Genomic DNA, 114,903 nt, shown 5'->3' with positions numbered 1-114,903 from the left:
AACGAGTTCAACCACGACAAAATCGTGCCAGCGGAAGCAATCACGACCGCGGAGGACGGACAGTACATCCTGCCGGATGTCACCCAACCGGTGCTGGTCGATGGAGGCGCTTTGGTGGACGACCAAGTCGTGTACGTCGGGTCGACCGCGGGGTGTCGTGGATACGAACTCGAATCCGGCGAGGAGATACCGCATGCGTTCGAAAACCACGGAACGAATCCGACGGTCGCCCGTCTAGATATCGGATACTTCGGGTCGCACGACGGTCTCTACGCGGTCCCGCCCGGCGTTAGAGGCGGGTCGGGAACGGGCAACCTAGACGCCGTCGACGGACCGGCGGTCGAACTGCCCGAGGAGATGAAGTGGGAGAGCCACCAGATCACCAGTCAGTTCGGGTACGATTGCCTGTATCTGCCCGCGAACGGGTACGTCAACGTCATCAGCGGGACCGTCCCCGAGCGAGCATCGACGGCCGGAGAAACCGATGAGGAGTGAGATGACGGACGCTGGAACGGGGCGAGGACAGCAGGAACGCCCGCCGAACGCAGACCGATACGAACGAGAGGCGCAACGATGAAGCGGCGCACGATGCTCCGCGTGGCGCTCTTGGCCGTCATCGCGCTGTCGGCGGGCCTGCTCGCGGTGGGCTGGCTACAGGCCCCCGAGGACGCGACCGCGTCGGCCGCCGAGCAGATGGACCGGCCCTTCGAGCAACGCGAGCCGGTCGCGGGCGACCGCGCGGGTGCGACGGTGGTGACGACCGACCCGCCGGGCGCGAACGACGGAACCGCGGCCATCGTCGCGTTCGCGCCCGACGGGCGGCCGCTGTACCACAACGACACGTACGGCAACTACTTCGACGTGGACCCCGACCCCGAGGACTCGCGGTCGGTCCTCTACGTCGCCGGAAGCCGGTACGACTCGTGTCCGTCGGACGTGGCGGCCCGCGCCGAGGAGTCCTTCGAGGACGGCTGTGCGAAGGTGGTCGTCGAGCGCGCGAACCTGACCACGGGCGAGACCGAACGGCTCCACACCGCGGTCACCGACTGGGACATCTGGCACGACGTCGACCGCGTCGGCGACGAGGAACTGCTCGTGGCCGACATCGCCGAGGACAGGGCGTTCGTGCTGAACCTGACGACCGACGAGCGCGAGTGGACATGGAACGCCGAGGAGGACTACGACCGCGACGACAGCGGGGGCGGCCCCGGCGACTGGACGCACATCAACGACGTGGAAGCCTTGGAGGACGGGCGCGTGATGGTGAGCCTCCGCAACCACGACCGCGTGGCGTTCGTCGAGCCGGGCGAGGGCGTCGACCGCGACTGGACGCTCGGGGCAGAGGACGCCTACGACACCCTCTACGAGCAACACAACCCCGACTACATCCCCGAGGAGCGAGGCGGTCCGGCCGTCGTCGTCGCCGACTCGGAGAACAACCGAGTCGTCGAGTACCAGCGCGACGACTCGGAGTGGAGCCGGAGCTGGGAGTGGTCCGACGACCGCCTCCAGTGGCCCCGCGACGCCGACCGCCTGCCGAACGACCACACGCTCGTGACCGACTCGCAGGGCAACCGGGTCCTCGAACTCGACGAGGACGACGAGGTCGTCTGGGAGGTCAGCGTCCCCACGCCCTACGAGGCCGAACGCCTCGGCACCGGCGACGAGAGCGCGGGCGGCTGGAGCAAGGCCGCGATAGAGGGCGAGACCGGCGAGTACGCTGGCGGCGGTGACGACGAGATGGAGTCGAAGACGGGCCTCGCGTGGGTCGTCGCCTTCCTCGCGGGACCGGCGGTCAACGGGGTGCTCTACGTCGCTCCGGCGTGGATGACCGTCTCCGACGTGGCGGTAGCGGGCGCGCTGGCCGCCAGCGCCGTCGCTCTGCTACTGCTGGAACTGCGGTGGTCCCGCTTCGGCGTCCACTCGGTCCGTCGTCGCCTCTGACGGCGGAGGGCTCCGATACACCCGCGCCCCTCGCGTGACGGCCGGAGACGCGAACCTCGGTTCGCGTCTCCGGCCGCTCCGGGCAGACGAATTAAGGGGCCCCCCGTCGAACGACGTACTACTTTCTTCGCGAGGGGGAGTACGCATGTCAACTTCGGACAAACTCAGGGTCGGCGTCATCGGCGGCGGCTTCATCGGAACCACGGTGGGACGGTTGTTCAATCAGGACCCGCGCTCGACGGTGACCGCGCTGGCCGACATCGACGGGGAAACCCGGCGGAGCGCGGGCGAGACGCTGTACGTCGGCGAGGGCTCGCGGTACGACGACCACCGCGAGATGCTGGAGGTCGAGGCGCTCGACGCGGTGCTGGTGGGGACACCCCACACCCTCCACTACGAGCAGGTGACCGACGCGATGGACCGAGGGCTCCACGTCTTCTGCGACAAGCCCCTGACCACCGACCTCGAACAGGCCCGCGACCTCGCCGACCGCGCCGAGTCGAGCGACCGGGTGCTGATGGTGGGCTACCAGCGCCACCTCAACCCCGCGTTCGTCTCGGCGCGCGAGCGGTGGCAGGGCGACCTCGAACCCGAGTACGTGAGCGCCGAGATAACCCAGGACTGGATATCGCGGTTCGAGGAGACGTGGCGGACCGACCCCGAGCTCTCGGGCGGCGGGAACCTCTACGACACCGGGAGCCACCTCATCGACGGCGTGCTCTGGACCACCGGCCTCGTCCCCGAGGAGGTCAGCGCCGAGATGGTGTTCGCCGACGACGAGGGCCGGGTCGACCAGCGCGCCATCCTCACGGTGGAGTTCGCCAACGGCGCGCACGGCACCATCGCCGTCCACAGCGACGCGCCCTGCGTGCGCGAACACGTCCACGTCTGGGACCGCGAGGGCGCAATCTACCTCGAAGGTCGCCAGTGGGAAGAACGCCAGATCAGCCGCATCGACGCCGACAGCACCACCGTGATTCCGTACATCGACCGCGAGCAACAGCGGAACAAGGCCGAGGCGTTCGTCGACTGCATCGAGACCGGGGAGACGCCGCCAGCGACCGCAAGGGACGCGCTGGCGGTGACAGCGCTCACGGAGGCGGCCTACGAGTCGGCAAGGAGTGGAGAGCGGGTGAGCGTGGAGTTGGAGTAAAGTAAGACGCAATGAAAGGACGGGAGTCAGTCGGCCGAAATCCCACCAACCACTTCCCTTACAGCCCGCTTCGCTTCCACCTTCCCGTCGTATCGCTCACGACCACTTTCGACCTCGAACACGTCGCCGCGCACGTCCCCGTCCATCTCCTCGGGCACGGGCACGTCCAGCAACGAACACGCGGTCGGCGCGAAGTCGGTGAGGTCCACGGTCACGCCCGTCTCGCTCCGCACGGGGCCGCCCCACGCGTAGAAGATGCCGTGCATCTCGTTCATCGAGGTGTGCGACCCGGTCTTCGGCGGATCGCCGAAGACCCGGGTCGTCTTCATCGTCTGGGGGTACTGTATCTGGTAGCCCGGCGCGGGCATGCAGACGAGGTCGGGTCTGGTGTCGGCGTACGCGTCGCCGTACACGTCCTCGCCGTAGAGGACCGAGTCGATGACCCGGTCGCCCCGGTCGGGGTGTTCGATGGCGAGCAGTTGGTCGCGGAGGCGCTCGCGGACCTCGTCGTACTTCTCGGGCGGAATCGCGCCCTCGTCGTGGTCGTCGGTGTTGAGGTATATCTGGCCGCCGCTGGCGACCGTGAACGCCGCCGTCTCGCTCCAGTCGATGTCCTTCCGGGAGATGGTGAGCAGTTCGGCGAGGTCGGGGCCGGACGAGTCGCCGCTGGTCCGGGCGACGCCCATCTTGAGCTTCGAGAAGAGATTGAGGTCGCTCAGCACCGACTCGACCGCGTCGTAGACGTGGTTGTAGCCGAACTGCTTGAGCCGGGTCCACGGCCGGGATTCGAGGTCGAGATACCCCGCGTTGTAGAGCCACGAATTGAGGTTGACCGTCCTGTAGATGGGGCCGTGGCCGTGGTCCGACAGCGCCACCAGCGAGTCCTCGTCGTCCATCCGCTCCATCACCCACCCGAGGAGGTCGTCGTAGCGTTCGAGGAGTTCGAGGGGCCTGTCGCCGTACTTCTCGGCGAGCTCGGGGTCGTGCTTGGGGTGAGTCTCGTCGAGGACGTGCCCGAGGACGTGGAGGACGTTGTCGGGGCCTTGAAACACCAGCGAGTAGAAGTCGCAGGGGTACTCGGAGACGAGCAGTTTCGCCACCTCGATTCGGTTGCGCTCGATCTCGAAGAAGTTGTCCAGCAGCCCGCGGAGGTTGTCCTCGTCGGTGCCGTCGTCGTACCCCTCGTAGGGGTCGACGTCGTAGCCGCCGGTTCGCTGTTCGATGTCCTGCTGGAGTTCGTCGGGGAAGGCGTAGTCGCCGCCGGAGGGCGTGGTGATGTTGTCCGAGATGTGAAAGCCCGAGGTTCTGGAGGGCGGGTAGCCCGGCATCACGTTCATCACGCCCGAGCGTTTGCCCTCGGCGTCGAGGTACTCCCAGACCGGCTTGGACTGCTCGCGGAGGGTCTCGGCGTCGACGAACTCGGTGCCGTACTCGCCCTCGCCCTTGAGCATGAAGTTGTAGACGCCGTGGTTGCCCGGGTTGCGCCCGGTGGCGAACGAACTCCACGCGATCATCGACAGCGGCGGCACCGTCGACCGGGTGGTGCCGTCGGCTCCCTCGGCGCGCATCCGCTCGAAGTTGGGGAGTCGCCCGGCGTCGATGCCGCGCTCGACCAGTTCGGGCGGCACGCCGTCGAACCCGAAGACGTAGACCGAGCCGGTCATTTCTCGAGGTACCCCAGCTGTTCGAGGCGGTCCTCGACCACCTCGTCGTCGGCGCTGACGGCGGCGTCGGCGGCGCCGACGCCGCCGTCGCGCTCCAATTCGTCGGCCGCGCCGTCGAGGACGTAGCGGGCGAGGTCGGCGGCGTCGTCGAAGCCGTCGAGTCGGTCGGCGAGCGGTTCGTATCGGTCCCGGAGGTCGTCGGGGAGGGTCAGGTCGGTCATGGTGTCAGCTCCTGTCGGAGCGCAGGTCGGCGGGGCGTCGTTTGGCGAGGCGAGCGAGGAAGACCATCACGGTCAGCCCGTGCTTGATGGGGTTGTAGGTCTGGCCTTCGAGGTTCTCGTACCGGGCGTCGATGGCGCGCTCGGTGATGGTCATCCCCTGATTTGTGGCCGAGTCGATCATCTCGGACTCGACGCCCATTCCGTCGGTCGTCAGGGTGAGGCGTTCGAGCGCCTCGGGCGAGAACGCCCGGAAGCCGCTCTGGGTGTCGGTGAGGTCGGCACCCGTCACTCGCGTGGTGCAGAAGTCGAGGACGACCTGCCCGACTCGCCGATACACCGGGGTCTCGTCGGCGTCCTCGGGGTCGAGGTACCGGCTCCCGATTACCATGTCGGCCTCGTCGCCGACCACCGGCGCGGCGAGCGCGGGGATGTCGGCGGGGTCGTGCTGGCCGTCGGCGTCGAGGAGGACGAGCGCGTCGCAGTCGAACCGCTGGACGTACTCGAACAGGGTCCGGACCGCGGCCCCCTTCCCGCGATTGCGCTCGTGGCGGATAACCGTCACGTCGGCCTGTTCTGCGAGTTCCGGCGTCCGGTCGGTGCTACCGTCGTCGACCACGACCACATCGTCGGCGTACCGCTTGACGCCGAGGACGGTGCTTCCGATGCCGCTCTCCTCGTTGTACGCGGGGATGCCGACGACCACATGCGCGCCGTCGAGGCGCTCGTCGGTGTCGGCCGACTCGGCCGCGCGTCCGTCCTCCGGGACCTGTAAACTCATAGTTGGTTCGAGTTATCCCTCCATTTCCCGACCCTTTGTTCCCCATCGCCTATACGTCGCGTAGACGGTCTGTACGTCGTTATAAGCCGGACGTGCAGCGATGGGGTCGGCTACCCCGTGATACTCATTGCCTATCATACTCGAACCGAGACGTGTCGCCCGCGGGAGGTTTGGACTGCTTATCCGCGGTCAGGGAGAAGTTATACCGGCAGGCGGTCGGTCGAGGAGCGAGGCCGGGAGAGCGATGGCGCGGGAGGTGGAACCGAACGCTGGACGACGACACGGCGGAGCCGAGAAACAGACCGCGACCGACTACACCACCGACGCGTAGACGGCCCGGATGCGCTCGCCCATCCGGTCGAGGCTCACCTCGTCGACCGCCTCGCGGCCGTCCGAGCGTCGGGGCGCTTCGAGCACGTCCACCAGCCCATCGACCAGTTCGTCGTCCGACTCGCCGACGCGGGAGGGAGAGACGCCGTCGAGGCGCTCGCGCACGTCGCCCACGTCGGTCGCGACCACGGGGAGGTTACAGCTCATCGCCTCCTTGACCGAGTTGGGCGACCCCTCGCGCTCGGAGGTCAGTAGCAGCGCGTCGGCGGCGTTCATGTAGGTCGCGACCTTCTCGTGGGGAACGCCGTAGACGACCTGTAGCTCGACGGGCGCGTCGATTCGTCGGTTCGCGCGCTCGACCACGCGCTCGGCCCGCGGGAGGTCTTTCACCTCGTCGGAGGGCGGATACGGGAACAGGACGTGGCGCGTCTCGTCGGACCACCCGACCTCCGCGCGGGCCTCCTCGGTGGGTCGGGGGGCGAACTTCTCGGTATCGATGCCGTGGGGGATGACGTGGCACGGTTCGCCGAGTTCCCGAGCCATCTCGTCGGACATCACGATGACCGCGTCGCAGTACGGGGCGCAGGCCTTCGAGAGCCAGCCGTACTCGCCCATGAGGTCCGACCCCCACAGCGACAGCACGACGGGGTGGCGAATCTGGGCGAGCGCCATCGGCGCTGTCAGGCCGTAGTTGGCGTGGACGAGGTCGTAGTCGTCGAACGACTCGCGGATCACCCGCGGGACGAACCGGAGGTAGTCGGTCGGCGTCCGGTCCTGGACCTCCTCGCGAGCGAGGTGGTTCCCGGGCGGAGTCACGGTGTCGCAGCTCACCCCGCGGCGTTCGAGGACCCGGGTCTGTTCCTCGTAGAACTGCGCGTCGGCGTTCGAGACGAGGTTGAGGACGTTCATCGTCTCCCGCCGTCGCTCCGGACCGTCTCGGGGCCGGGTGCGACCGCCCGCGAGCCGTCGGTCCCGCGTCGAGTGAGGCCCTCGACCCGGTCGAGCGCGTAGCCCCGTTCCAGCGCGCCGACGTTCTCGGCCACGCCCAGCAACACCTCGGTGAGGTTCACCTTGTCGGCGACGAAGCCGTCGCGGAGGTTCCGCCAGCGCTCGTCGGCGTCCTCGTCGTCGAGCAGGTCGGTTGCGGCGTCGAGGACCGCGTCGAACTCCCGGAGGTTGTAGACCAGCCCGTGGCGTTCGAGCGCCACGAAGTTGCCCATGTCGTCGTCGCCGACGAAGGAGTTCGACCGGACCGCGGGGGTCCCGAGCAACGCGGCCTCGGTCACCATCGTCTGGGTGTCGGCGACCAGCAGGTCGGCCTCAGCCAGCGCGTCGTGGAGTAGCGCGGGGTGGAAGTCGAATGGTCTGGCGGGGGTCTCGGCGACGTTCAGGTCGTCGCCCTCGTCGGAGACGAAGACGGTCGCGCGTTCTGCGAGCGCCTCGACGAGCCGCCTGCGCTTCTCGGGCGAGAACCCGGCCTGTCCCACGTCGTGGTGGGAGCCGAAGGCGTTGAACCGAACGATGGCGTACGGTTCGTCCTCGCCGACCCCGAGTTCCTCGCGGATTTCGCTCGCGGGTTCGTATGCGTCGGGATGGAGGTAGGCGAGTTCCGTGAAGCCCCGGAACTCGTAGTGGTCGGCCCCGAGGTTCTTCTCGAAGGTGTGGGGCGTGAGGAAGGCGTCGGTCAGGGGCTTCGAGAGGGCGTGGTCGAGGTGGGTCGTCTCGGAGTCATCTATTAGGACGACCGGCGCGCGAGCGGCCGCGCCCGCGAGCGCGGCGTACGACCCGCGACCGAAGACGCAGTCGGGGCCGTACCGCAGGGCCTCGACCGCGATGCGGGCGTAGTGCTTCGGCAGCTCGCGGAACAGCGAGGACTTTGCGGTCTCGGCCCTCCCGTAGAGCCGGTAAGGCACGTCGTAGTAGTCGAGGAGCGCCTCGGTACAGCCGTAGTCGCGCGCGAGGACGAGCACCTCGTGGCCTCGGTCGAGGAGTCTCGCGACCGCGCGCCTGTACTGGTGGACCTGCGCTGGCGTGTTCGTGAAGAACAGATATTTCATGGTGTCTTCGGGGTGTGCGCCGGGCTACTCGCGCCGCCCGGCGGTCTATACGCGACGAGACGCCGCCGACGGGTATTGTTATACGGGGCCTGAAACCCCCGCTCGCCCGGCTATCCGCGGTCGCTCTTCGCTCAGCCATCCGCGGTCTCTCTTTGCTCAGCCATCCGCGGTCGCTCCCGTCGCGACGCGACGGGAGCGACCGCAGGCGGGGTTTCCCGCGGTCGAAATCCGGCGAAGACATCCTGAAAACCCAGTTTCCGGCAAGGTACGGTGAGTTTATCGGCCACCAAGCTTATAATTACAGAAAAGCTAGCAAAAAACGCAACATCATGCACGACCTGACTGGTTTCCAGCGCGACCTGCTGTACGTCATCGCCGGAAAGGACGAACCGCACGGACTCGCCGTCAAGGAAGAGCTCGAAACGTACTACGAGAAGGAGATTCACCACGGCCGCCTCTACCCCAACCTCGACACCCTCGTCGACAAGGGACTGGTCGAGAAGGGCCAGCGCGATAGGCGGACCAACTACTACGCGCTCACCGAGCGCGGCAGTCGAGAGATCGAAGCACGCCGCGAGTGGGAGGGCGACCACCTCGAAGCCACGCCCTCGCTGTCGGCGTAACCCGGCGACGACGCCCGACTCGCTTCAGGTCGCGCCCGCCCGACGCGCCGAGTCGTCCCCGAAACCTCTGCGCCGACCGCTCGGAACCGCCCGCCGAACCGCCTCCGAGACGGCTACACGCCGAACCGTCCCCGAAGCATCGACGCCCCCGTCCGCAGTCGCGAGGGGCGCTCGATTCGAACCATCTCGGCCTCGCTCAGTTCGAAGTCGAACACGTCCAGATTCTCGCGTAGATGCGTCTCCGAGGAGGCCTTCGGCACGGCGACGACGCCCTCCTGCTGGACCGCCCACCGGAGCGCGACCTGCGCGGGCGACTTGTCGTACCTGACCCCGACCTCCCGGAGCACGTCGTCGCGGAGGACGCCGCCGTGTGCCAGCGGGCTGTACGCCGTCAACAGCACGTCGTGGGCCCGGCAGTACGCCCGAAGGTCGCGCTGGGGTCGGAACGGGTGGAACTGGACCTGATCGGTGAACACCGGCGCGTCGGAGGCCGCCCGCGCGGTCCGGAGTTGACTCGTACTGAAGTTGCTCACGCCGACGTGGCGGGTCAGCCCGCGGTCGCGACAGTCGTTCAGTCCCGCCATCACCTCCGCGGTCGAGGCCAGCGGATTCGGCCAGTGGATGAGAAGCAGGTCGACCGACTCGACCCCGAGTCGCGAGCAGGACGCGGCCGCCGACCGGACGACCTCCTCGCGGTCGGTGTAGCCCGGCCACACCTTGGTCGTCAGGAACGCGTCGTCGCGGTCGACCGACGACGCCGCGAGGGCCCGTCCGACCTGCCGCTCGTTGTCGTAGGCCTGCGCGGTGTCGACGTGCCGGTAGCCGAGTTCGAGCGCGGTCCGGACGGTCCGGAAACACTCCTCGCCCTCCAGTCGCCACGTTCCGAGGCCGACTTTGGGCACTCGCTCGCCCCGAACGTCTGTGAACTCCATGCGAGACCTTCGATGGCGAGACCCAAAGAGGTGAGGTCCGGCTCAGGCGCGGTCAGGGTCGCGGTCAGGGTCGCGGTCGCGCGCGACCGCGACCGTCACCGTCACCTCGTCGCCGTGTTCGAGGTCGGCGTCGTCGAGGAGTCTGAGCAGGGTCACGTCCTCGCCGCCGTCGACCACGCGAGCCCGGACGCGCTCGCCGCCGGTCGCGGGCGAGTCGTCGGCCGACGACTCGCCCGCGACCGCGGTTTCGAGCGATTCGAGCCGGTCGAGAATCTCGTAGAGAAACGACTCGTCGAGGTCGCCCGGCGAGTCCGGAAGCTCGGTACCGGTCGGTTCGGCGGGGGGCGCTTCGGAGGCCGCCGATTCGGGGGTCTCGGGCGATTCGGGGGTCTCGGGCGATTCGGGGGCGACTGGCGCGGTCCCGCCCGACCGGCCGAACCGGCGCTCGAAGCGCTCGACGTCGACCCCCTCGGCGTCGAGGTCGGGGTCGTCTGCGCGCGCGACCGCGGGCATCGACACCTCGCCCTCGACCACGTCGCCGAACCGGCCGCCGGTCGACCGCCAGTCCTGCGCCCGGATGGCCTGAACCGCGTTGTCGCTCAGCCACGGCGGCGGCGACCACCGGCCGCCTTCGTAGAGGGTCTGCTCGCGGTCGTCGTCGCTGGCCCACACGAACCGTTCGTCGTAGCGGCCCCGGTAGGACCGAACCGCCCGCCGGGGTCCGTGACCGACCACGACGTGGAGCGGGTCGAGCTCCTCGACGGTCCGGTCGACGACCGCCTCGGAGGGGTGGTTGACGACCTCGTAATCGTAGACCGTGCAGGCGGCGGTCTCGACCGGCTCGGTCGCGCCGCCCGTGAGCTGGACGAGGGTCGCGGTCGAGTCGTCTTTCACCGCGTCGAAGAGTCGCTGGGCGCTCCCCTCGACGGGGACCTCGGGCCCCGCGAGGGTGACGGTACCGCGTTCGAGGAGGTCGGCGGTGTCATCGAAGACCGGGACCGCCTCGACGTTCGGAACGTCGTAGCCGAGGTCGGCGTAGAGCTTCGCGGCCTGTCCGGCCAGCGCGACGGGAATCGGGTCGCCGACGCGCTCGCCGAGGTGACCGAGCAGGTAGGCGTAGTGGACGCCGGTGAGCGCGCTGGCGGTCGCCAGCACGGTCGACCCGGCGTGGGCGCGCTCGGCGACTGTGAAAAGCGAGTCCGAGAGGGTCGCCTCGAAGTCCTCGGTGGTCGAGACGTTGACGAACAGCGCGTCGACCTCGACCGGCAGGTCGGTGCTGAAGCCGGGGTAGCCGCCGACCCGGCGGGTGGTGAAGTCGCCGGTGAACAGGAGGTGGTTTGCGCGGTTGCCGTCGGCAAAGCGCACGACGAACCCCGCCGCTCCGGGGGCGTGGCCCGCCGGGACGGGGCACACCTCGACACCGGGGTAGACGGTCTTCCAGCCGTCGAGGGGTTCGAGCGCGTCGAGGACGCCGTCGGACGCGCCGATGTCGTAGTTCTTCTCGCCCTCGGACAGCACGTCGCCCAGTACCTCGGCAGTGGCCCGCGAGGCGTAGACGGGCGCGGCGTCACGAAGCGAATCCGCGAGCGTGCCGTAGTGGTCGAGGTGTGCGTGGGTGAGCAGGGCGGCGACGAGGTGCTCGTCCGGGCCGAGGACCGCGTCGAGGTCGACGCCGGACCCAGAGTCGACGAGCAGGCACGCCGTCGACTCTTGAGCGTCGTCCCGGAACCGGAGGAGGTAGGACCCGCCGCCAGTGGCGGGATTGACGTGCTGGTAGCTCACGTTCATCCGCGGTCGGGACCTCCTCTCCCGATTCCGACACGGGGCATGAGGCCACGGTCGGACCGACAGGACCTAAACGCTTTGGAATACGACAGCAACTGTCACCCTCCGAGAACGTCGGACCGGTTTCCGTGGCCTCCGGTCGGCGGTGTCGCTCGTCGGGAGCCCGAGCGCCCGGGAGGGCTAACTGTCTCGAAGCCCTCTACAAGCCATGGCCTACCGGACGACGCTCGGCTGGTCGCTCGTCTCCTCGGGTATCGTCACGCTCCTGCTCAAACTGTTGCCCGGCGACTCCCTCTGGTGGGGGGTCGCCCTGCTCGCGGTCGGGGTCGCGCTGTTGTACGTCCGCCAGTAGCCGACCCCGGGCGCTCGGCGGGACCGACCCCGACCGCTCGGCGGGACTCAGACGTGAACCCGAGTGACGTGGCCGCCACACCCGCACTGCTCGACGTACTCCCACTCGACTCCCTCGCCGAAGGCGTCGGCGAGCGCGTCGAAGAGGTACGTCTCGGGGTGGCCGTGGTTCCCGTGGGTGACGAGGTTGACGTGGTTGCCCTCGGCGGTGTGTTCGACCGCCGAGACCGCCTGCTCGACCACGAGGTCGCGGTCGTCGGCGTGGGGCGGCTTTTCGAGGTTCGCCGACCACGAGTTGTCGTGGACGCGGTCGCTGACGGGGTCTGCGTCGTGGTCGTGACTGGTGGTTCCCATGCGAGGAGGTAGGTCCCCCTCGCGGAAGGAGTCGGTGGCGAAGATGTTCGGTCGGGTCGGTCGAGCGGGTCGGACGACCCGCTCGACCGACCCGGTTCCGACGCCGACCGACCCCGGAGTCAGCTTTCGCTCGCCCGACACGGCCGTCGCGACGGGCGAGCGAGAGCAAAAAACCGTCCCGCGCGTTCGCTCCGAAACCGCGGTTACGCCGCGAGTAAGCCGGTGTTACTCGCGACGGCCGGGTCGGCCGGTCCCGGCCGACCCGGCCGTCGCGAGTGTCACGGCGGTCAGCGCCTGCGACCCGGCCGTCGGAGTCCCGGGACTATCATCGCCTGCGACGCGCCAGCGCGACGCCAGCGAGCGCGACGAGCGCGGCGAGCAGGACCGCCACCGGACCGAAGCCGGGCGCGGGCGCGGCGGCCGCGTCGTCCTCGGTCGTGGTCGTCTCGTCGGCCGCTTCGTCCTCACCGGCTCCCTCGTCTTCCTCAGTCGTGGTCTCCTCGTCCTCGTCAGCCGCTTCCTCCTCAGTCGTTGTCTCCTCGTCCTCCTCGGGCGTCTCGGTCTCTTCGTCCTCGTCGGCGTCGTCCTCTTCGGTCGTCTCTCCGTCCTCGTCATCTGCTTCGGTGGTGGTCTCCTCCCCGTCGGCATCCTCCGTTTCGGTCGTCTCCGTCTCTTCGGTCGTCGTCTCCTCGTCGGCCGCCTCCGCGTCGCCCTCCGCGACCACCACGCCGGTCGCGTTCGCCGAGGGGTCGGCTATCGAGGCGGCGAACTCGGTGCCGTTCGAGACGCCCGAGAGGTCGAAGGTCGCCTCCCATGTGCCGTCCTCACCGACCTCCGCGGTCTGGCGCTCGAAGAACGGGTCGGCACCCGCGCTCTCGATCTCGACCTCGAGCTGGGTGCCCGGCGCGAGCGAACTCGTCCCCGTGACCGCGGCGTCGCTGGACGCGGGCACTTCGAGCGGGTCGTCGAACGAGGCGTCGCGCTCGACCACCGAGAAGTTCGTCGTGTACGACGACGCGTTCTGGGCCGAGACGTACGGGTTGGCCGCCGTCATCGTGAAGTTGGCCTCGTAGGTCGCGCCCTCGTCGAGTCCGTTCGTGTCGAAGACCAGGAAGAACTGGTCGTTGTCCTCGTCGATGAGGAGGTTCCCCCTGTCGAGCGGAATCTCCCGGTCGGGGACGTTGGGTTCGGCACCCTGCGTCAGCGTCATCGACACGCCGGTCTCGTTGTCGTTGAGGTCCGAGGCGTTCTGGACGTAGCCGTAGAGTCCGGACGCCTGCACCTGCACGACCGCGAGGTCCTGATACGCGATGTCCGCGTCCTGCGTGACGACCTCGATCAGGTCCGAGGCGTTCTCGACGGTCGCGCCGTCGGGCGCGGTCCACGTCTGGACGCCCTCGGTCGAGCGCTCGTCGAGCACCAGCGACGCCACGTCGGACTGGGTGCCGCCGACGAACGTCCGGACCGGATACGTCGCGGCGTCCAGTTGATCCGGCACGGGGTCGGTCTGGAGCTCGTAGTCGGTCACGTCGTCCTCGCCGACCGCGGTGATTCCCGGCTCGTCGGCCGAGAGCCCGGCCTCGAAGGTGTTGATTTCGATGGTGGCCTCGCCGTCGCCGTTCTCGTCGACGACGGTGAACCGCGAGAGGTAGCCGACGTCGCGTGAACCCACCGTGACCGTCGTCTGGTCGGCCCCCTCCATGGTGACCGTGAACCGGGCCACGTCACCGCGAGCCTCCTCGACCGTGGCGTTCTCGAACGTGGCCGACCCCTCCACCGGGTCGGAGACGGTGATCGACGCCGAATCACGCGCGGTCCCGTCGACCGTCGCCACCGTGATGTCGTAGGTCCCGGCGTCGACGCCGCTGAAGTTGGCGTCGAACGCGTCGTCGTCACCCGCGCTCCGCGTCGAGACCGCCCGGTCGTCCTCGACCTCGACCGACTGGAAGACGTCGGCGAGCTCCTCCGGGCTCAGGTCCTCGGAGAAGAGGTAGAACTCGTAGCCAGCGCGGTTGGATTCGAGCCGGAGGTCGGTCGCGGCGTCCGAACTCTCGTCGTTCGAGACCGCCACGTCCGAGACGGTCGCGTTGAGCTGTTGGGTGGTGACCTCCCACTGGGCCTCGCTCACGCTCGCGGTGGACTGGGCGGTCCCGTCCCGGAAGGCGACGGGTTCGTTGTCCTCGTTCACCACCACGAACTGGCCGTCGAGGTTGTCGCTACTCACGACGGCCGACCCGGACTCGTCGAGGAGGACCTCCGTGACGAGCCCGCCGACCTCGCCGTCGCTGACGCGACGGACCGACCAGACCTCGCTACTGTTGTTCTCGGCGGAGAGCTCCAGGAACTGTCCCTGCCAGAACACCTCCCCGGAGGAGACGGCCGCGTCGGCCGGACCGTCTTCCTGCGCCTGATACGCCGATGCCGCGTCGGTCGTTCCCGCTCCCGTCACTCCCGCCGTCGCCGGTGCGACGACGAGGAGTAGCGTCACTAGTAGTACACTCGTGCGTGTCCGTGTCATGATTTCCCCGTTTCCCCCACCGCGCGTCCGATAGCGCGGGGTCTCGTGGAACCCTTCGGCGAATTTGGGTAAGTATCTTTTGACGGTAGGCCGGGCTTGCAACCGAGAAAAGACAGCTTAGTCGGCCTGAAATCGGGAAGTAGGGGGACCCGTTCGTTTGCGACTAGTTCGCCAGCGCCGTGAACCGGCCCACGCTCTCGTCGGTCCCGGCGATCACCACGTCGTCGTCGCGCTGGAGTCGGAACTCCGGGCCGAGGTCGGTCACGACCTCGCCGTCTCGTTCGACGGCTATCACGGTACACCCCGTGCGCGCTCGCACGTCTGCCTCCGCGAGGGTCCGGCCCGCCAGCTTCGGCGCGGTCGTCCGGACGATCTCGACCTGCTCGTCCATCGAGAGGACCTCCTCGTCCTCCAGAATCGTGGAAGCCAACATCCGGCCCGAGACGGTCGAGAGCGCCAGCACGTAGTCGGCACCCGCCCGGTATATCTTCCGGACGTTCTCGGTCTCCTCGGCGCGGGCCAGCACCTCCACGTCCGGGTCGAGGTCGCGAACGACCAGCGTCGCGAACCCCGTGAGGGTGTCGTCGGCCAGCGTCAACACGACCGTCCGGGCGTCCTCGATTCCGGCCTCCACGAGCGTCTCGGGGTCGGTCGCGTCGCCGACCACGTCGACGCCGGGGGCGTCCTCGATGTCGACCGCGGTGTAGGACACTCCCGCGCCCGCGAGCTCCTCGCCCACGGTCGAGCCGACCTCGCCGTACCCCACCACGATGACCTCTTCCCGCCGGGGCGGTCGGACCGAGGAGTCGGTCAGCTCTCTGAGTCGTTCGAGCTGGGACCGACTGCCCGCGACCAGCAGGATGGTCCCGGCGGTCAGGTCGTCGTCGGGCGACGGCGGCGTCTCGAAGACGCCGTCGACCCACGCGCCGACCACGGTCGCGTCCGATGGCTCGCGAAGCGGGCCGTCGGCCAGCGTGGTCCCAACGAGGTCGCTGTCGCGCTGGACCGGTATCTCGGCCACCTCGAAGTCCTCGCCGATGTCGACCGCCTCGTCGAGGTCGGCCGAGACGCGCGTCGTGACCTTGTCGGCGAGGCTCTCGCCGAGGAGTCGCCGGGGGCAGAGCGCCTCCTCGACGCCCGCGAGTTCGTGGTAGGTGATCATCTCGGGCTCCTCGACCACGCTCACGATTCGCACGTCCGGGTCGGCCTCGCGAGCGGTGAGCGCGATGCCCACGTCCTCCTCGTCGTCGGCGTCGGCGACCAACGCGGTCGCCGACGCGACGTTCGCGTTCCGGAGGGTCTCGACCGACTGGGGGTCGCCGTGGACGACCTCCAACCCGGATTCGTAGAGGTCGAGCGCGCGCTCGCGGTCGGGTTCGACCACGACGTACGCGACGTCCCACGAGTCGAGTTCGGCGATGAGCGCCTCGACACGCGGCGAGAACGAGCAGACCACGACGTGGTCTTCGAGGTCGTCGACCCCGGTCGGGAGGGTGGTCGAGACCGCCTCCTCGAACAACGGGACGACGAATATCGGCAGGGCCATGAAGATGAGGACGACCCCGGTGAGGTCCATCAGGACGACGAACGCGGTCATCTCGGGGGTCTCCCACGGCGCGTTCGACCCGTAGCCCGTCGTGGTGAACGTCTCGACGACGACCTGAAGCGAGTGGTGAAACGGTTGGGGGCGGTTCTCCAGCACCGTCATCCCGTAGTCGTAGGCGACCGAGAACGCGAGGATTATCCCCGCGAGCGTCAGGAGGTAGTAGACCGTCCGGCGTCGCCACGAGTTCATCGACCGGGAGTTGTCAGGTCACGGTTAAACCAGTTCGGGATGGACCGCCGGGACCCTAGTCTTATTAGTGAGTGGTATAACCTAGTAATCGATGACGCAACTGCGCCACGCCGAACGCGGCATCGTGACCGAGGAGATGGAGCGCGTCGCCGAGCGCGAGCGAGTCGACCCGGAGTTCGTCCGCCAGCAGGTCGCCGACGGGCGGGCCGTGATTCCCGCCAACAAAGAGCACGACCGACTCGACCCGATGGTCATCGGACGGGCGTTCGCCACGAAGGTCAACGCCAACATCGGCAACAGCGAGTCCGAGAGCGGAATCGAAGCGGAGGCAGAGAAGCTCCACACCGCGGTCCACTACGGTGCCGACACGGTGATGGACCTCTCGACCGGTGGCGACCTCGACGCCATCCGGGAGGCCAACGTCGGCCGGTCGCCGGTGCCGGTCGGCACGGTCCCTGTCTACGAGGCGGTTAAACGCGCCGAGAGCGTCGCCGACATCACGCCCGACCTCCTGCTCGACGTCGTCGAGAAGCAGGCCCGGCAGGGCGTCGATTACCAGACGATTCACGCCGGGGTGCTGGCCGAACACCTCCCGCTGACCGACGGCCGGAAGACCGGCATCGTCTCGCGGGGCGGGTCCATCCTCGCGGAGTGGATGGAAGAGAACGGGGCCCAGAACCCCCTCTACACCCACTTCGAGGACATCTGCGAGATATTCGCCGAGTACGACGTGACGTTCTCGCTCGGCGACGGCCTCCGGCCGGGGTGTCTGGCCGACGCGAGCGACGACGCCCAGTTCGCGGAACTGGAGACCCTCGGAGAGCTCACCCGAATCGCCCGGAGCCACGACGTGCAGGTGATGGTCGAGGGACCGGGTCACGTCCCGATGGACGAGATCGCCGAGAACGTCGAGCGCCAGCAGGAGGTCTGCGACGGCGCGCCCTTCTACGTCCTCGGGCCGCTGGTGACCGACGTCGCGCCCGGCTACGACCACATCACCAGCGCCATCGGCGCGACAGAGGCCGCCCGCGCGGGGGCCGCGATGCTGTGCTACGTCACGCCGAAGGAACACCTCGGTCTGCCCGACGCCGAGGACGTGCGGGAGGGGCTAGCGGCCTACCGCATCGCGGCCCACGCCGCCGACGTGGCGAACGGCCGGGAAGGCGCGCGCGACTGGGACGACGCCCTCTCGGAGGCCCGGTACGCCTTCGACTGGGAGCGCCAGTTCGACCTCGCGCTCGACCCCGAGCGCGCCCGGTCGTACCACGACCAGACGCTCCCCGGCGACAACTACAAGGAGGCGCGCTTCTGCTCGATGTGCGGCGCGGAGTTCTGCTCGATGCGCATCGACCAGGACGCGCGCGAAGCGGGCGACCTCGATTCGCTCGACGACGAGACCGACCTCGCAACATCGGCGGCCGCGGAGGTCAATCGCCCGCCGGTCGGCACCCACGACGCCGACCCGGTCGAGGGGGTGGACCTCGACCGAGAGTATCCGACCGCCGACGACTGAGGGCGGTGACCAACGGTCTGTGGCCGACTGACCAGTCCACGAGGATGGGACTGAAAGGGGCGGAGCGCTCGCGCCTGCGTGGTCGTCTGTGCGGGCCCTATCCGCGCGCGGTTTGCGCGGATATCCCGCAGAGCGACCGCGAGCGCTCCGGGGCTTTCGGAAGCTTCATTCGCGGAGTCCGGTAGTGATACGAACCGACTAGACCACGAGACTTCACGGAAGAAACGGTGATTTTCTACTCCACCCGTTCCAGAACCACGCCATCCTCGAAGCCCCCGCGCTCGTCTGCCTTCTCGGCCCGGAGTCGCTCCAGTTCCCCGCGGTCGAACCCCTCGGCGTCCCGGATCGCCGCCAGCACCTCCAGCACGTCGGCGAGTTCCTCGGGGTCGCCGGTCTCGCGGAACTCCGCGGCCTCCTCGCAGAGTTTCTCGCGGAGTCGCTCGCGGTACTCGGCCCCCTCGGCGACGTGGACCACGGCCTGCTCGCCGTTCTCGGCGACGATATCGGGGATTCGGTCTCGGACGAGCTTGTCGTATTCCGTCATGAACCGGCGACCACGCGACCGGGAGAAATGTATTTCGGTTCGACAGTTCCGGGGAAGCCTCGGGTTCGGGGCCGGACCCGTCGGACGCCCGACGGCCCCAGACCCGTCGGCGGTCAGACCGCCTCGACCTCGTCGGCTGTTCCCTCGCACGCCTGCAGGCACTCCTCGACCGAGTCGTCGAGGACGTATATCTGCTTGCGGGCGTCGGGGATGTACACCTGCTCCTCGACCACGCCGTCCTCTTTGAGTCGCTTGACGGAGCTGCGGACGGTCCGGGGCGACAGGCGGGTCCGGTCGGCGATCTCGCCCTGCGTGAGTGGTTCGTCGCTGTACTCCAGTACCTTCACGACGAGCTTCGCGCTCGGCGGGGCGTCGGAATCGAGGCAGTCGGTCATCGTTCTACGCATGAGGTGCCACCGGAATATACGTTTGCTAACCCCCACGCAATCAGGTTACCGTCAGGTAACCGCCCCGCGCGTTCGGCCGAGCGCCCCGCGTCGGCGGCCCGGACCGGCGCGGCGCGCCGGTCCGGGCCGCCGACGCGGGCAAGAATTAACACGGTTCGGTCCGGCCATCCGGTATGTATCTCGCCGACAGGACGTGGCCGGAGTTGGGCGACTACGTCGCCGAGGAGTCGCTGGCGGTCGTCCCCCTCGGGTCGACCGAACAGCACGGCCCCCACCTGCCGCTGTCGACCGACCACCGCATCGCCGAGTCGCTGGCGCGGGCGGCCGCCTCTCGGGCGGGCTACCTCTGTACCCCCACCGTGAACGTCGGGGTCAGCGTCCACCACAAGCAGTTCCACGGCACGATGTGGGCCGACCCGCCGGAGTTCCGCGACTACGTCGAGAGCTTCTCGCGCAATCTCGCGTACCACGGCATCGACCGCATCGTCTTCGTCAACGCCCACGGCGGCAATCAGACCCACCTCCGCGAGGTCGGCCGCCGACTGCGCGAGGACGAGGTGGCCTACGCGGTCGAGTGGATGTGGGACGAGTCCATCCCCGAACTCGTGGACGACCTGTTCGCGGTCAACGGCCCCCACGGCGGGCCGAAGGAGACCGCGATGATGATGCACATCGACCCCGACCTCGTGCGCGAGGAGAAGTTGGAGGACGCCCGCGACGGCGGCGCGTCCGACTGGCCCGACGACGACGCCTACGTCCACGGCGCGCGGAATTTCTACGACTCCATCGACAACACCGAAAACGGGGTGCTGGGCGACCAGACCGACGCCACGCCCGAGAAGGGCGAGCGACTGTTCGAGGCCGCGACCGACCAGCTGGTCCGGCTGTTGGAGTGGATAGACGGCCGGGAGTTCCGGGACCTGATGGCGAAGCCCCACGTCGACCCACAGCCCGGCAGTCGGCGGTAGCCGACGGCCACCGCCGAGCGCGGGCCGAGAGGTCGCGAGCGACTTCCCGGCGACACGCGCCCTATCGAGTCACTCCCCGGTTCGGACCTCGAACCGGGCACCGCCGTCCCGGCCCTCGGCGACCGAGACGCTCCAGCCGTGGGCCGCCGCGATTCGGTCGACGATGGCGAGGCCGAATCCGGTCCCGTCCTCGGCGGTCGAGTACTCCGACTCGAAGACGTCCTCGCGGTCGGCCGCCGAGATTCCCGGCCCGTCGTCCTCGACGGCGAACCCGACCGCCGACGGGTCGGTCGCGTCGAGGTCGAGGACGCGGACCGTCACGTTCGAGTCGCCGTGCTCGATAGAGTTGCGAAAGAGGTTCTCGAACAACTGCTGTAATCGACTCGGGTCGGCCTCGACCCGCCGCTGGGACTCGACCGCCAGCGTCGCGTCGGGCGTCGCGACGTTCGTCCACGCGCGCTCGGCCTGCACGTCGAGCCGGACCGTCTCGGGGTCGTCGACGACCTGCCCCTGACGGGCGAGCGCCAGCACGTCCTGAACGATGGAGTCCATCCGGTCGAGCGCCGACTCGGCTTTCGCGAGGCGGTCGCGACCGTCCGAATCCGGCGGGACAGACCCCTCCCCGGCGGGGTCGTCGAGGAGGTATTCGAGGTTGCCCTTCGCGACGTTGAGGGGGTTGCGGAGGTCGTGGGAGACGATGCTGGCGAACTCTTCGAGGCGCTCTTTCTGCTGGCGGAGGTTCGCCTCGCTCTCGCGGAGCTGGCGCTCGCGCTCGACCCGCCGCAACGCCTCGGTGGTGTGCGACAGCAGGAGTTCGGCGAGTTCCACGTCCCGCTCGTCGAAGAAGCCGACGCCGTCGGCGACCGCCTGAAAGACGCCGTACTCCCCGATGGGGATGCTGATAATCGACCGGTAGTCGGCCTGCGGTTTCGCCTCGGGGACCTCCCGGATGTCGTCGTAGCGGAACGACTCGCCGGTCCGGTAGGTCCGTCCCGCGATGCCCTCCTCGACCGACATCGTCGGGGTCTCCTCGGCGAGGATGCCGGTGGACATGCTCTTGGTCTCCAGCAGACCGTCCTCCTCTACGTCCACGATGCAGATGTCGAACTCCAGGATGCGCTCGGCGGCGTCGACCGTGAGGTCGTATATCGACTGGGCCGACTCGCAGGCCTCTATCCGAGTCGCGATGCCGTGGAGCTGTTCGATCTTCCGCTTGCTCTCGCGGAGTTCGGACGTGAGCTGTCGGTGGGTGGCCTCGCGCTCGGCCCGCTCCAGAGCCGTCTCGGTGTTCGTCGCGAGGAGTTCGAGGAAGTCGCAGTCCAACTCGTCGAACGCGCCGACCTCCGTCGCTCCCGAGACGAGGACCCCGTGTTCGCCCAGCGGCAGGATGGCTTCGCTGCGGATGTCCGAATCGGGGTTGTGGACCGGCTCTTCGTCGCGAACGTCGTCGAAGACGGCGGGGTCGCCGGTCTCGTAGACGCGCCACGCGAGGCTCTCGCCGGGTTCGAACGCGGGATGGTCCCCGACGACCGACTCGCTCTCGTCGGTCGTGGCGACGGGGTCGAGCCGTTCGGACGCCTCGTCGTAGAGCCAACCGCCAGTCAGCGGGAGTTCGAGTTCGGCTCGCGCGGTCTCGACCGCGATGTCGCAGACTTCCGGCTTGGTCTCGGCGCGCATCAGTTCCCGGGTCGCGTCGTGGAGGACTTCGAGCGTCGACTCGTACGTCTTCTGGTCGGAAACGTCGCGAGCGAATCCGAGCACCGCGTACTCTCCCTCGTAGGTGATCGGCTCCACGCTGAGTTCGCAGTGGCGGACCGCTCCGGACTTCGATTCGAGGCGGACCTCGTAGGTGTCGGGCACCTCTCGGCCCTCGCGTCGCCGGGCCGCGATGTCCGACGCCCGCTCGCGGTCGTCTGGGTGGACGATGTCGAGGGCGTTCGTCCCCTGCAGTTCGGACCGGTCGTACCCCGTGAGTTCGGAGAGGCGGTCGTTGACGAACGCGAACTCGACGCCCCGAAGGACGAATATCGCATCGTCGCTCTTCTCGACGAGGGTCTGATAGCGTTGCCTGCTCTCTGCGAGTTCGCGCTCGGAGCGTCGGCTCTCGACGGCGTTGACCACGCGGTTGGCCAGCACCGCGTACTGGTCGGTCCCCGACCGCTTCTGGAGGTAGTCGGTCACGCCCGCCGAGATGGCCTCGCTCGCGATCTCCTCGCTTCCCTTCCCCGTGAAGAGGACGAACGGCAGGCCGGGGTACTCCTCCCGGACCGCATCGAGGAGTTCGAGACCGTCGGTCACGGGCATCTCGTAGTCGCTGACGACGCAGTCGAACTCCTCGCTCGCGAGCCAGTCGAGCGCGTCTCGCGCCGAATCGACCGCGGTGACGTCGAGGACATCGCGCTCGCGTTCGAGGTACAGGCCGACGAGTTCGGCGAACTCCAGGTCGTCGTCGATGTGGAGGACCCGAATCGTCGTCGACTCCGTCTCGGTCATGCTCGTTCGATTCTCCACTGCGTTATTAAGTGTTTGCTCTCGGACGAGTTCGGCCAGCGACGAGGAGTCGGAACTCGGGCCCCGTGGTCGCCCAACCGGTCGAGGAACGCCGCCACCATTTATCCCAGCGTGGACACTACGTGTGACCATGACCCAGACCTCGCACCGGCCGTCCGAAGCGCAACCGAGACCGAAGGAGAGAGCCGAATGGTAGACGTCGCGGTCTCGCTCGGGCGACTCTTGCTCGCGTTCTTCCTCGTGTTCCTCAACGGTTTCTTCGTCGCCTCGGAGTTCGCCTACGTCCGGGTCCGCTCGACCAGCGTCGAGCAGATGGTCGACGAGGGCCGGACCGGTGCCGAGACGCTACAGGAGGCGGTCGACAACCTCGACAACTACCTCGCGGTCACCCAGCTCGGAATCACCATCGCCTCGCTGGGGCTGGGGTGGGTCGGCGAGCCCGCGGTGGCGGCGCTCATCGAGCCGTTCCTAGGGTCGGTGCTCCCCGAGAGCCTCGTCCACCTCGTCGCGTTCGCGGTCGGCTTCGGGTTCATCACGTTCCTCCACGTCGTGTTCGGCGAACTCGCGCCCAAGACCATCGCCATCGCGCAGGCCGAGCGCATCGCGGTGCTGGTCTCGCCCGCGATGAAGTTCTTCTACTACGTGTTCTACCCCGGCCTGATCGTGTTCAACGGCACCGCAAACGCCTTCACGCGGTTGCTCGGGGTTCCGCCCGCATCCGAGACCGACGAGACCCTCGAAGAGGAGGAGATACTCATGGTGCTGTCGCGGTCGGGTCGGGAGGGCCACGTTGACAAGGCGGAGGTCGAGATGATAGAGGCCGTCTTCGAACTCGACGACGTCTCGGTCCGCGAGGTCATGGTCCCGCGTCCCGACGTGGTGAGCGTCCCCGCCGACCTCCCCCTGCCCGAACTCCGGACGCTGATAATCGAGTCGGGCCACACCCGATACCCGGTCGTGGACGCGGATGACGGCACCGACGTGGTCGGCTACCTCGACGTGAAGGACGTGCTTCGAGTGGGCGAGTCGACCGACTCGGACGCCGAGGAGGCCGCCGTCTCGGCCGGGGACCTCGCGCGCGAACTGCCGGTGGTCCCCGAGACGGGTGCCGTCGACGACCTCCTGAGGGAGTTCCAGACCGAACACAGCCAGATGGCCGCGGTCATCGACGAGTGGGGGTCGTTCGAGGGTATCGTGACGATAGAGGACCTGGTCGAGCAGGTGGTCGGCGACCTCCGCGACCAGTTCGACACCGACGCGCGCGAGCCCTCAATCGAGCCGCGCGGTGACGGCTCCTACGCGGTCGACGGCGGCGTCGCCGTCTCCGATGTCAACGCCGAGCTCGACGCCGAGTTCGAGGTCGAGGACTTCGGCACAATCGGCGGGCTCGTGCTCGACCGACTCGGGCGCGCCCCCGAGGTCGGCGACCGGGTCGAGGCCGACGGCTACACCCTGGAGGTCGCGGCGGTCGATGGCGCGCGGGTCTCGGCGGTGGTCGTCCGGGAGGGGACCCCCGAGAGCGAGGCGTCGGAGTGAGCTATCGGGGCGAATCCCCCGAGTGAGCTATCGGGGCGAATCGGGGGTGCAGGTGTTCGACCGCGCTCGCCCGCGGCGAACCCGGCGGGTTCGCCGCGGGCGAGCGCGGTCTCCAACCCTCTGGTGGACGAGCGGGGTCTCCTACCGCCTGTAGCTCACCGCGATGCCCTCTCCCAGCGGAATCGCCGCGGTGTCGAACGCCTCGTCGTCCCGGACCGCCAGCAGGTACTCCGCGATACCTCGGGTATCCTCGTCGGCCCCTTCGGGGTCGCCGCCTTCCAGTATCTCCAGAATCGTCTCGAAGTCCTGAATGCCGCTCTCCATCGCGTTGTCGGCGATTATCACGCCGCCGTCGGCCACCTTCTCGGCCACCGCGTCGAGGGCGTCGGGGTAGCCGCGCTTGTGGCAGTCGACTAGCACCACGTCGAAGGGGCCGTCGTAGCGCGCTATCGTTTCGAGGGCGTCGCCGTCCTCGAAGGTCGCGCGGTCGGCGTAGCCCCCGCGGGCGAGGAACTCGCGCGCGCGTTCGAGTTCGTCGGGGTCGTGTTCGGTCAGGACGATTTCGCCGTCCTCGGGCAGGGCCTCGGCGAACCAGTAGGCCGAGTAGCCAAAGCCCGACCCGAACTCGAAGATTCTGCTGGCGTCGACCATCCGGGCGGCGAGTCGCAGGAACGCGCCGACCTCGGGGCCCACGGTTGGAAACCCGATCTCCTCGCCGTGGGCCTCCATCTCCGCGAGCGTCTCGTCGGTCTCGGTCACCATCGCGCGGACGAACCGTTCGGTCTCGTCGGGCAGTATCTCGGTCACGGTCGAGTTCTCGTGGGTCGGAGAGTTAATTGTTGGTCCGGAACCTCGACGGACGAATCAGTCGTCGCCACCCGCCAGTTCCGCCAGCGCCCCCGCCAGCACCCGCGTCGCGTCGGCGCAGTCGTCCCAGTCGGTCCACTCCCGGGGATTGTGCGAGATGCCGTCCCGCGAGGGCGCAAAAAGCAGGCCCGCGTCGGTCACGCCCGCGATGCGCTGGGTGTCGTGGGCCGCCCCGGAGTGGAGGTCCATCGTCGCGATTCCGGCGGCCTCGCCCGCGTCGTGGGCCGCGTTCCGGACTCGGTCGCTCATCGGCGATGGTTCGAGGTCGAAGGGCCGGTCGAACTCGGTCTCGACCCCGCGCTCGCGTTCGAGGCGCGCGAGGCTCCGCCGAGCGCGCCCGACGATCTCGTCCATCGACTCGTACTCGACGTCCCGGATATCGACGCCCAACTCGACTCTACCGGGCACGACGTTGGTCGCGTTCGGGGACACGTCCAGCTTTCCGACGGTCCCGACCGCGGTGTCGCTGACCGCCGCGACAACCTCGTTCGCCGCGCGTTCGATGTCGAGGACGAACTCGCTGGCGGCCGCCAGCGCGTCGGTCCGGTCGCCCATCGGGGTCGCTCCGGCGTGGTCGGCCTCCCCGCGGATGGTGGCGTCGCAGTGGGTGATGCCCGTGATGGCGGTGACCACGCCCACCGGGACCCCGGCGTCCTCCAGTCGCTCGCTCTGCTCGACGTGGAGTTCGAGCCACGCGTCCCACGCGCTCGCGTCGAGGCGGCCCTCGCCCCGGAACCCCATCGATTCGAGCGCGGATTCGAGGGTGGTTCCCTCGTCGTTCGTCAGCGCGAGCGCCTCCTCGACGCTGCGGTCGCCGACAGCGACCGACGACCCCAGGAGCCCCCCGGCGAACTGCTGGCCCTCCTCCTCGGTGAACGAGACGACCTCGACCGGGCGGGCGGGGTCGAGGTCTGCATCCTGCATCGCCCGGACGGCTTCGAGCGCCGAGTAGACCCCGAGCGGACCGTCGAAGATGCCGCCCTCCGGCACCGAGTCGAGGTGGCTACCCGCGGCCACGGGGTCGGCGTCGGGGTCGGCGCTGTCGGGGGTCCACCGCCCAGCGACGTTCCCCACGGCGTCGATTCGCACGTCGAGTCCGGCGTCCTCCAGTCGCTCGACGAAGTGCTCGCGAGCTTCGCGGTTGGCGTCGGTGCCCGTGAGGACGGTCCGGCCTCGGCCCTCCGCCGCCTCTATCGCGCCGAACTCGGCGTTGGCCTCGATGTCGGCGCGGAGTCGCTCGGTGTCGACGTGCATGCGAGACAGGACGGAAGCCGAGGTAATGAGTGTCGCGGGACCGGCAAGCACGGGGGAGTCGGGGGGAGTCGAGACCCCGGGGAGAACGTCGGACGAACGCCGGACTCCGAGGACCGTCGTCTCAGACGGACTCCGAGGATCATCGTCCCGGAGAGTCCCGGCGCGCTCGCGGGCCGGAGCCCCGCGAGCGCGCCGCCTCTCTCGGTCTCGCCGGACGTGGTCCGGAACGTCGGCGACAGGAGCGAACGCCGAGACGGGCGACCGAACCGACAGAAAGCACTTACGGGAGGCCTCCGAGCGATTTGACATGAATCGCACTGCCCTCCTCGCGGTCCTGACCCTCCTCGCGGCGGTGGCGCTCGCCACCGCCGCGGTCCCGGCGAGTTCGCCGCCGGAACCGCTCTGTTCGGTCTGCGGCGCTGACTTCGAGCGGTCGGGCGACGAACGCGGGGTCGACGCGATGGTCGCCCAGAGCACGGTCGAGGTGGCCGTCGGCGAGGACGCCACCGCGCGCTGGACCGTCCGGAACCGCCTCGCGAACGAGTCGGCCGCCGACCGGTTCCGGGAGGACCCCGGACTGCTCGACGAAGTGGTCGCCGGAGCGCTCGAACACGGCAACCCTCACGACGGCGTCTCCGACGTGTCGTCCCGGGTCGACGACGGGACGGTCGTCGTCGCGTTCGAACACGAGTCGTTCGCCGAGCGAGTCCGGGGCGACGCCCTAGTCGTGGACTACCTCCACACCCACGGCGGCCGCGAGAGCTACGTCCTCGACGCCGACCGGTTCGCGGTGGTCGGCCCGGACGGGCACGTCGTGGTCAACGACCCCGCGATGGGCCGGGTCGGCGACGGGCGCGTGACGCTGGTCCCCGACGGCGAGGGGTACGGGAGCGACCACGTCGACGACACCTACGTCGCGTTCGCGCCGGACGACGGACTCCTCGCGACCGCGGCGGTCCGGGTCGCGTTCGCCGAGCGCGCTCTGCCGGTCGTGCTGGACAACCTCGCGGTGCTGGCCCCAGCGGCGCTCGCGGTCGTCGTCGGCCTCGCCGGGTTCCGCCGAGCGCGCCGGGTCTGGTGGATTCGACGGCGAGACGCGACCCTCGCGAGCGGGGCGGTCCTCGCCGTCGGCGCGCTCGGGGTCGCCCACCCCGTCTACGCCGGGGCCGTCCCGCTGGTCAGCGGGACGGTCCCGGCGCTGTCGGCGGCGGGTGTGGTCTACGCGCTGGCGGGGGGCCTGTCGCTGTGGGTCTGCCGGACACGCACCCGGGTCCCGTGGTGGTCGCTCCTCGCGCCCGCCGTCGGCGTGGTCGCGCTCGCGGGCGTGCTGGTCGCGTCTCCCCGGCTTCCCTCCCTGACGTGGGGCGCGTCGGGCGGCCTCTGGCTCGGCGTTCCCCTCGCCGCGACGTTCCCGCTGGGGTACGCGGTCGGTCTGGGCGACCGACGCGCCGAAGTGGGCGCGCTTTCGGTGGCCGCGCTCGCGGTCGTCGCGGTGGCGGTCCTGTCGGTCTCGTTCGCGAGCGAGCCCGTGGCTGGCGGCCTAGTGACGATCATCGCGTCGGTACTGGTCGCTCTGGGCCTGCTCGCCGCCCTGCCGCTGTACCTGCTGGGCGATTCGCTGGCGCGGGTCGTCGGGACCGGCGAGTAGACTCGGCCGTCGGCGGGTTCGACGGCTATCAGGAGTCGGGTACGCGGTCACGTCGTGGCCCTCGAACGCGAAGGAGACGTTACGGTCGAGGGTCGCGCCGCTCGACGAAGCGTCGAGCGGGCGGGATTGCCGTAAACGTTTACGATAACGCGAACGCAAACGAGGGGTCGCGGGACTCGACAACTCCGTCGGCCGGTGTCCAGACCCGGTGATGACGGTGCGCAGGCGGGCATCGACGCCCAGAAGTGTCTCGCAAGCGATATTTCCCGCGACGCCGTCGGGAGCCACATGCGAGCCTACAAGTCGAAGGTCGTCACGCCGATTCGCCTCCCTGACCGCGACGAGCGCGCGGCGAATCTGGAACGGGCGGGGTACAACGCCTTCAACCTCGATTCGTCGGACGTGTTCGTCGACCTGCTGACCGACAGCGGGACCGGGACCATGAGCGACGCCCAGTGGGCCGCGCTGATGCGCGGCGACGAGGCCTACGCCGGGTCGGAGAGCTTCGCGCGACTGGAGGAAGCGGTCTCGGACGTGATGGGCTTCGAGCGACTCCTGCCCGCCCATCAGGGCCGCGGCGCGGAGAACGTCCTCTACGGCGCGCTCGTCTCGGAGGGCGACTACGTGCCCAACAACACCCACTTCGACACGACCCGGGCCCACGTCGCGAACGCCGGGGCGGAGCCAGTCGACTGCCCGGTCGAGGGCGCGCTGTCTGGCGACCGGGAGTTCGCGGGCGACCTCGACGTGGGGAAGGTCCGGGACCTCGCCGACGAGGTCGGAGCCGACCGGATTCCCGCGGTCGTGGTCACGATAACGAACAACTCGCTGGCGGGCCAGCCCGTCAGCGTCGAGAACCTTCGGGCCGCGCGCGAGGTCGCCGACGAACTCGACGCGACGTTCGTCGTCGACGCCTGCCGGTTCGCCGAGAACGCCTACTTCGTCCGGGAGCGCGAGGAGGAGTTCGCCGACGCGTCGGTCGCCGAGGTGGCCCGCGAACAGCTCTCGTACGCCGACGCGGTCGTGATGTCGGGCAAGAAGGACGGGCTGGTCAACGTCGGCGGATTCGTCGGGCTACGGGACGACCCCGAACTCGACGACCTCTTCGAGCGCGCCCGCGAGCGGGCCATCCTCTACGAGGGGTTCACGACCTACGGCGGGATGGCGGGCCGGGACCTCGCGGCGATGGCGGTCGGCCTCCGCGAGGCGGTCGAGGAGCGATACGTCGCCGACCGCGTGGCGCAGGTCCGGCGACTCGGCGAGCTGCTCGCCGACCGCGGCGTGCCGGTCCACCGACCGACCGGCGGCCACGCGGTGTACGTCGACGCCGACGCCTTCCTCCCCGAGATTCCCCGCGAGGAGTTCCCCGGGCAGGCGCTGGTCTGCGAACTCTACCGCGAAGGCGGCGTACGCGCGGTCGAACTCGGGAGCTTCGCGTTCCCCGATTCGGACCGGCCCGAACTCGTCCGGCTCGCGCTCCCTCGCCGGACCTACGGCGCAGACCACCTCGAACACGTCGCCGAGACGTTCGAAAAAGTCGCCGAGCGCAGGGACGCGGGCGAAATCTCGGGACTCGAAATCGTCGAGGAGCCCGAGATGGCCGAACTCCGCCACTTCAGCGCGGAGCTCCGGCCGGTCGGGGAGTAGGTTCGACGGCCGAGCGCGGCGGCCGCGGCCGCCGCGCTCGGCGACCCGAACCACGGGAATCGGCCGGTGACACCAACCACCGGAAACGCCCGGTGACACCAGCCACCGGAAACGCCCGGTGACACCCTCCACCGCGGGTGGGAATGAAAGGGGCCGCCCGCTCGCGCTTGCGTGGTCGTCTGGCCGACCCCTATCCGCGCGCGGTTTGCGCGGATATGTCGGCCAGCGACCGCGAGCGGGCGGGGGCTTTCTAAGCGTTCACGACGGCGACTGCTCTCGTTCGTAGCGAGCGGGCGGGGGCTTTCTAAGCGTTCACGACGGCGACTGCTCTCGTTCGTAGCGAGCGGGCGGGGGCTTTCTAAGCGTTCACGACGGCGACTGCTCTCATTCGTAGCGAGCGGGCGGGGGCTTTCTAAACGCTCTCAGTCGAATTCCCTCAGGTTCGTCTCGGTGAGGCTGTCCGAACGTTCATCACCTCGATTCACTCGACCGCAGATAGCGCGACGCTACGAACTCACACCCCCTCGACCGTTTCCCGATACGCCCGGACGTGCGAGAGCGCCGACCCGACCGCGGCGACGGCTTCGCCGTCGACCTCGGCCTCCATCTCGCGGATGTCGTGGGTCAGCCGGGCGAGTCTGCCGTGGTCCGGACCGCGGTCGGCGTCGGCCGCCGACCGGAGCCGTTCGGCGATGTCTCCGAGTCGCTCGGTCGCCTCGTCGTCGGCGGCGTTCTCGCCCGCGGCGTCGAGTCTGTCGGCCGCTTCCCGGAGATCGTCGCGATCTCGTTCGCTCATGGGGAGGAGTAGCACGGACGAGCGGAAATGGTTTCCGCCGGAACGCGTCGTCGACCCCCCGGGGGTTGGGAGGGTATTGGCGGTCGACGGAAATCTTGATGTACGAGCAGTGGGTACGGTGGGGTGAGGCCCGGAAATCGGGCATGGTTTCAGCAGAACCCTTGTGGGATTGAAGCAGGTACTCGCCTGTACTTACCGAATCCATTTCGGTGTGTTTCAGCAGAACCCTTGTGGGATTGAAGCGTCGATAGCCGTCGCGACCACCGACCGCTCACCGCACGTTTCAGCAGAACCCTTGTGGGATTGAAGCAACACTCATCACGTAATGGTCCGTGCTACGCGCTGGCGTTTCAGCAGAACCCTTGTGGGATTGAAGCGACGTGAACGACCTCCCCTCGAGCGCACTGGGCGAGGTTTCAGCAGAACCCTTGTGGGATTGAAGCACTCGACAGTCGGTGTTCGTCAAGCGCGTTTTCGTGTTTCAGCAGAACCCTTGTGGGATTGAAGCAGACTGGCGTGGTGCCCGTGGACACGTCCAATTCAACGTTTCAGCAGAACCCTTGTGGGATTGAAGCCGCCACGTCTTCGCTGGGGACCCCGAGACGCCGCCGTTTCAGCAGAACCCTTGTGGGATTGAAGCAGCTGATAATTTAGCCGCTGTTGTAACATGGGTGGTTTCAGCAGAACCCTTGTGGGATTGAAGCACGCTCGCCAGCGTCGGTTATCCGGTAGTTCTTCTTGTTTCAGCAGAACCCTTGTGGGATTGAAGCCTCGACATCTAGGTAGGTCTCGGACCACTCGGGGCGGTTTCAGCAGAACCCTTGTGGGATTGAAGCCACTCGCCGCGGTCGTCCTCGTGGTCGTCGGTGTCGGGTTTCAGCAGAACCCTTGTGGGATTGAAGCCGGCATTTCAGGTCTCCTCCGTAGCGATTATCTGCAGTTTCAGCAGAACCCTTGTGGGATTGAAGCGTGAGCATGACCGTGTCTGTGCGGAGTGTAACGAGGGTTTCAGCAGAACCCTTGTGGGATTGAAGCGTCGAGTCGCTACGGAAACGACCGGGGATCTCGGCGGTTTCAGCAGAACCCTTGTGGGATTGAAGCTTGGGTGACGGTGCGAACCTCGGCGTTGTCGCCCGGGTTTCAGCAGAACCCTTGTGGGATTGAAGCGAATAAGCTCCTAGAAATCTGGCAAAACAATCAAGAGTTTCAGCAGAACCCTTGTGGGATTGAAGCGTCAGCGATCCCCGAGACGAGGATGGAGATCGACGAGTTTCAGCAGAACCCTTGTGGGATTGAAGCCTGGTTTACATTGATATTGACTTTCATCGCTCTAGCGTTTCAGCAGAACCCTTGTGGGATTGAAGCTTACAGTATTGATTACGCGCGTATTTGCTTTTAATGGTTTCAGCAGAACCCTTGTGGGATTGAAGCCAATTTGTTTGCCCGGTATTAGGATTTATAGATAGTTTCAGCAGAACCCTTGTGGGATTGAAGCAGGTAGCATTAATGCGCTTACAAGTGCTAGCATTGTTTCAGCAGAACCCTTGTGGGATTGAAGCTCGGTGACGAGCGCGTATTCCCACTCGCGGCCGTCGAGTTTCAGCAGAACCCTTGTGGGATTGAAGCTTTCTTTCCTGGCATCGTCACACCTTGAGGTCCTTGTTTCAGCAGAACCCTTGTGGGATTGAAGCTCGGACAGTCACGCCGAGAGGTCGGTCGGGGAGTCGGACCAGATGTTTCAGCAGAACCCTTGTGGGATTGAAGCGGGATGTCGATCACCGAGGCCTCGTCGAGGATGTCGTTTCAGCAGAACCCTTGTGGGATTGAAGCGTCCTGCGGTGGACGATGGACGACGACCGGTACGCGTTTCAGCAGAACCCTTGTGGGATTGAAGCCCCGGTCGCACTACTACGAACGTCTCAATCTCGTCGCGTTTCAGCAGAACCCTTGTGGGATTGAAGCTGCGTGGCGTCCACGGCGCCCTCGGCCGCGTCCTGGTTTCAGCAGAACCCTTGTGGGATTGAAGCAGCAGGAACCGCATGAACGGACCGAACAGGCCGCCGAGTTTCAGCAGAACCCTTGTGGGATTGAAGCAAGCTGAAGCTCCCCGACGACCGGGACCGGATGAAGAGTTTCAGCAGAACCCTTGTGGGATTGAAGCAACTTCTCGGACCTCACGCTCAGCATCAAGTGGGGCGTTTCAGCAGAACCCTTGTGGGATTGAAGCCTCGGCCGCCTCGGTCGCGACCAGCGGGTCAGCGAGTTTCAGCAGAACCCTTGTGGGATTGAAGCGGAACGTGACGGCCTACGCTCCCGATACCAGCGACGGGTTTCAGCAGAACCCTTGTGGGATTGAAGCCTCGGCCGCCTCGGTCGCGACCAGCGGGTCAGCGAGTTTCAGCAGAACCCTTGTGGGATTGAAGCGGAACGTGACGGCCTACGCTCCCGATACCAGCGACGGGTTTCAGCAGAACCCTTGTGGGATTGAAGCCGTCGAGCGCTCGCAGAGCTTCAGCAAACCGTCGAGGAGTTTCAGCAGAACCCTTGTGGGATTGAAGCGGCAAGCGACTGTTGGACCTCCCGGTCGATATCATTGTTTCAGCAGAACCCTTGTGGGATTGAAGCTATTGCAATGCAAGACGCAGCAGCCGACGACGTTGTTTCAGCAGAACCCTTGTGGGATTGAAGCTATTGGTAGCCTCTTTAGTTACTGGTTTAGTATCAGTGTTTCAGCAGAACCCTTGTGGGATTGAAGCTGCGTGAGGAACGCCTCGGTATCGCCGCCCGAGGCGGTTTCAGCAGAACCCTTGTGGGATTGAAGCTATTGCAATGCAAGACGCAGCAGCCGACGACGTTGTTTCAGCAGAACCCTTGTGGGATTGAAGCTATTGGTAGCCTCTTTAGTTACTGGTTTAGTATCAGTGTTTCAGCAGAACCCTTGTGGGATTGAAGCTGCGTGAGGAACGCCTCGGTATCGCCGCCCGAGGCGGTTTCAGCAGAACCCTTGTGGGATTGAAGCTATCGGGACTGATACGTGGGAATGGGAATAGAGACCGTTTCACCAGAATCCGTGTGGAATTGAAGCACGACGAGAAGGTCGGCGTCTGAATTCGGCAGTCTGTGGTCGAGAGAGCAGTTCTGTTCGGTGACTGGTCCCCTCTCGGTTCCCTCGTTTCGATGATACGGTCGAGACAATTTCGGCAGGGCCTCGAATTCGGCTTCGGACCATGCACACACTTCGGCTACGTACTCACGTCGTGAGAACGGAAAGCGAACAGGAAGACGAGTTGCCTTCTCGTCAATCTTTTTGAGGTGTGGCTCCGTTCTCCCGGCCATGGAGTACACGACGCTCGGAGAGACGGGGCTCAAAGTGAGTCGAATCTGCCTCGGGTGCATGAGTTTCGGGTCGAGCGACTGGCGCGAATGGGTGCTGGAAGAGGAGGAGAGCCGACCGATCATCGAACGCGCCATCGACCTCGGCATCAACTTCTTCGACACCGCGAACATGTACTCGCAGGGCGAATCCGAGCGTATCCTCGGGAACGTCCTCGCCGACTACGACCGCGATTGGCCGGTCGTCGCGACGAAGGTGTACCACCGGATGGGCGAGGACAACCCCAACGCCCGTGGACTCTCCCGAAAGGCCATCGAGCAGGAACTCGAAAACTCGCTCGACCGCCTCGGGATGGACACCGTCGACCTCTATCAGATACACCGCTGGGACGACGAGACGCCCATCGAGGAGACACTGCGCGCGCTCGACGACGCGGTCCGCCGAGGACAGGTCCGGTACATCGGTGCCTCGTCGATGTGGGCCCACCAGTTCGCCGAGGCGCTCTACACCTCCGAGCGAATCGGACTCGACCGGTTCGTCTCGATGCAGAACCACTACAACCTCGCCTACCGCGAGGAAGAGCGCGAGATGCTCCCGCTCTGCGAGAAGGAGGGCATCGGCGTGATGCCGTGGAGTCCGCTCGCCCGTGGGTATCTCACCCGTCCGCACGAGGAGTTCCTCGAAACGGTCCGCGGCGAGTTCATGGACGAAGACGAGTCCATGTCGAGTCGAGTCGCCGCCTACCGCTCGAACGGGGGCGACGAGGTCAACGAGCGCGTCGAAGAGTTGGCGGTGGAGAAGGGAGTGACGATGGCCCAGATCGCGCTCGCGTGGCTCCTCCACCGAGACGAGGTCGACGCGCCCATCGTCGGGACGACCAGCGTCGAGCATCTGGAGGACGCGGTCGAAGCGCTCGAAATCGACCTCTCGGACAGCGAACTGGAGTATCTGGAGGAGCCGTACGGACCGGTGGAGATCGAGGGTCACGAGTGACGGCTTCCGAAGAATCGCCGATAGCTGTCCCGTCCTGAGTCGTGACCGGCGAGTTCTGAGCGCCCGCCGACAGCTCCGACTCCGCCGGACGGGTACTCCGCCCGACGAGCACTCTCCCCGACGGTCACTCCCCCGACCTCGTCGGCGAGTCCGGCCCACCGTCAGAACCGAACGCGGTCGCAGAGGCGACCGCGTCCGTCGCGACAGCCTCGGGGACTTCGCCGGGCGCGAACGCCGCGCGCTCGTAGGTCTCCGTGAGTTGCTTCAGCGTCCGCAATCGCTCGTCGGGGAGACCGGCGGCCCGACACGCGTCGTAGAACTCCCAGTGAGTTCGACCGCTGGAATCGAGCGGTCCCGCCACCGGTCGGCTACCACGGCTCAGCAGGTGGCGGACGGCAACGTAAGCGGCGACGACGGCGGCGTCAAACTCGTCGGCTTCGAGTGCTACGGTCGCCGAGTCGAACAGCGACTCTGGGGAGGGTCGGCCGGTATCCGCGATTGCGTTCGCCTGGGCGTCCGCGTCGGTCTCGCGGTCGGACCGTTCGGCTTCGTCGGCGCGGAATCGCCAGACGAACGCGCCGAGGATGGTGACGCCGAGTAGTCCGACGACGCCCAGTCCCAACTGCTCGGCGGAGAATGCCGAATCGTTCGCGTCGAAGGTCGCGGTCGCGCTCGCCCGCGCCGGGCCGAGGTTCCCGTCGGACGGCGAGTACGCCGCGACGACCTCGGCAGACGAGTCGGCAGAGACCGACCCCTTCGAAACGGTCGCGGTCGTCGCGTACTCGCCCGTCGCGTTCGTAGTGGCGTTCCCGATGGTCCGGCCGTCGACGCGAAGGTCGACCGTCCGGTTCGCGAGCGGGTCGCCGTCCTCGGTCGCCAGCCGACCCGCGACGTAGACGGTCTCGTTGAACGTCCGAACCTCGGTCGTCGACAGCGAGGTCCGGGTCTCCTCGACGGTGACCGCCGCCGTTCCGTTCGCCCCGGCGAGCGCGACCGGGCCGTCGGCCCGGGACGTCGCAGTATCGAGCGCCAGACCGACGTCGACCCGCCGGTCTCCGGGCGAGACGTTCGCCGGGAACCGTCCTGCGGCGTCGAACGAGCCGTCCTCGGCGGTTCGGACCTGCGCAATCGGGACACCGTCGACCGTCACCGCGAGCGGCACGTCGGGAGCGCCGACGCCGTCGCCCGCGACGCTCCCCTCGACGGACAGCGTATCGTTGTACCCGACCGGCGACGACGCGTCGGCTATCGTCACGTTCGGCTCGACCCGCCGAATCTCGAATCGGGCCGTCGCGTCGTCGCGCACGTAGACCGACTCGTTCGCGGGCAGGAACTCGACCGTCCGCGCGCGCTCGCCCGCCGGGGCGAGCGTGGGCCGGTACGCGACCTCGAACCGACCGTCCCCGTCGGTCGTCGCGTCGAGCGTCCGGTTGCCGACCCGGAGAGTCACGTTCTCGTCGGCGACCGGGTCGCCGTCGGCCGTCTGCAGGCGACCGTCGAGCGGGACGGGGTCGACGAACGACCCGACCGGTTCCGTCGCCTCGACCGACAGTTCGGTCCGGACGAGCGTCCGGTTTCGGACGGTCAGTTGCGTTCGGGTAACGTTCGACCGCACCTCGCTGATCGACCGGGTGGCGTTCCGGCGCTCGCCCTCGTCCAGCGACTCCATGTCGGCGTAGCTCTCGTCGAGTCGGGACGCGGTCCGGTTCACCTCGGCGGCTCGGCGTTCGAGTTCGTGGGCGAGTCGCCGGGTCCGGAGGGTCTCGTTCTCCTCGCGGGCCTCGCGGTAGTCCTCGTGGGTCCGTTGGTACAGTCGGGCCTCGGCGAAGAACTCCCGCTGGAGTTGCCCGGTGGCGTCGAGCGGGTCGCCCTCGATTCGGCCGCTCTCGGGCTCGCCCTCGTTCGACACCTCTGCGTACTGGTCGGCCAGTTCGGCGTACTCTGAGTTGTCGTCGATGAGTTCGCTCGCGCGCTCGCGGTCCTCTCGACTCACGTCGGCGCTCTCGGCGAGGCGTTCCGACAGTTCTCTGGACATCCACACTTGCGCGTCGCTGACGCTGTCCCTCTCGTCGACCTCGTCCGGGTTCCGGTGGGCGACCGAGGTCTCGTTCCCCTCGGGAGGGTCGTCCCGTTCGGCGTCCGAGATGCCAGCGTTGTCGGCGATTTCCACGTCTGGGACCGCACTCCCAGCGCTCGCTCCGAAGACGATAGGCCCGGCGGTCGCTACCAGGACGAACAGAACGAGGGTTATCCGGCCGGTCGGTCCCCACTCCCCCAAGTCACATCGACCAGTACTCTTGCCTCGGTAATACGTTTGGTGGAGGCTCCGCGAGAACGAGTAGCACAGGTCCGGTACCCGCGTCGTTCGCCCCCGACTACCAGTAGCTTGAACTACGGGAACGTCGTCTCCAGCGCCATGGAAGCGACGCGGCGCTACTGGGGGGAGGCGGGGGTTGCCGTCGTTCTCGCCGGTTCGGCGGTTCTGTTCGGCCGCGCCGTCCTGCTGGTCGGCGCGGCCGGAGTCGCCGGTTGGCTGGTCGCGCGCCAGTACCTGTTCGTGCGGGCGGTCTCGAACGCGGCCGAGGACCTTTCGGTCACCCAGTCGGTAGCGAGGGACGCGACCAGCGTCGGCGACGATCTGGAGGTCGTCCTCGGCGCGGAGTTGCATCGCCCGGCCCCGGTCGGAATCGAACTCGAAGCGGACCTCCCGGTCGGGGTCGAAGTGAGCGGGGGAGACGACGAAGGTGCCAGTGACGAGGACCCCGACAGCGACGCTCGCGGACCGCGAGCGTCGCTGTCGGTCGGCGAGCGTTCGGCGCGGACGACGTTCGCAGTTCGCTGTCGGGTAGCCGGGGACTTCCAGTTCGGCCGAGCGACGGTCACCGCGACCGACGCCACCGGACGGTTCCGGGCGGTGTTCCCCGCGGGGCCCGAGCCCCGCGTGAGCGCGAGCCCGCGCGGGCCGACGAACGTCCACGTCGGAGTCGGCGGCGACTCGGTGGAAGCGCCCTACGGCGAGTACGCCAGTAGCGACAACGGGTCCGGTCTCGACCCGGACGACATCAGGGCCTACGTCCCCGGTCACGAGGTGCGACAGATCGACTGGAACGCGACGGCCCGTCTCGGGTTCCCCCACGTCCGGGAGTTCGAGGCCACCACCGAGCGCCGGACCGCCCTCCTCGTGGACTGCCGAGCGTCGATGGCCACCGGTCCCGACGGGGAGACCGCGTTCGACTACGCCAGACAGATCGCGCTCGCCGTCGTCGGTCACGCTCGCGATAGCAACGAGCCGGTGAACGTGTACGCGGTCGGCGAGGCGGGCCTGCTCCGGGACGGGTCACCGTCCACCGTGGGCGGGAACTACGCGGTACTCGAACGCTGGCTTCGGGCGCTCGAACCGGGGCCCGAGCGGTCTCGCGCGTCCGGCGGCGAGAGCGAAGTCGGAAGCGCGAGTGAAGCCGGAACCGGGAGTGGAGTCGGAAACGCGAGTGAAGCCGGGACCGGGAGTGGAGTCGGACGCGGTGCGGCGCACTCGCCAGCCGCCGCTCGGCGTCGCTCGCGGCGGCTGAGCGACGACCGAACGGCGTTCGCCGCTCGGCTGGAACCGTTCTTCGCCGACGCAGACCCCTACGTCGAGCGCGTGGCCGACGACCCGCTCTACCGCACCGCCAAGACCCGTCTCGAACGGTTGCGGGGCAACGTGACGACGGTGGTGCTGACCGACGACTCGCGCCGGGCCGAGGTCCTCCAGACGGTGAAAGTCGCGCGCCGGTACGACGACCACGTCGTGGTGTTCCTGACGCCGAGGGCGCTGTTCGACCGCGGGTCGGCCGACCTCGAATCGACATACGACCGGTACGTCGACTTCGAGCTGTTCCGGCGTGAACTCGCGGAACTCGACGGCGTCTCGGCGTTCGAGGTCGCTCCCGGCGACCGGCTGGACGCCCTGATGGCCGCGAACGAGACCGGGCCGCGAACGGGGGAAGCCACGAGAGCGAGCGCGCGAGCGGGAGCGAGTGAGTGACGATGGCGGCCGAACCGGAATCCGGCTTCGCTACCGACCGGACCCGACTCGGCGGGGCGAGCGCGCTGGTCGCGACGGCCGCGCTCATCAGCTTCGCGGGCGAGCAGTGGGTCGCGGTCGTCGGTGCGCTCGCAGTCCCGGTCGCGTGGTACCTCGCCGGGCCGACGTACGCGTTCGCCGTCGGTCACCTCGCGCTCGTGGCGGTGCTACCGGAGAGGGCCATCGTCTCGACCGTCGACCTCGCCCGCGCAGGCGCGGTCGAGGCCGGGCTGGTGGGCGTTCTGGTCGCGACGGTCCGGCCCGTCGGCCCCCGCCGCTCGACGCCGGGGGCCTCCGTCGGGCTACTCGTCGTCCTCGCGTGGATACTTGCTGGCGGCGTCCTCGCGTGGGCGAGCGCGAGGCCGCTTCTCGAAATCCCGACCGCCGCGGGTCTGGTAGTGGCGCTGGCGGCGTTCACAACGTACGGACTGCATCGCTACCGCCTCGTCTCGCTCGGACTCGCGGGTGAGACCGATGAGTAGCGACGGCCTCGAATCCGCCGACGGCCCCGGTTCCGGCGGCCGCGAGTCCGAGGGCGACGGCGCGGGGTCCGAAACCGCATCGGACCTCGCCGCTCAGGTCGAGATGCTGGTCGAGGAGAACCGACGGCTCCGCGAGGAGACCGTCCGCGCCCACCAGGCCTCCTACCGGCGGACCGCGCTCGGGATGTTCGCCGTCGGTGCGTTGGCGGCGCTGGCAGCGGTCGCGTTCCCCGACTCGCGGAACGTCCTGTTCGCGCTCGGTGGCACGGGGCTGTTCGCCGGGGTGATGACCTACTACCTCACCGCCGAGCGGTTCGTCGCCGCCGAGACCGGCGAGCGAGTCTACGCCGCGCTCGCGGCGACCGGCGCGGAACTCGTCGCCGAACTCGGCCTGCAGGACGACCGGGTGTACGTGCCGGGACGAACGACCGACGAGGAGGTCGCCGACGTTCGCCTGTTCGTCCCCAACCGCTCGGAGTTCGCCGTTCCGGACGCCGAGTCGCTGGACTCGCTGTTCGTCGTGACCGAGCGCGGCCGGGAGCGCGGCGTCGCCCTGACGCCGACCGGCGGCGGGCTCTATCGAGCGTTCGAATCCGCGATGGTCGAGGAGGCCGCCACGCATCCGGCCGACCTCGGGGCGCAGTTGGCCGACGCGCTCGTGGAGGGGTTCGAACTCGCCGAAAGCGCGAGAGCCGACGCCGACCCGGACGGCCGACGGGTCACGGTCGAAGTCTCGGGGGCCGTCTACGGCCCGGTCGACCGGTTCGACCACCCCGTCGCGTCCCTATTCGGGGTGGGGATGGCCGCGGCCCTCGACGCGCCGGTGTCGCTCGACGTGACGCCCGCGGAGAACGGCCCGGCCGACTACTTCGTCACCTGCGAGTGGGACGATGTCGAACCGACGGACGAGGACGCCGAATCCGCGGGCGGAGAACGGGAGTAGAGAGCCGAGGCGCGGGGCCAGTCACGAGTCCTCACGTCCAGACGCCGCCGCATTCTCGGCTCCGGCCATCGAACCGTCGCCGTCCGGGGGGTCGACGCTGGTCAGCACCTCGTCGAGCACGTCGTGGACGGAGACGTCGCTCAACTCGGCTTCCGCGCTGGTCACGAGTCGGTGGGCGAGGGCCGGGCGGGCGAGCGCCTTCACGTCGTCGGGGGTGGCGTACTCCCGGCCGCGGAGCGCCGCGCGCGCCTTCGTCGCGTCGAGCAGGAACAGGGCCGCCCGAGGCGACGCACCGTACTCTAGGTCGGGCGTCTCGCGCGTCGCGTTCACGAGGTCCCGCAGGTACCGCTTGACGGCCGGGTCGACGTGGACCGCGGCGACGACCTCCCGCGCGTCGAGAATCTGTCCGGCGGTGACGACCTGCGAGACGTCCTCGGGCCCGAGTTCGGGCCGGTCGTCGAACCGGTCGAGGAGCGCGAGTTCCTCGTCCTCGTCGGGCATCCCGACGGTGAACTTGAACTGGAAGCGGTCGCGCTGGGCGACGGGGAGTTCGTAGGTCCCCTCCATCTCGATGGGGTTCTGGGTCGCGACGACGAAGAAGGGGTCCGGGAGCCGGAGGGTATCGCCGTCGATAGTGACCGCGTTCTCCTGCATGGCTTCGAGCAGGGCCGACTGGGTCTTGGGCGTCGCGCGGTTGATTTCGTCGACGACGACGACGTTCGCGAACACCGGCCCGCGCTGGAGTTCGAACTCCCCGGTCGTCTCGCGGTAGATATGGGTCCCCGTGATGTCGGCCGGAAGAACGTCCGGGGTCATCTGGACGCGGTTCGCGTCCAGCCCCGTCGCCGCCGCGAACAGGCGGGCGATGGTCGTCTTCGCCACGCCGGGGACGCCCTCCACGAGGACGTGACCGCCCGTCAACAGCGAGATTGTCAGCGTCTCCAGCACCGACTCGTTGCCGACCAGTACGGTCTGTATCTCCTCTCGAAGGTCCTCGTAGACGGCGGCGGGTTCGGTCATCGTCGTCGGTGACGACGCCGAGCCGGATAACTCGAACGGGCGTTCGCACTCGAACGGGCGTTCGCGCCCGCGGCGCGGGCGCGAACGCTCATCGCTCGCGGCGGCGCTCGACCGCCGAGACGACCCGTTCGATGCGCTCGCGATCCCAGTCGGGGTGGCGACGTTCGAGGGAGTCGGCCAGTTCCGACCGGGGGGACGGGCGTCGTCGACCAGCGCGGTCGGCTCGCGGTGCGAGCCGACCGCGCGCCGGGCCCACGCCGCCAGCGCGCCCACCGCGAGGAGGCCGAGACCGAACTGGGCGAGGGGCGACCCCCGGACGACGAGGACCGCGAGCGCGAGCGGCGGGAGCGACCCGGTGTGCGAGTGGTCGAGCACGACCGTGCCGTGCTGGGCGAGGAGCGCCCGGACGAACGCCCGGTTGCCGGGCCGGTCGAGCATCGCGTTGATGAACGCGCTGGAGTCGCCGACCACCACGACCCGGCCGTCGCCGACCGACTCGACCGTCGCCACGGTCCGGTTGTCGAGGGTCTCGTTCTGGCCGAACTCGCCGTCCCGGTCGGCGTCGACGTAGGCGTGCTCGGAGGTCTCGACCAGCGGGGTCGCGTCGGCAGGGTCGACCGCAGTCCCGTGGTTGAGCGTCACCGACTCGACGCCCGCGACGAACGGGTGGCCCTCGACCGGGGTCGCGACCGGCATCGCCGAGGACCGGTAGTTCGACCGAACGTCGTACAGCGGCCGCCCGTCCAGTCGGGCCGACGCGCCGACGCTGCGGAGGAGGTCGTTCGAGTGGGGCCCGTAGTCGTCGGCGACGACGAGGGTGCCCCCGCGCTCGACGAAGTCGGTCACGCGGGCGAGTTCCGTCGGCCGATAGCGCTGGTCGGGCGACAGGACGAACGCCACCGCGTCGTCGGCGGGGACCGACGAGTAGGTCGCGGTGTCGTGGGCGAGTTCGACCCGCGTGCCGGTGTCGTCGGCCACCGAGCGGAGGTCGGTCGTCCCGTCCCACTCGTCGTTGTACGGACCGTACGACGCCGAGGACGTGGCCCCGGCTACCGCCACGCCGACGACGACCGCCAGCGTCAGCCCGGCCAACACGACGTGCGGAATCGCGAGCCCGTCTCCCCTCATTCCGACCGGTCTACGACGGGGGACGCATAGAAACGTTCGCATCGTTGCGCTCCGTTCCGGCCGGATGTTTCCCCTCGGCCGAGCACGTCCCGCGCCGCGGCGAGCGCATTCGGGCGTCACCTTCTACTGTGGCCCCGGCGTACACGGGACGATGGCGATGCGACGACCCCGCCGGTTCGTCTACGGACAGGTGGCGTGGATGCTGGGGACCGTGCTGGCGCTGGCGGCGCTCGGGGAGCCGTCGCTGGAGACGTTCTTCATCGGGTCGCTCGTCGGCTTCCTCGTGCTCGCGGAGCTGACCGCGCCGGTCAACGTCGCCCCGAGGTGGCGGTCCCGGCTGAAGTGGGTCGCGCTCGCGGGGGTGCTCGGGTTCGGCGTGCTGATGGTTCGGCGCGTCCTCGAATTCCTCCCCGAGGGGCTGCTGTGAGCCCGGTCGGACGGCCTCGCGAAGAGTTCAAAGGTTCCGCTTATTTTTAGTCTTCGGCGGCGAACAGGTGGACACCATGGTGAGCCGACGCGAGCTGAAACTGCTCCTGCCGCGGCCGGTCCGCCGGTTCCCGGCCGACCTGACGGTGGTCGTCGGACTCGTCGCGGCGGCCCTGCTCGCGGTCTGGCTCCCGGTCGTCCGGGAGTCGTGGCTCCGCGCGGTACTCGGGGGGGTGTTCGTCCTCTTCGTTCCCGGGTACGCGGTCGTCGCCGCGCTCTTCCCCGAATCGAGCGAGTCGGGGACCGACGAGTCCGAGCCCGCCGACGACCGGGGGCCGACCGCCCACTGGCCGCGGTCGAGCGCTGGCCTCACCCTCGCCGAGCGCGGCCTGTTCTCGGTTGGGGCGAGCCTGCTGGTCGTGCCCCTCCTCGCGCTGGTGATAAACTTCGCGCCCGTGGACATCACTCGCGAGTCGCTGCTGTTCTCGGTCGGCGGGTTCGCGCTGGCGATGGCGGCAGTCGCGGCGGCCCGCCGATGGCGACTCCCGGCCGAACGCCGGTTCCGGGTTCCGTATGGGGAGTGGGCCGCGGGAATCAGCGCCGAACGACTCGCGGGGAGTTCGACGCTCGATACCGCGTTGAACGTCGTACTCGTCGTCTCCGTGCTCGTCGCGGTCGGCGGCGGCGTGTACGCGGTACTCGGCCCGCAGGAGAGCCAGACGTTCACCGAGTTCTACCTCCTCGGCGAGAACGAGACCGGCGAACTGGCGGCCGACGGCTACCCCGAGACGATAGCGCGGGGCGAGAACGCGACGGTCGTCGTCGGAATCGGCAACCACGAGCACCGGGACGTCGAGTACTCGGTCGTCGTCCAGTTACAGCAGGTTCGGGAAACGAACGACTCGTCGACCGTGACCGACTCGCGAGAACTCGACCGGTTCCGGGCGGCCGTCGGCGACAACGAGACCGTCCACCGTCGCCACGAGTTCGCACCGGGGACCACCGGCGAGCGACTCCGACTCCAGTACCTGCTCTACGTCGACGAACCGCCCGAAGACCCGAGCGCCGGGAACGCATATCGGAGCGTCCACGTCTGGGTGAACGTCACCGAGCAGTAACGACGCATACCGGACCCCACATGCGCGTTTCGTCGATTCGAACGGCGGGAACCGCCAGCCGGAACCGCGACCGGACGGCGAGGTCGTTTCACCGGCGTTCCGGCCGTTTCGCTACCGTTCCGGCCGTTTCGACGGTCGGGGAGAGACCAGACCGGAATTATCGGCTCGATGCGTCCGACCGGCGTTTCGACGCTCGACTTCCATCGGCTGTTTACGCGTGATACGGGGCTTCTAACTATACATCAGGATAGCAATAGGGGGTCCGATGGGGAGTACGAACGAGTACACGGAAAACGAACACCGACTGGAAGCGATACCGACGGGAGAGAAGGTATCGCCCGCTCTCAGTATCATCGCCCACGAACTCGACCTGGGGACGGTGGCCCGGACCCTGTTGCGGGCGAACGAACACGGGGTCTTCTCCTTCGTCGTTGTTCCGGAGACCGACTACTCCCTGATCGGTCGGCTCGCCGAGAAGTTAGGCTCGGTCGTCCTCGAACTCGAGTTCGAGGACGATTCGCCGGTCGATACCGTCGAGCGGGTCGCGCGGGCGTACGGCTTTCCGGCGATGCTCTACGTCGACTCTCCCGGCGTCCGCGTTGATACGTCACGATTCGAGGAGGCCGCCGAAGCGACCGACAGCTACACCGCCGCAGCTCCGCTGGTCGACGAACCGTCGCGCGAATCGGTCGACACCGTCGCGGCCATCCCCGCGTACAACGAGGAGGACACCGTCGGGTCGGTCGTCGAGCGAGCCCGCCCGCACGTCGACGAGGTGGTGGTCGTCGACGACGGGAGCACCGACGAGACGGTCGCCGCGGCCGAGCGGGCGGGCGCGACCGTCGTGGAGCACGGGACGAACCGCGGGTACGGAGCGACGTTGCAGACCGCGTTCGAGGCCGCCGACGACCGAAACGCCGACGCGCTCGTGACCCTCGACGGCGACGGCCAGCACGACCCCGAGGACATCCCGAAACTGCTCGCGCGACAGCGAGAGACCGACGCGAACGTCGTTGTCGGGAGCCGGTTCCGCGGTGACGCGAACGCTCACGTCCCCCGGTATCGGCGGTTCGGCCTGTTCGTCATCAACGTCCTCACGAACCTCTCGATGGGCGCGTTCCCCTTCAGGTCGTGGGTCTCGGACACCCAGAGCGGGTTCCGGGCGTTCGACGCCCGCGCCATCGAGAGCCTCGCGGGCGACGGGACGCTCGGCGACGACATGGGAGCCAGCACCGACATCCTCTATCACGCGCGACGGAACGGCTACGCCGTCGAGGAGGTCGGGACCACCATCCGCTACGACGGCGATGAGACGAGCACGCAGAACCCGATATCCCACGGCCTGTCGGTCGTGAGCAACATCCTGCGGACCGTCGAGCGCGAGCGGCCGCTGACCTTCGTCGGACTCCCGGGAATCGCGGCCGTGACGGTCGGCATGGGCTTCGGCTACTGGGGGGTCGTCAACTACGTGCAGACGGGGACGTTCCCGACGGGAATCGTGCTGATCTGCCTGTTCAGCACGTTTCTCGGGTCTCTACTCTCGTTTGCGGGCGTCATCCTCCATTCGATACAGACCCACGTCGGACCGCCGGGAGACGGGTCGGTGGGGAGGTGAGCCGAGATGGGTAACGACTCACAGGCGGGACCGACGGAGGACGGACGGAAAGTCACAGACCGGATGCACGTACTCGGGCTCACGAACATGCGGGTCGACGAGATGCGAGAACCGTTCGAGGAGTTAGGCCGTCGCGGGACTCTCGTGACTATCGACCCTGACGACGGGGTTCGGGCCTACCTGTCGGCGTTCACGACCGGGTCACGGTGTATCGAGCGACGCGGCTCGGACGCAGTTCTCACCTACAACGGGTCGGGACTCCTCGGCGTCGTCGGCGCGTTACTCGGCAGGTATCACGGGGTTCCATTCCTGATACGGCAGAACGGGGATATCTTCAGACAGCATCGAGAGGCGGCGGTCGACCTCGTTCGAGAGCGCGAGTGGAAGCGGTTCGCGACCCACCTTCCGTTTGCGTTGCTGACTCGGGCGGTCTTCCACGACGCAGACGGGTTCGTCCCGGTCGCCGACGCGCTCGCGGGGACTGTTCACCGCCAGACTGGGTGCCCGACAGAGCGAATCGCGTCCGTTCCGAACCCGGTCGACCTCGAGACGTACGCCCCATCGGAGGCGGGAGGCCACGGCCGGGACGCCGACGAAGGGCAACTGCTGTTGACCGTGACGAACCTGAACTTTCAGGGGAAGTACGAGGGGGTCAGGCGACTGATCGACGGAATCGTCCCGTTGCTCCGGGAGCGTCCAGACGTGGAATACGTCGTCGCGGGTGACGGGAGGTACTACGGCCGTCTACAGCGGTATCTCGACGATGGCGTGGACGGCGATGTGCGGGACCGAATCCGAACGCCGGGATACGTCGACGAGGTGGCGAAACTATATCGGTGTGCCGACGTGTTCCTCTACGCCTCGTTCATCGACGGCTATCCGAACGTGATTCTGGAGGCCCAGGCGACCGGACTCCCCATCGTTACGAACCCCGCGTACGGCATCGTCGAGCAGATAGACGACGGCGAGACCGGGGTTTTTGTCGACCCGAACGAGTCGGACGAACTCGCACGAACGGTCTCATCGCTGTTGGACGACCCGGCAGAGCGCGACCGAATCGGGAGGAACGCCCGCGAGCGGGTAGCAACGACGAACGATGCGGAATCGGTCGCGCCCCTACTCTACGACGCGGTTCGAAGCGTCGTCGCGGAACGGCGGACCCAACCGACGGCCGACGAACCCGTTCCGGTCGGCGGCGACGCGCCGACGGCCCCTCGGCGGCCGGGGGGTGGCGCGGATGACGGATAGACCGGCCATCCTCCAACTGCACCGAGGCGAGATACATCCACCGTCGAACGGGGAGGAGGTCCGCATCTGGGAGACGGCGAAGAAGTTCGCGGAGTACGGGAGCGTGTGGTTAGCGCATCCGGACGGCGACGGGAGCGACCTCCACCCCGGAGTCAAGGGCGTGGGAACCGACAATCCGTTCTTGAACTACAAGACGACTCGCATATACGCGTGGAACGCAACGTTTGGTCTCGCGGCCGACAACGGGCTCGACCGATTACAGGCCGGTCGGACGGTTCGAACGCTCGACCGGCTCGACGCGGAGTTCGATGTGGTGTGTTGTGAGTCGCCCCAGATGCTCCGAGCGGGACGTAGACTGGCGGCCCGGTACGACGCGAAGCTCCTGTTGAACAAGCACAACGCGATGTACGACCTGCTCGACCAGCAACTCGGCCTGCGGCCGGTTCCGTCGTCCCTGCGGCAACGCGCGGTGAAGAACCTCCGTCGATTCGAGCAGTGGGGAATCGACGCCGCGGACGCGGTCGTGTTCCAGTCGGAGGACGACGCCACGCGGTTCCGGCTTCCGGACGACGCGGTGGTCGAGGTGATACCCAACGGGACCGATTTCGATCACATCGATTCGGGCGGCGACCCCGGCGCAGTCCGGGAGGAATTCGGCCTCGACGGTTCCGAGACGGTCTGTCTGTACGTCGGGGCGTTCGACTACGACCCGAACGAAGTCGCGGCCGAAGTGATCGCCGACGAACTCGCACCCGCGCTCCCCGACATCGAGTTCCTCTTGGTGGGGCGTAATCCACCGTCTGTCGACCGTGAAAACGTCCACACGCCCGGGTTCGTGGACGATTTGCCAGGAACCCTGTCGCTCGCGGACATCGCCATCTGTCCGCTGACGCTCGGGTCGGGGACGAAGCTCAAGATGCTCGACTACCTCGCGGCCGGTCTCCCCATCGTGACGACGGAGGTAGGGGCTCAGGGTCTGCCGCTTGAGGACGGCGAAACCGCCCTGATACGAGATTCGTGGAACGGGTTCGTCGAGGCTATCGAGCGACTCGAAGCGTCGGAATCCCTACGGGATACGCTCTCGTCGAACGCGCAAGTACTCGGTCGGGAGTACTCGTGGGACTCATTGTTGGAGAGGTACGATCCGGTGATCGCAGAACTCCTCAGCACTAGCGAGGTAGAGGCGGACACGTCGACTCCCAACGAGGACACGAGGGCGTCTTTGGAATAACTTCGGAGTGGTGAACACCGAAACCCGATATTCGGTGACCACGGCTTTTGGAAAACGGGAATCGTCGTTCAGTTCTATATCACGAGACTGTCTCAGAAGAACCCTCGCGCACCGATGAGGAAACTGTCGCCGCTGACTAAAGACTTCGGCGTTCGAACTTCGCTGACAGCACGCCGTACCGTGTCTCTTCGTTAGAAAAGTCGTATGGGTCGCCGAATCGAGCGCTCGCATATATTCCGTCTTCCGATTTCTCGCGTCGGTCTTGCCAGACGAGTTCGAATTCGGGACGGAATTCGTCGACGATATCCCAGCCGTAGGATATCGGTTCGGTCACGGTCGGGTCGTGGTTCACATCAGTGATAAGTAGGAACAAGCCATCGGGAGCCGTCACACGCTTGATTTCAGCGATGCTCCGCTGAAGGTCGTCTACGTGATCCAACGAATTGAACGAGGTAACGATATCGAAGTGTTCGTCGGGAAACGGAATGTCTTCGGCTCCGCTATCGACGTACTCCATCGGTGAGTCGTCAGCGAAACCGAGATTCTCGTACTCGTTCACCAGCGGGTCCAGCCCGATATTCTGTTCGGCCATCGTCGCCCAATCGAGAGACCCCCGCGGACCACAGCCGATATCGAGCACTCGCTTTCCGTCGTACTCACCCGTATCGAGATCGAAGTGATCCGTGAAGAAGTACTCGTAATGGTCCGATGGTAGTTTTCCTTTCTTAGCTTTTTGGAGTCTCCAGTACCCCAACTCAGCTTGTCGCTTTTTTTGGGTCGAGTCGCGGGACAGCATCGCCAGAACGAGGTTTGTTGCGGCCTTCACGTACTGGTATCCCCTGTTCAGTGGCATAGACCGTTGGAACGGGAATATCTCATTTAATCCTTGGGGAGGCAATACAACCGTACAGTTTGGTCCCCGAGAGGTAGTCATCTAACTTTTAGTAGTAATGTTCCATTGCCATCCTTTGCGAAAGACGATAGCCTGATTACTTGCGACAGATTGGTCCCACACCAATAAGTTTATAATATGTGGATATAGCATTGAAGGTTGCATGGCACGCGACGAGACGGTACGTGATTCCGACCACGAGAAATTGGCGCTCAAACGGCGTGACTACTTGCAATTAGCTGGCGTGGCAGCGACATCTCTTGTAGCATTCGGTACAGTCGGGACGGCGCAAGAAGGAGACCTATTTTTGGATGAAAACTTCGAGGACGAGGGGTACCGTGACAATTTCACGTTCACGTACAACATGTACGATGAACTCACGTCCCAGCCGATTCAGTCCGAACCGTATTCACTCAGAGTTCCGTTCGAAGAGGGGAGTCACGACGGTATGACCGCGTGGACCGATCCCGTCGAAGCGGACCTACTCGACGAACCGATTCAGGAGCTGTACGCCACTTACTGGGTGCGGTTTTCGTCCGACTTCGAAGGCAGTTCGCACACGAACAAACTGCCGGGGCCGATGAACTACTTCGAAGACTGGAGTGAAACCGACGAGAACGGTGACGGCCACGGTGGCGATCCGGCCACCGGATACGGATGGAGCGCACGGGCCGGGTTCAAAGACACCGACAGCGACCGGATTCGAATCGGCTCGTACGTCTACCACATGGACATGGATGGCCAGTACGGCAATAACTGGGGCTATCGTTGGGTGTCGAAAGGCGAGTGGCATCGAATCACCCAACACGTAAAGATGAACACCGTTTCAAACGGGAGTGCAAATTCCGATGGAATATTAGAGTACTGGGTCGACGACGAAAAGACAATCGAGCAAGATGAGGTTCGGTGGACAGAACACCCCGAAGAAGGAATCAACTACGCGTTCACGGTATGGTACGGCGGTAGTGACCCGTCACCGAAAGACCAAGACGTGTATTTAGATAACTGGAAGCTCAGCACCACCCCCATCCCGGGTACACCACCCGAACAGGACGCCGACCCGGAAGGCATCATCCTCGAACTCATCACTAGCGAGGGGATGGCCACGACGGAGTACGAGTTCACCGTCGCCGGAACCGTCGAAAAGCGGACCGACGCCGGTGACCTCTCCGCGGAGGACAACGACGACATCACCGACAACGGTGACGGAACCGTGACGGTCAACGGTGCGGTCGGCAACGGATACGGCGACTCGTACTACGTGGACGGCACCATCGAGTCGATGTCCGACCTCGACGAGTCGAAGTGGACGATTCGGTACGACGACGAAGAAGTGAGCATCGACGACATCGTCGAATCGGACGGTCCCGACATCGACCGATTCGAGATATCCAAGAGCCAGCAGTTGGGCGACGACAGGATGTTCTCGGTCCAGTGGGCCGTCTCGGAGAACGAGGACGAACTCGACACCGTCGAAGTCGTGGTGGCCGAGGACGAGGAGAACATGAACTTCGCGGTGACCGACGTAAGTGGCGAGAGCGCGTCCGGGTGGGACCTCTTCCAGTTCCCGGTCGACACCGGACTCGAAGTGACGTTGCGCGCCGAAGATGGCGGGGAGAACGTCACTACCCAGACCGAGACCATCACGCTCTGAGGACGGCGAAGCGGCCGATACCGAGCGGTTTCTTTTCACTCGTTCATCGTATTCCACGTCACGATGTTGTGTCCCCGGAGGAAGTTCCACGCGCCGACCGCGAGGCTGTAGTTGCCGACGAGGAAGTAGTGGGGGACGTGCAACAGCGAGGGGACCGAGCTCCCCCGGCGGTTCAGGACGTGTCCGACCGAACCCGCGAGGACCAGCGCCACGAACCCCGCGACCACGAGGCCGAAGAAGGTGCTTCCGGTCAGGAACCACAGCGCGGTGGCACTGGCGAACGCCGCGACGAACAGGAGCGGAGTGGTCCACCAGAGGACGGTGTCGGAGAACAACTGGAGCGAGTAGCGGCCGTACTGCAGGGGGTTCAGGAGTCCGAGGTGCTGGGCCACCGTGTGCCACGACCGGGTCGCGATGCGGGTCTTGCGGGCGCGTTCTGCCTCGACCGACCCGGCGGTCCGCTCGCGAGCGACCGCATCGTGGGCGTACTCGACCCGCCCGCCGCGCTCCCGGACGGCGAGGGGTTCGGCGAAGTCGCTCATGGCGTCGGCCGGGAGCGGGACGTACGCCTCCCGGCGGACGGCGTATATCGCGCCGTTGCCCTTCACGACCGACCCGACGTTCGACTCCAGTCGCTTGACCAGCCGGGTGTAGCGCCAGTAGAGCGACTCGCCCTCCACGTCGTCGTCGGTTCGGGTGTGGCGGAGTTCACCGACGACGCAGTCGACGCCCTCGCCGAACCGCGCGACCAGCCGACGTATCGCATCGTCGTCGTACATGCAGTTGGCGTCCGAGAACACGAGTATCTCGCCGTCGACCCGGTCTACGACCCTGTTCTGGCACTCGGTCTTGCCCACCCGCCCCTCGATGCGTTCGAGTTCGACGCCCTCGTCGGCGTACGAACGGACGATCTCGTCGGTGCGGTCGCTCGACGCGTCGGAGAAGACGACGATGTCGAGTCTGTCCTCGGGGTAGTCGAGTCCGAGGCTGTTCTCTATCTTGTCGGCGATGACGCCCTCCTCGTTGTACGCCGCGATTATCAGCGACACCGTGGGGAGTTCGTCGGCGGCGGCGAGCGTGGGCGTCGAGCGGGAGACGAACCGGGAGACGACCCAGAGCCCCGCGGGGTAGAGGAAGTAGGCGTACAGCACGAGGAAACTCGATACTGCGAACGCGGTGACGAGCGCGGTACTGATCGAGGGCATGAGTACTCGCTAACGACGGCGACCCCCAAATCGTTAGCGGGCCGACCCGCGTCGCGAACCGGACGCAATCGGGGTCGGGCGAGGTCGAACCGACGGGCCGAGGTCGAATCGACGGGCCGAGGCGGGTCACTGCAACCCTGGAACGAACTCCCGGAGCTGTGCGGATATCTGGTCCTTCAGCGGCGGGTAGAGGAGCACGAACGCGCCGTACAGGACGACGCCCGTCGCGACGAATCCGAACAGACCGGCCGCCGTCTCGACCGGAACGACGGTCTTCGCGGCGTAGAGGACGGTCCCCATGGCGGCGGCCGACACCGCACACCACCCGAGTTCGTCGTACGGTGCTCGAATCTCGATGAATCTCGAGAGATAGTAGGTTCGGAGAGCCATCCCGATGGTGACCGAGACCATCGTCCCCGTCGCGGCACCGACGATGCCGAACGCCGAGATGAGAATCACGTTCAGCACGAAGTTCGCGGTTATCGTCACGATGGTCGCGATGGTGACGTACTTCGGCTTGTTGAGGCCGTACAGGGCGTCGCCTGCCAGCGTCTTGATGCCGCTGGGTATCTTGCCAGCCATGATGATGATGAGGGCGAGCCACGCGGCCCCGAACTCGGCGTCGAACACGAGTGTCAGTATCTCCTCGGCGAGGACGAGCGTGCCGAAGAACGCCGGAAACACGAGGAACATCGACGGGGTGAGTACGCGCGAGAACAGGCGCTCGATGGAGTCCCGCGACCCCGCGGAGTCCCACGAGCTGAACTGGGGGAAGATGGCCACGCCGATGGACTGGGCTGCCAGAAGCACGGGGCCGCCGATCCGCCACGCGACCTCGTACACCCCGACCGCGGCGTTCGTCGCCAGCACGCCGAGGATGAGCGTGTCCATCCACTGGTGGACCTGATGGCCGACGCTCGGGACGACGGTGAACTTGGCGTAGGCGGCCAGCGAGCGCGCCCGCTCCATCGACGGCCGCCCGAAGCCGGTGTCGACGGCGCGGAACGCCAGGACGAGTCGAAGCGCCAGTCCCGCGATGACGCTGACGACCAGTCCGACGACCCCGTATCCCGCGTACACGAGGAGGACACCGCCGCCGTACATGACGACGTTGTACACGAAGTCTATGATCGCCGTCTCACCCACGCGGAGTTCCCCGGAGAGGGCGTTCTTCATCAGGGACGAAAGCTCGTGAAGCACCAGAGCTACGACGAGGAACCAGGTGAGGTCGAGACCGATGTAATCCGCGACGAATCCTCGGACCGCCAACAGGCCCCAGATCGTGAGCGACAGCAATCCGAGTTTCAACAGGAGGCTCGTGGTGAGGACGGATTCGGGATGGCTCCCCTCGCTGATCCGTTTCTGGACAGCAATTCGGAGGCCCAAGTCGGCCGGTCGCCTGAGAACGAACAGCGTCGCTTGAAACAGGAAGAACGTCCCGAGTCGCGCGGCACCCAGCTCTCGGGCGTAGTACATGATGGCGAGAAACGACAGCACGACGCTGACGGTCTCCGCGAGGAACACCTTGAAGCTCGACCGGGCGACGTTCATCGGTTCACCCCCTCATTCGACGGCGCGCTCGCCGGGTTCGTTCGTGTACTGCACACCGCGAGCAACAACTGAACTCCGCATAAATGTTCTCGCCACGCGAACCGGCGCGAGGCGGTCCCGCGGGACCGCCTCGCCCGGAAGACACAATACCGAGGCCGCCGCGTAGGTAGACGATGAGTGGGGGGTCGGCGTGGAGCGGCCGACGAGGCTGAAGCTCCTCGTAGCCGCGGGAGCGGCGTCGGTCGCGACGGCGATTACGTTCGTCGCCGCCGACCCGTACGCGCCGACCTACGAGATATCGGTGTACGACAGCTACGGCCCGGCGTTCTGGGCACTCCTGCTGGCGGCCGTCTTCCTCGGGCAGGTCGTCGTCTTCGAGAGCGGGCGGTCAGAGGACCCCCACCCCTACTGGAAGTGGGGCTTCGCGCTCGTCGTCGCCGCCAGCGTGGTTCTGCTGTCGATTCCCGCGTTGCGATACCACCTGTTCGCCAGGGGCGACATGCTCACGTACATCGGGATGATTCGGGAGATCGCCGACCTCGGGACCCTCCCGCGGAACAACTACTATCCCAACGTTCACCTGCTCGCGCTGACGCTGAGCGATGCGACCGGTATCGACCCCTCGAAGGTGATAAACGTCGTTCCGCCGGTCGTCTCGATTTTCTACGTCGTCTCGATGTATCCGCTGTTGACCGCGCTCTTCTCGGACGGCCGGAAGGCACTACTCGTCCTGCCGTTCGCCTCGTTGCCCCTGTTCGGCTTCGACCACGTCTTCTTCCATCCGAGCGTGGTCGCGTTCATGCTCCTCCCGTTCGTCCTCGCCCTGCTCTTCCGGAGTTACGGCGGCCGGTCGCGCTACCGGTTCAAGCTGCTGTTGCTCGTCGCCATGGTCGCGCTCGTGTTCTATCACCCCGCGGTCACAGTCTTCGTCGTCGGCATACTCGTGCTCCTGAAGCTGTCGTTCCTCGTCGGACGGCGCACGGGCGAGGGGTTCACCGGCCGGGAGACGACCTCGCTGACCGCGGCCTCGCTCGGGTTCGTCCTCTTTTTCTCGTGGTACTACTCGTTCGAGTCGATAATCGGGAGCACCCTCGGCGTCGTGTACACGCTGGTCGGGGTCTCCGAGGGGTCGTCGACGTTCGACAACATCTCGGGCGTGTTCGGCCGAACCTCGCCGGACCTCGTCGACGTCGCCCTCACCGGCATCTATACCTACGGGATGGTCGGTGCCGTCGTCGGTATGGGACTGCTCTTTTTGAGCTATTACGCGCTCCTCATCGTCCGGGACGAGCGCCGCTTCGACCCCGTCGAGGCCTTCCTCGGGGCGACTCTCGTGGTGTTCACGGTCGGCGGTGCCATCGCGTTCTTCGTCGACGTGGTACTCGACTTCTATCGAATCGTCCGGTACGCGTTGTTCGCCGGTTCCGTCCTGATCGGAATCGGGTTCTACACGCTCTTCGAGCGGGTCGACTGCGAAACCGCGAGTCGGAACCTCCGTCGGCTCCTCTACGTCTCGTTCGTCGTGTTCGCCTTCCTCTCGGTCTTTCTCCTGTACGGGTCACCGCTCGCGAACGACTCCAGCAGTCAGATCACACAGGCCGAGGTCGAAGGGATGGATTGGCTCTTCGAGCACCGCAATCGGACGCTGTTGATCGATCAGTTGGGAATCGACCAGTATCGGATGTACAACTTCCACCGCTCTACGGAGGTCTGGGGCGAGAACGTCCGGCGGGAAGTGCCGCCGCCGCCGATGCACTTCGACTACCGAAACGCCTCCGACGAGGAGGTGCCCTCGTGGGCGGCGACCGACCGCCGCTATCTGGTGGCGACCAAACTGGGACGGACCAAGAACCCGCGGTTCTACCCCCAGTATCGGGACTTCTGGCGACACTCGCCCGAGGACTTCGAGCGGTTAGAACGCGACCCCGCGGTCGCTCACGTCTACGACGACGGGACGCTGGACACCTACGTCGTCCGAGACGTGGGGAACCGAACGAACTCCTCGACCACGGGAACCCCGTAGCTCACAGTGTCCGCCGAACGCGCGACACGCTTTTGAAATGCGGCGTCGTTGGAGTCGCTATGGGATGGGGACGAATACGAACCGAACAGCGCGGTCGAGGGGCGCGTCGCCGTGAGAGGGGCGGCCCACCGAAATCGTCGCGGATGAGCGACCGCGAAATCGACCACGTATGCAGGTAGAACGTATCCGGAGGAAACCCCTCGACGCTATCGAGCGGGCCAGGTGGCGCGTCGGCGAGGCCGTCCACCGGGGCCTCGCCGACGGCCGCCGCGTCGGTCGCGACGAGGGACTCGCTCACTGGGGACGGACCCCCGACCCCGGTTCGGTACGCCCGGGCCACGAGGGTGGCGTCGGGAGCCACCGACCCTTCCGTCCGCGGCCGCTGGCGTCGGCCGCCAACCCCGTGCTGACCGTCGCCGACGTGCACGACTACGGGGACGCGGAGTTCGTCGCCGACCCCTTCCTGTTCGCCTCCGAGACCGACGGGTGGAACCTCTTTTTCGAGGTGTACAACCGCGACCGGACGCCGACGGGCGTCATCGGGCACGCGACCAGCGGGGACGCCGGACGGTCGTGGACCTACACCGGGGTCGTCCTCCGCGACGAGGTCCACCTGGCGTTCCCATACGTGTTCGAGTGGAATGGGTCGTACTTCATGATACCCGACCGTTGGAACCGCGAGCGGGCGGCCCCCATCCGGGTGTTCCGGACCGACTCGCTCCCGGACGGGTGGCGGCCGGTCTCGACCGTGGTCGCGCCCGACCGCCAGCTCGCCGACTGCGTGGCGTTCCGGTGGAACGACCGGTGGTGGGCGCTGTTGGGTAGCGACGACGGCAGGTACGAACTCGAAGCGTACTACACGGACGACCTCCTCGCGGACGGGTGGACGCCCCACGACGACAATCCGGTCGTCTCCGGTCGGCCCACGGCCGCTCGACCCGCGGGGCGGCCCATCGTCGGCGAAGATTCGGTTCTGGTCTTCTTTCAGGACTGTGCGGCCCAGTACGGCGACAGGGTTCGCGCCTACGAGATAGATCGGCTCGCTCCGGACGAGTACGCCGATTCGGAACGTCCCGAATCGCCGATTCTCGAAGGGACCGGCCGAGCGCTTGGCTGGAACGGCGGTCGGATGCACCACGTCGACCCGTGGGACACCGGCGACGGCTGGCTGTGTGCGGTCGACGGCAACGTCGGCCTCGGACGACGCGCGTTCGGCCCCAACCACTGGGCCATCGGGATGTTCCGGGCGTGATGCCGTCGGCGGGACCGACCCCCACAGCATCGACTTAAACCCGGCCGTCGGCCGGAAACGGGCGAATAACAAAGCCGCCGTCCCGGATGGCTCTACGACAGAGAGCATGGAGTCCGTCATCGTTCCCGCGGTGGACGTGCCGAGTTCCTTCGTTGCCCTGCGGTCGCTCCACCGACGCGGGATACACACCATCGCCGTCTCCGAGCGGGAGTCACCCGAAGTGTTCTGTTCGCGGTACTGCGACGAGGCGGTCCGGGTCCCCTCGCCGAACCGGACCGCGTCGGGCTACAGGGAGGCGCTACTCGACCTCGCCATGCGCGAGGACGTGCGGACGATCCTCCCGGTCCGAGAGGAGGACGCCTACGTCCTCTCGCGTTACAAGGCGGAGTTCGACGAGTACGTGGACCTGCCGATACCCGATTTCGGGACGCTCCGCAAGGTGCAGGACCGAACTGAACTGTTCGACGTGGCCGCCGAGGCTGGCGTCCCGGTGCCCGAGACCGAGTTGCTCACCGAGTGGACCGACTGGTCCCGGCCGACGATAGTCAAGGGGCGGTACACGATACTGGCCGACGCCTACCGCGAGTCCCCGCCGACGGTCGGGGGACAGGCGGTACGAAACGGCGGCGGGACCGAGGCCGGTCTCGCGAACCCGCCGAAGACGGAGTATCTCCCACCGGGCGAGCGCCCGGACGTCGACGCCCTCCGCGACCGGTCGGGTCACGTCCCGCTGGTCCAGGAGTACTTGCCCGACACCGACGAGTACAGCTTCTGTGCGATGTACGACCGCGGCGAGCCGCTGGCGACGTTCCAGCACCGCCAGATACGGGGCTTCAGCTACAGCGGCGGCACGAGTGCGTTCCGGAAGTCGGTGTACGACCCCGACCTCGAAGCCGAGGGGCTGAAACTGCTCGACGCGCTCGACTGGCACGGCCCGGCCGACGTGGAGTTCAAGCGCGACGACCGCACCGGCGAGTTCAAGCTCATGGAGGTCAACCCCCGGTTCTGGTCGTCGGTGCCGTTCGCGGTGCAGGCCGGAGCCGACTTCCCGCTCTACTACTGGCGACTCGCGACCGGACGGGCCGACCGCATCGGCGGCGAGTACGAGGTCGGCATCGGCGGCCACCTCCTCGTCGGGGAGATATCGTACCTGCGCAGTGTGGTCTTCGAGGACGTGCCTCTCGTCGAGCGGCCGTCGATGGGGGCCGCGCTGGCGGCGGTCCTGTCGTCGCTGGTCCGGCATCCCCGGTTCGATTACGCCGACCGCAGCGACCCCTGTCCGTTTCTTCGATACGCGTACAACGAACTCGCCAGACCCCTGCTGAATCGAGTCGACGGCTCCGCCTCGTAGAAGGTCCGTGCTGTCGCTCCAGCGTCGGTGAACTACGCGTCGGAGGGAGTCGGCGTTCCCGAGAGCCGAAAGTACGCGAGCGTCACTGCGACGAGACCGAGCCCGACGAACCACGCGAGCCTGAAGGACGCGCGCGTCGGGCCGTCGACGCTCCAGAGGAGGACGAGGCTGTGGAAGACGACGAATCCGGCCATGCCGAGCCACAGAATCGCCAGTACGGCGTTGTTGACGGTGACCGAACTCCGGACATCCATTTGCAATCACCCCCGTCGAGCGAGGCTACGGGTCGTTCGAGTTCGTGCGATTGAACGACGAAAGCGCGTATAGTTCTTCGGGGACGTGCCACCGACCGGAGAGGGGCCCCACGAGGTCGGTCGAGAGCGGGACACTGACTTCAATGTGGTGAGAAGGTTTTTCTTGAGTTCTCTCGTTACTCGGAGGTACTCGGGGGAGAAGTACAAGTGTCCTTAAGCGTCATCGGCGTCGATACTATCGAATCGGTAAACGAGAACCAGTGGAACCAAGTCGTCGAGCAGTCCGATCTCGGATACGTCTATCACCGGTACGGGTGGTTGCGGGCGGTCGAACTCGGAACGGCGTACGAGCCGCGACATCTCCTCGTCACGAAGAAGAACAACCCCATCGCGATCTTTCCGAACTTCATCATGGACAGCGACCGGACGCCGTACAGACACCTCAAATCGTCGAAACCCGGTCCGGGCGGCCCCATCGCGATGACCGACGAGGAAGAGGCGATCCAGTTACTCCTCGACGTCGCCCCCGAAATCGGTGACAAGATGGTCATCTCCAGCCAGATTCAGACCTCCGGTACCGACTACAGCCGATACCACAGCCTCTTCGAAGAGAACGGATACGAACAGCGGCTCGTCTACGGCGACTTCACGCTCGACATCTCGCGCGATTGGGAGGACATCCTCGGGGACATGCACAGTTCGAGGCGACGAGCCATCAGACGCGGTCACGACAACGAGTTCGAGATCGTGGACAAAGAGATTACGAGGGAGACGATGGCCGAGTTCTTCGACGACTTCTCGGCGGTGATGGACCGAGTCGAGGGGTACAAGCGACCCCGGCGGTACTTCCTCGAACTCGCGGAGTTCTCCGAGCGACTGAAGCTGTTCGGGGTCAGGATAGACGGGGACGAGCGCGGGACGATACTGTTCACGCTCGACGACGAGCAGTCGACGGTCCACTACGAGTGTTCGGGAGTGACGCAGGAGAACTTCGAGTACAACGCCTCCGAACTGATACACGAACACGCCATCCGGTGGGCGCAAGAACGGGGCTACGACACGTACAACTTCGGGGGGACAGTGCTGGACTTCAGGGATGGAGTGTTCCGCTTCAAGGAGAAGTTCGGCGCGCGACCGGTTCCCGCACTCGCGTGGGAACGCGGGTGTTCGACGGTACAGTGGCCTGCCTACAAATTCGCCCGGTCGCTCTATCGGCGGTTCTTCGGGTCGTAAGCTACCGGCGACCATTCAGGGACTCGGACACGCTGGGAGTCATCCGGTCTGAAACGCCAGTATACTTATTGGATACCCTACGGTCAGAGGTGTTATGTCTCTCTCGGATGCGGTGAGCGTCCTGCGCGAGGACCCGAATGCCGCCGCTCGGAAACCGCTTCGAATGTGGTACCTTCGCGGTGGGAGGACGTTCAATCGGGACGGAATCGACATCTTCGCCAGGGATTGGGACAACCTGATCGTGTTGGACGCGTGCAGGTTCGACGCGTTCCGCTACGTCTGCGAGTTCGACGGAACCCTCAGCGAGGTCGAATCCCGCGGCTCGACCAGCGCGGAGTTCGTTCGCGGGAACTTCACGGACCGGACCGCCTACGACACGGTGTACGTCTCGGCCAACGGGTACTACGACGCGCTCCGTGACGAGATCGACGCCGAAGTGCATCGCTCGGTGGCGCTCTACCGGGACGAGTACCGGGACGCCGCCGACGGGCTCACGACCCATCCCGAGACCGTCACGAGACACGCGCTCGAAGCACACGACGAGTATCCGAACAAACGGATGCTCGTCCACTATCTCCAACCGCATCAGCCGTACCTCGGGCGGTTCGCGCGCGAGAACATCGGTCACGGCCACGGGCTCAACATCGTCACCACTCGAAATCGGAACCCGCATCTGACCGATGCGGACATCAGACGGGCGTACAGGGAGAACCTCGAACTCGTGCTCGAAGAGGTCGAAACCCTCCTCGACGCGTTTCGGGGCAAGACGGTAGTCACCGCGGATCACGGTGAACTCCTCGGCGAGCGGCTGCCCGTAATCCCTGTCAAGGATTACGACCACTGGTACGGGATTCACGTCCCGCAGCTCGTGAACGTCCCCTGGTTCGAAGTCGAGTCGGAACGACGCAAGGAGATCGTCGCCGAAGCGCCGTCCGAGCGGAACGAACGCGACTTCGAGGAGATAGAGGACCACCTCGTCGACCTCGGCTATCGGGTGTGAACTCGGACGCCCGGAACGGGAGCCCTCGGGTCCGAGGTCGCGTTCGTTCGACGACCTCCGGCCGGACGCCGTCTACTGCAGAGCGGAGTCGGGCCAGCCGACCTCTCAGTCGGACGTCTCAGAGTCTTCAACGGTGAGCCGCTCGACCTGTCCGAAGTCGCGGGTGAGCACCTCCACGAAGCTATCGCCGGGTTCGACCTCGAGCGTTCCCGCGTCCACGCTGAACTCGACGCGCTGGCTCTCGCCCGGTTCGACCTCGACCTCCTGTCGCTCGATTACGGTCCCGTCGACGCGCAGTTCGACTGATTCGTTGATGGTCTCGTCACCCGGGTTCGACACCGTCGCGCTCACGGCGAGTTCGTCGTCGGTCGACAGCGTGCTGGGCGCGTCGAACTCGGAGACGAGCAACGAGTCGACCTCGTCAGTGGGTTCCTCGGTGGTCACCTCTCCGGGCGCGGTCGTCGTCTCTTCCGGGGTCTCTGTCTCCTCCGGCGTCTCTGTCTCTTCCGGCGTCTCCGTCTCCTCAGGGGTGTCCGTCTCCTCAGGAGTCTCGGTCTCCTCGTCGCCCGGTTCCTCCTCGACGTTCACGAAGGCGGCGTCCACGACGATCTGGTTCTCTATCGTGTACGCACCATCTTCCTCTCCTTGCGATTCGACGAAGTCGAACTCCTCGTCGTCGTTCGTGTCCTGATACGCGACGGCGAGCAGGGTCTGTGACTCGTTCACCGGCCGGTCGAGTTCGACGGTCACGTTCTCGTGGGTCCCGGCTTCGAGGTACTCGGAGGACCCGAGAACGCTGTCGAGGACCGACCCGTTCAGGAGTTCGCGGTCGTGTATCGCGACGAATCCGCCGTCTTCGAGCGTCACCTCGTCGACGGTGACGACGGTGCCGTTCGAGGTCTGGTCCTCGAACGTGACCGTCGTCTCGTTCGCGGTCTGGTCGTCCTGCAACGACTCGGACGCGTTCGATTCGACCCCGGTGCGGTCGCCTTCGGTCGCTCCGAGCGTCGTAGTCATTCCCCCGATTACGAGCGAAATCGCCAGTAGGATGGCGAGGGTCGCGATCTTCCGACTCATGTGTATTTCTCCCCCGGACTCACATCCACGACGAACCGGATAAGTTCGTGGGCCGGAGGGTGCGGGACGGCGAAAGCGCTCCGAATCGGTGTGAACGACGAGAAGGCATAAGTACGGATTGACGGAATGTAACGGTATGGGGGGACGCACGACGCGGCGGCGGTTCCTGAAGCAGTCGCTGGTCGTCGGGGGACTGGCGAGTGGTTCGACGGCGGAGCTCGCGAGTACGGTGCGTGCGACCCGGGACGGCGGAGGCCGGGCAACGACCGGAACCGAACCCGATGGGACCGAGTGGCCCGCCCGGACCGGCGGACCGATACACGCCAGTCCCGCGGTCGCCGACGGCACCGCCTTCGTCGGGAGCGGCGACGGCAAGCTGTACGCGTTCGACGCCGAGACCGGCGAGCCGTGTCGAGGGAAGTGGCCCGCGAAGACGGGCGATTCGATTACGGGCGGGCCCGCGGTCGTCGACGGTACCGTCTACGTCGGGAGTTGCGACGGTAAGATATACGCGTGGGACGCCGAGACGGGCGCGCTCCGGAGCGGGTGGCCCGTCCACGCGGGCGGCGACGTGACGGGGAGCGTCGCGGTCGCGGGCGGCACCGTCTACGCCGGGAGCGCGGGCCGCGTGTTCATGTGGGACGCCGAGACCGGCGAGTTCACGGGCGGCGAGCACGCGCCCCCCATTCACGACCCGCTACCGGACACGCCGACGGTGGCCGACGGGAGCGTCTACATCGGGAGCGAGGACCACAAGGTGTACCGATGGGACGCCGAAACGGGCGAGCCTCGTGGCGAGGGGTGGCCGGTCGAGACCGGCGGCAAAGTCCATTGTACGCCCGTGGTCGCCGACGGCATCCTCTACGTCGGCAGCGACGACGAGCGGGTGTACGCGTGGGACGCCGAGACGGGCGAACCTCGGGGCGAGGAGTGGCCGGTCGAGACCGGCGGGATAGTCCACAGCAGCCCCGCAATCGCAGGCGGGACCGTCTACGTCGGCAGCGGCGACGGGAAGGTCTACGCCCTCCACGCCGAGACCGGGGAGCGCTGTGACGGAGACTGGCCCGTCGAGACGGGGACCCCGGTTCACGGCGACCCAGCGGTCGTCGACGGCACCGTCTACGTCGGGAACTACGACGGGAAGGTCTACGCCCTCCACGCCGAGACCGGCGAACTCCGGGACGGCGACTGGCCCGTCTGGGTGGGGAAGCTCACCGAGAGCAGTCCGGTGGTCGTCGACGGCACCGTCTACTTGGGGAACCACGACGGGGAAGTCCACGCGCTCGACGCCGAGACGGGCGAGGCCCGGTAGTCGCGACAGTCTCCGGAATGGGAGGAGAGAATCGCGGCGTCCTCCCGAGGGTCGACGAGCGAAACTACCAGCGAACTTTTGCCCGCCCACGACGACCGTACTCGATATGGGAACCGACTCCGAGCGCGAAGGCCAGTCGATAGACGTCGCGGTCGAGGACGAACCGCCGGGGATGGAGCGGGTCCGCACCATCAGCACGCTCCTCGACGAAGCGTTCGAGATTCCGGTCATCAACTACAAGATCGGGCTCGACCCCATCATGGGCATCCTCCCGGTGGGCGGCGACACGGTCTCGGCCGCCATCTCGCTGTACACCGTCGGCGAGGCCGCCCGGATGGGCGCGTCCCGGGAGACCCTGCTCAAGATGCTGGTCAACATCGGCGTCGACACGGTCATCGGGTCGATACCCGCCATCGGGACCGTCTTCGACGCGGTGTTCAAGGCCAACGAGCGGAACGTGGCGCTGCTCGAAGAGGAGTTCGGGATATCGTCGTGAGAGCCTCGGTACGAGAGCGGGAGATTTAATTCCCCATCTTTAGGTAGTATCGTTAAGAGGAATACCGGAGATGGGATTCGAAAATTTTGACCACGATAGATATTGCGCCGAGAGACTACAACTCGCATTTCGAAAGTTCATCTGGGAATTCTCGGACGAGGATTCTGAATCCGCGGGAGCGACATGTAGAAAGCTTCTGAACGACGAAACGTATCGGTTCAAAGGTGGAAGCGTCGGACAAATGCCCGAAGAGTTCACACAACGAACTATCGTTGCAGAGGTGCTGAACGCTCTCGGGTACACGATCACACACCATCCTGCTGAATTGGTCAAAGATGAGCGCACTCAGCCCGACATAAAATTAGAGAATGTCGGTGAGAAGTGCGTTGGTATCGTGGAATGCAAAGCGCTGAACAGAGAGCGTAACGGTCGAGAGGCCATCGAGAACCTCAAAGATCCGTACCTCGAACGAAATTCGTTTGCAAAATACAAGAAATATCCAAATATGAAGTATCTCGTCGGTATAGCGACGGACGGCTTTGACTGGAAACTCCGCGTAAAAGACATCGAGGCGGGGGAATTGGTGCCCGAATTCGGTGGAACGTACTCACTTGTGGACGATTCGAACGGACTTCACTACTGTTATCATTCAGAGCTAAAAAATGGGACCAACCTTCATTGGCCCGACATACGAAGGGAATTAGCGGAGAACTTCGTTTCTACATTTTCGAGGCGTAATTTGCGAGAGAGATTCTAACTCTCATTGACCCGAACCCAGCGGTAGCCGTACCGGTCCAGTTCGAACCGCCACTCGCCCTCGCCGACCGCCTCGAACTCGCCGCCCTCGTTCGGACCGAACAGTCCCACCGGGTCGCCGTCGAGCCTCAGCGTCGCGTCGGTCGCCGCGTCTCCGAGGTTGTGGACCGCGACGACCGCGCTCCCGTCGCCGACCATTCCGTGGGCGAAGACCGCAGGGTCGGCGGTCTCGAACACCGACAGGTCGCCGTTGCCGATTTCGGGGCACTCCTTTCGGGCGCGGATCAGCCGCGAGAACCACGCGAGAAGCGAGTCGGGGTCGCCGCGCTGGTCGGCGACGTTGACCGACTCGTAGCCGTACTCCCCGCCCGATATCACGGGCCGGACGAGGTCCTCGGGGTCGGCGGTCGAGAAGCCGCCGTTCTCCTCGTCGCTCCACTGCATCGGCGTCCGGACCGCGTTCCGACCGGGGAGCGAGAGGTCCTCGCCCATGCCGATTTCGTCGCCGTAGACGATGAGGGGCGCGCCGGGGAGCGAGAACAGGAGCGAGTAGGCGAGTTCGATGCGGTCGCGGTCGGCGTCGGGCGCGTCCGAGGCGCCTCCGGTCGCGTCGCGACCGGAGGCGCTGGCGAGCATCGGCGCGAGTCGCCGCCGGATGCCCCGGCCGTAGATGCGCATCGCCTCGTCGGGAGCGAACGCGTCGAAGACGGCCCGCCGGAGGTCGGCGGGGAGCCGCCCGACGTTGAGTTCGTCGTAGTTCCGGAGGAAGTTGGCCCACTGGCCCTCCTCGGGAATCTCGGGCAGGAGGTCCAGCACCTCCCGAAGGGGGTCGGCGCGCTCGGTCGCGAGCGCGCCGACGAGGTAGGCGTCGAGCAGGAAGTTGAACAGGAGGTTCATCTCGTCGCCCTCGCCGAAGTAGCTCGCGAGCTTCTCGGGGTCGTCGTCGGCCTCCGCGAGCAGGACGGCGTCGTCGCCCCGGCGCTCGACGAACCGGCGCATGTCCCGGAGCACGCCGTGGGGGTCGTCGAGTTCCGTCGATTCGAGCCCGCCCTTGTTGTCTATCAGCAGGGTCGCGGCGTCGACCCGGAACCCCGAGACCCCGAGCTGGAGCCAGAACCCCATTATCTTGCGTATCTCCTCGCGCACGTCGGGGTTCGCGGTGTTGAGGTCGGGCTGGAAGTGGTAGAATCGGTGGTAGTAGAACGCCTCTGCGACCTCGTCGTAGCTCCAGACCGCGTCCTCCTCGCCGGGGAACACCGGACCCCGGTGGGGGTCGGGCCACTCCGGCGGGTCGTCGACCCAGACGTAGTAGTCGCGGTACTTCGAGTCGGGGTCCTCGCGGGCGCGCCGGAACCACGGGTGCTGGTCGGAGGTGTGGTTGACCACCAGATCGACGACGACCCGGATGCCCCGGCGGTCGGCTTCCCGGACGAACTCCACGAAGTCGCCGAGCGTGCCGTGGCGGTCGTCGACGCCGTAGTAGTCGGCCACGTCGTAGCCGTTGTCGCGGTTGGGCGACGGGTAGAAGGGCAGAAGCCAGACGCAGTCGATGCCGAGCCCCGAGAGGTAATCGAGCCTCTCGATTAGCCCCCGAAAGTCGCCGATTCCGTCGCCGTCGCCGTCGGCGAACGCCTCCACGTCGACGGCGTAGAACGTCGCGTTCTGGTACCAGCGGTCCGTGGTCCCCATCCGGAATACACCTTCTCCCGGGGAGTATCGACCGCGAGCCGGAAAATTCCTCGGGCGGACCGCCGACGCCCCTCAGGCCGACCGACGACGCGACAGGTCCACCCGCGGCCGCGCGGGAGCGCGGCCGCGTGGCCGAAGCCGGTGGACCATCCACCGGGGCTACGGCCGGTGAATCATCCACCGGGGCTACGGCCGGTGAATCGGTCCACCGCGGGTGGGACTGAAAGGGGCCACCCGGTCGCGTTTACTTTAGTTGCCTCTGCGGGCCACTATTTTCGCGCCGACGCGGGGCGGTGCGGTGAGGCGCGAAAATATCCCGCAGAGCGACCGCGAGCGGGCGGGGGCTTTCGAAGCGGTCACAGTACAATTCCCCGTGGTCCGTAGCGAGCGCGGGCTTTCCACAGGAACACCGCACACGAAAAGGCGATTTGATTTAAACCACTTCCCTACCGAACGGTCTCAAACGCTAAGTGGGTCGGCGTGGTCCAACCGTATATTCTGGTGGGGGACTGATGGACGCGAGTACGGCAACAGCGACGGGGGATTCGGACGCCGAGGAGAAATCCGACGCGCAAGAGAAATCCGACGCGCAGGAGAGACTCGGGACGCGGGAGGCGGTCGTCGAGTGCCGGAACGTCACCCGGACGTACGAGCGCGGGGGCGGCGGGTCGTGGTTCCCGTGGCGCAGCGACGACCGCGACCGGCCGACCGTGACCGCGCTCTCGGACGCGTCGGTGACGGTCGAGCGCGGGGAGTTCGTCGGCCTCTCGGGACCCAGCGGGAGCGGCAAGTCCACGCTCATCCACCTGCTGGCGGGGCTCGACACGCCCACGAGCGGGACCGTCACGCTCGCCGGGGAGGACGTTGCAGACCTCTCCCAGCGGGAGCTGACCCGCCTGCGACTCGAACGGGTCGGCATCGTCTTCCAGCGGTTCCACCTCCTGCCGTCGCTGTCAGCGCGGGCGAACGTCGCGCTGCCGCTGGTCGAGCGCGGGGTGCCGAAGGCCGAGCGCCGCGAGGAGGCCGAGGACCTGCTCGCTCGGGTGGGTCTGGGCGACCGGACCGACCACCGGCCCGGCGAGCTCTCGGGCGGCGAGCAACAGCGGGTCGCGGTCGCCCGCGCACTCGCGGGCGACCCGCTCGTCGTCTTCGCCGACGAGCCCACCGGCGAACTCGACACCGAGACGGGCGAGACCATCCTCGAACTCCTCGCCGACCTCGCGTCCGACCGCGCGGTCGTGCTCGCGTCCCACGACGAGCGCGCGCTCGACCGGACCGGCCGGGTGATTCGACTCGTGGACGGGAAGATTCAGCATGGGTAAGGCCCTCGTCCGCTGGACCGGACTGGTCGGCGTGGCGCTACGCCGGACCGCGACCAAGGCGACCCGGACCGCGCCGCGCCAGACCGCCGTGAGCGTCGCTGGCGTCGCAATCGCGGTCGCGCTCATGCTGGTCGTGACCGCCACAGGTCTCGGACTCGTGGAGGGCACCACGGTCAGGGGCGACGCGGTGGACTACTGGGTCGTTCCCGAATCGACCGGCACCTCCACGATGGTGGTCTCGGCCGACGCGCCGAAGCTCGGCGACGTTCACGGCAAGAGCACCGAGTTGACCGACGACGGTCGCATCGAGTACGCCACGCCGGTCCTCGTGGAGGTGGTCGAGGTCCGCGCTGAGGGGTCGGCCGAGTACGTCCTCGCGGTCGGGGTGATACCCGCGCCCGAACTCGACGACATCGCCGGGCTGTCGCCAGGGGCGCTCGCGCCCGGCGACCCCCACTACGCCGACGGCGACTACGACGGCGAGTGGACCGGCGAGGCGGTCCTCTCGCGAGGCGCGGCCGACAGACTCGGCGTCGAGTCGGGCGCGTCCATGTCGGTGTCAGGTGCGGTCTCGGCGGGCGAGACCCGCGACCTCCGCGCGGTCGACGTTCGGGAGGCCGCGGTCGAATCGGGGCTGTCGGGGCTACCCGTGATGGTCGTCCACCTCAGCGAGCTACAGACCATCACGGGCGCTCAGTCGGGCGATCAGGCCGACCAGATTCTGGTGGAGTCGAGCACTGGCGGCCTCGAAGCCGAACTCGGCGACCGCTACGAGGGCGCGACCGCGGTGACGCGCTCGGGGTTCGCGGCCCAGCAGACCACCGACGCCGAACTCCCGCTGGCGATGGGGCTGGCCGCGCTACTCATCGCCATCGTGGTCGGCGCGCTGTTCGTCGCCACCACGCAGGGCCTGCAGGTCGAGGCCGACAGCGAGCAACTGGCGGCGCTGAGCGCGCTCGGGTTCTCGCGGCGCGCCCGCGCCGTCGTCCTCGTGGTGCAGGCGCTCGCGCTCACCCTCGTCGGCGGCGCGCTCGGAATCGTCCTCGCGTACGCCGCGACCGCCCTCACCAACTACGCCGCGACCCGCGCCATCGCGCCGGTTCCCATCGCCGACTTCCACCCCCTGCTGGTGGTCTACGGGCTCGGCGTCTCGGCGCTCATCGGCGTGCTGGTCGCGCCCTACCTGCTCGCGATGGAGGGCCGAATCGACGACGTGACCGAGGTGATTCGATGAGCAGGCTCCGGGTCGCCGCGGCGGTCGCAGCCGCACAGCTCCGCCACGACCGCGCGAGGACCCTGCTCGCGGTGGTGGGAATCGCGGTCGCGGTCCTCTCGACCACCCTGCTCGCGAGCCTCGGCGTCGGGGTGTTCGAGACCGGCCAAGAGCGGTTCGACGCCTCGGGGCGGGACCTCTGGGTGACCGGCGGGTCGCTCTCGGAGGGGCCCGGCGGCTACGGCACGTCCATCCTCGACGCCCACGAGGTGTCCAGTGACATCGAGTCCCGCGAGGAGGTCGAGGCCGCGGTCCCGATGTCGTTCCGGGGAGTGTACGTCGGCAACGCCACGGGCGAGATGCAGACGTTGGTCGGGGTCGGCGTCCCGTTCGGCGGTCCGTTCGTGCAGTTGCAGGAGGGGCCGGGCATGGTCTCTGGCGACCCCCACTACGCCAACGGGAGCTACGACGGCGAGATGACCTACGAGGCGATAATCGACTCCCGGACCGCGGAGCTGCTCGACGTGGGCGTCGGCGACGAGATACAGGTCGGCGGGTCTGTCGAGACCGCCCGCCAGCACGAGTTCGAGGTCGTCGGCATCTCACCGACGTTCTCCAGCTTTCTGGGCGCGCCGACCGTCACGCTCCATCTCAGCGAACTGCAGGAGGTGACGGGGTCGGCCGGGACCGACACCGCGACGTTCGTCACCGTCTCGCTCGACGACGACGCCAACCGGAGCGCGGTGGCGGCCGACCTCGAAGAGCGGTACCCCGACTACACGATTCGGACGAACGACGAGCAGATGCGGTCGGTGCTCCAACACAACGCGGTCGTCATCGCGGTCGGGGGCGCGCTGGTCGTCCTCTCGGTGGTCGCGGGGTTCGCGCTGACGCTCAACGTCCTCTCCATCGTGGTGTTCCAGCAACGCGCGGAACTCGCGGCGCTGACCGCGCTCGGGGTCTCCTCGCGCACGCTGGTCGCGATGGTGGCCGGGCAGGGCGTCCTGCTCGGCGCGGCGGGCGGTCTGCTCGGTATCGCCGTGACCCCGCCGTTCGTGATTGCGCTGAACTACACAGCCGAGACCATCGTCGGGTTCGAGGGACTCGTCCGGACCCCCGAGTCGGTGCTGGCGCTCGGAATCGGCATCGCGCTGGTCATCGGGACGCTCGCGGCCGCAATCGCGGGATGGCGGACCCTCCGGACGGTGGACATGGGTCAGGTGATGCGGTGACTCGGTCGGCGTCCCCGGACGCGAACGGCGAAGTAGTCCCTTCGGGGACCGAGAAACCGGGTGGGAGTTCCCCAGCGTGGACGCTGGTGACGGCAAGGACGGCCGACTCCGTCGCTATCTTCCGGTCGGCCGGTCCGATTCCGTCGGCCGGGACGTATATCCGAGTCCGGATTGTCGTAGCGCCGGGAACTGGACATGAAAGCAGTAGTACTCGCCGCGGGAGAGGGAACCCGGCTTCGACCGCTGACCGAGGACAAACCGAAGGGGATGGTCGAAGTGGACGGAAAGCCCATCCTGAGCCACTGTTTCGAGCAGTTGGCCGAGTTGGGTGCCGACGAGTTCGTCGTCGTGGTCGGGTACCGCAAGCAGGACATCATCGACCACTACGGCGACGCGTTCGACGGACTCCCCGCGAGCGACGCTCGCGGGGAGTCCGAGTCGTCGGAGTCCGGCGAGATTCCGATGACCTACGCCCACCAGCGCGAGCAGAAGGGACTGGCTCACGCTCTCCTGACGGTCGAGGAGCACATCGACGAAGAGTTCATGCTGATGCTGGGCGACAACGTCTTCGACGCCAATCTGGGCGACGTGGTGAATCGCCAGCAGGAGGACCGCGCCGACGCCGCCTTCCTCGTCGAGGAAGTCCCCTACGAGGAGGCCGGGCGGTACGGCGTCTGCAATACCAACAAGTACGGCGAGATTACGGACGTGGTCGAGAAGCCCGAGAACCCGCCCTCGAACCTCGTGATGACCGGCTTCTACACCTTCACCCCCGCCATCTTCCACGCGTGTCACCTCGTCCAGCCCTCGAACCGCGGCGAGTACGAGATCAGCGAGGCCATCGACCTCCTCATCCAGAGCGGCCGCACCATCGACGCGATTCGGATGGACGGCTGGCGCGTCGACGTCGGCTACCCCGAGGACCGCGAGCGGGCCGAACGCCTGCTTCGGGGCGAGGAGGCCGAACCCGAAGTAGCCGAGGCGTCGTCGAACTGAGTAGCCCCGTCGGGGTCTTCCCGCGCTCTCGACCGGCCACGCGCGAGTCCGACGCTACCGCCGAACGATGTCTGCGGGTGAGAACTGCCGTCCACACTGCCGACACCGATATCGGCCGAGACCGAACTTACGGACCGGTCGGTTTCGGCCGCAGTCGGGACAGTCGATGTCCACGAGTACCGTCATCAGTTGACATACGATAGCGCGCGACTTGAGCGTGTCGCGACGTCGAGGGGTCGGGACGCGGTCCGGACGACCACACCGGCGTTTCCGGTGTTTCGGGCTCCGAACAACAAAAGAACTACCACACGCGCGACGGTAGACGACGTATGCGCGGGTTCTCGACTCGTCGGAACCGACCGGAGGGCGAAGTCGCGACGAACGGGGAGGGTTCGTAACGTGGGAGGCTCCGAGTCCGAGGCCTCCCTCACGGGCGAACAGACGCCGACGCCCGACGTTCTCACCTCGCTCATCGAGTCGGGGCTCCACGAGATGGACCGGGAGTGGTCCGGACTGGTGCTGTCGGGGTTCTCGGCCGGACTCGACATCGGGTTCGGTCCCCTGCTGATGGCGGTGTTCCTCACGCTCAGCGAGGGCGGGTACGGCGACATCGGGACCGAGCTGCTGCTGGCGAGCGCCTACGCCGTGGGGTTCATCTTCGTCATCATCGGGCGGTCGGAGCTGTTCACCGAGCACACGACCCTCGCGGTGATGCCGGTCCTCGACGGACAGGCGACGTTGCGGGAACTGGGGCGACTCTGGGGGCTGGTCTACGTGGGCAACATCGTGGGCGGGGCGGCGTTCACCGCGCTCGTCGTCACCATGTTCCCCTCGCTCGGGGTCGCCGACCCCGAGGCGTTCGGTACCATCGCGCACAAACTGGTCGACCACGACCTCGACTGGCTGTTCGTCGCGGGCATCCTCGCGGGGTGGCTGATGGGCCTGCTGGCGTGGCTGATAACCGCCGCACAGGAGACGGTGAGCCGATTGCTCATCATCTGGCTCGTCACCGCCTCCATCGGCATCCTCCACCTCCCCCACTCCATCGCGGGCAACGTCGAGGTGCTGTTCGGCGTGTTCGTCTCGCCGGAGGTGTCGGTCCTCGACTACGCGAAGTTCCTCTCGCTGGCGACGCTCGGCAACGCGGTCGGCGGCGGCGTGTTCGTCGGCCTGCTCAAGTACGGCCATGTGACCCGCGGCGGGGGGTAGCGCGACGGCAACCCGCGAACGACCTCGCCGACAGCCCTTTGTCGGCCCCCGTCGGGAACTAGGCACGATGTTCAGAGCACAACTGACCGACGGCGAGCAGATCGACTGCGCCGACTACGAACTCGGCGAGCGCGGCGCGACCCTCTACGGCGACGACGAGGAGTTCCTCGCGTTCGTCCCGTTCGCGAACCTGCTGTGGCTCGGCGGCGTCACGGAGGACGGCCGGACGAAGTGGTGAGAGCGAGTGGAGGGACGAGCAGGAGCGAAGGCGAATCGGTTCGCGGGGACCGCGGGGTCTCTCGACCCCGCGGTCCCCGCGAACCGTCGAATTCCCCCCGCACCGTCAAATCCAACCGTTCGGCGCGCGTATCACCGGACATGGAGTTCACCGTGATACAGGGCGACATCGCCCGACAGCGCGCCGACGTGCTGGTCAACGCCGCCGGGACCAGCCTCCGGATGGGAAGCGGTGTCGCCGGGGCGCTCCGCCGGACGGCGGGCGAGGAGCTAAACGAGGAGGCGATGGCGAAGGGACCGGTCGACCTCGGGGAGGTCGCGGTCACCGACGCGTACGACCTCGACGCCGAGTACGTGGTCCACGCCGCGGCCATGCCCCACTACGGCGACGGCCGGGCGACCGCCGAGAGCATCCGGGAGGCGGCCCGGAACGCGCTCGACGCCGCCGACGGCCGCGGGGCGGAGTCGGTCGTCGTCCCAGCGCTCGGGTGCGGGGTCGCGGGGTTCGACCTCCGAGAGGGCGCGCGGATCATCTGCGAGGAGATCGCCGACTTCGACCCGGAGTCGCTCGAAGACGCGGGGTTCGTCGCCTACGCCGACGACGAGTACGAGACGGTGCGAGCGGTCGCCGACGAGGTGCGCGCTCTGGGGGACAGCGCGTGACCGTCGGACCACCTATTTTTAAGTTCCAGAAGGAATATTTTCACCAAGGAACGAGAGGATGAAGAAAAACGACCGGCGTTCCGGCGGGAGCGGAGGGCCCAGCGACCGCCGGGCGCGCCGGGGAGCGCCCACCCGACGATTGGGAAATGTATTTCTACCTGACTCCGCGACCAATCAGACGAAGGTAACTGGCGACCGTCGGCGGCGACCGGAACCGAACACCACGCCATGAACGAACAGCTACGTGAAGAAAAGCGGAAGATCGAAGAGCTACACGAAGTCGCGTCCGAGATGGAGGCGTGTCACACCGAAGACGAGGTGTATCGCCTCGGCGTCGACGCCGCGGAGGGCATCCTAGAGTTCGACATCTGCGGCATCGACGTGGCCGAGGACGGCTACCTCGTCCCGAAGGCGACTTCGACGGAGATGCCCAACGACGGCTACGACGCCCTCGAAGTCGACGAGGGGCTGGCCGGTCGGACGTTCCAGAACCGCGAGTCGTTCGTCATCCCGGACGTTCGCACGATGGACGAGGCCGAACCGGTCCAGAAGCAGTACCGGTCCATCCTCAGCGTCCCGCTTGGCGACCACGGCGTGTTTCAGGCCGGGTCCCGCGAGGCCGAGGCCTTCGACGAGGACGACCTCGAACTCGCGGAACTGCTGATGTCCCACGTCACCGAGGTCATCTCCCGCATCGAGTCCCAGTCGGCGCTGCGCGAGAGCGAGGAGAAGTACCGCACGCTCGTCGAGGGGAGCCACGACGCCATCTTCATCCACAGCGACGGGCGGTTCCGGTTCGTCAACGACCGCGTCGCCGAACTCACCGGCTACAGCCGCGAGGAACTCGACGAGCTACCCATCTGGGGGGTGGTCCACGAGGACGACCGCGAGCGGGTCAAGGAACTCATGGAACAGCGCGAGCCCGAGGAGGACACGCCCCACTACGAACTCCGCGTCCGGACGAAGGACGGCGACGTGCGCTACGTCGAGATGAGCGTCCAGGTCATCACGTACGACGGCGACGTCGCCCACCTCGGGTCGGCCCGCGACGTGACCGAGCGACGCAAGCGCAAGCGACGCGTCGAGCGCCAGAACGAGCGGCTCAAGGAGTTCGCCAGCGTGGTGAGCCACGACCTGCGAAACCCGCTCAACGTCGCGCAGGGCCACCTCGGACTCGCCGAGGAGACCGGCGAACAGCGCCACTTCGAGAAGGCCGAGTCGGCGCTCGACCGGATGGAGTCGCTCATCGGTGACCTGCTCAAGCTGGCCCGGCAGGGCCAAGACGTGAGCGAGACCGAGCGCGTCGACCTCGAAGCGGTCGTCCGGCGGGCCTGGGCGACCGTCTCGACCGGCGACGCGAGCCTCCGCGTGGCCGACGGGCTCGGCGAGCTGGAGGCCGACGACGGCCGCCTGCAGGAACTGCTCGAAAACCTGTTTCGGAACTCGGTCGAACACGCGGGCGGAGACGTGGTCGTCGAGGTCGGCCCCCTCGGCGGTCCCGCGAGCGACGACGCGGGGCGCGTCGCTCGCGCCGACGGCTTCTACGTCGCCGACGACGGCCCGGGAATCCCCGAGGCCGACCGCGAGAAGGTGTTCGAACACGGCCACACCACCGCGGAGGACGGCTCGGGGCTGGGCCTCTCCATCGTCAAGAGCATCGCCGACGCCCACGGATGGGACGTGTCTGCCCACGAGAGCGACGCGGGCGGTGCGCGCTTCGAAATCGCGACCGCGTAGGACGGGCGACCGCCTCGGAGAGCGACCCGAAGCTATCGGAACCCGCGCACGTCGGATATCGACAGGGGACTCGGGGGCAGGTCGGCCGACGGGTCGGGGTCGTTGTACGCCCCGGGGGCCACGTCGTTGGGCGCGTCGGGGTAGAAAAGCGACGCCAGCAGTTGTATCTGGCGTCGTCCAGCGTCGAGTTCGAACTGGCCGCCGCCGTACATCCGGACGCCGCGCTGCTCGCAGTACTCGACGGTCTCGAACAGCGACTCGACCGACCCGAACCGAGAGGGCTTGACGTTGAGCCACTCGGGTTCGAACGGGAGGTCTCGGACGCTCTCGACGCCGGTGATGGGGTAGTCCCACGAGACGCGCTCGCGGGCGTCGGCGAGCGCGTCCCGGGTCCCGTCGGTCCACGCGGGGTCTTCGAGGACCGCGTCCGGGAAGGCCTCGACCACGCGCCGGTAGAGGTCCGGGTCGGCGCTCCCGGCGACCTCACTGTCCTCGTAGTGGGCCTTGAAGTCGACCACGCGCACGCCCGCGTCCGCGAGGTCGGCGACGAGGTCGGGGGTCCATCCGTCGTCGGCGTCGAGCTTGAACTCCACGTCGGGAGTTCGCTCGCGGAACCGGTCGAGAGCGGCCGCGCTCGGCGGGTCGCCGAGCGGGGGGCTCGCGACGAACCGGACCGGGTCGTACTCGCGGCCGAGTTCCGCGCCGAGGTCGGTGTCGGCCTGCCGGAGCGCGAGGTCGAGCGCGGCGCTCTCGAACGCCCACCGCCGGTAGTGGCGAAAGTGGTCGTCGGGGTCGGCGTCGGGGAAGAACTCGCGGTCGGCGAGTTCGCGGCTGAACTCGCCGAATGCGTACTCGCCGTCGAGGCCGAAGTCGCGGTCGGGAATCGGGTGGAGGTCGGCGTCGTAGGTCACGTCCTCCCCGACGCCGGTCTCGCCGTCGCCGCGGAGCGAGACCACGGTGGTCGCGCGGGTGAACTTGGTCGTCTCGCGCTCGCGGCGCTCGAACTCGACGCTCTCGACCGAAACGGGGAGGTCGGCGATCCGCTCGTAGAGGTCCATAGAACCGATTTGGACCGCGACCGGGAAAATCGTTGGCCCGCCTCGTGGGCGGCCCACTGACTAGTGGCGCTCGGTGGGTCGTCCATCGGGAATCAGCCGGTGGAACAGTCCACCGTGGGTGGGAATGAAAGGGGCCGTCCGCTCGCGGGCCGCAGGCCCGTGGTCGCCTCAGCGACCCCTATCGCCGCGCGGTTTGCGGCGATATGTCGCTGAGCGACCGCGAGCGGGCGGGGGCTTTCGAGACGTTCGTTCTGCTGTCTGGACCACTGGCTCCTAACGGACATCTCGAAAAGACCGCTCCCGAAAAGCACCGTCTACCAAACCACGACGAAAGCCCTACTCCGTGACGACGGTGACCGGCCCGTCGAAGTTGAGGATTATCGACTGGGTGAGGTCGCCGAAGATGGCCTTGCCCGCGGGCGAGCGCTTCTCGCCCGCGATGAACAGGTGGTCGCAGTCACGGTCGTCGGCCGTTCGGAGAATCTGGTCCTGCTCGTCGCCGAGCGTACCGACCGCCTCGAAGGAGACATCGACGTCGCTCAGCATCTCGTGTCCGATGTCGGCCGCGAACTGGCGGGCACCGTCGCGGGCCTGCTGGGCGGAGTAGGTGACGTTGCTGTCGGGGATTTCGGCCATCGCCTGTCGCCTGTCGTTGTACTCATCGTCGGTCGTGACGTGCAACAGCACGAGTTCGGCATCGACGGCCGCGGCGAGTTCGCCCGCCTCTCGGACGAGCGCTTTGGTGGACTCCTCGGCGTCGACGACTGCGAGCGCGCGTTTCATGTGTTGGACGTGATGTGTGGAGCCATACGAATAAAACGTTTCCGTCTAGTATTCTGTTCATTCTGCGCTCGGGCCGGTCGGCGAACCCGGCGACGCCCCCGTAACCGACCGCTACCAGCGATTCGTCGCTGGCAGTAGATATCAATTATCCTATCAATCCCGCACCTATTTGGGCGTCGGCGGCGTCACCGAACGCGTGCCCGACCACTCGACACGCCGCGACGTTCTGGCCGCCGCCAGCGCGCTCACGCTCGGGGGGACCCTGTCGGCGCTCGCCGACGACGGCGCGGCCGCCGCGCGAATCGACCCCGAAGCCGTCGGCGACGGGCGCGAGGGAATTTTCGAGGTCGAGCGCCAGCCGTCGTCGGTCTTCCCGCAGTCGGTCGCCAGCGGCGGGCCGACCCCGAGCGGGGTGCTGCTGTGGACCCGCGTGGACCCCGACGCCCGCGACGGGGCCACGCCGCTCGGCGTCGAGGTGGCGACCGACCCCGAGTTCGCCGACGTGGTCTACCGGGGGACCGTCCCGCCCGAGCGGTTCGGTCCCGACCGCGACTTCACCGCGACCGTCGACCTCGACGGGGAACTGGACGCCGACACTCGGTACCGCTATCGGTTCGTCTACGACGGCGACGCCAGCAGGGTCGGGCGGTGTCGGACCCTGCCCGGAGCCGACGCCAGCCCCGAGTCGGTCCGGTTCGCGGTCGCGAGCTGTAACGACTACCTCGACGGCTTCTTCGGCGCGTTCGCGCGAATCGCCGAGGAGGACGTCGACTTCCTCGTCCACCTCGGGGACTTCATCTACTCGTACGGCGGCGACGGGCCGGGCGACCGCGCCATCGAACTGCCCAGCGGGAACCGGCTCGCCCACGAACTCGCCGACTATCGGCACCTCTACCGGACCTACCGCAGCGACCGGAGCCTCCAGCGCGCGCTGGAGGCCCACACCCTCATTCACACATGGGACGACCACGAGATCGTCAACGACCGGTGGTGGAACTACGAGACCGACGCGCCCCAGTCGGGGACCCACCCGCGCGGTGAAGACCCCGAGTTCATGCGCCAGCTGTACGTCGACGCCATCCGGGCGTACACCGAACACGTCCCAGTTCGGGTCGAGTACGAGCCCGAGGGGAGCGACCGAGACGACCGAGCCGACGGCCGGGAACTCCCGGCCGACGACCTCCACGACGCGTTCCGGCTCTACCGGTCGTTCCGGTTTGGCGACCTCGCGGAGCTGTTCGTGACCGACGAGCGCCTCTACCGGTCGGAGCCGCCCAGCGCGGGCGAGGACGGCCCCGCGGTCCCCGCCGAGGAGGCCGCCGAGGACCCCGGCCGGACGATGCTCGGCGACGACCAGCGCCGGTGGTTCCTCGACGGGACGACCGACTCGTCGGCCCGGTGGACGCTGTGGGGCAACGAGGTGCTGGCGTCGGCGTTCCGGTTCCTCGACGACGGCAGCGTGGCGGTCAACGCCGACGCATGGGACGGCTACCGGACCGAGCGCGGGCGGCTCCTGTCGGCGCTTTCGGAGGCGGGCGTCGAGAACCTCGTCACGCTGACCGGCGACATGCACAGCTATCTGGCGGCGTACCTGCTGGCCGACTTCGCGGTGTCCCCGCAGGCGCTCGCGTCCGAGAGCGAGCGCGAGCGCGTGGGCGTCGAGTTCATGGCCCCGGCGGTCTCCAGCGACAACCTCGTCGCGACGGGACAGCTCCCCGAGAGCGACGCGGTCGCGGGCGCGCTACGGATAGAGAACCCCCACGTCGAGTGGTTCGACAGCAGCAACTGGGGCTACGCGGTCGTGGAGGTGAACCGCGAGGAGCTCGTCTACTCGGCGTACGCGGTCGACAGGAGCGTCGATTCGGCCGACGTGCCCAAGCGGCTCCTGCGGCGCTACCGGGTTCCGGCGGGCGAGGTCGCGATGGAGGAGGTCGACGGAGGCGGATAGGAAGTCGGCGCGGGGACTCGGACTTCGGCGAAGGGAAATCGGCACGGGACTCGGGATTTGGAAGGGAATCAAGATTCGGCGACTCCGCCGTCGCGCGCGTCGGGCGAACGCCCGACGCGCGCGGCCTCCGACGCGACGCGCTCGAACAGGTCGTCGGCCCACGCGACCGCCTCGCGGGAGTCGGTCCGGACGAACCCGAGGATGGAGCCGTCGTCGTAGAGCATCACCCCGACCGCTCGGTCCGAGCGGTCGGCCGCCGACGCCGGGTCGACCGACCCGGCGTCGGCGGCCGAAGTCGTGCGAGTACCTCGGGCGGCGGAGTCGGCGGAGTCGGCGGGGTCGGCGCACTCACCGCGGTCGGCGCGGTCGATCAGCACGAGGCTGAACGACCGGTCGAGCGGCGTTCGCGAGACCGAGACCCCGGACGTTCCGAGCAGCGCCGACACGTCCTCCTTGCGACGGGCCAGCAACCACTCGAACACCTCCTCGGCGAAGACGAGGTCGGCGGTCATCCCCGCCTCGACGCGCTCGCGGTAGAGGTCGACGTAGCGCGAGACGACGGCCGACGCGAACAGCCGGACGTGAGACGCCTCCGCGAGGAACGACGCCAGCGTCTCGACGGGTTCGTGGGGGGAGTACGACTCGGGTAGCGACACCTCGGCGTCCTCGAAGAGGGCGGCGTCGAGCGGCGCGTCGGGCGCGAGCCCGGCGAGCGCCTCCCGGAATCGGGCGATTCCGTCGAGACGAGCGGCGTGGCGCTCGCGGTCTTCGAGCGCGAGTTTCCCCGCGAGCGTCGTCCGGTAGCCGTCCTCGGTCCGGTCGACGAACCCGGCAGACTCGAGTTCCCGGACCGCGCGGTCGATGGTGGACCGCGACTCCCGGAGTTCGCGGGCCAGTTCGCACTTCTCGTGGGGGCGGCGCAGTCGACGCAGGAAGTGGCTTCGGTTCCGGAGACACTTCTGCATCGCGGCGGAATCGGGGGACATGGGAGAACGCACACACCGCTTACATAAGAAATTACATGTAAGCACATATTTAAGTGTGCGATAGGCTTTTGTGTCTGCTCACAACGCGTGAGCGACCCCCTCGGAAGATGGGATGAAGGACCCCGGGTCTCAAGTGGGAACGCTGGTGCGGAACCAGCGTGTGCCTCTGACACCGGTCCCAACACCATTGTCGAACCTCGGGGACTCGGTCCCCGTGACCCGTCTTCGACCGCTACAGGTCCGTCGTTCGGGTCGTTCCCACGAAAAAGGAGCGAGCGATAGCTCGGGTCAGTTCAGACTGACTTCGTTGTACATCTGTCGACTCGTCCCGGCCGCACCGAACGCGGAGATGTCGACCGACTCGTAGCTGAACCGCTGGTCGAGTTCGTGGTAGGTCGGCAGGAGCGCGATGTCCTCCCAGTTGGCCTCCTCCATCTGGACGTAGGCCTCGCCGCGGGCCTGCTCGTCCTCGTCGGTCGGCGCGCGGTTCTCCTCGATGGTCGCCCACGCCTCCTCGGCGGAGCTGGCCGCGTCGGTGTCGCTCCAGTTGAAGTAGGAGATGGGCGCCGCCTGGGACGTGTCGGTCTGGGGCGGATTGAGCAACTGGAGGAAGTTGTCGGGTGCGGGCCAGTCCATGACCCATCCGAGCGAGTAGGCTCCGAGATTACCGTTGCGACCGCGTTCCAGCAGGGTCGAGAACGGCGCGCTCTCGACCGCCATGTCGATGTGGGCGCTCGCGAGCTGGTCGCGCAGGAGGACGGCGACGTCCTCCCAGGTGTCCGAGGACTCGTAGACCGTCATGGTGAACGAGTAGCGCTCGTTCTGGCCGTATCCGGCCTCCTCCATGACCTGCCGGGCCTGGTCGAGCTGGGTCTCGTTGTAGCCGTAGGGGTAGTTCTCCTCGGCGTGGCTCTGGTACTCCTCCGGGCCCCCGGGGTAGATGGTCGGCGGCGTGAAGTGATAGGACGGTTCTCCCCGGCCCTTGAAAATTTGGTCGAGAACGTCCTGCTGGTTCATCGCGTACGCCGCGGCCTGCCGCGCCGGTTTCTCGACCGTGTCGGTGTTGAAGCCGATGTAGAAGGCGTTGATGGTCGGGACGCCCTGATAGTTGAGCGTCTCGTCGTTCGCGCGCTCGACCGGACCGTAGGTGCCGGTCTCCCGACCCTGGTCGTCGGTGTTCTCGACGCTGAGAAGGTTCGGGTCGTAGAACTGGGTCGGAATCTGGAAGACGTCGGCGTTCTGGTTGGTCACGTACGTCCACCGGGCGTTGGCGTCCTCGACGATGTTCCAGTGGACCCGCTGGACGTTCGCCACGCTACCGTGGTAGTCGTCGAAGCGCGTGACCGACGCCTCGTCGTTGGTCGCCCAGTTCTCGAACTCGAACGGTCCGGCCCCGACCGGGCTCTCGCTGGCGAACTCGTCCTGAGACATCTCCCCGTCGTAGCCCTCGATGTCGTCGACGAGTCCCTCCGGAACCGCGGCGAACGACGTGTACGCCAGCATCGGGAGCGTGGCGTGGAACGGCTCTTCGAGTTCCATTTCGAGGGTGTAATCGTCGCTGGCCTCGACCGCGAGGGTCCCGGGCTCGTAGGACTCCTCTTCTTCGCCCTCCTCGGTGGTCTCGGTGGTCGTCTCGTGGGCGATACCGATGGAGTCGAGCACGAAGTACGCGCGACTGGAGTTCTCTGAGGCCGCGAGTCGTTCCCACGCGTACACGAAGTCCTGCGCGGTGACCTCCTCGCCGTTGTGGTACGTCGCGCCCTCCTTGAGCTGGAAGGTGTACTGCGTGAAGTCGTCGGACACCTCGTAGTCGTCTGCGAGCTGGGTCTCGACCTCGATGGCCCCGTCCGGATAGTTCATCAGGGCGTCGAACACCTGTTGGATGACCGTCCCGGAGGCGGTGTCGGTCGCCTCGATGGGGTCGAGCGTGGTCATCGTCGAGTTGATGAGGTTGAGCTCGCTGTCTCCGTCCCCACCCCCCTCTTGGGTGGTGTCCTGTCCCCCTTCGGTGGTGGTATCCTGACCGCTTTCGGTGGTGGTGTCCTGACCGACCGCGGTACCCGTGAGCGCTACAGCCGATGCCGCCCCGCCAGTCGCTTCGAGGAAGCGACGGCGAGACATGTTGGATTTCTCTGACATCCCAACGGAGAGACAACGGAGTCGCATATGTATCTAATTATTTATAATGTTGTATGTGGTTATTGGTAAAACTAGACGTCCCGCCCGCGTGTTTTCGCCGAGGCCTCCGAATAGAAAGACGTTCCCGAGCTCACGCGTCGAAATCGAAAGACGGCAACGGAAGAATTCCCGAATACCGTGGCGCAATCACGACCTGAGTCGGTGTGAGGCCGGACCGAGGCCCAGACGTGACGCTCTCGCCCGAACGAGACGCGCGGGGACCGTCGTCGCCGAGCGGAGCGCCGGTGTGAGGAGGAACCGTGAGAAGCGAGTCAGTCCACGTACAGCGAGTAGGTGATGACCGCGAACCCGAGCGCGGCCAGACCGCTCTCGATGACCAGCACGAGCGAGCGGTCGAGACCGATCCCCTGGTCGGCGACGCCCGCGAGGAACGCGCCGAGCGTGACGAACGCGAACCCGAGCGCGAGCGCTCGGAGCGCGGGAGATCCCGTCTGGCGGTAGGCCTTGTACGCGAAGTAGGTTATCAACCCTCCGAGCAGGAGGGTGACTGTCTTCAGGGCGACGACGAGGGTGGTAACGTCGTGAGTCATGTCTGTTTTCGCACCTCCGACCACATGTTCGCGAGCTGTTCTTCGGCCGACCGGGCGGGCCGCGCGACGGTGACGTCGAACTCGCGGTTCTCGGTTATCGCTAGCGTCACCTCGTCGAAGTCCCGGTCGTAGCGGGTGGTGTGGTGGCCGTCGCTCCGAACCTCGGTGAGTTCCCGCAACAGCGACGCCTCGCTGAGGAGTTCGAGCTTCCGATAGACCGTCGAGAGCGGGATGTCGGCGGTGTCCGAGAGTTCGCTGGCTGTCATCGGTTCGTCGAGGTGTTTGACGATGGCCCGGCAGTCCGGGTCGTCGAGCGCGTCGAGGACCTCCTGCAGGTTCGGTTGATCCTGCGCTCCCGCCGGGTCTCGTACCATCTACTGGGAGTATCGCCAGCCGATACATAATTCGTTCGACTCGGGGTCGCGATTTTCAGTTCTCGGGAATCAGCGTCCCCCGATTTACATACGGGATGTCTATCTTCAACTGTATCATGACCGACATCGGCGCACCCGGAAACGGACCGTCTCGACGCGACTTCCTGAAAGCGACCGGCGCGGGTGGGCTCGCCGCCACGGCGGGGTGCACCGCCCCGAGTGCCAGCGACCAACGGACCCGGACCACGCGACAGGAGGCGATGCAGAGCGACGACTCGCTGCCGACCACGAGTCCGCCGGAGATCGTGAACGTGGACGAACAGGGCGGTCAGGTGACGATGAAGACCCAACCCGCGCGCCACGACGTCCACCCCGGTGAGTCGATGGGCGGACCGATAGCGTTCCCGCAGGTGTGGGCGTTCCAGGCCGACGACCGCGACCCCAGCGTTCCCGGTCCCATCCTCCGGACCACGGAGGGCGAGGACATGGAGGTCACCCTCGACAACACCGAGGGCCAGCGCGCACACACCATCCACTTCCACGGCGCCAGCAAGACCTGGGAGAACGACGGCGTGCCGACGACGACCGGCATCACGGTCGACGCCGGTGAGGAACACACCTACGAGATTCCAGCCAACGTCCCGGGAACCCACGTCTACCACTGCCACTTCCAGACCCAGCGCCACATCGACATGGGGATGTACGGCATCTTCCGCGTCGACCCGAAGGACTACGAGGAGGCCGACAAGGAGCACTTCCTAACGTTCAAGGACTGGGACTCGCGGCTCCCCCGACAGATGGCGGGCGAGGACGTAAACTACAACCCCCGCGAGCGCCAGCCCGACGTGTTCACGGTCAACGGCAAGAGCGCGCCCCGGACGCTCCACCCCGAGCAGGGGTCGCCCATCATCGTCAAGGAGGGCGAGACCGTCCGGCTCCACCTCGTCAACGGCGGGTACATGTCCCACCCGATGCACATCCACAACCACCGGTTCCAGCTCGTCGAGAAGGACGGCGGGACCATCCCCGAGGCGGCCCGTCACGACGAGGACATCACGAACATCGCACCCGCCGAGCGCCACACCATCGAGTTCACGGCCGACGCCGACCCCGGCATCTACCTGATGCACTGCCACAAGGTCAACCACGTCATGAACGGCCGGAGCTACCCCGGCGGGATGCTCGGAGGCATCGTCTACGAGTCGGTGATGGACACCGACATCTTCGCACAGCTGATGGAGTACGCGGGCTACGAGGCGTGATTCCGATGACGAAATCCACCACGAGACGGACGTTCCTGAAGGGGACCGCGGCAACGACCGCCACGGCGGCCGCGGGCGCGCTCGCGAGCGCGCCCGCGGCCGCCCAGTCGGACGACGGCCTCGACTCGTGGTTCGAGGGCGTCGAGAACTACGACGGCGTCGAGGACCACACCGGCGAGGACGAGGTCACCATCGAGGTCGGCGCGCAGGGCAACGGCGGCGGGTTCGCCTTCGGCCCCGCGGCGGTCAGAATCGACCCCGGGACCACGGTCGTCTGGGAGTGGACCGGCGACGGCGGCCAGCACAACGTCGTCGACGAGGGCGGCGCGTTCGAGAGCGAGACGGTCGGCGACGAGGGCCACACCTTCGAGTACACCGCCGAGGAGGAGGGCGTGTTCAGGTACGTCTGCGTCCCCCACGAGTCGATGGGGATGAAGGGCGCACTCGTCGTCGGCGACGCCGAGGTCGGCGGCGGCGAATCGGGTGGCGAGTCGGGGTTCGAACTCGACGCGTGGACCGCGGCGGTCGGCGCGAGCGGCCTGCTCGGACTGCTCTCGCCCGTCGCGTTCGCGGCGTTCCTGTTCGGGCGCGACCCCGACCGGCCGCGAGACGACACCCGGTGACCCTGGCCACTCGCCAGATGCTCCCTTCTGCAGTTTGAATCGTCGAGGTCGCTCGACCGCGTGCGGCGAGCCAGTCGAAGCGCCGCCGCTCGCGAGTGCTATCGCATAAAATACAAAAACCCCACGGCCAGCGCGTGCGCTGGTCGTGGGGTGAATAGTGGTATGAATGGGAGGCGGCGAACCGGCTTTCCCAGAGGGTCGCCCACTCCAGTACTCACTGGAACGCAGGCGGGCTTAACTTCCGTGTTCGGGATGGGTACGGGTGTCAACCCCGCCGCTATGGCCGCCTTAACGCCGACTCGCGGAATCGAACCGCGAACAGTGTCCAACGTCGGTAGTCCGATGTACTGACGACCGTGTGTTCGTGCAATCCAGTTAGCGCCTGGACTCGATTTCTCGAGTACAGTGCATGAGTGTGTGGCGTCGATCGGTTAGTACTCGCAGACTGAACGCCTCGTTGCCTCGGCGCGTACATCCCGAGCCTATCGAACTCGTCTTCTACGAGTGATCTCGGCGGTATCTCTTTTCCAGGTGGGTTTCGAGCTTAGATGCGTTCAGCTCTTACCCCGTGTCACGTGGCTGCCCGGCACGCGCCCTCTCGGACGACCGGTACACCAGTGGTGACCAATCGTAGTTCCTCTCGTACTATACGATCGTTCCCGTCAGATACCATGACACCCCAATAGATAGCAGCCGACCTGTCTCACGACGGTCTAAACCCAGCTCACGACCTCCTTTAATAGGCGAACAACCTCACCCTTGCCCGCTTCTGCACGGGCAGGATGGAGGGAACCGACATCGAGGTAGCAAGCCACCCGGTCGATATGTGCTCTTGCGGGTGACGACTCTGTTATCCCTAAGGTAGCTTTTCTGTCATCTATCGCCCGCATCAAGCAGGCTGATAGGTTCGCTAGACCACGCTTTCGCGTCAGCGTCCCTTGTTGTGCAGGACACTGTCAGACTCTCTTTTGCTCTTGCGCTCTGTTCCGGGTTCCCGACCCGGATGAGAGAATCTTGGGGCACGCTCGATATCTTTTCGAGCGTGTACCGCCCCAGTCAAACTGCCCGGCTACCGGTGTCCTCCTCCCGGAGTGAGAGTCACAGTCACTGACGGGTAGTATTTCAATGTTGCCTCGGTGGCCCGCTGGCGCGGGTACCTGTGTAGTGGCTCCTACCTATGCTGCACATCAGCGACCGTGTCTCAGCGACAGCCTGCAGTAAAGCTCTATAGGGTCTTCGCTTCCCCTTGGGGGTCTCCAGACTCCGCACTGGAACGTACAGTTCACCGGGCCCAACGTTGGGACAGTGACGCTCTCGTTGATCCATTCATGCAAGCCGCTACTGAAGCGGCAAGGTACTACGCTACCTTAAGAGGGTCATAGTTACCCCCGCCGTTAACGGGTCCTTCGCCCGGTTGTACCCGGTGTTCAGATACCCGCACTGGGCAGGATTCAGTGACCGTACGAGTCCTTACGGATTTGCGGTCACCTATGTTGTTACTAGACAGTCGGAGCGTCCGAGTCACTGCGACCTGCCCCGATCTGGGGCAGGCATCCCTTATCGCGAACTTACGGGACTAACTTGCCGAATTCCCTAACGTCGGTTGCTCCCGACAGACCTTGGCTTTCGCTGCCAGAGCACCTGTGTCGGATCTTGGTACGAACTCACTACTCCCTTTTCACGGGCCCCAGGTTGGACTGACTTGCGCTGTCCCGCCGTTCGTCCGCTTCGTGCCGTTACGGCTTCCACGGATTTTGACGGTTCGACCGGGCGAGTGCCCGACTCAGCCTACCCCGAGGCGTCGGTTTCACTGTAGTGAGGTACTGGAATATTAACCAGTTTCCCGTTTGTCTCGCTCGAATTACGACGAGACTTAGGATCGACTAACCCTCAGCTGTTCAACATTGCTGAGGAACCCTTGCTCGTAAGGCCGTCGGGGGTCTAACCCGACTAACGCTGCTACTATGGCCAGGATTTTCGTCACCATTCGGTCCACGCGAACTCTCGTTCGAGCTTCCACCCAAATGGAGTGCCAGTCTACTGGATCGCCCTGTGACGGGCGCCGCTAGGTCTCGGTGGCGGACTTGAGCCCCGATCATTTTGGGCGCCCCGAACCTCGGCCGGTAAGCTGTTACGCTTTTCTTAGAGGGTAGCTGCTTCTAAGCTCACCTCCCGGCTGTTTAGGGCTCGGGACCACCTTCGATCGCACTTAGTCCGCACTTGGGGACCTTAACCCAGCTCTGGGTTGTCTCCCTCACGGTGCACAGGCTTACCCCGCACACCGGATTCCCTGCGTCAGCGGCGTCCGTAAGTTTGGAGTTTGACAGCGGGGTCGACTCCTCTCGGAGTCGACGCCCGCAATCGGTCGCTCTACCTCACGGACTACCTCAGCAGAGGTCATGCTTCGACATGTTTCGACTGGAACCAGCTGTTGCCGGATTCGATGGGCCTTTCACCCCTATACGCAGGTCACGAGAGGGTATTGTAGGACACCAACTCTAGCAGGCCTCCACGTGGCTTTCGCCACGCTTCGCCTTGCCCGCGCATAGATCATCCGGTTTCGGGTCGTATCGGTTCGACTCCCCGCGCTTGAACACGGCGGCCCTCGCCTGACGGCTGCGGCCATGTCGGTTTCCCTGTGCCTTCCCCGATGCTCGGGTTAGACTCGCCGAACTGATACACTCCCTGGCTCGTTTTTCAAAACGTACGATGGAACACCGGCTTCCCGTGAGTCCTACTGGAGGCTTGCGCCTCGGTCGTTTGTCACGGGACCTTTTGTGCCCCATCGCTCTATCGCCACCTGATTTCAGGCCCTGTTGCACCTCCCTTTGTGGGGTGCTTTTCAGCGTTCGCTCACGCTACTTGTTCGCTATCGGTCTCGAGACGTGTTTAGTCTTCGCCATCAATGCTGGCGGTATTCACGAGGAAGTTCCAATCCCCGCTACTCTGGAGCTGACGCACAGCGTACTTCACTCTCTTACGGGGCTTTCACCCTGTATCGCGCTCCGTTCCAGAAGACTTCAGAGAGTGGTTCGACTGCTGAGGGTCAGTCCGAACACCACATTGCCCGTGTGGGCTTCGGTTTGGACTGTGTCGCGTTCACTCGCGGTTACTGACGACATCCCGTTCGGTTTCTTTTCCTGTCGGTACTGAGATGTTTCAATTCCCGACGTTCCCCATTGCGCGAAGCAATTGCGGTGGGGATTCCCATTCGGAGATCCTATGTTCTTTGCCTCCGTGCGGCTCCCATAGGCTTATCGCAGCTTGGCACGTCCGTCGTCGGCGCTCGAGCCGAGCCATCCACCAGGCGGCACAGTAGCCACGTTGTTGTGGATAATGTCACTGTGACCCGATGAAATCGAGTCCAGTGGACGCCTGGATTGCACGTACACACGGTCGTCATCGCCACGTCTCGGTGGTCGCGAGAGCGTGCATCGAACCCTTCCTACTCGCGCTTTCACGGAGTAGTGCATCGGTCTTCGGATTAATCCGTAACGCCGGACCACGTATAAGGGTCACGGTTCGGGATTAACCCGGAGTAAGGACCTACTAGGAGTCGAACCTAGAACCTCCGGAGATGGAGGCGCTCCCACGAGCTAGGTCTGAGCCCTGGTAGTTCGAAGGTGCCCGGTCGGCACCACGACAGCATCGTCGAGGACCCTCCGTGTCCGTCGCGAAGACGGACGGGTGTGGGCCACCCGGTGTGGGTGGTCCCGTGCGTTAGGAGGTGATCCAGCCGCAGATTCCCCTACGGCTACCTTGTTACGACTTAAGCCCCTTGCGAAGCCCAGATTCGACCGGGGTTTCCCGGCCTCATCCGGACCTCACTCGGGTGCTTTGACGGGCGGTGTGTGCAAGGAGCAGGGACGTATTCACCGCGCTCTTCTGAAGCGCGATTACTACCGAATCCAGCTTCATGAGGACGAGTTTCAGTCCTCAATCCGAACTACGACCGGGTTTAAGAGATTAGCGCCGCATTTCTGCGTTGCCACCCGTTGTCCCGGCCATTGTAGCCCGCGTGTAGCCCAGCTCATTCGGGGCATGCTGACCTACCGTTGCCCGTTCCTTCCTCCACGTTGGCCGTGGCAGTCTCCCTAATGTACCCAGCTACCACAAGGGTACTGCTGGCAATTAGGGATGCGGGTCTCGCTCGTTGCCTGACTTAACAGGATGCCTCACGGTACGAGCTGACGGCGGCCATGCACCTCCTCTCTGCAGCGTCATGCAAGGTCATCAACCTGGCAATCATTACTGCAGTCGGAGCTGGTGAGATGTCCGGCGTTGAGTCCAATTAAACCGCAGGCTCCTCCGGTTGTAGTGCTCCCCCGCCAATTCCTTTAAGTTTCATCCTTGCGGACGTACTTCCCAGGCGGCTCGCTTGACGTCTTCACTGCAGCACAGCGTAGACTCGTAGTCTACGCCATACTTAGCGAGCATCGTTTACAGCTAGGACTACCCGGGTATCTAATCCGGTTCGTGACCCTAGCTTTCGTCCCTCACCGTCGGGTCCGTCTTCTCGAGGCGCTTTCGCCACCGGTGGTCCGTCCAGGATTACGGGATTTCACTCCTACCCCGGACGTACCCCTCGAGTCTTCCGGCCCCAAGCCAGCTGGTTTCCGCCGGACGCCTGCTCGTTGAGCGAGCAGATTTCCCGACGGACCTGTCTGGCCGGCTACGGACGCTTTAGGCCCAATAATAGCGGCCATCACTCGGACTGCCGGTATTACCGCGGCGGCTGGCACCGGTCTTGCCCAGTCCTTATTCGTACACCACCTTACGGTGTACAAAAGCGAGGACTATATGCCCTCGCACTCGGAGTCCCCTTATCGCACTGTCGTGCAGTGTAAAGGTTTCGCGCCTGCTGCGCCCCGTAGGGCCCGGAATCTTGTCTCAGATTCCGTCTCCGGGCTCTTGCTCTCACAACCCGTACCGATTATCGGCACGGTGGGCCGTTACCCCACCGTCTACCTAATCGGCCGCAGCCACATCCTCTGGCGCCGTAGCGTTTCGGGCTCTCCTCACTCCAGAGTGAGAGCCGTATTCAAGATTAGCCTCAGTTTCCCGAGGTTATCTTGATCCAGAGGGCAGTTTGGCCACGTGTTACTGAGCTTTCCGCCACGAGTGTGAACTCGTGCGACTAGCATGGCTAAATCGGACTCCGATAGCAATGGCCTCCGGCAGGATCAACCGGAATGGTTGCCGAGTCCCGAAGGACTCGGTGGGTCTCTGGCGGAAGCATCGAATGCTATGGTTCCGTAGATTCGACGATACTGGTCGAGGACCGACCGAGTATCACCGAACTACCAGGGCTAACATCAGATTCCATCGTGTACGGCGGACCGCAGGGGTGGAATCCTCATTTCCTGCCGACCGGGGCGGGGCGTCGCCCCGCCCCGGTCGGACTCGTTCGGATTCAATCGTAGGGGACAACCCTACTTAACTGCTTCGAATCCGCGACGCCCCGAGCGGTCGGAACCGCGGGACATCGTTCACATCACTACGAATGCCCGGGTTACACTTAAGGCCGTCGAACCGAAGCCTCAATGAGTACCCCTCTCACGGCACGGGGAAACAACCCGATATCACCCCGAAACTGTCAGTTACTCGCGGTCGCTTCCGAGGACCATCACCTTCACGCGCGCCACCGCGTCGAAGTCCCGGAGGCGGTACGCGAGCCGTCGGACCTGTTCGGCCGGGCCCTGACAGAACGCGGTCTCGAGACACCACTCGCCGCGGTGGACGTGGCTGGTCGCGGTGATGACCTCGCCGAACTCGTGCTGGACGACGTGGAGGTCGCCGATGACCGCCTCGTGTTCGTAGTCGTAGGCCAGGACCGCGACCACCTCTCCCTCCGCCGATTCGAGTTCCTCGTGGGATTCGACGTACTCGCGCATCGCCTCGCGGACCGCGCGCGAGCGGGAGTCCAGTCCCTGCGCGCGCCACGTCTCGTCGAACGCCGCGAGCACGTCGTCGGGAACGTTGAGGCTGGTTCGCATACCGGGCGCTTGGGGCCCGACCCGGATGGGGATTTCGAGTCGCGGTTATTACTCGGTGCCCGATTCAGTAATAACAAGTCGTTTTGCGAGGGTCGTCCGTAGTTCCGGACGCGAATGATACCGAGTGACGCAGTCGGGCTGTTCGCCGGAGCAATCGCGCTCGGCGTCGTCCACGGAATCGAGCCGGGCCACGGCTGGCCGGTCGCCGCGAGCTACGCCCTCGACCAGTCGAACAAGTGGCTCTACGGCTTCGCGGCGAGCTTCATCCTCGGAGTGGGCCACCTCGTCAGCAGCATCGCGATGGTCGTCGCGTTCTTCTTCGCGAAGTCGTACTTCGGACTCACCGACGTCGAGGGGTCGATGACGGTCCTCGGCGTCGAAATCGGCGGCCCGATTGGCGTGGTCGCCGGAGTCCTGTTGATCCTGCTGGGCGTCCGCGAGTACTTCCACGGGCACGGCCACTCGCACGCGGGCGCGGGCACGGGCGAAGGAGAAGGGGGTAGGCACGACCACGACCACGACCACGACCACGACCACGACCACGACCGCCTCGCCAGACTGAAGCTCGCGCTCCCGTTCGTCGGCGGGCACTCCCACGGCTCCGCCGACGACGCCGCCGACCGCGGCCTGTGGGGTATCGCCGGATTCGCGTTCGTCCTCGGGTTCGCCCACGAGGAGGAGTTCGAGATCATCGCCCTCTGTGCCGGGTCCGACTACTGCCTCTCGCTGATGACCGTCTACGCGCTGACGGTCATCGTCGGCATCGTCTCGTTCACCCTCCTGCTCATCGCGGGCTACCAGTCCCACGAGGAGCGCGTCGAGCAGTACACCGACTACCTGCCCGCGTTCTCCGCTGCGGTGTTGATACTCATGGGTCTGGGATTCATCACGGGTCTGTTCTGACGCGCCCCGGGAAAGTATTTAACCGTCTCCCGACGGGTTCGAGGTATGGACCGCCGCGAACTCCTCGCGAGTGTCGGCCTCTCGGTCTGCCTCCCGCTCGGAGGCTGTCTCGGCGACGGTTCGGGCTTCGGAAGCGCCGACGAGTCGTCCGACTCGGACGACCGTCCGACCGAGACCACCGACGCGACGGACGACGACGAAACGGAGACGGCCGCGCCGAATCCGGTCGCAGAGCGCTTCGGCTGTTCGAGCGCCTATCGACCCGAGTCAGACGTGGAGGCGGGCGTCGAACACGAGGTGGAGGTCGGCGACGAGACCGAGGTCTACGAGAGCGTCGGCTCGACCGACTACCCGACTCCGCCAGCGGCGTTCGACGGCGACGCCGTCGAGACGTTCGTGGCGGAATACGAGAAGGTCTACCAGCGAAACGTCTATCTCGACAAGCACGAGGACCGACTCGTCGAGTTCGACCCGATGGTCGAGGGCGTCGAGCGGTTCGACTTCCGCGACCCCGTCGCGACCGTCCGTGTCGACTTCGCGGTCCACTTCGCGGCGGTCAGCGGCGACTCGGTGGTGATGACCGAACCGGCCGGGGAGGCCGCCGTCTACGCCGTCGACGAGACCGGGCTCGCTCGGACCGACGCGGAGTACCGCGGCAACGTCGAGGGGTCGGTGCGGGAGGCGACCCCCGACCCCCTCGAAGACGGCGACCTCCTCGAATGCTTCTGAGACGCCGCGGCTTCGGGAGGAGCAAATTTTTTGACCTCGCGAGAACAACTCCCGACCGGTGGGACCCATGGACGAAGCCGCGCTACTGCCGACCCTCGTGTACGTCCTCCTCACCGTCACGCTCGTGATACTGGCGGTCAGAACGTTCGAGTGGTTCGACCTGACGGGAGTCACCGCGACGCTCCTCGCGTTGCTGGTCGTCTTCGAGGCCGGGGTCGCCTACGAGGGCGTGCAGAAGGCCCTCCGATGACCCGCCGCGGTTCCGGCCGAGAGCCGACGCCGAGCGGGAATCACCGAAGGAACCCCAACAGCTCGTAGTCGTGGTCCGGGGTGTAGCGCCGGAACAGGAGGCTGTTGGTGAGCACGCTCACGCTGGAGACCGCCATCGCCCCGGCCGCGAGGACGGGCTGGAGCAGACCGAGCGAGGCCAGCGGAATCATCGCGGTGTTGTACCCGAGCGCCCAGAAGAGGTTCTGCTTGATCTTCGAGAGCGTCCCCTCCGAGACCCGGATGGCCTTCAGCACGTCGGCGGGGTCGTCGCGCATCAGCGTCACGTCGGCGGCCTCGATGGCCACGTCGGTGCCCGACCCGATGGCCGCGCCGACGTACGCCGCCGCGAGCGCGGGCGCGTCGTTGACGCCGTCGCCGACCATCATCGCCTCGCGCCCGTCGACCTGAATCGCCTCGACCGCGTCGGCCTTGTCCTCGGGCAGGACCTCCGCGCGGACGTTCTCGGGGTCGATACCGACCTGCTCGGCGACCGCGCGGGCGGTCCGCTCGTTGTCGCCGGTGATCATCATGACCTCGGTGCCGCGGTCCCGGAGGTCGGCGACCGCCCGCTTGGCGCTCTCCTTGACGGTGTCGGCGTCGGCGACGACGCCCGCCAGCTCGCCCCCGACCGCCACCAGCATCGCGGTCTTGCCCTCGCGTTCGAGCCGCTCCATGGTCTCCTCGGCGGGTTCGGGGTCGATGCCCTCGTCGTCCAGTAGCTTCCGGTTGCCGACCAGCACCGTCCCGTGAGAGGTCTCCGCGCGGACCCCGTGACCGGGGACGTTCTCGAAGCTCTCGGGGTCCTCGACGTCGAGGCCGCGCTCGCGCGCGCCCTCGACGATGGCCTGCGCGAGGGGGTGTTCGCTTCCCTTCTCGGCGCTGGCGGCCGCCGACAGGACGAACCCCTCGTCGATTTCGGCGGCGGGGGCCTCCACGGCCCCTCCGTCTGCGGCCGGTTCGCCGCCGTCGGAGGCGGGTTCGTTCCCTCCGTCGGTCGCGCGCTCGGTCCCGCCGCTCGCGGCGGGACCGAGCGCGACCACGTCGGTCAGGCGCATCTCGCCCTCGGTGAGGGTGCCGGTCTTGTCGAAGACCACGGTGTCGACGTCCCGAACTCGCTCCAGCACGTCGCCGCCCTTGAACAGCACGCCGTTCTGCGCGCCGATGGAGGTCCCGACCATCGTCGCGGCTGGCGTGGCGAGCCCGAGCGCGCAGGGACACGCGATGAGCACCGCGGAGGCGAAGACGACCACCGCGAACTCGAAGACCGAGACCGTCCCACCTGCGACCGCCGGACCCCCGGCGACCGGCCCCCACAGCGGGAGCGCTCCCACGAATCCCGCGAGCGCCTCGGGGAAGACGTACCAGAGCGTCCCCCAGAGCAGGGCGTTCGCGATGACCGCGGGCACGAAGTACGCCGAGATGCGGTCGGCGACCTTCTGTATCTCGGGCTGGCGGCTCTGGGCCTCCTTGACCAGCTGGACGATCTGCTGGAGCGCGGTCTCGGAGCCGACCTTGGTCGCCTCCACGCGGAGGACGCCGTTCTCGTTGACGGTCGCGCCCACCACCTCGTCGCCCGGGCGCTTCTCGACCGGCACCGACTCGCCGGTCACCATCGACTCGTCGACCGCGCTCTCGCCGTCGACCACCTCGCCGTCGGTGGGTATCTTCTCGCCCGGCCGGACCACCATCACGTCGCCGACTTCCACGTCCTCGACCGGGACCTCCTTCTCCTCTCCGCCCTCGACTATCGTCGCGGTGTCGGCCTCCATCTCCAGCAGGGTCCGGAGCGCCTCGCTGGCCTGCCCCTTCGAGCGGGCCTCCAGATAGTTGCCCAGCGTGATGAACACGAGGATGAAGACGGCGGTGTCGAAGTAGAGGCTGCCCGTGAACCCGAGCAGGACCGCGACCGAGTAGAGGTACGCGGTCGACGAGCCCAGCGCGATGAGCACGTCCATGTTCGCGGTGCGGTTCCTGACCAGCGCGTTGTAGGAGTTCTCGTAGAACTCCTTGCCGAGCGCGACCTGAACCGGCGTCGCGAGCGCGAACATCACCCACCCGAGCGGGAGCCCGAGCAGGGTGTCGCCGAGCAGGCCGAGCGAGAGCAGGTGGTCGGCCATGAACACGAGGAAGGGAGCCCCGAGCACCGCGCCGAACAGGGTCAGATTGCGCTGGCGTCGAATCTCGGCGTTCCGGGCGTCCTCCCGGCGGTCGCCCGCGGTCTCGCCGCCCTCGTCGGACTCGTCCTCGCGGATGGGGTCGTAGCCCGCGCGCTCGACGGCGTCGTAGAGGTCGTCGAGGTCCGCCACTTCGGGGTTGTACCGGACGGTCGCCTCGTCGGTCGCGTAGTTGACCTCGGCGGAGACGACCCCGGGCGTGTCTTCGAGCGCCGACTCGTTGGCCTCCGCGCAGTTCGCACACGACATCCCCGAGATGCCTATCGACACCTGCCGGGCCACCGGTTCGTAGCCCGCGTCCTCGACGGTCCGGTATATCTCGGCGAGCGAGACCGTCTCGGGGTCGTACTCGACGGTCCCCTCGTCGGTGGCGAAGTTGACGTTCGCCTCCCCGACGCCGTCGAGGTCGCCGAGGGCGTCCTCGACGGTCCCCGAGCAGTTGGCACAGCTCATGCCTCGGATTTCGAGGCGCTCCGTTCTCGACATGGTGGTCACCTTGCGTGAAGGTAGGGGTCCCACGTTGAAGCGACTTTTCCCTTAACGAGTGAACTGATATGCCCAGTGAGCCTAACGACTCGAAAGTAATTCGAGCCCCGAGTTTCGTATCCGAGGTTCGCCCGCCGACCACGTTCGGTTCCCGCCGGTCGGAGGCCGGGCCCCGTGCGTTCATGTCGGGGGGTAAATATTTCACTGTGGGATTCACAACCAGAGTACATGAGCCGACGCGAACTCGACGCCAACGTCCTCGAAAGCACCGTCCTCGGTCGCACGGTCCGAACGCGCGCTCACAGCCTGAGCGTCTGGTTCGTACTCGCGCTCCGCCTGATGATGGGAATCGCCTTCCTGTGGTCGGGCGCCGACAAGGTGCTCGCCGCCGAGCCGTTCGACGCCGCGGGATACCTCCAGTACGCCACCCCCGAGAACGGGAGCCCCTTCGCCGACCTCTTCGTCGCGATGGGTCAGACCGACTGGTTCGTGGCGGTCGTGAACGTCGCGGTGCCGTGGGGCGAGGTCCTCATCGGTCTCGGACTCATCGTCGGAGCGTTCACCCGCCTCGCGGCGTTCTTCGGCGCGTTCATGATGCTCATGTTCTATCTGGGCAACTGGGACATGGCCCACGGCCCCATCAACGGCGACTTCGCGTACATGCTCACCTTCCTCGCGGTGGCCGCGCTCGGCGCGGGCCGCGTGCTGGGTCTCGACGCCTACATCGAGCAGTACCCGGTGGGCGGCCGACCCCTCGTCGAGCGGTACCCGTTCCTGAGCTACCTGCTCGGGTGAGGGCGAGGGACGGTTATGAAAGTTCGTTTGGATTACTGAAAATCTAGTGGTTTTATTCGGGCGGGCGGCCATCTTCATCCATGGAGCAGACGGCGACAGTTCGGACCGCGACGCTGGCCGACTCGCACACCGAGACGACCGAGATCCTGATGCCCGACGACACCAATAACCTCGGGCGCGCGCTCGGGGGTGCGGTTCTCCACTGGATGGACATCTGCGGGGCCATCTCGGCCCGGCGGTTCTCCCGACGGCAGGTGGTCACCGCGTCGATGGACCATGTGGACTTCCTCGCGCCCATCGACCTCGGAGACGTGGTCGTCACGGAGGCGTACGTGTTCGAGACCGGCGAGACCAGCGCGGAGGTCAAGGTGGACGTGTACGCCGAACGGCCGAGCGGGGACGAACGAAACGAGACCGCCACGTCGTTCTTCACCTTCGTCGCGCTCGACGACGACGAGGACCCGGCGAGCGTCCCCGACCTCCGGTGTCCGACCGACGACCAGAAGCGAAAGCGCGAGCGCGCGCTCGAAGAGCGCGCCGAGCGCCGGGCGGAACTCGCGGCCGAGACCGAGTAGCTACCAGTCGAGCGAGCCGCCCGACCGGTACTCGGTCACCTGCGTCTCGAAGAAGTTCTTCTCCTTGTTGAGGTCGGTCGCCTCCGACATCCACGGGAAGGGGTTGTCGGTGCCGTAGGCCTCGGGCAGGTCGAGTTGCCCGAGGCGGCGGTCGGCGACGTACTCGACGTACTCGGCGAACTGCGAGGGGCCCATCCCGAGTATCTCCGTGGGACACGCCTCCAAGGCGTATATCTGTTCGAGTTCGACCGCGTCCTCGACGAGTGACGCGATTTCGGCTCCGAACTCGTCGGTCCAGACGCCGGGGTGTTCCTGGCGAATCGCGTGTATCAGGTCCACGCCGAACGCGAGGTGGACCGACTCGTCGCGCATGATGTACTCGAACTGCTGGCCGATGCCGACCAGCTTGTTCTGGCGCTTGAGTCCGAGCATCATGGCGAATCCCGCGTAGAAGAAGATGCCCTCCATCACGACGTAGAAGCCGACGAGGTCGCGCAGGAACGACCGGACGTCGTCGTCGGTCCGAATCTCGAAGTCGTCGTCCAAGATTCCCTCGGTGAGGTCCACGACGAACTCGTCTTTCTCCTCGATGGACGGCACCTCGTCGTACATGCCGTAGACGTAGTCGGGGTCGAGGCCGAGCGAGTCACAGCAGTAGATGAAGGTGTCGGTGTGGATGGCCTCCTCGTAGGCCTGCCGGAGGAGGTACTGGCGACACTCGGGGCTGGTGACGTACTCGTAGAGCGCCAGCACGATGTTGTTGGCGGTCAGCGACTCGGCGGTCGAGAAGAACCCGAGGTTCCACTCGACCAACTGGCGCTCGGCGTCGGTCAGCGCGTCGCCGTTCCACTGCTTTACGTCCTCGCCCATCGGAATCTCCTCGGGCACCCAGTTGTTGTCAACGCCAGCGCGGTAGTACTCGCGCGCCCAGTCGTACTCGATGGGCAGAATCTTGTTCGGGTCGGTCTTCTCGTCGTTCAGTATCATTGGCAGGCCTCGCAGGTCGGGTCCTCCACGCTCGGGAGGTCGGTCTCGTCGCTCGATTCGTCGTCACCGTCCGCGGCCTCCTCGGTGCTCTGCTGTCGGCGAGTCTGGGTCTTGCCGTACTCGGACATCTCGAGGGTGGACTTCTCTATCTGGGACGCGCCGAGCGTCCGGAGGTAGTAGGTCGTCTTCACGCCGAGTTCCCACGCCGTCTGATACACGTCGTCCAACAGCGACCCGTCGGTCGAGGGGAAGAAGACGTTGTGGGACACCGACTGGTCTATCCACTGGCCGCGCCGCGCGGTCAGCCGGAGCTGGTGGCGCGGGTCGATTTCGAACGCGGTCCGGTGGCGCTCGCGCACGTCCTCGGGAATCTCATCAATCTCCTGAATAGAACCGTCGTGGAACTTGATTCGGTCCACCATCTCCTCGTCCCACAGGTCGCGGTCTCTCAGTTCGGCGACGAGGTGGTCGTTGACGACCGTAAAGTCGCCGCTCATGTTCGACTTGACGTAGAGGTTCGAGTACAGCGGTTCGATAGAGGGCGTCGTGCCCGCGATTGTCGAGATGGTCGCGGTCGGCGCGATTGCCATCGTATTGGAGTTTCGCATGCCGTTCTCGGCGATGGTCTCGCGAACCGCGTCCCAGTCCAGTCGCTCCTCGCGCGGTAAGGGAATCTCGCGGCCGCGTTCGTCTTCGAGAAGGTCGAGCGTGTCGTGGGGGAGGATTCCGCGTTCCCACTTCGACCCCTCGAACGAGGGGTACGCGCCGCGCTCGTCCGCCAACTCCGCGGAGGTCCGAATCGCGTGGTACGAGACGAACTCCTGTGCTTCGTCGGCGAACTCGACCGCGTCCTCGGACGCGAACGGAACGCCCTGCTCGATGAGCGACTCGTGGAATCCCATCACGCCGAGGCCAATGGGCCGGTGGCGCATGTTCGAGCGCTCGGCCTCCTCGGTCGGGTAGAAGTTGAGGTCCACGACGTTGTCGAGCATCCGCATCCCGGTCTCGACCGTCTCGCGCAGGTGTTCGCGGTCGAGACCGTCCGAATCCGTGTGCTCCGAGAGGTTGACCGACCCGAGGTTGCAGACCGCGTGTTCGTCCTCGCTCGTGTTGAGCGTGATTTCGGTGCAGAGGTTCGAGGAGTGGACCACGCCCTCGTGGTCCTGAGGCGACCGGACGTTGCACGGGTCCTTGAACGTAATCCACGGGTGGCCGGTCTCGAACAGCCTCGTGAGCGTGTCTCGCCAGAGGTCGGCGGCGTCCACCGTCTCGTACTGGCGGAGTTCGCCCGCCTCGGCTTTCTCCTCGTACTCCCGGTACTTCTCCTCGAACTCAGCGCCGTACGTCTCGTGGAGTTCGGGCACCTCGTCGGGCGAGAACAGCGTCCACTCCTCGTCGGCCCGAACGCGCTTGACGAACAGGTCCGGAATCCACGCCGCGGTGTTCATGTCGTGGGTCCGCCTGCGCTCGTCGCCCGTGTTGCGCCGGAGGTCGATGAACTCCGGGAAATCGAGGTGCCAGCACGCGAGATACGCGCAGGCGGCCCCGCGGCGCTTGCCCGACCGATTGATGGCCGCGGTCACGTCGTTCGAGATCTTGAGGAACGGGACGACGCCGGTCGATTCGACGCCCGTCGATTCGATGAGCGCGCCCGACGCGCGCAGGGGCGTCCAGTCGTTGCCGAGACCGCCGCTCCACTTCGAGAGCTGGGCGTGGCCCTTGTACGAGTCGAAGATGGCTTCGAGGTCGTCCGAAACGGTCGTGAGGTAGCACGAACTCAGTTGCGCGTGGGTCGTCCCGGCGTGGAACAGCGTCGGACTCGACGGCACGAACCGGAGCGTGGACATGACCCCGTAGAACTCCCGGGCGCGGGCCTCGCGCTCGCCGACCGGTTCGCGGAGCGCCAGCCCCATCGCCACGCGCATCCAGAACGCCTGCGGGAGTTCGAGGCGCTCGCCCTCGGCGGTCTTGAGGAAGTACCGCTGGTAGAGGGTGTCGAGCGCCATGTGGTCGAACAGTTCGTCGCGTTCGGGGACCAGTGCCCCCGCGAGCGCGTCGAGGTCGTAGGTCAGCAGTCGCTCGTCCAGCAGGCCCTCGCTGACGCTGCGCTCGACGTTCTCGGCGAACGACTCGCGGGCGGCCGACGCGAAGTCATCGGGGACCTCGCCGACCACCTCACGGTAGTATCGCTCGCGGAACACCGCGGCGGCGACGCGCTTGTACGCCGGGTCGCGTTCGACCCGGGCGGTCAGTGCACCGATTGCGGCGTTGTACAGTTCCTCGCGCGACGCCCCTGCATAGAGGTCCCGTGCGGTCTCCTCGACGAGGTCCGCGAGGACCGGGTCGGTGACAACGTTCTCGTGTCCTGTGCGCGCCCGGTCGAGGACCGAGCGTATCATCTCGTCCGTGGAAGTCGTCTGGCTCATGGGTTATCCTTACTGAGGTCGGAACCGGGCCGGTGTCGCTCGACAGCGTCGCCACTAATCGGCGTGGAGAGCCGTTCTCGGCTCCGATTTCCTCGGCCGTATCGTCTCGTGTCTGGTCGGACCCGGATAAAGCTTTCCAACTTTCCTTTCATAAGTGAAACTCAATTTGTTTTCCGGGCGCGGGACGACGACTCCGAACCGTGCGAAACGGGAGAAAGGAGTGGCGAAAAAGGATACACCGTCAGTCCGACTCGTGGATATTCTCGCCGCGGTTGAGCCGGTCGGCGATGGTGTAGGTCTGCTCGGCCGACCGCCGGGTGGGCGCGTGGGCAGAGAGGTACCGCGCGGTCGCGACGAGGTGGACCCGCGCGCGCTCGGGGTCGTCGGCGAGGTCGAACTGCTCGAAGGCGGCCTCGACGTTCTGTCGGGTGTGGAAGTCCGCGTCCTCGCGGAGGAGACCTTCACCCAGCGCGCGCTTGAGTTCCGCCGGGTCGCCGCCATCGGCGAGGAAGGCCGCGACCAGTCGCCCGGCCGAATCGACCTCGCCCTCCTCGTCGAACAGTCCCAGCAGTTCGGTCCGGAGGTCGTCGGGGGTCTCGACCTCGCTCCCGTCGGGAATCGGGGTCGGCGGGGTGTTGAGGAACCGGTCGAGGTAGACGCTCATCGCCCCGGCGAAGGCCCCCCGATACGCGGCGGTCGAGTCGGTCCGGAGCGCGGCCTCGTGGACCGCGTTGGCGTAGGTGTAGGTGTGGTGGACCGTGTCCCAGTCGCCGAACTCGTTCGAGGTGCCGAACCGGGCGACCCGGACGCCCGCGGCGTGGGCCACCTCGCCCGCGATTTCGGCGGGGGTCGCGCCGTTCTGAATCGCGGCTTTCATCGCAGTCACGAGCTCCTCGGGGTCGTCGCTCAGCAGGGTGTCGGCGAACCCCTCGGGCGCGCTCCACGTCTCGTCGGCCCCGTCCTCGACGAGTCCGGGAAGCTCGTCGTAGGCGTCGAAGACGAGTCCGGCGACATCCAAGGGCTGTCGCCACGCCGAGCGCTCCTCGTAGCGAGTCGCCCCCGTCAGGCGCGGAATCACGCTCGGCAGGATTTCGGGGGCGTGCTCCCAACCGACGTGGTCGAGCGCCTCGCACGCTTTGTTGACGAAGTCGAAGGTGTGGCCCGCGTCCATGTAGAGGTGGTCGGTCGCGGCGGTGTAGAGGATATCGGCGACCGCCTCGGGGTCGAGCGTCTCGATAGCGGTCCGGAGGCATCGCTCGGCCCCGTCGTCGTCTCGGACCTCGACCGTCTCGCGGAACCACGATTCGAGGCGGTCCCGGGTCAGGTCCCGGGTCGAGAACGCGGGCTGTTCGAACCGCGGGGGTTCGCCCTGCGCGTTCTCGGCGACCTCAGACAGGCCCGCGTACAGCGCTCGCGTCCGGTCCTCGGGGCGCACCTCGTCGTGGAGGTTCGCCATCACCGCGAGCGTGGTCAGGCCCCGACCCCACCCGTCGGCCCGATACCGCGCGCCGAACGCCAGACCCTGCCGGAGGGGGTCGGTGTAGGGCACGTCCTCGTCGGCCAGCCCCAGCACCGACTTCGCCACGACGAGGCGCAGGCCCTCTTCGAGGCCGGTTTCGAGCCTGTCGGTCCAGTGCTCGACCGGCGGCAGGTCGGGGTCGGGATGGGGGTCGACGTACACCTCGCCGTCCCTGACCTCGGTCGGGAAGGTCTGGACGTCGTCGGCCCACGGGTCGAAGGTGTCCCCGCAGGAGAGTTCGAACCGCGCGTGGTGCCAGTGGCAGGTCAGGACGCCGTCGTCGACGGTGCCCTCAGAGAGCGGAAAGCCCATGTGGGGACACCGGTTCGCCACCGCGCGGAACTCCCCCTCGTGGTGGAACAGCGCGAGGGCGCGGTTCCCCGCTCGCGCGACCATCCGCCCCTGCTCGCGGAGTTCGTCGGCGTCGGCGACGCCGACGAACGTCGATTCGGCCTCGACCGGTTCGGCGTCGGTCGGCTCCGTCGATTCGGGCTCCGTCGGCTCCGGGTCTGTGTCCTCGGTTGCCATAGAGAAGAGTTCGCAAGCGAACCCCAAAACGGTTCGCTGAAACGACATTTAGTAATCTAGCCGACACGAGTCGGGGTCAGGCGGCCTCCCGGAGTTCCTCGTACTTCTCCTCGAACCGTGACTTGCAGGACGAACAGCAGAAGTGGTAGCGGTCGCCGTCGATTCGCGCGGTCTCGCCCTCCGCGGTGACGGTGTTGCCGCACTCGTCGCACTCCAGCGCGAGTTCGACCCCCCGCGGTTGCGAGTTCCACGACGAATCGGCGAGCAGTCGCACGTCGTACTCCCGGACGGCCTCGGCGTCGAGCGACTCGGCGACCAGTGCCTCGACCGACGCCTCCTGCAGTCGGGCGTGGAAGACGACGTGGCCGTCGGCGGTCACGAAGACGTGTTCGACGCCGTCCAACTCCTCGACGCCCGCAAGCACGTCGGCGACCCGGCCGGGCTCGGCGCGAACGTCCACCAGCACCGCGACCCCCTCCGAGAGGAGCGACCGGTCGAGGTCGAGCGTGAACCGCCGGATCACGCCGAGGTCCTGCAGACGGTCGATCCGGTCCGAGACGGTGGGCGGGGATAGTCCCACCGCGTCGGCGATCTCGTTGTACGGTCGTCGCGCGTCGGCGACGAGCAGTTGGAGGATCTCGAAGTCGGTCTCGTCGAGTTCTCGCATTATCGGATAGCTTGTCCGTCCAGCGTAGAAACACTTTTCGTCGCGAGGGGGTCCCGGCTCGGGCGTCCCCACGAGAGCGTGGGGAAGGTCCCCATCGCCGCGGAGGGAGAGGGAGAGGGAGAGGGAGAGGGAGAGGGAGAGGGAGAGAAACGGCGAAAGCAGTTATCAGGCTGGCCGTGGTCCCTCTTTCGGTGATTACGATGGGCGAGTCCCGGGGAGTGGTGCGCTCGTGAGCTGGGTCGACGCGCTGGACCGCAACCGGAACCGCGTCGGGTGGTGGGTCTACCTCGGACTGCTGGGGCTGGGACTCGCGTTCGTGTTCCACTCGTTCGTCGGGACCTTCATCTTCGGCATCGTCATCTACTACGCGTCGCGGCCGGTGTTCCACCGGCTCCGGCCCCACCTCGGCGACGGCCTCGCGGCGTCGGCCACCCTGCTCGGGTTCGTCGTGCCGGTACTGGTCGTCGTGGCCTACATCCTCGTCGCGGGGTTGCAGGACTTCGCGTCGCTGGCCGGGCAGGAGGACGTCGCCCGGACGGTCGCGCCGCTCCTGAACGTCGAGGAACTGACCGAGGGCCAGCAGACCCTCGTCTCGACACTGAGCGACCTGCCCGGTCGGCTCCAGTCACTCCCGTTCGGGCAGGCCGGGGCCGTCCTCGGAGGCGGTCTCGCGTTCCTCGGGACCGTCACGGGCGGGCTGGTCCACGTCTCGCTGTCGTTCGCCGCGGCGTTCTTCCTGCTACGGGACGGCGACCGCATCGCGGCGTGGTTCCGCGAGAGCATCGCCGACCGGGACACGACCGGCTACGCCTACGCGACCGCGGTCGACGAGGACCTCGAAACCGTGTTCTTCGGGAATGTACTGTTCATCGCCACGATAGCCGTCCTCGCGACGCTGGTCTACTACGGCTTCAACTTCGTCGCGCCGCCCGCGCTGTCGATTCCGTTCGCGGTCCTGCTCGCCCTCCTGACCGGCGTGGCGAGTCTCGTGCCGCTGGTGGTCGGGAAACTGGTCTACGTCCCGGTTGTCGTCTACGTCGGTGCGATGGCGCTCCAGTCGGGCGGCGCGTCGCTGGTCTACCCGGCGGGCCTGCTCGCAGTCTGCTTCCTGTTGCTGGACATCCTCCCTCAGACGTTCGTCCAGCCGTACATCACCGGCCGGGAGACCCACTCGGGCATCCTGATGTTCGCGTACCTGCTCGGTCCGATGCTGTTCGGTTGGTACGGCTTCTTCCTGCTCCCGGTGTTCGTGGTGCTGGTCCTGCAGGCGGTCCGTCTCGTCCTGACCGAACTCGTCCACGGCGAGGGGCTCACGCCCGAGGTGAACGCTGCCCCGTCGCTGGGGTCGGACCCACCGGACCAGTCTGGTGAATCGGGTGAGTCCGGCGAATCCGGCCAGCCGTCTGCGAGCGACTCGTCGCTCGCAGACGGCGGTGACGAAGGGGACGACAGCGAGAATGGAAGGGGTGACGGAAGCGAAACCGACCGCCAGTGACGGAATTGAGTCACTCAACGGGAAATCGACCGATGGACACCTCCAAGGGGTTTCGGCCGAAGAGTCAATCCACCGCGGGCGGGAATGAAAGGGGCCGCCCGCTCGCGCTCGTTTTAGTCGTCTGTGCGGGCACTATCCGCGCGCGGTTTGCGCGGATATCCCGCACAGCGACCGCGAGCGGGCGGGGGCTTTCTGGGCGTTCACGTCGGGTCTTTCTTCGACTCGTAGCGAACCGACAGGACCATTCGAGCCGGACCACCCTCCATCACCAATCTTCCAGAAAACTCCATCACCAATCTTCCAGAAAATACGCCAGACTACCCGAAGCCCGATTCCGAAACCATTAGCCCCTCGCCCGACAACTCCCGGCCAATGAGCGACCTCCTGGTCAGGGCGGCCCGCGGCGAGCGAACCGAGCGACCCCCGGTCTGGCTGATGCGCCAAGCCGGGCGGTACATCCCCGAGTACCGCGAGATTCGCGAGGACTACACGTTCAAGGAGGCCATCTCGACCCCCGAGGTGGCAGAACGCATCACCCTCCTGCCGTGGGACATCTTCGAACCCGACGGCCTCGTGATGTTCTCGGACATCCTCACCGTCCTCGAACCCCTCGGCCTCGACTACCACATCGAGAGCGGGGTCGGCCCCGTGGTCGAGAATCCGGTGAACGGACCGGGCGACGTGCCCGCGGGCCACGCCGACGTGCGCGAGGAACTGGACTACGTGGGCGCGCTCCTCGAACGCCTCCAGGAGCGCATCGGCGACCGGACAGCCATTATTGGCTTCGCGGGCGGGCCCTTCACCCTCGCTGCCTACGCCGTCGCGGGCAAGCCCGCGGGCAAGAAACAGCTCCCGATTCGGCGGTTCCGGTCCCAGCACCCCGAGGCGTTCGCCGACCTGCTGGAGCGGTTCGCCGACGTGGTGGTCGAGTACGTCGAGTATCAGGTCGAGGCCGGTGCAGACGTAATCCAACTGTTCGACACCTACGCCGGGCTTCTGACCCCCGACGACTACCGGGAGTTCGTCCAGCCGCTTCACCAACGCATCTTCGAGGCGGTCGGGGTGCCCACCGTCGTCTTCGCCCGGAATCCGGGCGGCAAGCTCGATTTGCTCGCCGACTCGGGGGCCGACGTGGTGAGCCTCGACTGGACCGTCGACCTCGCCGACGCCCGGGAGGAACTGGGCGAGACCCCCGTACAGGGCAACCTCGACCCGAGCTATCTGCTCGGCGACGAGGCGTTCGTCCGCGAGAAGACCGCGGAGGTCATCGAGAAGGCCGGACCCGAGGGCCACATCCTCAACCTCGGCCACGGCATCGAGCGCGAGACGCCCGTCGGGAACGCCGAGGCGTTCGTCGAGACCGCCAAGGAGTGGGAGTGGTAGCGCGAGTGGGACGGAAGCGCGAGTGAGACCGGAACGAGTCAGTCCCCGCCGCCGCGCTCGACGGTCCGACCGTCGTCGCGCTCGCCGTCGAGGAACTCCTCGACTTCGACCGTCCCCGGCAGTCCGCCCGCGAACCCGACAGTCACGCGGTAGTCGGTCCCGGCCATGACGCCGGTGCAGGCCAGCGAGAACAGCTTTCGCTCGCTCCCGACCCGCACCGCGAGCGCGTCCGCGTCCGGGTGGTAGGACGCCGACTGCAGGGCGGGCTTGTCGCAGCTGTCCGAGCCGTAGTAGGCGAAGCCGGTCACGCGGACCGCGTTCTCCTCGGCGTCGAACGAAACCTCGACCTCCTCGGAGTCGGCGGAGTCGAGGCGCTCGAACGACTTCGAGACGATCCGCGGGCCGTCGGCGTCGCCGAACCCGCTACATCCCGCGAGCGCGGCGGCGGTCGCCGACCCGCAGGCGGCGAGGAACCGGCGGCGCGCGGTGGTGGAGGCCATACCCCTCGGTTCCGAGGGCGGGGGAATCAGTCTTGTGCCTCGGCCAACGTTTCTGCCAGCGCCTCGGCCTCCCGAATCCGACTCGGGACCCCCATCCGCGCGGTGTAGTTGGTCGCCAGCCGGACTCCGTCGGGCAGGTCCACCCGGTCCAGCACCGCCCACGAGTCGTCGTAGGCCGGGAAGCCCCGACGGTAGCGGTGAACGTCCACGACCTCGCTCTCGGCCCCCGTGACCGCCTCGAACTCTCGGCTCGCGACCTCGCCGAGGGTCGCGTCGCTCTCGTCGATAATCCCGGGGTCGTGCATCCCGCCGAGGAAGACGGTGTAGACTTCCCGGCCGAACATGCTCGCGTTCCACGACGCCCCGAGCGTCCGGAGGTCCTCGCCGAACCCGACCTGATAGCCGAGGGCGCGGGGGTCCACGTCGCCCTCGGCGTCGAGGTCGGCCCGGAGGTAGACCATCGCGAGGGGGTTGTAGTTCAGCTGCCGGAGCGCCGCCGCGGAGTCGGGCGCGAGGTCGCCCACGAGGTCGGCGGTCAGGTCGGCGGGCGTGGTGAGGACGACCTCCGAGACCGCGGTCGTCCCCTCGGGGGTTTCGAGTTCCCATCCGCCATCCTCCGACTCCCTGACCGCGGTCACGGGCGTCCCGAGTTCGACGTTCTCGGCGTGAGCATCCGCGAGCGCCTCGGGAAGCCGCTGGAGGCCGTCGTCGAACGAGATCGCGGGCGGGGTCTCGCGGCCGCCCGTGCTACGCTCGATGGCGGCCTTCAGGAGGCTTCCGTGTCGCTTTTCGAGCGTCACCAGCCCCGAGAGCGCGTGTTCGACCGGCATCTCGGCGGGGTCCGAGCCGTAGATGCCGCCGAACAGCGGGCCGAGCAGGTTCCGGTAGGCCTCCGCGCCGAACTTCCGGACGAACATGGCTTCGGCGGTCTCGTCGGGGTCGGCGGGGTCGGTGAAGGGTTCGGCGAGGACCTGCCGCTTTCCCTCCGCGGAGAGGAGGTCGGTCTCGGCGAACTCCGCGGGGGTGAACGGCGCGGGCCGAATCTCCCCGTCGGCGTAGACGCAGACCGGGAGGTCGGGGTCGGCAGTCCGGACCGCCGAGTCGAGTCCGAGGTCCCGAATCATGCCGTCGACGCGGTCGGTCCGGCGCATCCGCTGGGGGCCGCGTTCGAGGACGTTGCCGTCGACGCGCTCGCTCCGAATCACGCCGCCGGGGTCGGGTGCGGCCTCGTAGAGGACGTACTCGACGCCCTCACGGTCGAGGTAGTGGGCCAGCGCCAGCCCCGTGATTCCGCCGCCGACGATGCCGACCCGCGGGTCGGCATCGTCGGTGCGTTCCGCGTGGGCAGTGGAGTCGGTGCGCTCGCCGGTCATCGCGGCGCGTTCAGGCACATCGCGCCCGGCGACTCGGAGCACTGGCACTGGCGGAACTGGTAGTATCCGGGGTCGAAGTCGCCGACGAACGGCTCGGCGAGGTCGGCGAGCACCTCCGAGAACCGCTCGTCGTCGTGGGGCACGGGCACCCGGTAGAACTCCAGTCCGACCTCCTCGGCCTCCTCGCGGAGCTCGTCGTCGAGTTCCGAGAGGGTCTCGCTCTGCTCGTGCATGAAGCTGATGGGTTCGACGACGACGCGGTCGACCTCGGCGTCGCCGAGGCCCTCGATTACCTCCTCTACGTCGGGTTCGGTCCACGGGATGTCGCGGTTCTCGTGGTTCTGGTAGCCCAGCGAGTACGACTCGACGCCCAGCTTCCGGGCGACGACCTCGCAGAACTCCTCGACGTAGGTGTCGTATCGGCTCCCCTCGTCGAGGTAGTGGCGGGGCGTGCCGTGGGCCGAGTAGACGAACTCGGTGCCCTCGTCGGCCAAATCGAGGTTGTGAGCCGAGCAGAACCGCCGGACGTTGTCGGCCCGAATCTCGTTGTAGAGGGGGTGGCGGTGCCAGCCAGTAATCTCGGCGACCGGGGCGTCCCAGTCGCGCTCGGCGACCGCCTCGTTCAGCTCTTCGAGCGCCGCGACGGTGGTCGAGGCCCCACAGAGCGGGTAGACCGGGAGCCCGACGAGTTCGTCGACGCCGTCATCGCGGGCGGCCTCGACCGCGTCGCCGATGAACGGTTCGGTGAACTGCATCCCGACGTAGGTCTCGACGTCGTAGCCGCGGGCGTCGAGTTCGGCCCCCAGCGCGTCGGCCTGCGCCGTCGCCTGCGGATTCAGCGGCGACCCGCCGATCTCCTCGTACTCCTCGATGAGTCCGGGCGCGCGCCGCTCTGCGAGCTGGCGCGCGCGCTCGCGGGCCTCCTCCTCGGTGTCGGCGTCCTCCAGCGACGCGTTGTTGAGGAAGATGCGTTCGAGGTAGGCGACGACGTTCTCCCGGGTCGGTTCCGACGGCTCTCCGAAGTTGAGCAGGACGACCCCTGTTGTCATGTTTTGACCTTGCGACGGCGTCGTTGAATAGCTGTCGCTTGGACGGCGAAGAACCGCGCGCATTTTCCGTTTATGTCACTTTTAATAGGTTGGAGTACCTGCAGTCGAGAGGGATGTCACTCTCGTCCATCATCGACGGTGTGACGGGCAACGAACGCACGCTGACGGTGTACGACCCCGAGGACCCGGCCGCTATCGAGGACGTAGAGCGCCACTTCGCGGTCCAGAACGTCACCGTAGAGCGAGCGACCGCGCCCGTCGGGCCCGACGACTTCGCCGTCCTCCACGACGACGGGGAGTTCCTCTCGGCCGCCGACCTCGGGAAGCTACGCGACGCGGTCTCCTTCCGAGCGGGGCTCCTCGACGCCGACGAGTTCGAGCGGACGCGGTACCCCGAGATACTCACGCACGTCGACGACGCGACGTTCACCGCGTACGGCAAGCAACGGATGGTCCTCGCGTCCCGCGAGATAGAGGAGCGAGCGTGGCGCGAGGGGAACGGCGAACTCCACGCGGGGTTCCAGCGGCTCTCGCTCCTGGCCGACCAGTGGGACCTCTACTCCCGAATCGCCGACCGGGGCGTCGACGTTCACGTCTACGGTGCGCCCGACTGGAAACCACCCGAGACCGACCGGTTCGCGGCCCATCCGAGCGAATCCGACGAGATTCGAGACGCGTGGTTCGTCGCCTTCCAGTCGCCGGACGGGGGCGACTGCGCGCTCGTCGCCGTGGAGGAGGAGACCGACGAATTCCGGGGGTTCTGGAGCTACGACGGGGACATCGTCGGCGACGTGTTCGACCACCTCCGGGACAGGTACGGGACGGACTCCGGTCCCGAGTGAGCGCCCCGCGCCGGGAGACGGCTCAGACGTACGACTCGAACACGTCGGCGCGGAGCCGCCCGCGAACGGTTTCGAGCAGGTCCTTCAGGTTCTCGGCGTCCTCGCGGTTGTACCGGACCAGCCGCTCCAGAGCGGCGTCGTCCTCGTGGCGGTCGTAGCGCTGCCAGAGCCGGACCGCCTCGCGGCCGTCCACGTCGTCGTCGGCGCGGTCGATGCCGAGGTCGCGCTCGACCGACTTGAGCCCGCCCGACAGCCCCACCCGCTTGCAGAGGTACATCAGATCGAGGTGGGGCGTGGTCACGTCGAGGGGGTAGCAGTCCTCCAGAAACGGCTGGTCGAAGCGCTTGCCGTTGAACGAGACCAGCATGCTCGAAGCGGCGAACTCCTCGCGGAGCGCCTCGCAGGTCAGGTCCTCGCCCTGCACGTAGGTCCGGGTGTCGCCCCCGCGGTGGAGGCTGACGGTCGTCACCTCGTGGCGCGAACTGTCGAGACCGGTGGTCTCGATGTCGAAGAAGCAGGCGTCCTCCGCGAAGTTGGGGTAGGCCCGCCAGAGGCTCCCGCTCGGGAGCGCGTCGCCGAAGAAGTCGGCGTCGCCCGCGTCGAGGCGGTCGCGGGCCTCGCCGATGAACTCGCGGACGTTCTCGGCGGTGGTCGGGCCCAGCAAGTCGTCCTCGAAGTCGTCCCAGTGGGTGACCCCCCGCTGCCAGAGGCGTCGCTCGGTCTTCTCGCCCACGCCCCGCGCGGGGATGAAGGAGTTCTCCAGTCGCATGCCCTCAGTTGGTTCCGTCATTGGTAATAAATCCCGCCGAAGGGAGGGCGACTCGCCTCCCTCGAAAGGGGGCGACACGCCTTCCGCCGAAGGGCGAGCGACTCGCCTCCCTCGAAAGGGGGCGACCCGCCTCAGTCGGCCTCCGACCGAGTCCCGCGAGCGCGGGACTCGGTCGCCTCCTCGAATCTGTCCGGGACGTAGGCCCGCGCCTCCCGGGGGACTGCTCCGACCAGACGCACCCAGAGTCGCGCCAGCGGCTTCCGGAGGAGGGCGTAGCCCGCCGAGACCGCGAGGACAGCGACCACGAGAGTCCGGACCGGGGGTTCGTGGACGACGAACGCCGGGACTCCGAGCAGGCCCGCGAGCGCGAGGTCCTCGGGCGCGCCGTCGTACCGAATCCAGCGCCGCGGGGCGACCCACCGCCCGCGGAAGTGGTCGTACACCGCCCGGTCGGAGGTCGCGCGCCACGGTTCGACTTCGAGGCCGCCGCCCAGCGCGTCCATCAGCGAGTGGAGCGCCGCGCCGACGACGAACAGCGCGAGCGCTATCGTCGCCGCGCTCGGAAGCGCGAGTGCGAGCCCCCCGGCGGGGACCGCGAGCGCGGAGTAGTAGACCGGGAAGTGGAACGTCTTCCGGTGGCCCGCGTAGAGGTCGAAGTCGGGGAACACGCTGCCGACCGCGGCCGCGACGAGCGCGACCGCGGCGAACTCCGGCGCGGCCCTCGCGACCGCGGTCGCGAGGGCCACGCCGACCAGCGCGTGGGTGGTCGCCATCATGTGGTGGACGGATACGGCCGGAGCGTATAAACGCGTGGCGACCGTCGAGCACTGCTTCCCGCGCGCCGTCCACTGCACCCCGAACCCGAGGGTCGAAGGCCCTCGACCCCGAACACCCGGGCGTGCCGACCCGAGACCTCTCCCATCCGCTGGACGACGACGTGACCGTCTACCCAGGCGACCCCGCGGTCGAGCGCGCCCCGGCCGCGACCCACGAGGCCGACGGCTATCGCGTGACCGAGATTCGCATGGGCAGTCACGCCGGGACCCACGTCGACGCGCCGAGCCACACCGAACCCGACGGCGGGACTCTCGACGCGTTCGACGCCGCGCGGTTCGCGTTCGACGCGCGACTCGTGGACTGCTCGGACAAGCGGGCGCGCGAGCCGATTCGCCCGGGCGACCTGCCGGACGACCCCGACGCCGACCTGCTCGCGATTCGAACGGGCTGGGCCGACGAGTGGGGGTCAGACGCCTACTACGATCACCCGTATCTGAGCGAAGCAGCCGCGAGAGCGTGCGCGGAGAACGGCTGTTGCGTGGGCGTGGACGCCCTGAGCGTCGACCCCTCGCCGAGCGCGCGCGGAACCGAGCGCGACGGCGAACCGGCGGGCGTCCCCGCCCACCACACACTGCTCGGTAGCGAACGCCTCATCGTCGAGAACCTGACGGGGCTTTCGGGCCTCCCAGACCGATTCGAACTCAGGGCGTATCCGCTACCGCTTCCCGACGCCGACGGCGCGCCGGTCAGGGCCGTGGCGGTGTGGTAGCGACGGAGGACCGACTCAGTGCGACGACGGCAGAACGTCCTTGACGGGGTAGAGGTCCTCGTGGATGCCCTCGGCGTCGCAGTCCTCGTTCGGACATCGATAGTACCAGCCGTCGTCGGTCGCCTCGCTGGCCTGGAATCGCTCGCCGCAGCGGCCACAGAAGAGCAACGAGTCGAAGTTATCGGCGTCCCGAGAGAGGTCTACGTCGGTTCCGGTCTCGCGGCTCTCGAGCAGTGGTTGCATACCCGTATTTTCCACCCCATAATATATAAGACCCACCGATTTTCGGGCGTTCAGACGGGGAGTCGGCGAAATTATCCGGGACCGGGGGACGCGAGTCGAGCGGAGCGAGCGCCGGGCGGAATCGCGAGTCCCAAGTCGGGCGAAATCGAGGAAGCAGAACGCACTTCCCGAGCGACGCGAAAACGGAACCGATGGCGAAGTTCGAAAACACCGGCCAACCGGATTGGGACTGGTGGGGTCGGCTGTGGCCGACTCCCGGCGAGACCCTCCGACGCCTCGGGGTCGAGCCCGGGGAAACGTACGTCGAGGCGGGGTGTGGCAACGGCTACTTCGCACTGCCCGCCGCGCGAATCGTCGACCCCGCGCCGCTGTACGCGCTCGACCTCGACGAGGAACTGCTCGGCGAGCTCGCCGACCTCGCCGACCGGCAGGGAGTCGAGAACGTGGTTCCGGTTCGGGGCGACGTCCGCGAACTCCCCGCCCACCTCCCGGAGACCGTCGAGGGCGTGTTGCTGGCGAACGCCTTCCACGGAATCGGCGAGACCGCGGCGGTCGTCGAGGCGGTCTTCGACGCGCTCGAACCCGGCGGCCGGTTCGTCGTCGTCAACTGGCGCGACCTGCCCCGCGAGGAGACCGCCGCGATGGGCGAACCGCGCGGCCCGCCGACCGACCTCAGGATGTCGCCCGGCGAGACCGAGGCCGCCGTCCTCGACGCGCCGAGCGGTTTCTCGGTCGCCCGACGCGTCGACCTGCCGCCGTACCACTACGCCGTGGTCTTCGAGCGGTAGCCGTCGAGTCGGGAGAGGAGAGGACAGGAGAGGACAGGAGAGGAATCACCGCGAGCGCGACCGGACGTACCACGCGACGCCGAGCGCGAGGAGGACGACAGCGCCGCCGAGGAAGAAGACGAGGCCGGGCGGGAGCGTGGCGAGCGCGTCGGTACCGCCGCCGTCGACCACGGTCGTCGCGACCTCGGTGGTCTCCTCGGCGACGGTCGTCATCGCCTCGGTCTCCTCCTCGGTGACTTCGGTCACGGTTTCGGGTTCCTCGGTTGCGACCTCGGTGTCGCCACTCTCGGTCGCCGTGCCCTGCTCCTCGGTGGCGGTTTCGGCGTCGTCGCTCGCGTTCGGCCCGGCGTCCGACCCCGCGCCGGAGTCGCCGCCCTGAGAGGCGAATTCGAAGCCGCTCGCGCCCGGGTCGAACAGGTGCTGGACGAGGAGGCTCGACGCGCCAAGAATGCCGAGGCCGCCGAGCAGTCGCGAGAGGGCGGTCTCGACGCCCTCGGTGTCGTCGTCGTTCCCGGCGAACACGACGAGGGGCTTGGCTGACGGGGCGTAGACATTCATCTCGCGGCCCTTCTCGGAGTAGACGGTGTCGACGACCTCCACGAGGTCGGCGTCGGTCAGCTTTTCGAGGTGGTACCGGACGTTCTGGATGGAGGTGTCGGCCGCCTCGGCGAGCGCCGAGGGGGTCGCCGGGTCGTCGTACAGCGCGCCCAGAATGTCGCGGGCCGTCTCCGACTGGAGGGCCGCGAGGAGGTCGGCGGCGTCGTCGCTGTCGACGCCGATGACTCGGGGGTCGCCGCCGTCCCCCGCCGAGGGGTCGGGGCTGGAGGGCAGGAGGTCGGCCATACGGTCCCGTTGTCCCCATTCGGGTTATAATTTTGTCCCTATCTGGTCGGGAGGAAGTTCGTCGGGGCTGTCCCGGCCGTCCCCGACCGGAGGAAGGTATATGCGCATAGACAGAAATTATAGATTATGTACAGTCGAATTCTGGTCCCGACCGACGGGAGCGAACACGTCGAACGGGTCGTGGCTCACGCCCTCGATATCGCCGAACGGGACGGCGCGACCGTCCACGGCCTCTACGTCGTGGACAAGGGCGGGATGCCCGAACTCGACGCCGAGATGCGAGACGAGGTCGTCAAGAGCTTCGAGCGGACCGGTGCGGGCGCGCTCGACGAATTCCGGGAGTTGGCCGAGGCCGGAGGGGCCGACGTCGTGACCGCGACCGCCGAGGGAAAGCCCTCGAAGGAGATCGTCGAGTACGTCGAGGACAACGACGTCGACCTCATCGTGATGGGGACCCACGGCAGGAGCGGAATCCGCAACGTCCTCATGGGCAGCGTCGCCGAGCGCGTGGTCCGTCACTCGCCGGTCCCGGTCCTGCTCGTGAACGTCGAGCAGGGCGCGTGAGCGGCGTCGGTCGAGGAGCGTTCGACCGACTCGGTTCCATTTACGATTCCGTAAACGGACCGCGTCACTCCGCACGATTCTTCAGCCACTCGTAGACGCCCTCGCCGATTTCGGCGAGGGCGTCGCTCCCGTCGCCGCCGTTCTCCAGTCGGTCGGCGAAGACCGCGAACACCAGCGGCGGGTCCCCGGGGTCGGCCGCTCCGACCTCGGCGTCACCGTCGGGGAGCGAGACGTACCCCGTATCGAGCGCCGCGGTCGGGAGGCTCCCGGTCTTGTGGGCGACCGGGGTCTCGAACGGGAGGTAGCGCGGGAAGGCGGTCGCGTACTTCTGTTCTTCGAGCGGAACCACGAGTCGGTCGTAGGCCGCCGACGAGAGGGTCGCCTCGTGGACCACGTCGGCGAAAAAGCGGGCGCAGTCGAGCGGCGTGGTCGCGTTCGCGGGTTCGCCCTCGGGCCACTCGCCCGTGACCGGGAGGTCGTTGTCGCCGAGCGTGGCCATCATCTTCCGGCGCAGGCGGGTGTCGGTCATGCCGAGGTCCCGGGCCGACTCCTCGACTCGCTCCATCCCGACCTCGTCTATCAGTTCGTTCGTGGCGGCGTTGTCGCTGATGGCTATCATCGCCCGCGCGAGGTCTTCGAGCGACGGGTCGGGGTCGTCGAGCAGGTGGAACAGACCGCTCCCGGTGACCCGGTTCTCGGGCGTGATTTCGCGGCGGCGAGTCAGTTCGTCGAGTCGCCCGTCGTAGGTCTCGTAGAGCGCGTAGAGGATTGGGAGCTTGATGACGCTCGCGCTGGCGAAGGTCGCCTCGGCGTTCGAGCGGTAGACGACCTCGAAGTCGTCGGGCCCGCGCGGAAACCCGAGGAAGACCCCGAGGCGACCGCCGAGCGTCCCGGCGTACGAGTCGATGTGGGCCGCGAGGTCGGCGTCGGTCTCGACCTCGGGGCGGTCGGGCCTCATCCGCGCCGGACCTCCTCGCGGCCGGACAACTCGGTCCGTAGCCCGGCCGCGGGGGCGTTCTCGGCCGGGGAGCGGTCGAGCGCGACGACCGCGTCGCGCTCGACTGAGGGGTCGGCTGTGTGGTCCTCGGGCATGCCGAGACCGTCGGGTCCGAGGGAGATAATCCCTCGGGAACGGATGGCACGCTTGCGGGGCGACGGCGTGCGAGGAGAGAAATCGGCGAGAAGGGCGGGTGGAGATGTCGACGGACCGGCCCGCGAACCGACCTCAGAGCGGGGTCCACTCGGTGGTGATGTCGCGGCGGGGGACGTGCCAGCGCTGTTGGGCGTCGTGGCCGTACTCGTCGGGGTCGACGGTGCGGAGTTCGATGATAGCGTCCACACCGGGTGCGAGCGCCTGCACGGGGTCGCTGTCGTAGGCGTTCGCCAGTACGTAGTGGGCCATCGCGTCGCGGTCGCGGACGTGGCCGCCGACCGCGTCGATACAGCGCCGGACCACGTCGGGTCCGTAGTGGTCGATCAGCGGGCCGAGCGAGTCGAGGCAGACGCGGAGGTCGGCCGGACGGAGGCGGTCGGCCCGGT

General features: G+C 67.0%; 95 protein-coding genes, 3 rRNA genes, 2 pseudogenes and 1 CRISPR repeat array (2 of these 101 only partly in view). Of the genes and pseudogenes, 50 read left to right on the top strand and 50 right to left on the bottom strand.

Features of this window, described 5'->3' with window-relative positions; all coding sequences use genetic code 11:
- The 3 genes from NGM10_RS16945 to NGM10_RS16935 form a co-directional block, all read left to right on the top strand.
- Positions 1–495 carry the 3' portion of an outer membrane protein assembly factor BamB family protein gene (locus NGM10_RS16945; protein ID WP_253484187.1) on the top strand. It extends 1,503 nt beyond the left edge of the window, so 495 of the gene's 1,998 nt are visible here — the last part of the coding sequence; its start codon lies beyond the left edge, outside the window; its stop codon occupies positions 493–495.
- A 78-nt stretch (positions 496–573) separates the two neighbouring features.
- Positions 574–1,944 (top strand): arylsulfotransferase family protein, encoded by a 1,371-nt coding sequence (locus NGM10_RS16940; protein WP_253484185.1) that lies wholly within the window; start codon positions 574–576, stop codon positions 1,942–1,944.
- 145 nt (positions 1,945–2,089) lie between these two features.
- Positions 2,090–3,097 carry a Gfo/Idh/MocA family protein gene (locus NGM10_RS16935; protein ID WP_253484182.1) on the top strand — a complete coding sequence of 336 codons (1,008 nt, stop codon included), beginning with the start codon at positions 2,090–2,092 and terminating at the stop codon, positions 3,095–3,097.
- 26 nt (positions 3,098–3,123) lie between these two features.
- On the opposite strand, the gene NGM10_RS16930 is transcribed toward NGM10_RS16935, so the two are convergent.
- From NGM10_RS16930 to NGM10_RS16910, 5 genes are all read right to left on the bottom strand, one after another.
- Positions 3,124–4,761 (bottom strand): alkaline phosphatase family protein, encoded by a 1,638-nt coding sequence (locus NGM10_RS16930; RefSeq protein WP_253484179.1) that lies wholly within the window; start codon positions 4,759–4,761, stop codon positions 3,124–3,126.
- A complete protein-coding gene (locus NGM10_RS16925) occupies positions 4,758–4,982 on the bottom strand; it encodes a hypothetical protein (protein ID WP_253484176.1) in 225 nt (74 codons plus the stop codon). Before NGM10_RS16925 ends, NGM10_RS16930 begins: the two co-directional genes overlap by 4 nt.
- A gap of 4 nt (positions 4,983–4,986) precedes the next feature.
- Positions 4,987–5,760, bottom strand: a complete 774-nt coding sequence (locus tag NGM10_RS16920; protein ID WP_253484173.1) for a glycosyltransferase family 2 protein — start codon at positions 5,758–5,760, stop codon at positions 4,987–4,989.
- A gap of 312 nt (positions 5,761–6,072) precedes the next feature.
- Positions 6,073–6,999 (bottom strand): glycosyltransferase family 4 protein, encoded by a 927-nt coding sequence (locus tag NGM10_RS16915; protein WP_253484172.1) that lies wholly within the window; start codon positions 6,997–6,999, stop codon positions 6,073–6,075.
- A complete protein-coding gene (locus NGM10_RS16910) occupies positions 6,996–8,147 on the bottom strand; it encodes a DUF354 domain-containing protein (RefSeq protein ID WP_253484170.1) in 1,152 nt (383 codons plus the stop codon). The genes NGM10_RS16915 and NGM10_RS16910 overlap by 4 nt, the downstream gene beginning before the upstream one ends.
- A gap of 329 nt (positions 8,148–8,476) precedes the next feature.
- Here NGM10_RS16910 and NGM10_RS16905 point away from each other — a divergent pair, with 329 nt between their 5' ends.
- A complete protein-coding gene (locus NGM10_RS16905) occupies positions 8,477–8,770 on the top strand; it encodes a PadR family transcriptional regulator (protein ID WP_253484168.1) in 294 nt (97 codons plus the stop codon).
- A 113-nt stretch (positions 8,771–8,883) separates the two neighbouring features.
- On the opposite strand, the gene NGM10_RS16900 is transcribed toward NGM10_RS16905, so the two are convergent.
- Positions 8,884–9,702 (bottom strand): aldo/keto reductase, encoded by an 819-nt coding sequence (locus tag NGM10_RS16900; RefSeq protein WP_253484166.1) that lies wholly within the window; start codon positions 9,700–9,702, stop codon positions 8,884–8,886.
- 42 nt (positions 9,703–9,744) lie between these two features.
- Complete coding sequence (locus tag NGM10_RS16895) at positions 9,745–11,490, bottom strand: MBL fold metallo-hydrolase (protein WP_253484165.1); 1,746 nt, start codon at positions 11,488–11,490, stop codon at positions 9,745–9,747.
- A 205-nt stretch (positions 11,491–11,695) separates the two neighbouring features.
- On the opposite strand from NGM10_RS16895, the gene NGM10_RS16890 reads away from it, so the two are divergent.
- Complete coding sequence (locus tag NGM10_RS16890; protein ID WP_253484163.1) at positions 11,696–11,839, top strand: hypothetical protein; 144 nt, start codon at positions 11,696–11,698, stop codon at positions 11,837–11,839.
- A 47-nt stretch (positions 11,840–11,886) separates the two neighbouring features.
- Here NGM10_RS16890 and NGM10_RS16885 read toward each other — a convergent pair whose 3' ends face one another.
- The 3 genes from NGM10_RS16885 to NGM10_RS16875 all read right to left on the bottom strand — a co-directional run bounded on the left by NGM10_RS16885 (position 11,887) and on the right by NGM10_RS16875 (position 16,505).
- The gene (locus NGM10_RS16885; protein WP_253484161.1) at positions 11,887–12,192 is read right to left on the bottom strand and encodes a CGCGG family putative rSAM-modified RiPP protein; all 306 of its coding nucleotides are present in this window, start codon (positions 12,190–12,192) and stop codon (positions 11,887–11,889) included.
- 325 nt (positions 12,193–12,517) lie between these two features.
- Positions 12,518–14,680, bottom strand: a complete 2,163-nt coding sequence (locus NGM10_RS16880; protein ID WP_253484159.1) for a DUF7827 domain-containing protein — start codon at positions 14,678–14,680, stop codon at positions 12,518–12,520.
- 193 nt (positions 14,681–14,873) lie between these two features.
- Positions 14,874–16,505, bottom strand: a complete 1,632-nt coding sequence (locus NGM10_RS16875; RefSeq protein WP_253484157.1) for a potassium channel family protein — start codon at positions 16,503–16,505, stop codon at positions 14,874–14,876.
- A 91-nt stretch (positions 16,506–16,596) separates the two neighbouring features.
- Here NGM10_RS16875 and thiC point away from each other — a divergent pair, with 91 nt between their 5' ends.
- The gene (gene thiC, locus NGM10_RS16870; protein WP_253484154.1) at positions 16,597–18,018 is read left to right on the top strand and encodes a phosphomethylpyrimidine synthase ThiC; all 1,422 of its coding nucleotides are present in this window, start codon (positions 16,597–16,599) and stop codon (positions 18,016–18,018) included.
- 235 nt (positions 18,019–18,253) lie between these two features.
- Here thiC and NGM10_RS16865 read toward each other — a convergent pair whose 3' ends face one another.
- Both NGM10_RS16865 and NGM10_RS16860 read right to left on the bottom strand, forming a co-directional pair.
- Positions 18,254–18,562 carry a nucleoside triphosphate pyrophosphohydrolase gene (locus NGM10_RS16865; protein WP_253484151.1) on the bottom strand — a complete coding sequence of 103 codons (309 nt, stop codon included), beginning with the start codon at positions 18,560–18,562 and terminating at the stop codon, positions 18,254–18,256.
- Between the two features lie 113 nt (positions 18,563–18,675).
- Complete coding sequence (locus tag NGM10_RS16860; RefSeq protein WP_438267173.1) at positions 18,676–18,957, bottom strand: winged helix-turn-helix transcriptional regulator; 282 nt, start codon at positions 18,955–18,957, stop codon at positions 18,676–18,678.
- 185 nt (positions 18,958–19,142) lie between these two features.
- Here NGM10_RS16860 and NGM10_RS16855 point away from each other — a divergent pair, with 185 nt between their 5' ends.
- The gene (locus NGM10_RS16855; protein ID WP_253484147.1) at positions 19,143–19,937 is read left to right on the top strand and encodes a creatininase family protein; all 795 of its coding nucleotides are present in this window, start codon (positions 19,143–19,145) and stop codon (positions 19,935–19,937) included.
- Positions 19,938–20,006: 69 nt separating this feature from the next.
- Here the strand turns inward: NGM10_RS16855 and NGM10_RS16850 are convergent, their stop codons facing one another.
- Positions 20,007–22,430, bottom strand: a complete 2,424-nt coding sequence (locus NGM10_RS16850; protein WP_253484144.1) for a GAF domain-containing protein — start codon at positions 22,428–22,430, stop codon at positions 20,007–20,009.
- Positions 22,431–22,637: 207 nt separating this feature from the next.
- On the opposite strand from NGM10_RS16850, the gene NGM10_RS16845 reads away from it, so the two are divergent.
- Entirely contained in the window at positions 22,638–23,984 is a 1,347-nt protein-coding gene (locus tag NGM10_RS16845) for a hemolysin family protein (protein ID WP_253484142.1), read from the top strand.
- A gap of 141 nt (positions 23,985–24,125) precedes the next feature.
- Here NGM10_RS16845 and NGM10_RS16840 read toward each other — a convergent pair whose 3' ends face one another.
- Both NGM10_RS16840 and NGM10_RS16835 read right to left on the bottom strand, forming a co-directional pair.
- Positions 24,126–24,791, bottom strand: a complete 666-nt coding sequence (locus NGM10_RS16840) for an O-methyltransferase (RefSeq protein ID WP_253484139.1) — start codon at positions 24,789–24,791, stop codon at positions 24,126–24,128.
- Between the two features lie 57 nt (positions 24,792–24,848).
- A complete protein-coding gene (locus tag NGM10_RS16835; protein WP_253484136.1) occupies positions 24,849–26,105 on the bottom strand; it encodes a M20 family metallo-hydrolase in 1,257 nt (418 codons plus the stop codon).
- Between the two features lie 307 nt (positions 26,106–26,412).
- On the opposite strand from NGM10_RS16835, the gene NGM10_RS16830 reads away from it, so the two are divergent.
- Both NGM10_RS16830 and NGM10_RS16825 read left to right on the top strand, forming a co-directional pair.
- The gene (locus NGM10_RS16830; RefSeq protein ID WP_253484133.1) at positions 26,413–27,753 is read left to right on the top strand and encodes a hypothetical protein; all 1,341 of its coding nucleotides are present in this window, start codon (positions 26,413–26,415) and stop codon (positions 27,751–27,753) included.
- A 288-nt stretch (positions 27,754–28,041) separates the two neighbouring features.
- Positions 28,042–29,400, top strand: coding sequence for a tryptophanase (locus NGM10_RS16825; RefSeq protein ID WP_253484130.1), 1,359 nt, complete (start codon positions 28,042–28,044; stop codon positions 29,398–29,400).
- A 514-nt stretch (positions 29,401–29,914) separates the two neighbouring features.
- Here the strand turns inward: NGM10_RS16825 and NGM10_RS16820 are convergent.
- Entirely contained in the window at positions 29,915–30,196 is a 282-nt protein-coding gene (locus NGM10_RS16820; RefSeq protein WP_253484127.1) for a DUF7553 family protein, read from the bottom strand.
- 146 nt (positions 30,197–30,342) lie between these two features.
- Positions 30,343–33,281: direct repeats of the CRISPR family, unit length 30 nt; unit sequence GTTTCAGCAGAACCCTTGTGGGATTGAAGC.
- A gap of 249 nt (positions 33,282–33,530) precedes the next feature.
- Here NGM10_RS16820 and NGM10_RS16815 point away from each other — a divergent pair.
- A complete protein-coding gene (locus NGM10_RS16815) occupies positions 33,531–34,523 on the top strand; it encodes an aldo/keto reductase (protein ID WP_253484125.1) in 993 nt (330 codons plus the stop codon).
- Positions 34,524–34,647: 124 nt separating this feature from the next.
- Here the strand turns inward: NGM10_RS16815 and NGM10_RS16810 are convergent, their stop codons facing one another.
- Positions 34,648–36,693 carry a hypothetical protein gene (locus NGM10_RS16810; RefSeq protein WP_253484122.1) on the bottom strand — a complete coding sequence of 682 codons (2,046 nt, stop codon included), beginning with the start codon at positions 36,691–36,693 and terminating at the stop codon, positions 34,648–34,650.
- Between the two features lie 246 nt (positions 36,694–36,939).
- Between NGM10_RS16810 and NGM10_RS16805 the strand changes: the two genes are divergently transcribed.
- The 3 genes from NGM10_RS16805 to NGM10_RS16795 are packed head-to-tail and all read left to right on the top strand — an operon-like array spanning position 36,940 to position 40,011.
- Positions 36,940–38,547, top strand: coding sequence for a DUF58 domain-containing protein (locus NGM10_RS16805; RefSeq protein ID WP_253484119.1), 1,608 nt, complete (start codon positions 36,940–36,942; stop codon positions 38,545–38,547).
- A 2-nt stretch (positions 38,548–38,549) separates the two neighbouring features.
- Complete coding sequence (locus NGM10_RS16800; RefSeq protein WP_253484117.1) at positions 38,550–39,068, top strand: DUF8163 family membrane protein; 519 nt, start codon at positions 38,550–38,552, stop codon at positions 39,066–39,068.
- Positions 39,061–40,011 carry a DUF7982 domain-containing protein gene (locus NGM10_RS16795; protein WP_253484115.1) on the top strand — a complete coding sequence of 317 codons (951 nt, stop codon included), beginning with the start codon at positions 39,061–39,063 and terminating at the stop codon, positions 40,009–40,011. The genes NGM10_RS16800 and NGM10_RS16795 overlap by 8 nt, the downstream gene beginning before the upstream one ends.
- 21 nt (positions 40,012–40,032) lie before the next feature.
- Here the strand turns inward: NGM10_RS16795 and NGM10_RS16790 are convergent, their stop codons facing one another.
- On the bottom strand, positions 40,033–41,031 hold the full coding sequence (locus NGM10_RS16790) for an AAA family ATPase (RefSeq protein WP_253484721.1): 999 nt from the start codon (positions 41,029–41,031) through the stop codon (positions 40,033–40,035).
- A 453-nt stretch (positions 41,032–41,484) separates the two neighbouring features.
- Positions 41,485–42,159: pseudogene (locus tag NGM10_RS18315) on the bottom strand (DUF4350 domain-containing protein); the annotation flags it as partial.
- A gap of 151 nt (positions 42,160–42,310) precedes the next feature.
- On the opposite strand from NGM10_RS18315, the gene NGM10_RS16780 reads away from it, so the two are divergent.
- From NGM10_RS16780 to NGM10_RS16760, 5 genes are all read left to right on the top strand, one after another.
- The gene (locus tag NGM10_RS16780; protein ID WP_253484112.1) at positions 42,311–42,586 is read left to right on the top strand and encodes a DUF8044 family membrane protein; all 276 of its coding nucleotides are present in this window, start codon (positions 42,311–42,313) and stop codon (positions 42,584–42,586) included.
- 76 nt (positions 42,587–42,662) lie between these two features.
- A complete protein-coding gene (locus NGM10_RS16775) occupies positions 42,663–43,703 on the top strand; it encodes a DUF1616 domain-containing protein (protein ID WP_253484109.1) in 1,041 nt (346 codons plus the stop codon).
- Positions 43,704–43,968: 265 nt separating this feature from the next.
- A complete protein-coding gene (locus NGM10_RS16770) occupies positions 43,969–45,318 on the top strand; it encodes a glycosyltransferase family 2 protein (protein WP_253484107.1) in 1,350 nt (449 codons plus the stop codon).
- A 6-nt stretch (positions 45,319–45,324) separates the two neighbouring features.
- Positions 45,325–46,566 carry a glycosyltransferase family 4 protein gene (locus NGM10_RS16765; protein WP_253484104.1) on the top strand — a complete coding sequence of 414 codons (1,242 nt, stop codon included), beginning with the start codon at positions 45,325–45,327 and terminating at the stop codon, positions 46,564–46,566.
- Positions 46,556–47,797, top strand: coding sequence for a glycosyltransferase family 4 protein (locus tag NGM10_RS16760; protein WP_253484101.1), 1,242 nt, complete (start codon positions 46,556–46,558; stop codon positions 47,795–47,797). Before NGM10_RS16765 ends, NGM10_RS16760 begins: the two co-directional genes overlap by 11 nt.
- 136 nt (positions 47,798–47,933) lie before the next feature.
- On the opposite strand, the gene NGM10_RS16755 is transcribed toward NGM10_RS16760, so the two are convergent.
- Complete coding sequence (locus NGM10_RS16755; protein WP_253484098.1) at positions 47,934–48,650, bottom strand: class I SAM-dependent methyltransferase; 717 nt, start codon at positions 48,648–48,650, stop codon at positions 47,934–47,936.
- Between the two features lie 487 nt (positions 48,651–49,137).
- Between NGM10_RS16755 and NGM10_RS16750 the strand changes: the two genes are divergently transcribed.
- Positions 49,138–50,343 (top strand): polysaccharide lyase, encoded by a 1,206-nt coding sequence (locus tag NGM10_RS16750; RefSeq protein ID WP_253484095.1) that lies wholly within the window; start codon positions 49,138–49,140, stop codon positions 50,341–50,343.
- Between the two features lie 35 nt (positions 50,344–50,378).
- Here the strand turns inward: NGM10_RS16750 and NGM10_RS16745 are convergent, their stop codons facing one another.
- A complete protein-coding gene (locus NGM10_RS16745; protein ID WP_253484092.1) occupies positions 50,379–51,548 on the bottom strand; it encodes a glycosyltransferase family 2 protein in 1,170 nt (389 codons plus the stop codon).
- Positions 51,549–51,674: 126 nt separating this feature from the next.
- Positions 51,675–53,099 carry a flippase gene (locus NGM10_RS16740; RefSeq protein ID WP_253484089.1) on the bottom strand — a complete coding sequence of 475 codons (1,425 nt, stop codon included), beginning with the start codon at positions 53,097–53,099 and terminating at the stop codon, positions 51,675–51,677.
- A gap of 190 nt (positions 53,100–53,289) precedes the next feature.
- Here NGM10_RS16740 and NGM10_RS16735 point away from each other — a divergent pair, with 190 nt between their 5' ends.
- The 3 genes from NGM10_RS16735 (at position 53,290) to NGM10_RS16725 (ending at position 57,725) form a co-directional block, all read left to right on the top strand.
- Complete coding sequence (locus NGM10_RS16735) at positions 53,290–55,122, top strand: hypothetical protein (RefSeq protein ID WP_253484087.1); 1,833 nt, start codon at positions 53,290–53,292, stop codon at positions 55,120–55,122.
- A 169-nt stretch (positions 55,123–55,291) separates the two neighbouring features.
- Positions 55,292–56,374 carry a glucosamine inositolphosphorylceramide transferase family protein gene (locus NGM10_RS16730; RefSeq protein ID WP_253484085.1) on the top strand — a complete coding sequence of 361 codons (1,083 nt, stop codon included), beginning with the start codon at positions 55,292–55,294 and terminating at the stop codon, positions 56,372–56,374.
- Between the two features lie 106 nt (positions 56,375–56,480).
- Positions 56,481–57,725, top strand: coding sequence for a carboxylate--amine ligase (locus NGM10_RS16725; protein ID WP_253484082.1), 1,245 nt, complete (start codon positions 56,481–56,483; stop codon positions 57,723–57,725).
- 32 nt (positions 57,726–57,757) lie between these two features.
- On the opposite strand, the gene NGM10_RS16720 is transcribed toward NGM10_RS16725, so the two are convergent.
- Positions 57,758–57,979, bottom strand: a complete 222-nt coding sequence (locus tag NGM10_RS16720) for a hypothetical protein (protein ID WP_253484080.1) — start codon at positions 57,977–57,979, stop codon at positions 57,758–57,760.
- Between the two features lie 207 nt (positions 57,980–58,186).
- On the opposite strand from NGM10_RS16720, the gene NGM10_RS16715 reads away from it, so the two are divergent.
- Positions 58,187–59,212: a lipid II:glycine glycyltransferase FemX gene (locus NGM10_RS16715; RefSeq protein ID WP_253484078.1), complete on the top strand. Its 1,026-nt coding sequence runs from the start codon at positions 58,187–58,189 to the stop codon at positions 59,210–59,212.
- Positions 59,213–59,306: 94 nt separating this feature from the next.
- Positions 59,307–60,212, top strand: a complete 906-nt coding sequence (locus tag NGM10_RS16710) for an alkaline phosphatase family protein (protein WP_253484076.1) — start codon at positions 59,307–59,309, stop codon at positions 60,210–60,212.
- A 105-nt stretch (positions 60,213–60,317) separates the two neighbouring features.
- Here NGM10_RS16710 and NGM10_RS16705 read toward each other — a convergent pair whose 3' ends face one another.
- Positions 60,318–61,289 (bottom strand): DUF7282 domain-containing protein, encoded by a 972-nt coding sequence (locus NGM10_RS16705; protein WP_253484075.1) that lies wholly within the window; start codon positions 61,287–61,289, stop codon positions 60,318–60,320.
- Between the two features lie 136 nt (positions 61,290–61,425).
- Between NGM10_RS16705 and NGM10_RS16700 the strand changes: the two genes are divergently transcribed.
- The 3 genes from NGM10_RS16700 to NGM10_RS16690 all read left to right on the top strand — a co-directional run bounded on the left by NGM10_RS16700 (position 61,426) and on the right by NGM10_RS16690 (position 63,854).
- Positions 61,426–62,601: an outer membrane protein assembly factor BamB family protein gene (locus NGM10_RS16700; protein ID WP_253484073.1), complete on the top strand. Its 1,176-nt coding sequence runs from the start codon at positions 61,426–61,428 to the stop codon at positions 62,599–62,601.
- Positions 62,602–62,707: 106 nt separating this feature from the next.
- Complete coding sequence (locus tag NGM10_RS16695) at positions 62,708–63,097, top strand: DUF4112 domain-containing protein (RefSeq protein WP_253484071.1); 390 nt, start codon at positions 62,708–62,710, stop codon at positions 63,095–63,097.
- Between the two features lie 70 nt (positions 63,098–63,167).
- The gene (locus NGM10_RS16690) at positions 63,168–63,854 is read left to right on the top strand and encodes a hypothetical protein (RefSeq protein ID WP_253484069.1); all 687 of its coding nucleotides are present in this window, start codon (positions 63,168–63,170) and stop codon (positions 63,852–63,854) included.
- On the opposite strand, the gene NGM10_RS16685 is transcribed toward NGM10_RS16690, so the two are convergent.
- Positions 63,851–65,542, bottom strand: a complete 1,692-nt coding sequence (locus tag NGM10_RS16685; RefSeq protein ID WP_253484067.1) for an alpha-amylase family protein — start codon at positions 65,540–65,542, stop codon at positions 63,851–63,853. The genes NGM10_RS16690 and NGM10_RS16685 overlap by 4 nt on opposite strands.
- A gap of 512 nt (positions 65,543–66,054) precedes the next feature.
- Between NGM10_RS16685 and NGM10_RS16680 the strand changes: the two genes are divergently transcribed.
- The 8 genes from NGM10_RS16680 to NGM10_RS16645 all read left to right on the top strand — a co-directional run bounded on the left by NGM10_RS16680 (position 66,055) and on the right by NGM10_RS16645 (position 74,151).
- On the top strand, positions 66,055–66,864 hold the full coding sequence (locus NGM10_RS16680) for an ABC transporter ATP-binding protein (protein ID WP_253484064.1): 810 nt from the start codon (positions 66,055–66,057) through the stop codon (positions 66,862–66,864).
- Positions 66,857–68,098 (top strand): ABC transporter permease, encoded by a 1,242-nt coding sequence (locus tag NGM10_RS16675; RefSeq protein ID WP_253484061.1) that lies wholly within the window; start codon positions 66,857–66,859, stop codon positions 68,096–68,098. Before NGM10_RS16680 ends, NGM10_RS16675 begins: the two co-directional genes overlap by 8 nt.
- Entirely contained in the window at positions 68,095–69,309 is a 1,215-nt protein-coding gene (locus tag NGM10_RS16670; RefSeq protein ID WP_253484058.1) for an ABC transporter permease, read from the top strand. The genes NGM10_RS16675 and NGM10_RS16670 overlap by 4 nt, the downstream gene beginning before the upstream one ends.
- 195 nt (positions 69,310–69,504) lie before the next feature.
- Positions 69,505–70,305, top strand: a complete 801-nt coding sequence (locus NGM10_RS16665; RefSeq protein ID WP_253484055.1) for a sugar nucleotidyltransferase — start codon at positions 69,505–69,507, stop codon at positions 70,303–70,305.
- Positions 70,306–70,797: 492 nt separating this feature from the next.
- The gene (locus NGM10_RS16660) at positions 70,798–71,514 is read left to right on the top strand and encodes a formate/nitrite transporter family protein (protein ID WP_253484719.1); all 717 of its coding nucleotides are present in this window, start codon (positions 70,798–70,800) and stop codon (positions 71,512–71,514) included.
- A gap of 67 nt (positions 71,515–71,581) precedes the next feature.
- The gene (locus NGM10_RS16655; protein WP_253484052.1) at positions 71,582–71,752 is read left to right on the top strand and encodes a hypothetical protein; all 171 of its coding nucleotides are present in this window, start codon (positions 71,582–71,584) and stop codon (positions 71,750–71,752) included.
- A 140-nt stretch (positions 71,753–71,892) separates the two neighbouring features.
- Positions 71,893–72,414: a macro domain-containing protein gene (locus NGM10_RS16650; RefSeq protein ID WP_253484049.1), complete on the top strand. Its 522-nt coding sequence runs from the start codon at positions 71,893–71,895 to the stop codon at positions 72,412–72,414.
- Positions 72,415–72,642: 228 nt separating this feature from the next.
- Positions 72,643–74,151, top strand: a complete 1,509-nt coding sequence (locus NGM10_RS16645; protein WP_253484046.1) for a PAS domain S-box protein — start codon at positions 72,643–72,645, stop codon at positions 74,149–74,151.
- A 32-nt stretch (positions 74,152–74,183) separates the two neighbouring features.
- On the opposite strand, the gene NGM10_RS16640 is transcribed toward NGM10_RS16645, so the two are convergent.
- Both NGM10_RS16640 and NGM10_RS16635 read right to left on the bottom strand, forming a co-directional pair.
- Positions 74,184–75,209, bottom strand: a complete 1,026-nt coding sequence (locus tag NGM10_RS16640) for a hypothetical protein (RefSeq protein ID WP_253484043.1) — start codon at positions 75,207–75,209, stop codon at positions 74,184–74,186.
- Between the two features lie 336 nt (positions 75,210–75,545).
- Positions 75,546–75,992 carry a universal stress protein gene (locus NGM10_RS16635; protein WP_253484041.1) on the bottom strand — a complete coding sequence of 149 codons (447 nt, stop codon included), beginning with the start codon at positions 75,990–75,992 and terminating at the stop codon, positions 75,546–75,548.
- Positions 75,993–76,188: 196 nt separating this feature from the next.
- Between NGM10_RS16635 and NGM10_RS16630 the strand changes: the two genes are divergently transcribed.
- Positions 76,189–77,940 carry an alkaline phosphatase D family protein gene (locus NGM10_RS16630; protein WP_253484038.1) on the top strand — a complete coding sequence of 584 codons (1,752 nt, stop codon included), beginning with the start codon at positions 76,189–76,191 and terminating at the stop codon, positions 77,938–77,940.
- 68 nt (positions 77,941–78,008) lie between these two features.
- On the opposite strand, the gene NGM10_RS16625 is transcribed toward NGM10_RS16630, so the two are convergent.
- The 4 genes from NGM10_RS16625 to NGM10_RS16610 form a co-directional block, all read right to left on the bottom strand.
- Positions 78,009–78,926 (bottom strand): helix-turn-helix transcriptional regulator, encoded by a 918-nt coding sequence (locus tag NGM10_RS16625; protein WP_253484035.1) that lies wholly within the window; start codon positions 78,924–78,926, stop codon positions 78,009–78,011.
- Positions 78,927–79,214: 288 nt separating this feature from the next.
- Positions 79,215–81,065 (bottom strand): ABC transporter substrate-binding protein, encoded by a 1,851-nt coding sequence (locus tag NGM10_RS16620; protein WP_253484033.1) that lies wholly within the window; start codon positions 81,063–81,065, stop codon positions 79,215–79,217.
- Positions 81,066–81,376: 311 nt separating this feature from the next.
- The gene (locus NGM10_RS16615) at positions 81,377–81,655 is read right to left on the bottom strand and encodes a DUF7521 family protein (protein WP_253484030.1); all 279 of its coding nucleotides are present in this window, start codon (positions 81,653–81,655) and stop codon (positions 81,377–81,379) included.
- A complete protein-coding gene (locus tag NGM10_RS16610; protein ID WP_253484027.1) occupies positions 81,652–82,029 on the bottom strand; it encodes a winged helix-turn-helix domain-containing protein in 378 nt (125 codons plus the stop codon). Before NGM10_RS16610 ends, NGM10_RS16615 begins: the two co-directional genes overlap by 4 nt.
- A gap of 116 nt (positions 82,030–82,145) precedes the next feature.
- Here NGM10_RS16610 and NGM10_RS16605 point away from each other — a divergent pair, with 116 nt between their 5' ends.
- Positions 82,146–83,291, top strand: a complete 1,146-nt coding sequence (locus NGM10_RS16605) for a multicopper oxidase domain-containing protein (RefSeq protein WP_253484024.1) — start codon at positions 82,146–82,148, stop codon at positions 83,289–83,291.
- Between the two features lie 5 nt (positions 83,292–83,296).
- Positions 83,297–83,806, top strand: a pseudogene (locus NGM10_RS16600) (halocyanin domain-containing protein); the annotation flags it as partial.
- 276 nt (positions 83,807–84,082) lie between these two features.
- On the opposite strand, the gene rrf reads toward NGM10_RS16600, so the two are convergent.
- From rrf to NGM10_RS16580, 4 genes are all read right to left on the bottom strand, one after another.
- A 5S ribosomal RNA gene (gene rrf / locus NGM10_RS16595) occupies positions 84,083–84,205 on the bottom strand.
- Between the two features lie 121 nt (positions 84,206–84,326).
- A 23S ribosomal RNA gene (locus NGM10_RS16590) occupies positions 84,327–87,242 on the bottom strand.
- 394 nt (positions 87,243–87,636) lie between these two features.
- A 16S ribosomal RNA gene (locus NGM10_RS16585) occupies positions 87,637–89,108 on the bottom strand.
- Together the 16S, 23S and 5S rRNA genes form the textbook arrangement of a ribosomal RNA operon.
- 406 nt (positions 89,109–89,514) lie before the next feature.
- Entirely contained in the window at positions 89,515–89,910 is a 396-nt protein-coding gene (locus NGM10_RS16580) for a CopG family ribbon-helix-helix protein (RefSeq protein ID WP_253484021.1), read from the bottom strand.
- A 114-nt stretch (positions 89,911–90,024) separates the two neighbouring features.
- Here NGM10_RS16580 and NGM10_RS16575 point away from each other — a divergent pair, with 114 nt between their 5' ends.
- From NGM10_RS16575 to NGM10_RS16565, 3 genes are read left to right on the top strand one after another with little or no spacing between them, the layout of a single operon-like run.
- Entirely contained in the window at positions 90,025–90,813 is a 789-nt protein-coding gene (locus NGM10_RS16575) for a HoxN/HupN/NixA family nickel/cobalt transporter (protein WP_253484018.1), read from the top strand.
- Between the two features lie 45 nt (positions 90,814–90,858).
- Positions 90,859–91,542, top strand: coding sequence for a hypothetical protein (locus NGM10_RS16570; protein ID WP_253484016.1), 684 nt, complete (start codon positions 90,859–90,861; stop codon positions 91,540–91,542).
- A gap of 58 nt (positions 91,543–91,600) precedes the next feature.
- The gene (locus tag NGM10_RS16565; RefSeq protein WP_253484013.1) at positions 91,601–91,792 is read left to right on the top strand and encodes a hypothetical protein; all 192 of its coding nucleotides are present in this window, start codon (positions 91,601–91,603) and stop codon (positions 91,790–91,792) included.
- A gap of 40 nt (positions 91,793–91,832) precedes the next feature.
- Here the strand turns inward: NGM10_RS16565 and NGM10_RS16560 are convergent, their stop codons facing one another.
- Entirely contained in the window at positions 91,833–94,472 is a 2,640-nt protein-coding gene (locus NGM10_RS16560; protein WP_253484010.1) for a heavy metal translocating P-type ATPase, read from the bottom strand.
- Between the two features lie 228 nt (positions 94,473–94,700).
- Between NGM10_RS16560 and NGM10_RS16555 the strand changes: the two genes are divergently transcribed.
- Both NGM10_RS16555 and NGM10_RS16550 read left to right on the top strand, forming a co-directional pair.
- The gene (locus tag NGM10_RS16555) at positions 94,701–95,267 is read left to right on the top strand and encodes a DoxX family protein (protein ID WP_253484007.1); all 567 of its coding nucleotides are present in this window, start codon (positions 94,701–94,703) and stop codon (positions 95,265–95,267) included.
- Positions 95,268–95,347: 80 nt separating this feature from the next.
- A complete protein-coding gene (locus tag NGM10_RS16550; protein ID WP_253484004.1) occupies positions 95,348–95,842 on the top strand; it encodes an acyl-CoA thioesterase in 495 nt (164 codons plus the stop codon).
- Here the strand turns inward: NGM10_RS16550 and NGM10_RS16545 are convergent, their stop codons facing one another.
- The 4 genes from NGM10_RS16545 to NGM10_RS16530 all read right to left on the bottom strand — a co-directional run bounded on the left by NGM10_RS16545 (position 95,843) and on the right by NGM10_RS16530 (position 101,969).
- Positions 95,843–96,829 carry a ribonucleotide-diphosphate reductase subunit beta gene (locus tag NGM10_RS16545; RefSeq protein WP_438267172.1) on the bottom strand — a complete coding sequence of 329 codons (987 nt, stop codon included), beginning with the start codon at positions 96,827–96,829 and terminating at the stop codon, positions 95,843–95,845. It abuts the gene before it with no gap.
- Positions 96,826–99,255 carry a ribonucleoside-diphosphate reductase subunit alpha gene (locus NGM10_RS16540; RefSeq protein WP_253484001.1) on the bottom strand — a complete coding sequence of 810 codons (2,430 nt, stop codon included), beginning with the start codon at positions 99,253–99,255 and terminating at the stop codon, positions 96,826–96,828. The genes NGM10_RS16545 and NGM10_RS16540 overlap by 4 nt, the downstream gene beginning before the upstream one ends.
- A gap of 241 nt (positions 99,256–99,496) precedes the next feature.
- The gene (locus NGM10_RS16535; RefSeq protein ID WP_253483999.1) at positions 99,497–101,302 is read right to left on the bottom strand and encodes a Rieske (2Fe-2S) protein; all 1,806 of its coding nucleotides are present in this window, start codon (positions 101,300–101,302) and stop codon (positions 99,497–99,499) included.
- 76 nt (positions 101,303–101,378) lie between these two features.
- A complete protein-coding gene (locus NGM10_RS16530; RefSeq protein WP_253483996.1) occupies positions 101,379–101,969 on the bottom strand; it encodes an AsnC family transcriptional regulator in 591 nt (196 codons plus the stop codon).
- 229 nt (positions 101,970–102,198) lie between these two features.
- On the opposite strand from NGM10_RS16530, the gene NGM10_RS16525 reads away from it, so the two are divergent.
- Together NGM10_RS16525 and hemE are read left to right on the top strand one after the other, a co-directional pair.
- Entirely contained in the window at positions 102,199–103,464 is a 1,266-nt protein-coding gene (locus NGM10_RS16525; protein WP_253483994.1) for an AI-2E family transporter, read from the top strand.
- A gap of 372 nt (positions 103,465–103,836) precedes the next feature.
- Entirely contained in the window at positions 103,837–104,847 is a 1,011-nt protein-coding gene (gene hemE / locus NGM10_RS16520; RefSeq protein WP_253483992.1) for a uroporphyrinogen decarboxylase, read from the top strand.
- 38 nt (positions 104,848–104,885) lie between these two features.
- On the opposite strand, the gene NGM10_RS16515 is transcribed toward hemE, so the two are convergent.
- From NGM10_RS16515 to hemH, 3 genes are read right to left on the bottom strand one after another with little or no spacing between them, the layout of a single operon-like run.
- Positions 104,886–105,347 (bottom strand): hypothetical protein, encoded by a 462-nt coding sequence (locus tag NGM10_RS16515; protein WP_253483989.1) that lies wholly within the window; start codon positions 105,345–105,347, stop codon positions 104,886–104,888.
- A 26-nt stretch (positions 105,348–105,373) separates the two neighbouring features.
- Positions 105,374–106,738, bottom strand: coding sequence for a protoporphyrinogen oxidase (hemG, locus tag NGM10_RS16510; RefSeq protein ID WP_253483986.1), 1,365 nt, complete (start codon positions 106,736–106,738; stop codon positions 105,374–105,376).
- A complete protein-coding gene (hemH, locus tag NGM10_RS16505; protein ID WP_253483983.1) occupies positions 106,717–107,769 on the bottom strand; it encodes a ferrochelatase in 1,053 nt (350 codons plus the stop codon). Before hemH ends, hemG begins: the two co-directional genes overlap by 22 nt.
- 113 nt (positions 107,770–107,882) lie before the next feature.
- Between hemH and NGM10_RS16500 the strand changes: the two genes are divergently transcribed.
- Entirely contained in the window at positions 107,883–108,611 is a 729-nt protein-coding gene (locus tag NGM10_RS16500) for a DICT sensory domain-containing protein (RefSeq protein WP_253483980.1), read from the top strand.
- Between the two features lie 22 nt (positions 108,612–108,633).
- Here the strand turns inward: NGM10_RS16500 and NGM10_RS16495 are convergent, their stop codons facing one another.
- The gene (locus tag NGM10_RS16495; protein WP_253484738.1) at positions 108,634–109,380 is read right to left on the bottom strand and encodes a ribonuclease H-like domain-containing protein; all 747 of its coding nucleotides are present in this window, start codon (positions 109,378–109,380) and stop codon (positions 108,634–108,636) included.
- A 131-nt stretch (positions 109,381–109,511) separates the two neighbouring features.
- Positions 109,512–110,156 carry a metal-dependent hydrolase gene (locus tag NGM10_RS16490; RefSeq protein ID WP_253483977.1) on the bottom strand — a complete coding sequence of 215 codons (645 nt, stop codon included), beginning with the start codon at positions 110,154–110,156 and terminating at the stop codon, positions 109,512–109,514.
- A 122-nt stretch (positions 110,157–110,278) separates the two neighbouring features.
- On the opposite strand from NGM10_RS16490, the gene NGM10_RS16485 reads away from it, so the two are divergent.
- Positions 110,279–110,926, top strand: coding sequence for a cyclase family protein (locus NGM10_RS16485; RefSeq protein WP_253483974.1), 648 nt, complete (start codon positions 110,279–110,281; stop codon positions 110,924–110,926).
- Positions 110,927–110,941: 15 nt separating this feature from the next.
- Here NGM10_RS16485 and NGM10_RS16480 read toward each other — a convergent pair whose 3' ends face one another.
- Positions 110,942–111,169: a recombinase zinc ribbon domain-containing protein gene (locus NGM10_RS16480; RefSeq protein WP_253483971.1), complete on the bottom strand. Its 228-nt coding sequence runs from the start codon at positions 111,167–111,169 to the stop codon at positions 110,942–110,944.
- Between the two features lie 191 nt (positions 111,170–111,360).
- Between NGM10_RS16480 and NGM10_RS16475 the strand changes: the two genes are divergently transcribed.
- Positions 111,361–111,957, top strand: a complete 597-nt coding sequence (locus tag NGM10_RS16475; RefSeq protein ID WP_253483968.1) for a class I SAM-dependent methyltransferase — start codon at positions 111,361–111,363, stop codon at positions 111,955–111,957.
- Between the two features lie 45 nt (positions 111,958–112,002).
- On the opposite strand, the gene NGM10_RS16470 is transcribed toward NGM10_RS16475, so the two are convergent.
- A complete protein-coding gene (locus NGM10_RS16470) occupies positions 112,003–112,800 on the bottom strand; it encodes an ArsR/SmtB family transcription factor (RefSeq protein WP_253483965.1) in 798 nt (265 codons plus the stop codon).
- Between the two features lie 126 nt (positions 112,801–112,926).
- Here NGM10_RS16470 and NGM10_RS16465 point away from each other — a divergent pair, with 126 nt between their 5' ends.
- Positions 112,927–113,364 (top strand): universal stress protein, encoded by a 438-nt coding sequence (locus NGM10_RS16465; RefSeq protein ID WP_253484717.1) that lies wholly within the window; start codon positions 112,927–112,929, stop codon positions 113,362–113,364.
- Between the two features lie 64 nt (positions 113,365–113,428).
- Here NGM10_RS16465 and NGM10_RS16460 read toward each other — a convergent pair whose 3' ends face one another.
- From NGM10_RS16460 to NGM10_RS16450, 3 genes are all read right to left on the bottom strand, one after another.
- Entirely contained in the window at positions 113,429–114,322 is an 894-nt protein-coding gene (locus tag NGM10_RS16460) for a serine hydrolase (protein ID WP_253484714.1), read from the bottom strand.
- Complete coding sequence (locus NGM10_RS16455) at positions 114,319–114,456, bottom strand: hypothetical protein (RefSeq protein WP_253484711.1); 138 nt, start codon at positions 114,454–114,456, stop codon at positions 114,319–114,321. Before NGM10_RS16455 ends, NGM10_RS16460 begins: the two co-directional genes overlap by 4 nt.
- A 133-nt stretch (positions 114,457–114,589) precedes the next feature.
- Positions 114,590–114,903, bottom strand: partial view of a DUF7504 family protein gene (locus NGM10_RS16450; RefSeq protein ID WP_253484709.1) — the 3' end only. It continues 439 nt past the right edge of the window; the window shows 314 of its 753 coding nt (coding positions 440–753); the start codon falls outside the window, past its right edge; the stop codon is at positions 114,590–114,592.

This window comes from Halorussus salilacus (assembly GCF_024138125.1).
In the GTDB taxonomy this organism is placed as follows: Archaea; Halobacteriota; Halobacteria; order Halobacteriales; family Haladaptataceae; genus Halorussus; species Halorussus salilacus.
This window is presented reverse-complemented; position numbering and strand designations above follow the sequence as displayed.

Bases quoted from the DNA above. Each gene is read 5' to 3' on its own strand.
- NGM10_RS16820 (WP_253484127.1), bottom strand. From the start codon at position 30,196: ATGAGCGAACGAGATCGCGACGATCTCCGGGAAGCGGCCGACAGACTC.
- NGM10_RS16495 (WP_253484738.1), bottom strand. From the start codon at position 109,380: ATGCGACTGGAGAACTCCTTCATCCCCGCGCGGGGCGTGGGCGAGAAG.
- NGM10_RS16875 (WP_253484157.1), bottom strand. From the start codon at position 16,505: ATGAACTCGTGGCGACGCCGGACGGTCTACTACCTCCTGACGCTCGCG.
- NGM10_RS16555 (WP_253484007.1), top strand. From the start codon at position 94,701: ATGAGCCGACGCGAACTCGACGCCAACGTCCTCGAAAGCACCGTCCTC.
- NGM10_RS16480 (WP_253483971.1), bottom strand. From the start codon at position 111,169: ATGCAACCACTGCTCGAGAGCCGCGAGACCGGAACCGACGTAGACCTC.
- NGM10_RS16760 (WP_253484101.1), top strand. From the start codon at position 46,556: ATGACGGATAGACCGGCCATCCTCCAACTGCACCGAGGCGAGATACAT.
- NGM10_RS16860 (WP_438267173.1), bottom strand. From the start codon at position 18,957: ATGACCGACTGCCTCGATTCCGACGCCCCGCCGAGCGCGAAGCTCGTC.
- hemE (WP_253483992.1), top strand. From the start codon at position 103,837: ATGAGCGACCTCCTGGTCAGGGCGGCCCGCGGCGAGCGAACCGAGCGA.
- NGM10_RS16730 (WP_253484085.1), top strand. From the start codon at position 55,292: ATGCAGGTAGAACGTATCCGGAGGAAACCCCTCGACGCTATCGAGCGG.
- NGM10_RS16805 (WP_253484119.1), top strand. From the start codon at position 36,940: ATGGAAGCGACGCGGCGCTACTGGGGGGAGGCGGGGGTTGCCGTCGTT.
- NGM10_RS16695 (WP_253484071.1), top strand. From the start codon at position 62,708: ATGGGAACCGACTCCGAGCGCGAAGGCCAGTCGATAGACGTCGCGGTC.
- NGM10_RS16710 (WP_253484076.1), top strand. From the start codon at position 59,307: ATGTCTCTCTCGGATGCGGTGAGCGTCCTGCGCGAGGACCCGAATGCC.
- NGM10_RS16670 (WP_253484058.1), top strand. From the start codon at position 68,095: ATGAGCAGGCTCCGGGTCGCCGCGGCGGTCGCAGCCGCACAGCTCCGC.
- NGM10_RS16925 (WP_253484176.1), bottom strand. From the start codon at position 4,982: ATGACCGACCTGACCCTCCCCGACGACCTCCGGGACCGATACGAACCG.
- NGM10_RS16895 (WP_253484165.1), bottom strand. From the start codon at position 11,490: ATGAACGTGAGCTACCAGCACGTCAATCCCGCCACTGGCGGCGGGTCC.
- NGM10_RS16835 (WP_253484136.1), bottom strand. From the start codon at position 26,105: ATGCACGTCGACACCGAGCGACTCCGCGCCGACATCGAGGCCAACGCC.
- NGM10_RS16685 (WP_253484067.1), bottom strand. From the start codon at position 65,542: ATGGGGACCACGGACCGCTGGTACCAGAACGCGACGTTCTACGCCGTC.
- NGM10_RS16550 (WP_253484004.1), top strand. From the start codon at position 95,348: ATGGAGCAGACGGCGACAGTTCGGACCGCGACGCTGGCCGACTCGCAC.
- NGM10_RS16540 (WP_253484001.1), bottom strand. From the start codon at position 99,255: ATGAGCCAGACGACTTCCACGGACGAGATGATACGCTCGGTCCTCGAC.
- NGM10_RS16575 (WP_253484018.1), top strand. From the start codon at position 90,025: ATGATACCGAGTGACGCAGTCGGGCTGTTCGCCGGAGCAATCGCGCTC.
- NGM10_RS16580 (WP_253484021.1), bottom strand. From the start codon at position 89,910: ATGCGAACCAGCCTCAACGTTCCCGACGACGTGCTCGCGGCGTTCGAC.
- NGM10_RS16660 (WP_253484719.1), top strand. From the start codon at position 70,798: ATGGACCGGGAGTGGTCCGGACTGGTGCTGTCGGGGTTCTCGGCCGGA.
- NGM10_RS16560 (WP_253484010.1), bottom strand. From the start codon at position 94,472: ATGTCGAGAACGGAGCGCCTCGAAATCCGAGGCATGAGCTGTGCCAAC.
- NGM10_RS16455 (WP_253484711.1), bottom strand. From the start codon at position 114,456: ATGCCCGAGGACCACACAGCCGACCCCTCAGTCGAGCGCGACGCGGTC.
- NGM10_RS16935 (WP_253484182.1), top strand. From the start codon at position 2,090: ATGTCAACTTCGGACAAACTCAGGGTCGGCGTCATCGGCGGCGGCTTC.
- NGM10_RS16640 (WP_253484043.1), bottom strand. From the start codon at position 75,209: ATGGACCTCTACGAGCGGATCGCCGACCTCCCCGTTTCGGTCGAGAGC.
- NGM10_RS16470 (WP_253483965.1), bottom strand. From the start codon at position 112,800: ATGGCCGACCTCCTGCCCTCCAGCCCCGACCCCTCGGCGGGGGACGGC.
- NGM10_RS16620 (WP_253484033.1), bottom strand. From the start codon at position 81,065: ATGTCAGAGAAATCCAACATGTCTCGCCGTCGCTTCCTCGAAGCGACT.
- NGM10_RS16460 (WP_253484714.1), bottom strand. From the start codon at position 114,322: ATGAGGCCCGACCGCCCCGAGGTCGAGACCGACGCCGACCTCGCGGCC.
- NGM10_RS16775 (WP_253484109.1), top strand. From the start codon at position 42,663: ATGGTGAGCCGACGCGAGCTGAAACTGCTCCTGCCGCGGCCGGTCCGC.
- thiC (WP_253484154.1), top strand. From the start codon at position 16,597: ATGACGCAACTGCGCCACGCCGAACGCGGCATCGTGACCGAGGAGATG.
- NGM10_RS16885 (WP_253484161.1), bottom strand. From the start codon at position 12,192: ATGGGAACCACCAGTCACGACCACGACGCAGACCCCGTCAGCGACCGC.
- NGM10_RS16855 (WP_253484147.1), top strand. From the start codon at position 19,143: ATGTATCTCGCCGACAGGACGTGGCCGGAGTTGGGCGACTACGTCGCC.
- hemH (WP_253483983.1), bottom strand. From the start codon at position 107,769: ATGACAACAGGGGTCGTCCTGCTCAACTTCGGAGAGCCGTCGGAACCG.
- NGM10_RS16920 (WP_253484173.1), bottom strand. From the start codon at position 5,760: ATGAGTTTACAGGTCCCGGAGGACGGACGCGCGGCCGAGTCGGCCGAC.
- NGM10_RS16465 (WP_253484717.1), top strand. From the start codon at position 112,927: ATGTACAGTCGAATTCTGGTCCCGACCGACGGGAGCGAACACGTCGAA.
- NGM10_RS16815 (WP_253484125.1), top strand. From the start codon at position 33,531: ATGGAGTACACGACGCTCGGAGAGACGGGGCTCAAAGTGAGTCGAATC.
- NGM10_RS16845 (WP_253484142.1), top strand. From the start codon at position 22,638: ATGGTAGACGTCGCGGTCTCGCTCGGGCGACTCTTGCTCGCGTTCTTC.
- NGM10_RS16615 (WP_253484030.1), bottom strand. From the start codon at position 81,655: ATGACTCACGACGTTACCACCCTCGTCGTCGCCCTGAAGACAGTCACC.
- NGM10_RS16515 (WP_253483989.1), bottom strand. From the start codon at position 105,347: ATGGCCTCCACCACCGCGCGCCGCCGGTTCCTCGCCGCCTGCGGGTCG.
- NGM10_RS16475 (WP_253483968.1), top strand. From the start codon at position 111,361: ATGGCGAAGTTCGAAAACACCGGCCAACCGGATTGGGACTGGTGGGGT.
- NGM10_RS16650 (WP_253484049.1), top strand. From the start codon at position 71,893: ATGGAGTTCACCGTGATACAGGGCGACATCGCCCGACAGCGCGCCGAC.
- NGM10_RS16905 (WP_253484168.1), top strand. From the start codon at position 8,477: ATGCACGACCTGACTGGTTTCCAGCGCGACCTGCTGTACGTCATCGCC.
- NGM10_RS16490 (WP_253483977.1), bottom strand. From the start codon at position 110,156: ATGATGGCGACCACCCACGCGCTGGTCGGCGTGGCCCTCGCGACCGCG.
- NGM10_RS16500 (WP_253483980.1), top strand. From the start codon at position 107,883: ATGTCACTCTCGTCCATCATCGACGGTGTGACGGGCAACGAACGCACG.
- NGM10_RS16605 (WP_253484024.1), top strand. From the start codon at position 82,146: ATGACCGACATCGGCGCACCCGGAAACGGACCGTCTCGACGCGACTTC.
- NGM10_RS16700 (WP_253484073.1), top strand. From the start codon at position 61,426: ATGGGGGGACGCACGACGCGGCGGCGGTTCCTGAAGCAGTCGCTGGTC.
- NGM10_RS16625 (WP_253484035.1), bottom strand. From the start codon at position 78,926: ATGTCCCCCGATTCCGCCGCGATGCAGAAGTGTCTCCGGAACCGAAGC.
- NGM10_RS16725 (WP_253484082.1), top strand. From the start codon at position 56,481: ATGGAGTCCGTCATCGTTCCCGCGGTGGACGTGCCGAGTTCCTTCGTT.
- NGM10_RS16755 (WP_253484098.1), bottom strand. From the start codon at position 48,650: ATGCCACTGAACAGGGGATACCAGTACGTGAAGGCCGCAACAAACCTC.
- NGM10_RS16570 (WP_253484016.1), top strand. From the start codon at position 90,859: ATGGACCGCCGCGAACTCCTCGCGAGTGTCGGCCTCTCGGTCTGCCTC.
- NGM10_RS16900 (WP_253484166.1), bottom strand. From the start codon at position 9,702: ATGGAGTTCACAGACGTTCGGGGCGAGCGAGTGCCCAAAGTCGGCCTC.
- NGM10_RS16940 (WP_253484185.1), top strand. From the start codon at position 574: ATGAAGCGGCGCACGATGCTCCGCGTGGCGCTCTTGGCCGTCATCGCG.
- NGM10_RS16930 (WP_253484179.1), bottom strand. From the start codon at position 4,761: ATGACCGGCTCGGTCTACGTCTTCGGGTTCGACGGCGTGCCGCCCGAA.
- NGM10_RS16675 (WP_253484061.1), top strand. From the start codon at position 66,857: ATGGGTAAGGCCCTCGTCCGCTGGACCGGACTGGTCGGCGTGGCGCTA.
- NGM10_RS16690 (WP_253484069.1), top strand. From the start codon at position 63,168: ATGGGATTCGAAAATTTTGACCACGATAGATATTGCGCCGAGAGACTA.
- NGM10_RS16770 (WP_253484107.1), top strand. From the start codon at position 43,969: ATGGGGAGTACGAACGAGTACACGGAAAACGAACACCGACTGGAAGCG.
- NGM10_RS16665 (WP_253484055.1), top strand. From the start codon at position 69,505: ATGAAAGCAGTAGTACTCGCCGCGGGAGAGGGAACCCGGCTTCGACCG.
- NGM10_RS16645 (WP_253484046.1), top strand. From the start codon at position 72,643: ATGAACGAACAGCTACGTGAAGAAAAGCGGAAGATCGAAGAGCTACAC.
- NGM10_RS16825 (WP_253484130.1), top strand. From the start codon at position 28,042: ATGCGAGCCTACAAGTCGAAGGTCGTCACGCCGATTCGCCTCCCTGAC.
- NGM10_RS16545 (WP_438267172.1), bottom strand. From the start codon at position 96,829: ATGATACTGAACGACGAGAAGACCGACCCGAACAAGATTCTGCCCATC.
- NGM10_RS16745 (WP_253484092.1), bottom strand. From the start codon at position 51,548: ATGCCCTCGATCAGTACCGCGCTCGTCACCGCGTTCGCAGTATCGAGT.
- NGM10_RS16830 (WP_253484133.1), top strand. From the start codon at position 26,413: ATGAATCGCACTGCCCTCCTCGCGGTCCTGACCCTCCTCGCGGCGGTG.
- NGM10_RS16635 (WP_253484041.1), bottom strand. From the start codon at position 75,992: ATGAAACGCGCGCTCGCAGTCGTCGACGCCGAGGAGTCCACCAAAGCG.
- NGM10_RS16865 (WP_253484151.1), bottom strand. From the start codon at position 18,562: ATGACGGAATACGACAAGCTCGTCCGAGACCGAATCCCCGATATCGTC.
- NGM10_RS16655 (WP_253484052.1), top strand. From the start codon at position 71,582: ATGTTCAGAGCACAACTGACCGACGGCGAGCAGATCGACTGCGCCGAC.
- NGM10_RS16535 (WP_253483999.1), bottom strand. From the start codon at position 101,302: ATGGCAACCGAGGACACAGACCCGGAGCCGACGGAGCCCGAATCGACG.
- NGM10_RS16910 (WP_253484170.1), bottom strand. From the start codon at position 8,147: ATGAAATATCTGTTCTTCACGAACACGCCAGCGCAGGTCCACCAGTAC.
- NGM10_RS16740 (WP_253484089.1), bottom strand. From the start codon at position 53,099: ATGAACGTCGCCCGGTCGAGCTTCAAGGTGTTCCTCGCGGAGACCGTC.
- NGM10_RS16850 (WP_253484144.1), bottom strand. From the start codon at position 22,430: ATGACCGAGACGGAGTCGACGACGATTCGGGTCCTCCACATCGACGAC.
- NGM10_RS16530 (WP_253483996.1), bottom strand. From the start codon at position 101,969: ATGCGAGAACTCGACGAGACCGACTTCGAGATCCTCCAACTGCTCGTC.
- NGM10_RS16795 (WP_253484115.1), top strand. From the start codon at position 39,061: ATGAGTAGCGACGGCCTCGAATCCGCCGACGGCCCCGGTTCCGGCGGC.
- NGM10_RS16890 (WP_253484163.1), top strand. From the start codon at position 11,696: ATGGCCTACCGGACGACGCTCGGCTGGTCGCTCGTCTCCTCGGGTATC.
- NGM10_RS16780 (WP_253484112.1), top strand. From the start codon at position 42,311: ATGGCGATGCGACGACCCCGCCGGTTCGTCTACGGACAGGTGGCGTGG.
- NGM10_RS16680 (WP_253484064.1), top strand. From the start codon at position 66,055: ATGGACGCGAGTACGGCAACAGCGACGGGGGATTCGGACGCCGAGGAG.
- NGM10_RS16800 (WP_253484117.1), top strand. From the start codon at position 38,550: ATGGCGGCCGAACCGGAATCCGGCTTCGCTACCGACCGGACCCGACTC.
- NGM10_RS16705 (WP_253484075.1), bottom strand. From the start codon at position 61,289: ATGAGTCGGAAGATCGCGACCCTCGCCATCCTACTGGCGATTTCGCTC.
- NGM10_RS16750 (WP_253484095.1), top strand. From the start codon at position 49,138: ATGACCGCGTGGACCGATCCCGTCGAAGCGGACCTACTCGACGAACCG.
- NGM10_RS16610 (WP_253484027.1), bottom strand. From the start codon at position 82,029: ATGGTACGAGACCCGGCGGGAGCGCAGGATCAACCGAACCTGCAGGAG.
- NGM10_RS16790 (WP_253484721.1), bottom strand. From the start codon at position 41,031: ATGACCGAACCCGCCGCCGTCTACGAGGACCTTCGAGAGGAGATACAG.
- NGM10_RS16720 (WP_253484080.1), bottom strand. From the start codon at position 57,979: ATGGATGTCCGGAGTTCGGTCACCGTCAACAACGCCGTACTGGCGATT.
- NGM10_RS16915 (WP_253484172.1), bottom strand. From the start codon at position 6,999: ATGAACGTCCTCAACCTCGTCTCGAACGCCGACGCGCAGTTCTACGAG.
- NGM10_RS16765 (WP_253484104.1), top strand. From the start codon at position 45,325: ATGGGTAACGACTCACAGGCGGGACCGACGGAGGACGGACGGAAAGTC.